The organism is Sphingorhabdus sp. M41, from assembly GCF_001586275.1.
Taxonomy (GTDB): Bacteria; Pseudomonadota; Alphaproteobacteria; order Sphingomonadales; family Sphingomonadaceae; genus Parasphingorhabdus.
In genome coordinates, this window is record NZ_CP014545.1 from 1,174,689 (window position 1) to 1,290,031 (window position 115,343).

The following is a 115,343-nucleotide window of genomic DNA, read 5'->3' on the forward strand; positions in this document are numbered from 1 at the left end:
CAGCATTGGCCAAGGCTTGCGGCGCTTTTGCACCGGGCGCAAGCATCGTCGACTGTTTTGCAAAAATGGCGGCGAACAAGCCGGAAAAGGGGCCGGTGCAGGAAGCCCGCGACCAATTGCCGCCGCTGCGCCAGTTCATTATCGACAAGGATCTGGTGAGCATTCCCGGCACCGAAGTTGCCCAGGTCGAGGAATCGCCGCCCTATAACCGTCAGAACAGTGCCTATATCGACATACCCGGTCCTTATGAGACAGGCCTGCCGAGCGTCTATTATATCTCGCCGCCAGACCCGTCCTGGGATGAAGCCACAAGAGCCGCCTATATCCCCGGCAAGATGGACCTGCTCGGCACCACGATCCACGAAGTATGGCCGGGCCATTTCCTGAATTTCCTCCACGCCAATCGCGCGGAATCGATCTTCGGCAAATTGTTCGTCGGCTATGCCTTTGCCGAGGGCTGGGCCCATTATACCGAAGAGATGATGGTCGAGGCCGGTCTGCACGATGGCGATCCGGAAACCAGAATCGGTCAGCTGTCCAATGCGTTGCTGCGCAACTGCCGCTATTTGTCGGCAATCGGCCTGCATGCGCGGGGGATGACGGTCGAACAGAGCCTCGATATGTTCCGGACGCAATGTTATCAGGATCTCGGCAACGCAACCCAGCAGGCAGCACGCGGTACCTATGATCCGGCCTATCTCAACTATACGATGGGCAAGCTGATGATCCGCAAGTTGCGCGAAGACTGGACCAATGCCCATTTTGCCGAGCAGAAGGCCGGGGAAAATGGCGCAACTGCTGGCTGGAAGGAGTTTCATGACGAATTCCTCAGCCATGGCGGCCCGCCGATCCCATTGGTGCGCAAGGCGATGATGAAGGAAGCCGAAGCAAAAGCGGTTTTCTAGACTCTCTGTTCCGACGCAGGCGGAAGGGGTTCCGCGCGAAACATCAAAATCATGGGCACCTGCGAGCGCGGGTGCCCAAATCCCGCCATTAACGCTCCTCCTTAATATTCCGGAAACCATCGTACCGCTGCGGGACGCCATGAAAATCGACCGTTTCTTGCCTGAAATCCATGGTAAACACTCCGTTAACTTCTGGAGTATGAGCGATGGTCGAGAAAATTGCATATCGGATGAGCGCATCGGTTTTGCTGCTGGCAGCTTTAGCGATTGTTGCGATTTTGTTGATGGGGCTGACCCGCGCCGATGCTGAGGCGTCTTCTTCTTTGTCCAAGCCGGTGGCCAGTGCGCAAGTTGCTTCCGCACACTCCGCACAAAATGATTCCTTGCTTGAGCCAATCGTTGCGGAGCCCAGCGCAATTGTGGACAAATTGCCGCTGAGTGACAAGTTCGTGGTCAAGCGTATCCTCCAGATCGATGAGCCTTTCGTCCACGGCTATTATAAATGGGATGACGAAGGCGTGCCGGAAGGCGAGCTGGTCGTCACTGTCGATCTCAAGGCCGAGAGCATTTCCGTTTTCCGGGCTGGCTATGAAATCGGAGCGGCCGTGATCACCTTTGGCGATTCCGAGAAGCCGACTCCGACCGGCGTCTTCCCGATCAGCCAGAAGAGCAAGGACCATGTCTCCAACATCTATGGCTCGCCAATGCCTTATATGATGCGGCTGACCAATGACGGCGTCGCCATCCATGCTTCCGATGTCAAATGGGGATGGGGAACGCGCGGCTGTATCGGTGTGCCGCTGGAATTTGCGCGGCGTCTGTTCGAACAGGCCACGCTGGGCGACCGGGTGATCGTGACCAACGGCAAGATGCTCGGCCTCGGTGACGCGATATTGTAAGATTGGCTGCAGTCAGCCAGTCAGCAATGGCCGCTATATCTCAACCGGTTTCTGATATTCGTTGATCGACTCGAAAATCGTTGTCAGCGCCTGGCGTTCTTCAGCGGAAATTTCCGGGCGCCAGATTTCGAACAGCAGGATCACCCGTCGCTGGTCGCTGCGATTCCAGGCTTCATGTTCGAAACTGTCATCGAAGATCAACGCCTCTCCCGCTTTCCAGGGGCGGGTTTCACCGCCGACACGCAAGGCGCAATCGGAAGGCAGAATCAACGGGATGTGGCAGATCAGCCGGGTATTGAGCATGCCATAATGCGGTGCGATATGCGTGCCTGGTTCGAGCACGGAATAGAGCGCCATGGGTGAACGTTCCTGGATCACCGGAATCGGCGCCGCTGCCAGCGCCGCCATTGTCTTCGGACAATGGACCGAATTTTGCGTGATCTCGACGCCATCTTTCCAGAAATAATGAGCGCCCCAGCTGGGATCGTCGAGCAGCGGGTTATTCGGCCGAGGCCGGTTGGGCTGCCCCTGGACATAGGGCTTGAACTCCTGCGTCCGCGCAATCACGTCGCGCAATTCTTCCTGCATGTCCGGAATGGCCGCTTCCATTTCGGCCAGCCATGGAAATTCCGATCGTTCGTAAAATTCCCGCTGCGGCATGCCAGGATAATAGAAGACCGAGGGTTTCTGGTAGAAAATTTCCTTGCGACCCATCAGCAGATCGATGGCGTGGCGAACCGGAATCGGCGTGTCATTGCCCGCCAGTCCGGATTCATCCAGTTTGCGAAACAAAAAGGCTTCAAAACGGCCATGGGCTCCGGCCAGAAATTCTTCCGCCTGTTTTATCTTGGGCCGCAGGTCATCCGAAACCGCAGCACCGGCACTGACCATGTTCAGGGCCGCCCTGTAAAAGCCGTTTGCTGCCCGGTCATCGTCCACCCGCGCCTTCAGCTCACCCATCAGGAACAGCGCAGCAAGATGGCGCTTGTCGGCCGCCAACAGTTTTTGCAGCGCTGCTTCGGCGATAGCATCATTGCCACTGCGCAGTGCGGAAACCGCCTCACCAAGCAGGGAGTCTCTTGTGTCTGTATCTGGGTTCATGGCCAGTTTATAGCGCAGAACTTGGAGGAGACAAGCGCGTCCAAAGATAGATTTGCCGAACCGGGCCATGGTGGAAAGAGCGCCCTGAAGGCAATGCCGGGATGGCAGGCCCATTGTATTGTGCTGACTTCCGGAGCAACCGATTGGCGGGAATATTATGTCGGTACGAAACGCTCAAGCCTTACAATAAGCTTTCTGGCTCCCTATATGCTCTACAGGCCATTGTGACCGTTCGAAGGCGATCCACACTGGCATTGTCTCTTCACGTTCAGAAATAACTCTGATCGGCTTTCCTGAGGCAGGACATCATTCGCAGCATTATCGTTTGAACTTGTTCGCCGACAGTCGATCCGTTCGGTCGCCTCCTTGAGGCAGGACCGCAGATTGCCGCCCCAAAATCACATTGCAAGGAAATATCATGGCCAAATCGCAGAAGAAATCCAACCGCGAAGTCCGCAAGCCCAAGGCCGAGAAGAAAAAGACCAATGCGTCCAATCCTTCGACCAAATCCGGCGTCGTGCCAGGCCTCGACAATATCAAAAGCAATCGTGGGACTTAATCTAACAAAAGGAACACCACGATGCGCGTAAAGGCAGAAACATGCCGCGAACAGGAAGCGTTACAGCTTGCTCTCGCGACCAATGATCCACTGGAAAGCCGACGCAAAGTCGCGGCTGCAGCGGCAAAGGCATGGGGGATCGAAGCCATCCAGGCCGAAAAACGCGAAGCCGGTCATTTGAGTCCCCGCGACAAGCTGGATGCAGAGATCACGCTTGAATTTGCAGAAGAAACAGATGCCGACATAGCGCAGGACGGGAATTGAAATGGAGCTACGATTGATGATTGCTTATGGTTTGATTGCGCTGATGGTGGTCAGCATAAGTGCAGGCATATTGGTGGCCCGGAAGAGAAATAAAAAGAAACGCGGTGGTTACTGATAGAGAGGATTGCTTGGTTCAGGCGACTTCGACAAAACTATCCAGCACCCTTTTGTCACCCGACTTCTCGAACGCAATTTCCAGCTTGTTGCCTTCCTTCACCTTCACTTCGCCATAGCCGAATTTGGTGTGGAAAACGCGCATGCCGACGGTCACATCATCGCGACCCTTGTTGCCTAGCGACACGGCGCTGCGGCGGGCCTCCTTGATAACACGCGGGTTTTTGTCGAACCCGCCCGGTGCAGACGCTGCGCGTTGCCAGCCGGGCCCGCGTTTGCCGGCTCTTGTTGCATTTGTCGCGGCGAGATGGGCGAACGGATCGCTATTCTCGCTCCAGTTGGCGCGCCACAGGCTTTCGCCGCCGCTCATGCTGCTTTCATGCTCGATATGGTCGTCGGGCAATTCGCTGATGAAGCGTGACGGGATCGAGCTGTTCCACTGGCCGTAGATGCGCCGGTTGGCAGCATGAAAGATGGTGCATTTTTTCTTGGCCCGGGTGATCGCGACATAGGCGAGGCGGCGTTCTTCCTCGAGGCTGGCATTGCCGCCCTCGTCGAGGCTGCGCTGTGACGGGAACACGCCTTCCTCCCAGCCGACGCAGAAAACATGATCATATTCCAGACCCTTGGCGCCGTGCATGGTCATGATCGTGACCTTGGCCTCGTCGTCGCGGGCGTCATTGTCCATGACCAGCGAAACATGCTCGAGAAATTCGCCGAGCGTTTCATATTCTTCCATCGCGCGGGCGAGTTCCGTCAGATTTTCCAGACGGCCAGCGGCTTCGGTCGAGCGGTCGGCCTGCAGCATCGTCGTATAGCCGCATTCGTCGAGAACGACCCGGGCGAGTTCGGCATGATCGGTGTCGGCGGCCATGTCGCGCCAGCGGATGAAATTGCGCATCAGTTCGAGCAAGGTGTTGCGCGCGCGCGGCGGCAGTTCGTCGGTGTCGCAGATGCTGAGCGCAGCGGCGGCGAGGGGGATGCCCTGCGCGCGGGCAAGCCGGTGGACTTTTTCTATCGTCTTGTCGCCAAGACCGCGTTTCGGCGTGTTGACGATCCGTTCGAAAGCGAGATCATCCGAGGGCTGGGTGATCACGCGGAGATAGGCGAGGGCGTCGCGGATTTCGGCGCGTTCATAGAAGCGGAAGCCGCCAATGATCTTGTACGGCATGCCGATAGAGATGAACCGGTCCTCGAACTCGCGGGTCTGGAACTGGGCGCGGACAAGAATTGCGACATCGTTGAGCGAGACTTGCTTGAGCTGCTGCAGCGATTCGATTTCATCGCCGATGCGCCGGGCTTCTTCCGGGCCATCCCAGACGCCGATGACCTGTACCTTGTCGCCTTCGGTTTCTTCGGTCCACAGGGTCTTGCCGAGGCGGCCGCTATTATGGTTGATCAGGCCGGAGGCAGCGGCGAGAATATGCGGGGTGGAGCGGTAATTCTGCTCCAGCTTGACCACTGTCGCCTCGGGAAAATCCTTCTCGAAGCGCAGGATATTGGCGACTTCCGCGCCGCGCCATGAATAGATTGACTGGTCATCATCGCCGACGCAGCAGATATTCTGGTGGCTCTGGGCGAGCAGCCGCAGCCACAGATATTGCGAGCTGTTGGTGTCCTGATATTCGTCGACCAATATATATTTGAAGCGCTCCTGATAGCGTTTCAAAATCTCGCGGTTGGTCTTCAGCAGGTTCAGGATATGGAGCAGCAGGTCACCAAAGTCGCATGCGTTTAGCGCCTTCAGCCGGGCCTGATAGGCTGCGTAAAATTCCTGTCCGCGGCCATTGGCATAGCGTTCATTCTCGTTGGCATCGAGATCCTGCGGGTTGAGACCCCGGTTCTTCCACTGGTCGATCAGGCCGGCCAGCATCCTCGGCGGCCAGCGTTTCTCGTCGATTTCAGCGGCCTGGATCATTTGCTTGAGCAGCCTTAGCTGGTCATCGGTGTCGAGTATGGTGAAATTGCTCTGCAGGCCGACCAGTTCGGCATGCTGGCGCAGCATTTTCGCGCCGATACTGTGGAAGGTGCCGAGCCACGGCATGCCTTCAAAACTCTCGCCGACGATCGACGCAATCCGCTCCTTCATCTCGCGGGCGGCCTTGTTGGTGAAGGTGACGGCGAGAATCTCGCTCGGCCAGGCCTTGCGCGAGAAAACGATATGCGCCAGCCGCCGGGTCAGGGCAGCGGTCTTGCCCGTGCCAGCGCCAGCCAGCACCAGCACCGGGCCTTCGGTGGTCAGCACGGCCTCTCGCTGCGGCACATTCAGGCCGCGGACATAGGGAGGATCATTCTCGTTCGGTATATTGACTATATCGGTCACAGGTGAACAGTTAGGGAACATCGCGCAGCGGAGCAAGGCCCCAATCATGCTTTTATGTTTATGCGTCCGATACGCCTGAGGGAACCATTTTCCCACCCGGCTGTTTTGTAGGCAGGAACAATTTAGCTGGAGATCAACATGCGTAAGATCACAATTTTGAGCGCTATAACGGCCGCAACCATGGCTTTTTCAGGCGCTGCCAATGCCACCCAGAGCGAAATGCCGGATGGTGCCAAAACGGAGGCAAAGGCCGAGGTGCTGCAAAAAGCTGCGAATGGCCGTGCCCAGACAATCATGTTGAATGACAAGGAATATCAAGTGTGCGGAGGCGATGTGACCGACGGCTGCATCAACCCACGCGAAGCGGGATTGAATTTCGGCAACCGGGCGCTCGACTATTGGCCCGGGAAACCTGCTAGCGAAATGTAATCGTTTTGGCGATTTGGCTTGAAAAGGCGAGGCAGCGCAACCGGTTGTCTCGCCTTTTCCATAGTATACCCTAAAGGACAGGTTGTAAGTTATGTTGCGATGCACCATTTGTTAATCCATGGACGTCAAAGCACAGGCCAAGGAGTTTCAAATGAGCAAAAGACTGACCACAAGTGCGATCATCGCCACGCTGTTGATGGCTGCTACCACATTCTATAGCAGCACCCAGCTGGATCATCAGCAAACCGCGTCACTGACCGCGTCGATGGAAGGCTAGATCCCTTCCGGGCGCAGGATATGGATCCGCGCCTTGCCGCTATCGCGGACACAATCCAGATTATATCCCTTGACGACAACATCCTCGTTTCTGCCGGTTTCAATAGCGATCCAGCTTGAAGGCGCGAACCAGCCGTGGCGTCCCAGCTTGTCCAGCGCCACCGCACCAGCACCCGAATCATAAGGCGGGTCCATCAGGATCAGATCATAAGGCTTGCGCGCTGCGCCCAGGTGGAGAACTGATCCGATCCGGACATCGGCATCTGCTCCCAAAGTTTCGATATTTTTTTCCAGCGCCCTGAGCGCGTCCTTGTCCTGTTCGACGAAAGTGCAATGTCCGGCGCCGCGTGACAGCGCTTCCAGGCCCAACGCACCCGAACCGGAAAACAGGTCGAGTATCTGCAGATCCTCGAAATCGCCGAGTCGGCTGGTCAGCATCGAAAACAGCCGTTCGCGCGTGCGGTCGGCTGTCGGCCGTGTGGTCTCGCCCTTGGGTGCGACGATTTTTCTGCCGCGCCATTTTCCTGCGATTATGCGCATATCTTTTCCGAGAGGCAAAGCACCGTTCGTGCTGAGCTTGTCGAAGCACGCTTCTCGGAGGAGAGATGTCCTTCGACAGGCTCAGGACGAACGGATGTTATAACGCACGCGCGGTCGGTCATTTTAGCGATTTTCTGAACTGCACCAGATCATGCTGGCGCACGACCTCGATCTCGCCTTTTTGCAGGTCGCCGAGCACGAAGGGGCCGTAGCGGGTGCGGATCAGTCGGGACACTTCGAGACCGAAATGTTCCAGCACCTTGCGGACTTCGCGATTCTTGCCTTCGGTCAGGGTCAGTTCGATCCACTGGTTGCGCCCGGTGCGCCGCTCGAGATTGGCAGTGATCGGGCCATAATGCATGCCGTCGATGGTAATCCCGCGATAGAGCTCCTCGAGCTGGTTCTGGCTGATGTCGCCGAATGTCCGAGCGCGATAGGTGCGTTCGATGCCGTTTTTCGGCAGTTCCATTTCGCGCTTGAACTCGCCATCGGTGGTCATCAGCAACAGGCCCTCGGTATTCATGTCGAGGCGGCCAATCGGCATGACCCGCTCCATTTCCTGAGGCAAGACGTCGTAAATCGTCTTCCTGCCGGAAAAGTCACGTTCTGCGGTGAGATAGCCATTGGGCTTGTGAAAGCGATAGAGCTTGGCCGGCGAGGGTTCTGCGACCGGATTGCCGTCCACGGTAATTCCGGTCAGATTCTTTAGCAGAAGCGAGGGATGTTCGACCGGGTTGCCGTTCAGTTCAATCCGTCCGGCTTCGATCATCCGTTCGATTTCGCGGCGCGATGCAACGCCGGCACGGGCGAGCAGTTTGGCAATGCGCTGGCCTTCGCGAACTTCGCCGGTTGGTGCTTTCGCCACTGCCGGAGCCTTTGCCCCGGGGGTCGGTTTCGCGCGATATATCTTGGCTGGTTTATCTTCGGTCATGGCCGGGATCCATGGCCGAAAAATGCGCTGTCTGCAATCTGTAACCTCTGGTTTCATTGCCGCGAACAGCTATTGTCACCCTCAAGGAGCGGGAAATGAGAAAGATTGTCATAAGCGCATTGATTGGCGGAGCGGCTTTTGCCGGAATCGCCGGTGCGCAACTGGCGCCGACCTCTGCCGCCAGCTCGGTTCAGGTGACGACACCCGCAGGTCGCTCCGATGATGCCGGTGGTTCCAATCCGGTTGTCATCGAGCTTTTCACCAGTCAGGGATGTTCGTCCTGTCCCCCCGCAGATTTGCTGGCTCGAAGGCTGGCAAAAGACGACTCCCTGCTGGTGATCACGCGGCCGGTGACCTACTGGGACCGGCTCGGCTGGAAGGATACACTGGCGCGCGAGGACAATACGCGGTTGCAGCGCGCCTATGCCGACAAGGGTCATGAAGGAGCAGGGGTCTACACCCCGCAAATCGTGGTCAACGGCGGTGGTGGCGCGGTGGGTTCGCGGGAGAATGATATCCGCTCGCTGGTCCGGCGGGCTGACCGGGCAGGTCCCCTGATCACAACTGCCACCGATGCCGGCGGGCAGATTTCAATCACCATCAGCGGAAAATCCGACTATATGGCCGGGGTGTCGCTGATCGCGCTCAGTTCCTCGGAAACCGTGCGGATCGGATGCGGGGAAAACGGCGGGCGGACCCTGCATTATGTCAATGTGGTCAAGGCCGAACGCAATCTCGGCAGCTGGCGCGGCAGGCCGATGCGGCTGGCTATATCTCCTGAAGACCTGAACATCAGCGGCGCGGACAGATATGCGATTGTTGTTCAGCGTCCGGGAGCAGGGGCGATTGTGGCGGCCAAGCTGCTGGATATCTGAGGGGCGAAGCGATTTCATTTTGGACTTCCTGCCATAACCGTTTAGTGGCGATAGCGAACGGGTAAGGAGTATCGGGTGACCGCATCGGAAACGAAGGAAAAACCGGGTTGGCGCAAAGTAATCGCGTCGCTGGGCAATCGCAAAACGCTGTTCATGACAATCTTCGGATTTGCGGCGGGCTTACCCTATGCTTTGCTCCTCGGAACTCTCTATGCTTGGCTTTCTGATGCAGAAGTCGATCTCGAAACCATGGGCGTGTTTTCGCTCATTGGATTAGCTTACGCGTTCAAATTTCTTTGGTCGCCAGCGCTTGATCGCATTGATGTCCCATTGCTGAAGAAATTGGGGAAGCGCAAACAGTGGATCGTCACCGCGCAAATATTGCTCGGTTTCATTCTGGTTGTTCTGGCCTCGCTCAATCCGGTTTCTTCGCTTGGGTTATTCTCCCTGTTGGCGGGAATAGGTGCGTTCGCCTCCGCTACACAAGATGTTGTCATCGATGCCTGGCGGGTCGATGTGGCCGATGAAGTCGCGACGATTGATATTCTGTCTACCGTTTATCAAATGGGGTACAGGATCGCTGCGCTTGTCGGCGGCGCGTTGGCACTTTTTCTGGCCGAAAGAACCGACTGGCCAACCGTTTACTTGACGATGGGGGCGATAATGCTCTTGATCGGTTTTGCTGGCCTGTTTGCACCCGATGCAGAGACAACCGTGCAGACCGCCAAAGAAATGGCCGATGAGCATGGCTTACGGAAAACCGGCCAGCTTGATCCGCGTGTTCGTGGATGGGCGCTGCTAGCCGTGGCAATCCTGTGGGGCTGGGCCTTGCTAACGGTGGGAACATTCATGGTTCGGTCATTGGGAAGCGATGCAGAAACGCGTCCTGATTCAGTCGCATTCATCTCCACGATGGGGCCCCTGATTGTCGTGGCAACGGTAGTAATTCCCGTCCTGATTTCAGCCTTGCTGGTGCGCTTCGAACGCAAGGGGCAATATCTGTTGACCAAGGATGTGCCTGCTGAATCTACCGCAGGCCGGTTTCTTGATCATGGCTACCGCGCGCTGGTTCTTCCGCTCACTGAATTCGTCGGACGGTTGGGGTGGGCGCTGATCGTCATATTGGGGCTGGTTCTAACCTATCGCATTACGGATTCCATCTGGGGAAGCTTTGCCTACCCGTTTTATCTGGGAGAGCTTCAATATACCAAAGACGAAGTCGCCGTCGCTTCGAAGTTTTTCGGGATCGGCGCGTTGATGATAGGACTTGCGGCTGGCGGTTATATGCTCACAACTTTGGGACGCATGTTAACTCTTACTCTGGGTGCTGTTCTCGCTGCTGCCACCAATTTGCTCTATGCGGATTTGGCGAGAGGCGGAGCTGTGGTCCAATCCGTTAGCGATATAACGGGGTTCACCTGGCTGATCGCAAATCTGGGAGGGGATGCAGGACTTGCTAAGCTAATGATGGCTATCGCTGGCGAGAATATTGCTGTTGGTATCGCCGGAGCCGCCTTTGTCGCCTATTTGTCTTCGATTGTCGCCAAAGGCTATAGCGCGGTCCAATATGCGCTTCTTTCATCACTTACCATGCTGGTCGGGACATTAGGCCGCGGTGCATTGGGTCAGATGATCGAGGAACAGGGCTATTTTCACGTATTCATTTTGACCACGCTCATGGGCGGAATTGCGGTCATAATCTGCATCATCGAATGGATTCGTATTTCGCGTCTGGGTGCCAAGTCCGGAATAGACCAAACGGCTCTGAAGGGCGTTTAGTCCGGGACCTGCTCGTTCGCTTTCAGCACCTCGCCGGCCAGATAGAGCGATCCCGCAATCAATACGGTTTTGCCCGGTTCAGCATCCAGAGATTGGAGCGCCGACATGATATCGCTCGCTTCCTGAATCGGTGCACCGGCATCCGGATAATCACCGAGAGCATGCGATTCATGGCCCGGCACCGGGATCACGGTCACGCTGGCCAGTTTCTCGTGCAGCGGGGTGATGATCGCCGCCGGATCCTTGTTCGACAGCATCCCGATCACCAGATCAATCGAGCCCGCTTCATAGTCGGCGAAATATTTGGCGAGCGCCAGTCCGGCGCTGACATTATGGCCGCCGTCGACCCAGACCTCGGCGTCAGATGGCAGCAAATGGGTGACCGGTCCGGCGATCAGGAAATGCATCCGTCCCGGCCATTGCGCCCAGCCCATGGCGGCCTTTAGCGCGGCATCAGAAATCTTGATCCTGTCCTGATGGCGCAGCATCGCGATGGCGAGCGCGGCATTGTCCGCCTGATGCGCGCCGACCAGCGCGGGCAGGGGCAGGTTGAGCTTTCCTGCATGATCCTTGTAGTGAAGCTGGCCTTCGTAAATCGCTGCATCCCATTCCTCGCCGCGGGGAAAATGCTGCGCACCGATGTCTGCAGCATGATCGGCGATGGCGTGCAGCATTTCGTCAGCATATTTTTGCGTCAGCAGGGGCGCGTTCTTTTTCGCAATACCGGCCTTTTCCCAGGCAATGCGGGTCATGGGATCGTCCGGTGTGCCTTCTTCCGGGCTTAGCAGAAAGCCTTCATGATCGATGCCGAGCGCTGCTATGCCGGTAGCGACCGGGTCGGTGATGACATTGGTGGCGTCGAGCCTGCCGCCGAGACCGACTTCCAGGATGCAGGCATCGGCCGGTGTCTCGGAGAAGGCGAGAAAGGCGGCGGCGGTGGTAGCCTCGAAGAAACTGGGATTGATATCTTCGCTGATGTCGAGAACCCGGGCAAGCAATTCGGCGAGATATTCATCCTCGATCAGCTTGCCAGCCAGCCTTATCCGCTCGTTGAACCGGACCAGATGCGGGCTGGTATAGACATGGGCCTTGAGTCCTTCCGCTTCGATCGCGGCGCGCAGGAAGGCGCAGGTCGAGCCCTTGCCATTGGTGCCAGCGACGTGGAATATAGGGGGTAGCTTATCCTGTGGATTGCCGAGACGGTTGAGGATCTCGAGGATTCGTTCCAGCCCCAGCACATCGCGCCCGGGAGAGAGCATTTCCAGCCGGTCGAGCTGTTTCTGGACGGCCGGATGATCCGACTTCGCGCCGTCTGCCATTACTCCCCTCCCGCTCGCGGGAGGGGCCAGGGGTGGGCTTGAATATGTGAAATCGCAGTTTTGGTCATGGAGGATAATCCCACCCCTAATCCCTCCCGCAAGCGGGAGGGGGATTTAGGCCGCGTCTTTCCATGCCATCAGATAGCCCATGACATGGGCCAGCTTCTCGCGCAGTTCCTTGCGGTGCACGACCATGTCGATCATGCCGTGCTCGAGCAGATATTCCGCCGTCTGGAACCCTTCGGGCAGTTTCTCGCGTATGGTATTCTCGATCACCCGCTGGCCGGCAAAGCCGATCATGGCGCCGGGTTCGGAAATATGGACGTCGCCGAGCATCGCATAGCTGGCGGTGACGCCGCCGGTGGTAGGATCGGTCAACACGACGATGAACGGGATACCCGCTTCGCGCAGCATCGAGATCGCTACCGTGGTCTTGGGCATTTGCATGAGCGACAATATGCCTTCCTGCATCCGCGCGCCGCCGGCGGCGGTGAAGATGATATAGGGGCATTGGTCCTTCAGCGCCCGCTTGGCACCATCGACAAAGGCCTGACCCACGGCCAGCCCCATCGAACCGCCCATGAAGGCAAAATCCTGTACGCCGACGACGCAGGGAATGCTTTCGATCGTGCCTTTGACGTTGATCAGCGCATCCTGTTCGCCGGTCTTGGTCCGCGCATCTTTCAGCCTGTCGGCATATTTTTTCTGATCTTTGAACTTCAGCGGGTCTTCCAGCACCGGCGCCCAGGGGATCAGCTTCCAGCTGCCTTCGTCCATGATCTGGGCGAAGCGGGTCATCGGACCGATGCGGCCGTGATGCTCGCATTTCGGGCAGATATGCATATTGTCCTCATATTCCTTGAGGAAGACCATTGCTTCGCATTTCTTGCACTTGTGCCAGAGATTGTCGGGCGTTTCGCGCTTGGTGATCGACGCGATCTTGTTGCGGACATTGCTTAGCCAGCTCATATTATCATTCCTCTAGTCCGTTCGCATCGAGCGAAGTCGAGATGCCGTGTTTCGCGGCCTGTGTCTCGACTTCGCTCGACACGAACGGTGTGCGATATCAATTCTTTCCGGCGGCCCTGATAGCATCGGAAAGCGACTTAACATAGTCCCTGACATGCGGCGCTGCGTCTTTGCCATGTTCGGCGACTATCTCCACAATTGCCGAGCCGACGACGACGCCATCCGCTACGCGGGCGATCTCGGCGGTCTGTTCGGGGGTGCGCACGCCAAAGCCAACCGCGACCGGCAGGTCGGTGCCCGCTTTCAGCCGCGTGACCGCTTCTTCGATGCTGGCCTGCGCCGCTTGTTGCTGGCCGGTGATGCCTGCGACGGAGACATAATAGAGAAAGCCCGACGCGTTATTCAATATGGTGGGCAGGCGCTCGGCATCGGTGGTTGGGGTCGCGAGGCGGATCACCGCAACATCCTTGGCGCGCAGCGCGTCGCCGAGGCTTTCGTCTTCCTCAACCGGAATATCGACGCAGATCACCGCATCAACGCCGGCGTCGACGCAGGCATTGGCGAACCACTCGGAGCCCCGGATCGTCATCGGATTGGCATAGCCCATCAGCACCAGCGGCGTGTCGGGGTGACGCTGACGAAATTCCTTCGCCATGTTGAAGATGTCAGCGGTCTTGGTGCCCGCGGCAAGGCTACGGATATCCGCTTCCTGGATCGAGGGGCCGTCGGCCATCGGATCGGTGAACGGCATGCCGAGTTCGATCACATCGGCCCCGCCTTCGACGAGCGCGTCTAGAATGGCGCCGGTATCGGTAGGGGTCGGATCGCCAGCTGTAACGAAGGTGACGAGCGCGGCGCGGTCGGCGGGGAAGGATTGAGAGAGACGAGTCATATCTCGGTTCCCAGCGCTTCGGCGACGGTGAAAATATCCTTGTCGCCGCGACCGCACAAGTTCGCGAGGATGATCTTGTCCCGGTCCATTTTCACCGCTTCGCGCACCACCGCTGCAATCGCATGGCTCGGTTCGAGCGCCGGAATGATGCCTTCGGTGCGGCAAAGCAGCTGGAAGGCGTCAAGTGCTTCTTTGTCGGTGGCGCTGTCATAGTCGACGCGGCCGGATTCCTTGAGCCAGCTATGTTCGGGTCCGATGCCGGGATAGTCGAGGCCGGCGCTGATCGAATGGGCTTCGGTGATCTGGCCATCCTCGTCCTGCAGCAAATAGGTCTTGTTGCCGTGCAAGATACCGGGGCCGCCGCCTGCGAGACTCGCCGCATGTTCTTTGTCGAGACCATGGCCCGCCGCCTCGATGCCGAGCATTTTGACGTCCGGGTCATCCAAGAACGGATGGAACAGGCCGATGGCATTGGAGCCGCCGCCAATGGCTGCGACCAGCATGTCCGGCAAGCGCCCGACGCGGTCGAGCATCTGGGCGCGGGCTTCCTTGCCGATGACGCTTTGAAAATCGCGGACCAGCTCGGGATAGGGATGGGGACCGGCGGCGGTGCCGATGATGTAGAATGTGTCGTGGACATTGGCTACCCAGTCGCGCAAAGCCTCGTTCATCGCATCCTTCAGCGTCGCCGCGCCGCTGGTCACCGGGACGACTTCCGCGCCGAGCAATTTCATCCGGAACAGATTGGGCTTCTGCCGCGCGACATCGGTGGCGCCCATGAAGATGGTGCAGGGTAGGCCAAAGCGGGCGCAGACAGTTGCCGTCGCCACGCCATGCTGACCGGCGCCGGTTTCCGCGATAATCCGTGTCTTGCCCATGCGCATGGCGAGCAGGATCTGGCCGACGCAATTGTTGATCTTGTGCGCGCCGGTATGGTTGAGCTCGTCGCGCTTGAACCAGATTTGCGCGCCTTTGCCTTCCGGCGCATCTTTGCGGACTTCCTCGGTCAGGCTCTCGGCATAATAGAGCGGCGAGGGGCGACCGACATAATTTTGCAGCAGATCGTTGAACTGCTCCCCGAACGCCGGATCGGCCTGCGCCGCGCGATAATGTTTTTCCAGATCGAGGATCAGCGGCATCAAGGTTTCGGCGACATAGCGCCCGCCAAATTCGCCGAAATGGCCGCGATCATCCGGCATGTTGCGGTAGCTGTTGGGTGTGTCGTTCATGAGTTCGATATTTCCGTTCGTGCTGAGCTTGTCGAAGCAGGAACCCTTGCGGCAATCACCCTTCGACAGGCTCAGGGCGAACGGGTCTTACTTGGACGCGTCATAGTCCCGCACCGCTTGGCAAAAGGCGGCGATTCTGTCCACCTGTTTGACGCCGGGCGCGGATTCGACGCCGGAGGACACATCGACCAGCGGGGCTTGCGTAGCCTTGAGCGCATCGGTGACATTGTCCGGATCAAGGCCGCCGGCGAGGCCCCAGTCGAGCTGATGGTCATGATCCGCCAGCAGGGACCAGTCAAAGGAGGTGCCGGTTCCGCCGGGTAGAGCTTTTGCCGGGGCGTCAAACAGCAACCGGTCGGCAGCGCCGACATAGCGGCTGGATTTCGCCAGCGTCGGCTTGTCCTTCACGCCCAGCGCTTTCCAGATTTCAAGGCCGCTATTGTCCGCCACCAGCTTCAGCCAATCCGGGGTCTCGCTGCCGTGGAACTGGATGACGTCGGGTTTGACCGCGCTAATGGCTTTGCCGGTAAGCTTTGGGTCCGCATTGACCAGCAGCAGCACTGTCCTGATCCTGTTGGCAACATATTGACGAAGCTCAGCCGCGCGTTCCAGCGATACATGGCGCGGGCTTTTCTCGAAATGCACGAGGCCGATATGGGTCGCACCGGCTTCGACCGCTGCATCGACGGCGGCTTCGGTGGAGAGGCCGCAGATTTTGATTTTGGTTGTCATATCACACTCTTAAAGGCAGTACAGTGTCGCGGTACGGGACTTTTTATCCATCATCAACCTGACCTCATCGCGAAAACTTGCGATGCTACTCAGCGGCACTAGAAACCGGGTGCTGCCAAATTTTTTAGGATCATCTCGGTCGCGGAGCTCAACAGATAAATCAATATGACCTTGCTCGTTTATCTGGTCGAACAGAATTTTGATAATCGTTTGATGCTCACCGGTTTCTAAAGTCTGTCCCCAACATTCCTCGACTTTAGAAAAATGCTTACTGGGCTGCTCTAAGGCTTGACCAAACTCTACAATGTCTTGCCACTGAACCCAAAAATCAGATTCTAAGCGAGTGAAGCCGTTCACGACTCTCACATACAGCAGACCAAAATCATCGTCAGATGACCATTCATACTCAAGGGTCAGAGATTTTGCTTTTTCTTCCATTCGACAGTCGAGCTAAAGCGTCGCCTCAATCGCCCGCGCTGCCGCGTTGGGATCTTCCGCGCCGGTAATCGGCCGGCCAATCACCAGCACGCTCGCGCCATTGTCGCGCGCCTGCCTTGGTGTCACCGCGCGCTTCTGGTCGCCCATCGTGCCGCCCTTGGTGCGCAGGCCGGGGACGACGAAAAAGCCGTCTTTCCAGATTTTATGCGCTGCGGCCACTTCATTGCCCGAGCAGACGATGCCGTCCAGTCCGGACTCGCGGGCCAGTGCGGCCAGCCGCTCGACCTGGTCATGCGGAGAGCCGCTATAGCCGATCTTGCCCATGTCGCGTTCGTCCAGCGATGTCAGCAGGGTTACGCCGACGACCTTGGTATGTTCGTTTGCCGCCGCCTTGGCGTCTTCCATCATCGCGCGGCCACCAGAGGCGTGGATTGTTACGATCGCGGGTTCCAGAACATTGATCGCCTGCATTGCCTTGGCAACAGTATTGGGAATGTCGTGCAGCTTGAGATCAAGAAAGATCGGCAGATCCAGCTTCTGGATTTCGTGCACGCCATGATGGCCGTGGGCGCAGAAAAATTCGAGGCCGAGTTTCAGGCCGCCGACATGCCCCTTGACCGATTGCGCAATCGTGATGGCCCGGTCGAGGTCGGGCGTGTCGATTGCGACAAAAATCGGATTGGTCATATGCTTGATGCTTTCTCGCTACCGACCGGAGATACGGCCGGTGCGGGTTCTACCGTCGCTGTCGGAGTTGGTGCACGGCTTGGCGCGGGGGTTGGCACCGTCGCCGGCCTTGCGGCATTTTCCAATGTCTTGATCCGGCGCAACATCCGCCATTTGGAGCCCCTAAGGAGCAGCCATGTCGGCACAAAGCCAATCAGGAAAGCGCCGACGACGAAGGTTGAAACCCTCGCTTCGACCACAGCCGCTCCGAGATCCAGCGAAGCCCGTGCCTCATTGGTCCACCAGAAGATGAAGGTTGCAACCAGCAGAAGAACCCAGAACAGGATTTTAATAAATTGCATGCTTCACCTTTTTTCCGTGTGGCAGCTATCCTAGCCTTAAAAATGGCGGGTGGCCAGATGCTAAGACATGATAGGCAAAACCCGCCTATTCGCCGAAGACCCGCGCGAATATTGTGTCGACATGCTTGAAATGATAATCGAGATTGAAGCGTTCCTCGAGCTCTTCGTCCGACAGTTTCGCCGAAACATCGGGATCGGCCTTGAGCAGGTCGAGCAGCGCGATCTCGCCGTCCGATTCCCAGACCTTCATCGCGTTGCGCTGGACGATGCGGTAGCTGTCCTCGCGGCTGATGCCGGCCTGGGTGAGGGCGAGCAGGACGCGCTGCGAATGGACCAGACCGCCCATACGGTCGAGATTTTTCTGCATCCGTTCGGGATAGATCAGCAGCTTGTCGATGACACCGGTCAGGCGAACCAGCGAGAAGTCGAGCGTGATCGTCGCATCCGGTCCGATCATCCGTTCGACCGAACTGTGCGAGATATCGCGCTCGTGCCACAGCGCGACATTTTCCATCGCCGGCAGGGCGTAGCTGCGGACCATCCGGGCGAGGCCGGTCAGGTTTTCGGTCAGGATCGGGTTGCGCTTGTGCGGCATCGCGCTGCTGCCCTTCTGGCCCGGCGAGAAATATTCCTCGGCCTCGAGCACTTCGGTGCGCTGCAGGTGGCGTACTTCGACGGCGAGTCGTTCAACCGACGAGGCAATCACGCCGAGCGTGGCGAAAAATTGGGCATGGCGGTCGCGCGGGATCACCTGGGTGGAGATTGGTTCGACGGTGAGGCCGAGTTTCTCGGCGACATGCTCCTCGACTTTGGGGTCGATATTGGCGAAGGTTCCAACCGCGCCGGAAATCGCACAGGTGGCGATTTCCTTGCGCGCGGCGACCAGCCGTTCACGATTGCGCTCGAATTCGGCATAGGCCTGCGCCAGTTTCAGACCGAAAGTGACCGGTTCGCCGTGAATGCCGTGGCTGCGGCCGATGGTCGGGGTGAACTTATGCTCATAGGCCCGCTTCTTGATCGCTGCGAGCAGGGCATCGATATCGGCCAGCAAAATGTCGGACGCGCGCGCCAGCTGCACGGCGAGACAGGTGTCGAGGACATCGCTCGAGGTCATGCCCTGATGCATGAAGCGCGATTCTTCACCTACATTTTCGGCAACATTGGTCAGGAAGGCGATTACGTCATGCTTCACTTCGCGCTCGATCTCGTCGATCCGCGCCACGTCGAACTTGCCCTTGGCCCAGATCGCTTTTGCCGCTTCCTTCGGTACCACGCCCAGTTCAGCGAGAGCATCGGTGGCGTGCGCTTCAATCTCGAACCAGATCTGGAATTTCGATTCAGGCTCCCAGATGGCAACCATTTCGGGACGGGAATAGCGTGGAATCATGATTGGTCCTTGGACAAAGAGGATGATTACGGCAATGAAGTGCCTTGATTTGCCGTCCCGCTAGCACCTACGAATTGAGTCGGCAATGCAGCGGCAGAAACAGGGAGAATAAAATGCGTCTGGCTATACTCACCGGCGGTGGCGATGTCCCGGGCCTCAATCCCTGCATCCAGTCGATTGCGACATCGGCGTGGCAGCGCGGCTGGGATGTGGTCGGATTGCGCCGGGGATGGGAAGGAGTGCTCGAGATTAATCCGACCAATCCTTGGGCCAGCGAAAACAGCGTGATGATGCTCGACAAGGACCGGGTGCGCGGCATCGACCGGCAGGGCGGCACGATATTACACAGCTCCCGCTGCGATCCGCGCACGACCAAACAGGGCGACCAGACCCAGAAGGTGCTGGACGTGCTTGACGCCCTAAAGGTCGATGTGCTGATCACCATGGGCGGCGATGGCACGCTACGTTTCTCGGCCTATCTGTCGAGCCTCGGCCGCAACGTCATTTCGATTCCCAAGACGATGGACAATGATGTCTATGGTACCGATTATTGTATCGGTTTCTCGACTGCTGTTACCCGCTCGGTGCAGGCGATCAACTCGTTGCGGACCACGGCGGCAAGCCACGAACGGATTGCGGTGATCGAATTGTTCGGCCGGCGATCTGGCGAAACGGCGCTGCTATCCGGATTTCTCTCGCAGGCCGACCGGACGGTGATTGCCGAAGTTCCTGCGGACATTGATGTCCTGCTGCCGCTGTTGCTCAATGACAAGCAAGCCAATCCTGAATCCTACGCGATATGTCTGGTGTCCGAGGGGGCCAGATTATCGGGTGGAACGGATTATGTCGACGAAATCAACAAGTCGAATACAAGCCGAGAAGGTTTGAATATCGGCACGCAGCTGGCGCGGGAGATCGAAGCGCGCAGCGATCAGCGGACGATCGTGCAGGAACTGGCCTATCTGATGCGCGCCGGCGAACCAGATGCGATGGACCGGATGGTCGGCTTTGCCTTTGGCGCGCTGGCGGTGCAGCTGATCGAGCAGGACCGGATGGCCAATATGGTCTGCCTCACCGACGGCAATTACGGCGTCGTGCCGATCGGTACGCTGCTGGAAGACACCAAGGGCGTCAATGTGTCTGGTCTCTATGACGCCACCCAATATCGCCCCAACCTGATTCAGGTCGAAGGCATGCCGATGTTCCTCTACTGACCGGCAACTGTTTCGCTAGATCAAACCCTTTGATCGCAGGGACGTGTGACCGTTGATGCCAATGATGACATGATCATGGACAGCGATGCCAAGCGTTCTGCCAGCGTCACAAATGTCCTTTGTAATCGCGATATCCTGTCGGCTGGGAGTGCTGTCACCGCTCGGATGATTGTGGACGAGGATGATTGCGGCTGATCCCAGGGCCAGCGCGCGTTTGATGACTTCGCGGGTATAGATTGCCGCCTGATCAATCGACCCCTCGCTAACCAGTTCATCCCGGATCAGCCGGTTCTTGCTGTTCAGATGCAGCACCCGGACCCGTTCATGGGACAAATGCGCCATATCGGCCCGCAAATAATCGAGCAGAGCCTGCCAGCTGGACAAGATCGGTTGGGTCCGCACCGGCTCCGAAATCAGGCGCAATGCGGCGATTTGCACAATCTTCAGCGCAGCCACGCTGGTCTCGCCCATGCCGGGGACATTCTTCAGCGCATCGGTGTCGGTAACCAGAAGGCCTGAAAAACTTCCGAATTCCTCGATCAGTTGTTTGGCGAGAGGTTTTGTGTCGCGTCTCGGGATCGCCAGTGCGAGCAGATATTCGACCAGTTCATGGTCGTGCAGGGCATGGCCCTGACCAGTCAATATGCGGTGACGAAGCCGAGCGCGATGACCGCTGATGTGTTTGCGGTCGTCCGCCTGAATTTCAAATCCCGTGGTCATTGACAGCTTATAGCCGGAACAAACCAAGAACTGTGTTGATAAGCGAAAAACAGACCGAAAATGTCCAATGCTCGAACAGACAGCAAAAACTGGTCGGTTCAGACACTTGCACATTGCAACTTAATGCAGACTTCTGCATTTCACCTGCAATGGAAGAAGAAATCGCCAATGACCCCGTCGGTCGCCGCTCCCGGTTTCGACTGTTCGGCGGGATATTGCTTGTTCTGATTCTGCTCGGCCTGATTGCCCTGTGGGTGAGTCGGACGACACTGGCCGACAATTTGGTCAAATCGCAGCTCGAACAGATGGATGTTGCGGCCACTTATGAGATCGAGGAAATCGGGCTCCGCAAACAGGTCATTCGCAATCTGGTCATCGGTGATCCGGAGCGGCCGGATCTGACCGCTGACCTGGTCGAGGTCGGCAACTCGCTGACGCTGGGCGGAGTCGGCATCAACTGGGTCAGCGCGAGCGGCGTGAAGCTGTTCGGGCGGATGGAAAATGGCAAGCTCAGCTTCGGCGAGCTCGACAAATTTACCGATCCGGAAGATGACAGCCCGCTGGCACTGCCGGATATCTGGCTGGGTTTGGCCGACGCGAAGCTTCGGATAGACAGCGATTATGGCGTCATTGGACTGGCACTCAATGGTAAAGGCGAGTTGCACGACGGTTTCAGCGGAGAGATCGCGGCGATCAGCCGAAGCCTGAATGCGGGCGGCTGCGGTCTCCGGAAACCGACCTTCTTTGGCGAAGTGGCAATACGCGGCAAGAAACCGCATCTCGAGGGTCCTTTGCGGCTGCCTTCTGTCACGTGCGATGATCTTGATCTGAGTGCGGATGATTTTGCAGCGCAAGTCTCGGTCGATCTCGGCGTCGATCTGGCGAGTTGGTCCGGCAATGTCGGTCTGGTCGGTGGCCCGTTGCGCTATGCCGACTATAGCAGTCAGGAAATCAAGGCGAGCCTGGAACTGGCCGGTGACTTGAAACAGAGCAGCGGCGATATCGACCTGACCGCCAGCGGTTTGAAATCTCCTTTTGGCAAGGCCGCCGTTTCTCAGATCAAGGGGCCATTTGAAGTCGGTTATGGCGGCGCGCAGATGACGGCCAGCTTTACTGGTCAGCCGGAAATTCGCGGTGCCCAGGTTTCGCAAAATCTTTTGCGGCAGGCCGGGAGCCTGTCTGCTTCCGTCGCGGGGACTCCGGTAGGTCCTATCGCGGACCGGCTGGCGAAAGCCGTTCAGCAGGCCGGAAACCAGTTCGATATATCCAGCGATATAAAATTTTCCAAGACCGCCGACCGGACAACGCTCTCGCTCAATGAACTCGGCGCGCGCTCGCGCTCTGGCGCCACGCTGACACTGAGTGAGCCAATGCTATTGGCCTTTACCGACAAGAATATCAGGATGCTCGCCGACGGTCCCATTCAGCTTGCCGGCGGTGGTTTTCCCAGCGCCAAATTGCTGCTCGACGACGGCAGCCTGTCTCGCGGATTTTCCGGCCGGCTGGAAATGGCCAATTATCAGGTCGGTTCGGCACAGCTGAAGATTCCGGCACTGGCTTTTTCACCGACGAAACAGGGCGGCACCAATATCGACGGGCGGATCATCCTGACCGGACCGCTCGGGGACGGGCAGATTACCGGGCTGCAGGTGCCGGTCAGCGGAAATGTCAGCAGGAATGGCGATTTCGCGCTGTTCCGCCAGTGTATCAACCTGCAATTTGCCAGCCTGCGCACCGCTTCCTTGCGCGCCGGGCCGACCAGCGCGCGCTTGTGTCCGCAGGGCAATGCCATTGTGACCGGCAGCGGATCGGGAGTGAATATCGCGGCCAATGCGCCCTCGCTCAAGCTGAACGGCGCTGTCGGCAACATGCCGCTGGTGATTACGAGCGGCGCGCTGGGTTTTTCCCTGGCGAAAGGTCTGACGGCGCAAAATGTCGGTATCAGGCTGGGCACTGCTGACAGTATGACCAGTTTCGATATGGCGATGCTGAGCGCAGCTTTCGGAAGCACGATCAATGGACGAATAGAAGGTGCTTCCGGGAAGATCGCCAATGTCCCGCTTTTGATGGAAAAGGTCGAAGGCGACTGGCGTTATGAGAATGGCAAATTCCTGGCCGATGCCAGTCTGCTGGTCCGCGATGAGCAACCGGTGGAACGTTTTCGCCCCTTGATCAGCAACGACGTCAAACTGGCTTTCGACGGCAATGATATTGCCGCAACGGGTTGGCTGCGCGAGCCCGATACCCTGATTGAAATTGCTGCCGTGGATATTGTCCATAGTTTGAAGAGCAGCGTGGGCAGGGCGCTGATTGACGTCCAGTCGCTGATGTTCAATGAACGCCTGCAGCCGGAGCAGCTGACTCCGCTGACCCTGGGTGTGATCGCCAATGTCCAAGGGGAAATATCAGGGGTGGGGCGGATCAACTGGGATTCGTCTGAAAATGGCATCAAGAGCACCGGGACGTTCAAGACCCACGGCATGAATCTGGCGGCAGCTTTCGGTCCGGTGACCGGCCTTGCTGGCGAAATTCAATTTTCCGATCTGCTCGCGCTGGAGACCGGCCCGGGCCAGATTGTAAGTCTTTCCGAAGTCAATCCCGGTATTGCCGTGTTCAACGGGCAAATTCGCTACCGCCTGCTTCCGGACTTTAAATTGCAGGTGGAAGCGGGAGAATGGCCTTTTGCCGGTGGCAAATTATATCTTGAGCCGACCATATTGGATTTGAGCGAAGAAGCCGAGCGGCGACTGCAATTCACCGTCGAAGGCGTTGATGCCGCGCAGTTCCTGACTCAGTTTGATTTCGAGAATATGACCGCGACCGGTGTGTTTGATGGCAAGCTGCCGATGGTCTTTGATCAGGATGGCGGCCGGATTGTCGGCGGCTATCTGGTGGCGCGCGACGGCGGTGGTACGCTCGCCTATGTCGGGGAACTGACCTATGAAGATATGGGCACCATGGCGAACTTTGCCTTCAATGCGCTCAAATCGATCAAATATCGTAATCTGACCATTGGCATGGACGGTGATATCGCAGGCGAAATCATCACCCAGGTTAAATTTGACGGGTTGCAGCAGGGCGATGATGCGAGCCGCAATTTCATCACCAAACAGCTGGCTCGCATCCCGATCCAGTTCAACGTCCGCATCCAGGCACCGTTCATGCAATTGATGAGCAGCGCAAAATCCTATTATGAACCGGAAATATTGGTCGGCCAGAATCTGCCAGCGCTGTTGCGGGCGCAGGAGGCCCGGGCAAAGGCAGCAGTGAAGGTTCTCGAAGAAGATGAATAGTCCATTCAGCCGGGGGAAAGCGATGATGCTTTATCAGACAAGTCAATTGACGGATCGATCTTATGGTGCGATTCGTCGCAATATGAGGAGTTTAACCACTGCCGGTTTGATGTTGGGAATATTGACAGGGCTTGCCGCCTGCGTGCAGGTCACTGCCCCGGACAAACCGATTGTCATCAATCTCAATATCAATATCAAGCAGGAAGTGGTGTATCGCCTCGACGGTGATGCAAAAGACCTGATCAACCAAGAAGCGGATATTTTCTAATGTTTGACTATGTAAAGAAAAACAAGGCTTTGGCTGTAATCGGCGGGCTGGTTTTGACCGCAGTCGTGGCTGTACCGGTCATGGCGCAACGCGATCCCGCCTATGAAGCGGCCCGGTCGTCGGGCGCGATTGGCGAAAAGCCTGATGGCTATCTTGGCTATGTGAAGTCGCCTTCACCGGCGATCAAGGCGCTGGTCGAGGATATCAATATCAAGCGCAAGGCGGCCTATACCCGCAAGGCGCAGGAAACCAATTCGACGGTCGAGCAGTTCGCTTTCACCTCGGGCTGCAACCTGATCATGCGGACCGCGGCTGGTGAAAAATATCAGACGCCGGCCGGGACCTGGAACACGCGGGACAGTTCTGATCCGGTGCGGGATTCTCGCTGCCCCTGAGCCAGAGTATAAAATCAATGACGGGAAGGCGTGCCAGCTAGTCTGGCGCGCCTTTTTCTTTTTCATTGCCGAATGACCCGCTGACCAGATGCAGGTCGCGCTGAGGGAAGGGGATGGCGATGCCATATTTGCTCAGCGCCGTTTCAATCTCCCAGCAATAGGTCGCATGAACCTTGCCCGGCTTCTTGGTCGCTTCGTCGGTCAGCCAGACGATCAGTTCGAAATCAAGGCTGCTGTCGCCAAATCCGACCAGCCAGACATCAGGCTTGCGGTTCTTGAAGCCCTTCAGGGTGAATTCGACATTGTCGGCCGCTTCCAATATCGCCTTTTTAACCAGATCCTTGTCGGTTCCATAGGCGACGCCGACTGGCACGTGCATGCGGCGCTTGGCTTCCCGCAAGGTCCAGTTGATCACCCGTTTGTTGATGAATTCCGAATTGGGGACCAGCATGTCGATATTGTCGTTGGTGGTGATCAGGGTGCTGCGGACGTTGATTTCCCGCACTTCGCCGGTGATGCCGCTTTCCAGATCGACAAAATCTCCGACCTTGAGCGTTTTTTCGAGAATGATGATGATGCCGGCGACGAAATTGGAGAAAATCGACTGCAGGCCAAAGCCGATGCCGACACCGAGAGCGCCGGTGAACACGGCGAATGCGGTGAGGTCGATGCCGATCATGTTGAGCGCGATGAAAATGGCGATGCCGATCATCAAGATGCGGACCAGTTGACCGAACAGCCCGCGGACCGAGGGGGTCATTCGCTCGGACTTGCTCAGCCGCGTTTCAATGAGGCGGGAGAAAAAGGAGGCACCCCAAACAAGCGCAACCGCGATCACCAGAACCTTGAATATATCGAGGAGGGAAAGATCCTCGCCCAACGGTAATACAAGACTGTCGATAAATTCGATCAGCGGCGTGAACAGGCGCACCACCACCAGCAGTGCCCCGATTATTGTCAGAACGATGATCGTCCAGCGCCACAACGGATCACGGCTGGTCAGGGCGAAGGTGCGAATGATGAGCGTTGCGACGAGCGCCGCGCCGACTATCCGCATATAGTCCACCGGAATGCCGCGTCCGGCGAAGCCCGAGATGATCAGCCAGATAATCGTGGAAGCAATGAGCGGAAAGACCAGCGTAGCCGAGACGGCTTCATATTTTCCGCCGCGAAAACTCTCAGCCAGATCGGCAAAGAAGCCGCCGGTCGCGGCCCGTAATATGCGGGTAAAAATGAAGCCGAGCGCGAGCGCGACAACGATCCCGCCCAGCTGCAACCAGATTGTGCCTGACAGCAGCTCCGCCTGCATGCGCAGTAAGAAGGAGGAAAAAAACGTGCTGATGTCGCGAAAGCCTTCGCCGATATCCTGAATCGACGGGACATCGGTTATGTCCGGTATGGTATTCGCTAGGGCAAGAAAGTGCACGATCATATTTTCATATCCATTTCAGGCGCCGGAGTACGTAAACTTCGGTGACCATCAATATCGTCATGATGGCGCAGGTGATCCAGAACGCCACATTGCTGTTCACCCCGGGCATGCCGCCGACATTGATGCCGAGCAACCCGGTCAGAAAACTGAGCGGCAGGAAAATGGCGGCGACAATGGACAAGGCGTACATCGTCCGGTTCATCGATTCCGCCATTTTGTTGGCCAGTTCGTCCAGCACCACGATCGCCCGGTCGCGCGCCGCATCCAGATCTTCCAGATAGCGCAGCGTCCGGTCGGCGGTTTCCCGCAATGCCATGCGGTGACTGGGCGTGAGCCAGTCCGGTGCATCATATTGCAAATTGGCCAGCGCTTCACGTTGCGGAGACAAATAACGGCGCAAAGCCACAGTATCCTGGCGCGATTCGGCGATTTTGCTACGCAATCTGGTTGGTTGTTCGGTATCAACCTGCGCTTCCAAGGCATCGAGCCGGTCTTCCAGTTCGATAATGACATCGTTGATTTTCAGGGACAGTCGCTCCGAAAGAGCAACGAACAGATCGGCAGTCGTTTCGGCCCCATGCGCGCCATCGACAATCTCTGAAAGCACATCGCGGGGTGTCATCAGCCTCTCGTAGCGCACCGTGATGATCCGCTTTGGCTCCACCCACATGCGCAGGGCAACCATGTCCTCGGGTTCGGCACCTTCGTTGAGATTGACGCCGCGCAGGATCACCAGCAGCCCGTCGTCAACCCGCAGGCTGCGGGGGCGTGACTCCTTGGCCAGCAAGGCACCGACCACGGGGGCAGGGATCCCGGATTTTTCGCGCAACCATGTTTCCGCCCGCTCAGAAACATTGTCGAGATGGAGCCAGAGCGGATTTTTTTCGGTGTCGGTCGCTTCGATTTCCGCCCAATCGCACAGTCTTCCGCCGCCTTTGCCGTCCAATATGCATCCGAACAACAGCCCGTCTTCCGGTTCGATGTCATGCACGCGGGAATTTATCACGGCTTTGCTATTCACTGGCTGCTCCTGCTTGCGATCTGGCCCTTTCATTTTGCGTCGCCCTGATTATTTTCCATCGGGCGGTCGCTGCGAACTCATTTCGCCGGCAGCGATTGCCGTAGCATGATGCTGGCGCCAGCTTTGTGCCTCGATGAATATCCGCTTCACTTGCGGAAATTCGTGTTTGATCGTCTTTTCAAAATCGGTAATCGCCTGTTCGACCTTGTCGGCGGTCAAACTGTCATCAAAATCGACACTGGCTGCCAGCAATATATCTTCCGGCCCCATATGCATGGTCAATATTTCATTGAGCCCGGTGATCCTCTTGTCATCGGACACCACAGCGCGGATCCCGGCGACCACTTCCGGGGAAGCGCCTTCGCCAATCAGCAGGCCCTTGCTTTCATAAGCCAGTAGCAACGCGACAAAGGCCAGAACAACGCCGATGCAAATCGACGCAATGCCATCGAGTATCGGCATATTGAAATATTGTGAGGCGAATATGCCGGCAAATGCGATGATCAATCCCGCCATTGCGGCGCTGTCCTCGAACAGGATCGTGAAAACCGTCGGGTCCTTTGAGTTGCGCACGGCCGCATACCAGGACTGGTCCCCTCGCGTGCGCCGGAATTCCCGAAAGGCTACCCACCAGGCCGCGCCTTCGAATAGCATCGCCAAGCCCAGAACCGCGTAAGACCATATTGGCGATTCCACCGGGTGCGGATTGTAAAGACTTTGCACGCCTTCGTAGATGGAAATTCCGGCACCAACCGCGAAGATCAATATCGCCACCACGAAGGTCCAGAAATATAATTCCATGCCATAGCCGAATGGATGTTTCTCATCAGGCGGACGTACGGCGCGTTTAAGGCCGAACAGAATCAATAGCTGGTTGCCGCTGTCGACAACCGAATGGACGCCTTCGCTGAACATGGCGGAGCTGCCGGTGACGGAAGCCGCCACAAATTTGGAAACGGCAATCAGGCTGTTGCCAGCCAATGCCGCGTAAATAACCGTCTTCGAACCTGATGCCATAAACGCGGCTCCCTTGCCTTGTGCAGGCAGCCTTCCACCACAATCTGTCTCGCGTCAAGAAAATGGCCGATGACGAAAGGTCCCTCCGGGCCATTCTCCCGATCGTTCCGCAGCGCCTTTTTTTGTCCGAATGCCGGCCTGAATGTCTCTCGAATTTGCCCGCTTAATCCATGTAATTTCTGCGTTGCAGCATTGCTGTTGACTTGGGCTCGCTGCTTTCCTAAACGGACCGCGCCTTGGCGGGTCGGCCTGCTGTTGTTTATGGCTCTTTTTGGCGCTCTTCGGGGCTTTTTAAGGGGTTGTAATGGCAGTAAGCGAATCTGATCAGGATCCCCTCGAAGAGGATGTGCGGGTTTCATCGCTGGAAGAGCGGCTGGAATCGGCGCAGAATAGAGAGCGGATCAAAGCGGGGCACCGGAGCAAGGGGCCAGACGAAAGTCAGGGGCTCGGCGCAAGGGTGCTAAGCTATTTAATTGGAGGCGTGGCTGCCGGTTTTTTGATTGGGTGGATTTTCGACACCTGGTTGGGAACGACGCCATTGTTCCTGTTGCTATTCTTCTTCCTCGGAACGGGAGTAGCGTTCAGGAAAATTTATGTGATTGCGAGCCAGCCGGTAGACGATATCGGAACGGCGATAACAGATGATGATTGACGATCAGGGGTTAAATTAGTGGCTACCGAAGGCAAAATTGATCCTATGCACCAATTCGAAGTGCAGCCCATCTTTGATGGCTTCACTTTATTTGGTCAGCAGATCAATTTCACCAACAGCGCGCTTTGGATGTTTCTTGTCCTTGGCCTGCTTTATGTATTCATGATCGGCGGTATGAAGCGCGAGCTCGTTCCCGGTCGCTGGCAGGTCATGGTTGAGGGTATTGTCGGATTTATCGACAATCTCATCCTCAACAGCATCGGTCCCAATGGCAAGAAATATACGCCCTGGATCTTCACCCTGTTCATGTTCATTCTATTTTCGAACCTGCTCGGCATGATGCCCTTTGGTATCATTCCCGGTGTTCATCCGTTCACCGTTACCAGCCAGTTCACGGTTACCGGCCTGTTGGCAGCGATCAGCTTTTCGATCGTGCTGATTGTGGGCTTCTGGAAACATGGCTTTAAATTTTTCAGCCTGTTCATTCCCCATGGCACGCCGGTACCGATGATTCCGCTGATTTTCATGGTCGAAGTGCTTTCCTTCCTCGTTCGCCCGTTCAGCCTCGCGCTGCGACTGTTTGTTGCGATGATCGCTGGCCATATCCTGATCAAGGTGTTCGCGAGCTTTGTCGTTCAGGCTATTGACGCAGGCGGTGCCAGCTGGGGTATCGCGCTTCTCAGCATCATCTTCATCGCCTTCGTCAGTGCGCTGGAACTTCTGGTCTGTGCCATTCAAGCCTATGTTTTCGCTCTGCTCACAACATTGTACATCAATGATGCGGAAAATCTTCACTAAGTCACTTTCAATCCTAGTTTCACAATACGGAGTTTAAAAATGAATCTCGCTTCTGCACAAGTAATCGGCGCTGGCCTTGCTGCCATCGGTATCGGAGTTTCTGCTGCTGGTGTTGGTAACGTCTTCGCTTCCTTCCTCGAAGGCGCTTTGCGTAACCCATCTGCGGCTGACGGCCAGCAGGGTCGTCTGTTCATCGGCTTTGCTGCTGCTGAATTGCTTGGTCTGATCGCCTTTGCCGTTGCAATGATGATCCTTTACGCTCCACCAGCTGACAATTCGGTTGAAGTCGTTGCAGTGGAAGCTGCAGCGGTCGACGCGCCAGCTGCAGTAGAAGCACCGGCAGCTGCACCAGCAGAATAATCATCAGAGCGGGTTGGCGTTGCCGACCCGCTCTAACTTGCCGATTTTGCTTTTCGAAACATCAGGTGAATAATGCCTCAAATTAGTCAGCTTATGGAAGTCTACGGCAGCCAGTTTTTCTGGTTGCTGATCGTCATTGGCATAATCTATTTCGGCATTGCCAGAAATATGGTGCCGAAGATCAGCAAAACCGTCGATGACCGTCAAAAACGGATTTCCGACGACCTCGCTGCGGCGCAGGCCGGGCAGAACAAGGCCGAGCAGATCGAAGCCGACTATCGAGCCAGTATCGATGATGCGCGGGCCGATGCGGTTGCCAAGGTCAGCGAAGCCAGAGCGCTTGCGACGAAAAAGAATGAGGCAGCCGTCAAGCGCGCGGATGCCGCGATTGGCAAAAAAGCCGATGAAGCGGATCTCGCCCTGAAGACAGCCAAGAGCAATGCGCTCAAGGAAATTGAGGCCGTGGCAGCGGAAGCGGCACAAGCCATCGTGAAGACGGTTTCCGGTGCCAAGGTTACTGCAACCGATGCAAAAAAGGCGGTCAAGGCCGCTTTCTGAGCGCCTGCTGAAGGAGATAGATGATGCTATTGACGATGTTGGCAGAGGGCGCAGGAGCCGCGGGTCCGTTCGCGGATCCGACATTCTGGGTAGCGGTCGGCGTGCTGGTCGTATTCGCGATCATGTTGTGGATGAAAGTTCCCAAGATTGTCGGCGGAATGCTCGACAATCAGATCGCCGAGATTAAAAGAACGCTCGATGAAGCGGCCAACCTGCGTAAGGAAGCCGAAGCTCTGAAAGCCGAATATGAAGCCAAGACCGCCGGTGCTCAGGCAGAAGTCGAAGCGCTGATGGAAAATGCTGAAAAAGAGGCCGCTACTCTGGTCATGCAGGCAGAGGCCGATACCAAAGCACTGGTCGCTCGCCGGAAGAAAATGGCGGAAGAGAAAATCGGCGCAGCAGAACGTTCTGCCGTAGCGGAAGTTCGCGCCAAGGCTGCATCGGCAGCAACCCAGGCAGCGCAAACCCTGATCGCTGCGCGTCACGATGCAACTGCGGACAAGGCTTTGATTGACAAGGCTATTGGCGATATCGGCAAAACGCTGAATTAAGTCACCGGCCACCCAGCGCAAGCAGGGGCGCCGTGTTTATCAACTGAATTTTCAGATCATCGTTCCGCTAATCCCGCGCTTGCGGGAATGGCGGAACGATTGATTCTGGCATTGCACCCCATGCACGCTTAGATAAGCCCCATGTCCAAAGCCGAGCGTCCCGACCATCCCAATGCCGCATCCCGTTTCAACGAGGATAAGGCAACCTATGCGGTGCGCGGGGAGGGCGATACCCCCGATCTCGAAGCCGGGATGGCAGCTGTCCGCGAGGTGTTGAACACGCTGCCGACACGGCCAGGCGTCTACCGGATGCAGGACAAGCGCGGTGACGTTCTCTATGTCGGCAAGGCGCGGTCGCTAAAGGCCCGCGTCGGTGCCTATGTCCAGATGAACCGGCTGCCGCAGCGCTTGATGCGGATGGTCGCGCAAACCCGTTCGATGACCATTGTCACCACCGGCAGCGAAGCCGAGGCATTGTTGCTCGAAGCACAGCTGATCAAGAAATTCCGCCCGGCTTACAATGTCCTGTTGCGCGATGATAAGAGCTTTCCTTTCATCCTGCTGCGCGACGATCATGATTTTCCACGGATCACCAAACATCGGGGGGCGCAGCGGACCAAGGGACAATATTTCGGCCCCTTTGCCAGCGCCGGATCGGTCAACCGGACGATCAACGCGCTGCAGAAACTGTTTCTGTTGCGCAGCTGTACCGACAGCTTTTTCAACAACCGCTCGCGGCCCTGTCTGCTCTATCAGATCAAACGCTGCTCAGCGCCCTGTGTCGACCGGATCGGCAAGGACGACTATGCCGAGCTGGTCGAGGATGCGCGCGATTTTCTGTGCGGCAAATCGACCGACGTGCAGAACAAGCTCGGCGGCGCGATGGAAAAGGCGTCCGAGGCTCTCGATTTCGAAATGGCGGCGGTTTACCGAGACCGGCTGAGGGCGCTGACCTTCATCCAGGGCAGTCAGGCGATCAATGCAGCTGGCCTGCCGGACGCCGATATTTTTGCGCTGGCGGCGAAGGGTTCCACTGTCTGTATCCAGGCCTTCTTCATTCGTGGCGGGCAGAACTGGGGCCATCGCAGCTTCTTCCCGGCGCACACGACCAATGTCGAGATAGAGGAAGTTTTTTCCAGCTTCCTGATGCAATTTTACGACCAGATGCCGCCGCCGAAGCTGGTGTTGCTCGACCGCGACTTACCGGATGCGGATTTGCTGGCCGAAGCGCTGAGCACCAAGGCGGACTATAAGGTGAGCGTATCCAGGCCGCAGCGCGGGGATCGGCGTAAATTGCTGGAGCAGGCCAGCCGCAACGCCGAAGAGGCGCTCGACCGGCGTCTGGCGGAAACCTCTACCCAGGCGAAGATCATGCGCGAAATGGTTGATCTGCTGGAGCTGGATGCGGTGCCGGATCGCATCGAAATCTATGATAACAGCCATATTCAGGGGACGAATATGGTCGGCGGCATGGTCGTGGCCGGCCCCGAGGGTTTCCGCAAGAACGCCTATCGAAAGTTCAATATCAAAAATCCTGATATCGCGCCCGGCGATGATTTTGCGATGATGCGCGAAGTGCTCGAGCGGCGTTTCTCCCGCGCGCAAAAGGAAGATCCGGATCGCGACAAGGGCGAGTGGCCGGATCTGGTGCTGATCGATGGCGGCAAGGGGCAGATGAGCGCGGCGCGAGGCGCTCTGTCCGAAATCGGGGTCGAGGATGTGGTGATGATCGGCGTGTCCAAGGGGCCAGACCGGAACGCGGGGCGCGAGACGTTCCACTTACCGGACGGCCGCCAGATCAACCTGCCGATGAACAGCCCCGTGCTCTTCTATCTCCAGCGTCTGCGCGATGAAGCCCATCGCTTCGCGATCGGTGCGCACCGGACCCGGAGAGCGAAATCTGTCGGCCATAGTTCGCTGGATGACGTTCCCGGCATCGGCCCGGCCCGGAAAAAGGCGCTGCTGCTGCATTTCGGCACGGCGCGCGCGGTGAAAAACGCCTCGCTCGATGATCTGCAGGGCGCACCAGGCGTGTCGGCAACGGTGGCGCAGAAAATCTACGACTATTTCCATGCCTAGTGAGTTTGTTGCCACAACCGATGTGCCGTGATATTGTGAAACCATGAACGAGCAACGCAAGACCGATGCTGTAAAAGCCACTATAACCGGAGAGAAGCCGGTTGCTGGATATGATGACTGGTTCCGTGCAAAAGTCAAAAAGTCGATGGATGATACGGACAGGGGTGGCAAAATTTATCCAGCGGAAGAAGTATGGCATGCACTTGGCCTAGATGATTGAATTTTCATCCGGCGCACGCAGAGACCTTAAAGACATATTCGACTGGATTGCGAAAGACAGTCCTGCAACAGCCCTTCGAATTATTGGCCGCCTCCGGCAAAATATCGAAATTCTGGCTGATTTTCTCCAGTTGGGGAAAGTTGGCAGAATTGAAAATACCTTCGAATTGTCCGTGAGTGGACTACCTTATATAGTGATTTACCGCCTCGGATTTGGCGGCAAACCGGATAATATTCTGATTGAAGCGATAGTGCATACCAGTCGAAAATATCCATCGGTAGAATGAATTGCCCAACCTCCGCACTTCCGCGATCATCTGTTCCGTTCGTTCCCATGGTGAGCATGGCGCCGTCGTGCGTTCGCTAACCCCCGAAAATGGTTTGGTAACCGGCTACGTCCGCGGCGCGCATTCGCGCAATATGCGGCCGATTTTGATCCCCTCCAATATCGTGCAAGCTGACTATCGTTCGCGGACCGAGGATCAGCTGGCGTCGATGACGGCGGAATTGCAGCAGAGCCGGGGGCCTTTTCTGGGTGAACCGCTGGCCAGCGCGGCGCTGGACTGGGTGACTGCCCTGACTGCTGCGGTGCTGCCGGAGGAGCATAGCTATCCGCAGCTTCATTCGGCGCTTTCCGCTTTGCTCGACGCCATTTGTGGCGCTCCGTCGGCCAAGGGCTGGGCGGTGGCTCTTGTACGCTATGAGCTGCTGCTGCTCTCGGAACTGGGCTTCGGGCTGGCGCTGGACAGATGCGCGGTGACGGGGTTCGAGGATGATCTGGTTTACATTAGTCCGAAAAGCGCGACGGCGGTCAGCGCTTTCGCCGGGCAGGAATATAAGGAACGGCTGTTGCCGCTTCCGGCCTTTCTGAAGGAGCCGGTCACACCCGAATGGGACGATATTTTCGACGGGCTGCGCGTTACTGGTTTTTTCCTGAAACGTCATTTCTTCGAGGATCGGCGCAGGGATGTAATGGCGGCGCGGACGGTATTGGTCGATCGGCTGAAAAGGGTGGTTGCCTAACCGCATGTTTCTCGGCAGGAACGGCGCGCTTACAAGAAGGAACTCTCATGCATATCGCAGTGCTCGCCGGTGACGGCATTGGTCAGGAAATCATGGTCGAGGCGCTGCGCGTGCTGGGGGCGATGAACCTGCCGAATCTCTGTCTCGATCACGCCGATGTTGGCGGTGTTGCCTATCGCAACCACGGCCATCCGCTGCCGCCGGAAACAGTCGAGCTAGCGAAAACGGCCGATGCCGTCCTGTTCGGTGCGGTGGGCGATCCATCCTGCGACAATCTGGAGCGCCATCTGCGCCCCGAGCAAGCGGTGCTCGGCCTGCGCAAGGAAATGCAGACCTTTGCCAATTTGCGGCCCGCCAAGATGTTTCCGGGCATGGAAGACGCCTCCGGGCTCAAGCCGGAGATCGCGCGGACCATCGATGTCGTGATTGTCCGTGAACTGAACGGCGATGTCTATTTCGGTGAGAAGGGCATGCGCACAACCGCGGATGGCCTGCGCGAAGGCTATGACATCATGTCCTATGACGAAAGCGAAGTCCGGCGTATCGCCCATGTCGCTTTCAGGACCGCAATGGTGCGCGGCAAGCGGCTCTGTTCGGTCGACAAGGCCAATGTGCTGGAAACCTCGCAATTGTGGCGCGACGTGATGATCGAGACGTCGGCGGAATATCCCGAAGTCGAGCTCAGCCACATGTATGTCGACAATGCCGCGATGCAGCTGGTGCGTAATCCCGGCCAGTTTGACGTGGTCGTGACCGGCAATCTGTTCGGTGACATACTTTCCGATCAGGCGAGCATGTGCGTCGGGTCCATCGGCTTGCTGGCGTCGGCCTCGCTCGGCGAAGGCACCAAAGGCCTCTACGAGCCCATTCACGGCAGCGCACCGGATATCGCCGGGCAGGGCATTGCCAATCCCTCGGCGATGATCTTGTCCGCCGCGATGATGCTGCGGCACAGTTTCGGCATGGAGGCAGAAGCAAGCCGGATCGAAGCTGCGGTTGCCGCCGTGCTCGCGCAGGGTGTGCTTGGCCATGATCTCGGTGGCAATGCTTCGACCAGCGAAATCGGCGATGCTATTGTCGCGCAAGTGACGGGCGGCTAGGAAAGAAACATGAAAAGAAATACCGGCCAAGACCGCAATATCACCAAGAACTGGCGTCCAGCGACGCAGGCGATCCGCAGCGGCACGATGCGCAGCGAATTTGGCGAGACATCCGAAGCGCTGTTCCTGACCTCTGGCTATAGCTACGACTGCGCCGAGGATGCGGCTGCCCGCTTTGCCGGCGAGCAGGACGGCATGACCTACAGCCGGCTGCAAAATCCGACGGTGCAGATGCTGGAAGAGCGGATTGCGATCATGGAAGGGGCGGAGGCCTGCCGGGCTACCGCATCGGGCATGGCGGCGATGACCGCGGCTTTGCTTTGTCAGCTGGAAGCGGGTGACCATGTTGTTGCCAGCCGCGCCCTGTTCGGCTCCTGCCGCTGGCTGACCGACAGTTTGCTGCCGAAATTCGGCATCGATACGACGGTGGTCGACGGCCGCGAGATTGAAAATTGGGAACGGGCGATCACGCCGAAGACCAAGGTTTTCTTCTTCGAGACACCCGCCAACCCGACCATGGATGTCATCGATATCCGCAGCGTCTGCGATCTGGCGCGGGCCAAGGGCATCACCAGCGTAGTCGACAATGCCTTCGCCACCAATGTACTGCAGCGGCCGATGGAATATGGTGCCGACGTGGTCGCCTATAGCGCCACCAAGATGATGGACGGGCAGGGGCGAGTTCTCGCCGGTGCGGTCTGTGGCACAGAGGAATTTATCGAAGGTCCGCTGCTCGCTTTCACCCGCAACACCGGGCCTACCTTGAGCGCCTTCAATGCCTGGGTTGTGCTCAAGGGGCTCGAAACGCTCGACCTGCGCATCCGCCGGCAGAGCAATAACGCAGTCGAAGTGGGCAAGTTTCTGGAGCAAAGGGTGGAGAAAATCCTGCACCCCGGCTTGCCCAGCCACCCGCAGCATAATCTGGCGATGAGCCAGATGGAGGCCGCCGGGCCGATCTTCTCGCTCTATGTCGGTGGTGGGCGCAAACAGGCACATGGCTTGCTCAACGCTCTGAAACTCATCGATATTTCCAACAATATCGGCGACAGTCGCTCGCTCATGTGCCACCCGTCCTCGACCACCCACCACGGACTGGGAGAGGAAGCCAGAGTGGAAATCGGGATCACCGAAGACATGTTGCGGATCAATGTCGGCCTGGAAGATCCGATCGATCTGATCGGCGACCTGGATCAGGCCCTTTCGTCCGTGGGGCTTTAACTCTATATCATGATCATGGAATCGTTCTTCCCCTTCGCTGCAACCACCGAAGGGGTCACCGTGCGCGTGTCGGTGACCTTCCTGCCGGAACAGTCCGACATTGATGGCAGCCGCTGGTTCTGGGCCTATCATATCCGGATCGAGAACCATCGCGACACAGCGGTGCAGCTTTTGACTCGGCACTGGGAGATCAGCGACGGGCGCGGTGGACTGCAAATGGTCGACGGGGACGGTGTGGTCGGCGAACAGCCGATCATCCAGCCGGGCAAATCGCACGATTATGTTTCGGGATGCCCGCTCAATACGCCGAACGGTGCGATGGAAGGCCATTTCATCATGGTCGGCAGCACGTCGCCGGCCTTTGAGGTCCGCATACCCCATTTTCCTCTGACCGAACCGACCGTCGAGCAATGAAGCGCACCCATTTGCCATTGAACGGGCTGCGTGTGCTCGATGCCGCGGCGCGGCATCTCAGCTTTACCAAGGCGGCTGATGAACTGGCGGTGACGCCGGCGGCTGTCGGCCAGCAGATCCGGGCGCTGGAGGACATGCTGGGCGTGGTGATGTTCCGGCGGACACCCAAAGGTCTTGAACTGACCGACGAAGCGTCGGCGGGCCTGGATGCACTTCGTTCCGGCTTCCTGCAATTCGAGGAAGCCGTTCGGGCGATGCAATCGGGCCAGTCTTCGCACAAGCTGACGATCGCGGCACCGCGCGACTTCACCCAGAAATGGCTGAACGAGAGACTGTCCCGCTTTTCCGCCGACAATCCGGATACCAGTTTCGCGCTGGTCGCAGCCGACGATGAAATCGATTTTACCGAAGCCAATCTCGACGTGGCGATCTGGCTTGGCGATGGGCCGGGCCAGCATGAGGGCAAGATGCTCGGTGATACCGTGTTTGTGAAGGTCGCTGCGCCGGGTCTCAAGGGCGGCAACAAGATTGACTGGCCCGGCTGCCCGATTTCCGAAGGCGAGGAGACCCTGATGCGGGTTGCCGATGGCGGTCTTGCGATTGAGGCCGCAGCCAATGGTTTCGGCTATGCCTGGGTACCGAAGATGCTGGTCCAGCGCGATCTCGCGGCGGACCGGATTGAGATTATCGGTGAAGACAGCGTGTCCTCGCGCGGATACTGGTTGATGGCACCGCTTCCGCAGTGGCGGCAGCAAAAGGTGAAGGCACTGGTCGAGGCGCTGGCCAGCGCTTAGCCTGTCGGGCTTGGGGCTACTGCTCCGCCAGCAGATTTACCAGACGCGTGGTTAGCGCCAGCAGCTCGCTTTCCTGCAGCGATATTTCTTCATTGTTCCAGCTGACGGAGACAGCGTAATTTTTGCCCGCTTTCGACTGCAACAGGAAATTGAAGGATAATACGCCCGGTTCCGATCCGCCCTTATAGCCGAAATAGCTCCACTTCCCTGCGGCATCCTGGCCGATCCCGGGATTGATCGCCAATATGGTTCGGCTTTCCTCGCTCGCGTTGCGGCGCAGATAGTCCAGCAATCTGACGACATCCGCCGGGGTGGCAAACCATTCCAGCTGATCGATGAAATTGGGTCTGTGGGTCAATATGCGGGAATCGAGGCTGTCGAGCGTCAAGGCGCTGTCGAATTCTGTCAGCAGTTGTTCGCGCTCCGCCGGACCGGCGCTCAGATATTGCTCTCGGCGCTCTGCATGAACTGGCATTTTCAGGGCCGAGGCCTGACGTGTCATCAGCAGGGGGCGCAGCTCGTCCGGGTTGTGATGGCCAGTGGCGGTTACGATTTGGGATAATTTGTCCTGACCGATGATCCGGATCAATGTGTCGGTGGCGCTGTTATCGCTGATCGAGATCATCAATGTGGCTAGCGTGTGTAGAGTCACTGGTGACCCGTCGGGCCAGTTCTGGCTGATCCCGGACGGATGGGATTTCGGCCCCAGTTGCACGACATCGGACCATTGCCGTTCGCCTACCTGTATCGAACGGTCGAGCTCCGCCAATATATAGAGTTTGACAGCCGATGCGATGGCATAACTTCCATCTGGATCGAGCGCGGCGAGGGGTGGATGGTCGGGCGTATCGAGTTGCCGGATCAGCACACCCTGACGACCGGGAAGAGCGTCGATCGCGGCCATGACATCAGCAATCGAATCGCCCGCGCCCTCGAAACCTGTCAGCTGCAGGCCAGAAATGCGATGCGGCGGATCATTTTCCAGATCTATATGGACCGTGCCGATGGATTTCTCATAGCGGACCTTGAGAATCGCGGAATTGGCGTTGCGCGGATCGATGGATGAAATTGCGAGTGGCTGACCCTGCTGTGCCGACACTTGCTGGACAAGCGCGCGAAACCGGGCAGGGGGCACAGCGTTGCGGAAATTCTCGTCGAACACCTCGGCTTCAATCTCGGCGCCTTGCAACAGACGGAGCACATCATTGGCGCGAAGCGAAAGCTGCGGAGATGGGATAGTCTGCGTCTGTGCGGTGGCAGGGCTTGCAGTGAGCGCGAGCGTGAAGGGCAAAAGGCAAAGCGTGAAAACATATAGGAACCGCAAAATAATCTCCCGTAACGCGCCTCAGTCAGGCCTCATCCACTAGGCGTCGATCACATCTTCATCAAGGCTGGCAGCATTTTGCTGGATGAAGTTGAACCGATGCTCGGGGTTCTTGCCCATCAGCCGGTCGACCAGGTCCTTGACGCTGGCGCGCTGCTCATATTCCTGCGGCAGTGTAACCTTGTACAGCGAACGTGTTTCAGGATCCATGGTCGTTTCCTTCAGCTGGTTCGGGTTCATCTCTCCGAGACCCTTGAAACGGCTGACTTCGACTTTCTTGCCCTTGAACGGACCATTTTCAATGACGGCGCGGGCGCGTTCGTCCTGCGCATAGTGGCTCTTGCCGCCAGCACTAATCCGGTAAAGCGGCGGGCGGGCGAGGAACAGATGTCCCTGCCGAACCAGCTCGGGCATTTCCTGAAAGAAGAATGTCATCAGCAAGGTCGCGATATGGGCGCCGTCGACATCGGCGTCGGTCATGATTATCACCCGCTCGTAACGAAGATTGTCGGGGTCACAATCCTTGCGCGTACCGCAGCCGAGCGCCAGAATCAGGTCGGCAATCTCGCTATTGGCGAATATCTTTGCGCTATTGGCTGATGCAACGTTCAGAATTTTACCGCGTATCGGAAGAATAGCCTGTGTTTTGCGGTTGCGAGCCTGTTTCGCCGAACCGCCAGCGCTGTCACCTTCGACGATGAAAATTTCGGTTCCTGCCGGATCATTGCCCGAGCAATCGGTCAGCTTGCCGGGTAGCCGAACCTTGCGGCCCGATGTTGCCGTCTTGCGCTTGACCTCGCGCTCGGCCTTGCGCTTCAACCGCTCGTCCATTCGTTCCATGACAAAGCCGAGCAAAGCCTTGCCGCGATCCATATTGTCGGTGAGGAAATGGTCGAAATGGTCGCGTATCGCGTTTTCGACCAATTTCGCCGCCTCGGGAGAGGTCAGCCGATCCTTGGTCTGGCTCTGGAATTGTGGGTCGCGGATGAACACGGACAGCATCATCTCGCCGCCGGAAATAATGTCGTCTGCGGTCAGTTGAGACGCTTTCTTGATCTGTACCAATTCGCCAAAGGCGCGCAGGCCGCGAACCAGCGCGTTGCGCAGGCCGGTTTCATGGGTGCCGCCATTGGGTGTCGGAATGGTGTTACAATACCAGCTATAGCTGCCATCGGTCCAGATCGGCCAGGTAATCGCCCATTCGACCCGGCCCTGGGCATCGGGGAAATCCTGATTGCCGGCAAAGAAATCGGTAGTAACGCATTCCCGACCCGAAAGCTGTTCGCGCAAGTGATCGGAAAGACCGCCGGGGAACTGGAAGGTGGCTTCTGCCGGAACATCATCGCTGGCCTGGCTTTCGTCGCATTTCCAGCGGATCTCGACACCGGCGTAGAGATAGGCCTTGGAGCGGGCCAGCTTGAACAGCCGCGAGGGTTTGAACCGGTTGCCTTCGCCGAAAATCTCGATATCGGGCACAAACGATATGCTGGTACCGCGGCGGTTTGGAGCAGTGCCAACCTCTTCGAGTTTGGATGTCGGGAGGCCTTGCGAAAAAGACTGGCGATAGATTGTCTTGTTGCGCGCCACTTCGACCACTGTGTCGGAGGACAAGGCGTTGACCACCGAGACGCCGACGCCGTGCAGTCCCCCCGATGTCGCATAGGCCTTGTCGGAAAATTTGCCGCCGGAATGAAGCGTCGTCATGATCACTTCGAGCGCTGATTTTCCTGGAAATTTGGGGTGCGGATCGACTGGAATACCACGGCCATTGTCGGTCACGGTGAGCCGGTTGTCCGAATCGAGCGTGATTTCTATCCGGCTGGCATGGCCGGCCACGGCCTCGTCCATGCTGTTGTCGATGACTTCGGCAGCAAGATGGTGGAGCGCCCGTTCATCGACACCACCAATATACATGCCGGGACGCTTGCGAACAGGCTCGAGCCCCTCGAGAACCTCGATTGCCGAGGCATCATAGTCACCGGGATTGGATTGGCTTGGCGGGTTGGAACCGAACAGATCATCAGACATGTTCGATCCTATAAGAGCGCAGGAGTCACACTGGCAAGAGACTTATGGTGTCTCTGGCCAGTGCATTGAAAATTATTGTAATTTGGTGGGTTGTCTAGCGAACCCGCGGGCCGCCAAAGGGCAGCGGCGGCGGCGCACGACGGGCACCGCGAGGCAATTGGGCCTGGAACGCACGACCACAATGTTCAACGCAATAGGGAAAGCCCGGGTTCACTTCTTCACCGCAGAAATGGAAGTCGGGTTCGCCCGGATGATTGATCGGCCAGCGGCAGATCTTGTCGTTGAGGTCGAGCAGGCTCGTCTTGTCGGCAATCTCGTCGCTCGGCTTGGCCGGAACCAGACGGCGCGGCGGTGCGGGTGGAATCGGTGCCTGCTGGTCGCCGGGACCCTGGCGCAGGAAGCCGCCGGGGCCGACGGACACGATCTTCGGACCGTCATGCTTGGGCTGACGCGCCTGTTGTGCAGCGTGCGTGCGTGCTGCCGGCGTTGGCGGCGGCATGGCGCGACGCGCAACATGCTCTTCCTTCGGCTTGGCAACTGCACCAGCCTTGGCTGGCGGCTTTTTCGGTTTGGGTGCGGGTTTTGCGCCTTTTTTGGCTTGTGGCTTGGCTTTTACCGGTGAGGGACGTGACTTCAGGCCAAGGCGATGCGCCTTGCCGATCACGGCATTGCGACTGACGCCGCCCAGTTCTTCCGCGATCTGGCTGGCAGTCAGGCCTTTTTCCCACATATTCTTCAGCGAATCGATCCGCTCATCCGTCCAAGCCATGCAAAGTCCTAATTATCTCGAGTTATGGGCGATATAGGGTCGCCGGGGGCATTATACAACCACGATATTGGCGCGATATGGGCTTGTGATTGGCGCTGGGAGCCGATAGGCGATATGCATATGCTCGACCAACCCGAAAAAGATCAGACGACCGGTTCTACGGTCAATGCAATGCGCTTCGCCGAACCCGGCGTGCCGATCATCCGCGGCGTCAACTGGGCCGGATTTCTGGCGCTCTACTGGAAAGAGGTGCGGCGCTTCGTCAAAGTGCAGTTGCAGACCATCTGGGCGCCTTCGATCACCACATTATTGTTCCTGATCATCTTCACCGTTGCCATGGGCCGCGGCGACCGCACCGTATTGGGTGTACCTTTCGCCGACTTTATTGCGCCCGGCCTGATCTGCATGGGCATGTTGCAAAATGCCTTCGCCAACAGCAGTTTCTCGATGCTGGTCGGCAAGATCCAGGGCACGATCATCGACTATCTGACGCCGCCCCTCTCGGTCGGAGAATTGCTGGCGGCGCTGGTCGCATCCTCGATGACACGGGCAATATTGGTCGGTTTCGCGGTCTGGCTGGCAATGTTCTTCTGGCCGGGTGTCAATGTCGGGGTTTCCCACTGGTGGGCGGTGATCTGGTTCGGCTTGATGGGCGCGGCGATGTTGTCTTTGCTCGGCGTTTTGACATCGATCTGGGCGGAAAAATTCGACCATGCCGCTGCAGTCAGCAATTTCGTGGTCGCGCCGCTGGCGCTGCTCTCCGGTACATTTTATTCGATCGACCGCCTGTCTCCGGCTTTTCAGGCCGTGAGCCATGTAAATCCGTTTTTCTATGCGATCTCCGGGTTCCGCTATGGCTTTCTCGCCGAGGCGGATTCGCCGGTCCTGCTGGGCGCAGTGATCCTGCTGGCAATCAACATCTGCCTGACGCTGATCTGCTATTTTCTGCTGAAATCGGGCTGGAAGATCAAGTCCTGACCGCTGGGCCAGATGTGTTGAACTTAGCGTAGAGCAATCTAGCGTCGATCAACCTAGTGCTGGTGAATCTGGTGCAACTTATATTTGCCGCTCTCGGTCGCCTGAAACAGCCGCGCGACATCGGGATGGCTGACCGGTTCGCCGCTGTTGTCGGACAGAAGATTCTGCTGGCTGACATAGGCAATATAGCTGCTGTCGGTATTTTCCGCGAGCAGATGGTAAAAAGGCTGGTCCCGAGGCGGCTGCAGGTCCTTCGGAATAGCCTCATACCATTCTTCGCTATTGGCGAAAACCGGATCAATATCATAGATCACGCCGCGAAAATCGAAAATCCGGTGCCGGACAACGTCGCCGATGGCGAAACGCGCGTCGAGAATATCGGGCGTGTTGGGCGGCAGGGGATTGCCGGACTTGAAAGGGTCTGCTGAGTTCATGTTCACAATTTAGGCGCTTTGGAATCAGATGCAAGCGCTGCATCGGGATTTTGCCGTGGCAGAGACACGTTGCCGGCAGGCCTGTACCCGTTTGAGCGGATGAGCCGGAGCGTACTGCAAGCAGGTCGGTCATTACAAACCTGTCGCGATCCTCAATTGCAAGTCACCATCGGAGGACAGCCCAAGAGGTGCCAGTGCGCAATTCCCACAAAATACCGCATTATCAGAAGCTTATTGCTACGTCAGTTTTCTTATTGCAAATGCAAATGATTCTCAATAGTAGGTAGTCACACGATTGGAATGTGAGGGAAATTAATGCGACTTCTGAAAACTGCCATCCTGTGCGCGACCGCGCTTTCTCCATTGCCGGCGCTCGCCGCAGATGCCGGGGAGGGTGCAGAGCAGCGCACCATCATTGTGACCGGTGCGCTCGAAGAAGGCAGCACCGCGACCAAGACCGACACGCCGATTATCGAGACGCCGCAACCGATCACGGTGATCGACGACGAACTCTATCTTGCCCAGGGCGCGATCAGCATTGGCGATACGCTGAATTACGTGTCCGGCGTGACAGCCAATCCTTACGGCCCTGACAGTCGGGTCGACGGCGCATTCGTGCGCGGGATCAACGCGCTGCAGTTCCGCGACGGCATGCGCGACATCTTCAGCTTTTATGCAAGCATCCGCGCCGATCCTTACAATTTCGACCAGGTTGAACTGGTTCGCGGTCCGGCCTCGGTCCTGTTCGGGCAGGGGGCGCTTGGCGGGATCATCAATCTCGTTTCAAAACGACCCGAATTTGAAGCAGGCGGAGAAGTGTCGGTTCGCTATGGCTCGTTCAATCGCAAGGAAGCGCTGGTCGACGTTACCGGCCCGCTCGGCGACACGGTTGCCGCTCGGATCGTTGCCCGGGTTCGCGATGCCGATACGCAAACCGACTATGTACCCGACGACCGGGTGATGGTCTCGCCTTCGATCACGTTCCAGCCTTCCTCCGATACCGAGCTCACCCTGATCGGCCTGTATCAGGAAGATGATGGTGGCTCGACATCGCAATTCCTGCCGCTGGTCGGGACGATCCTGCCCAATCCCAACGGCCAGCTGCCGAACAGCCAGTTTGTCGGCAAGCCCGGCTGGGACCGCTATGACGGTCGGCTGCTGCAGGGGACGGCCCTGCTCGAACATCGATTCAATGAATCTGCCCGGATCAATCTCAAGGCCCGGTATATCGACAGCGACCTGACTTATCTGACTCACTATCCGAACAGCTATTCAAATCCGACCAATCCCTATCTTGATGCGGGCCAGCGGCTCATCGGTCTCTATGTTGATGGCACGATCGCGCGGATGGAGATCTTCTCCACGGACAATAATGTCCAGCTTGATTTCAACACCGGTTCGGCAGTCGAACATACGCTGCTCGCGGGCCTCGATTACAGCGCCAACAAGGTGCACAAGACCCGCGGCTTAGCGGTCGAGGCGATCGACATCTACAATATAGATTATGATGCCCTGTCCGGTTATGGCGGGGGACTACCGACACCGACCTCTGTGTCCGAGGATGTCGATCAGGACCAGCTCGGCATCTATGTCCAGGACCAGATCCGCTTCTTCGACCGTGTCTCGATCGTGCTTGGCGCGCGGCGTGACTGGACCAGCGCCCAGAGCAAGGGCGGCGCAACCCGGAAAGACGCGGCAACGACGTTCCGCGCGGGAATCATCGGCGAAGCCGTTAAAGGTGTGTCGCCTTTCTTCAGCTATACCGAGAGCTTTGAACCGATCGCCGGAACCGCCAGCGATGGCAGCGCCTTTGTTCCGAAATCGGGCCGCCAGTTCGAGGCGGGGATAAAATTCCATCCTGCCGACAATATTCTGGCGACCGTCACCGCTTATCATATCAAGGAGAATAACCGTCCGGTTTCGGACGATAGTACCGTCGATCCGACAGACCAAATCCAGATTGGATATATGACATCCAAGGGGATAGAATTCGAAGGCAATGTCTCTCTGCCGGGCGATCTGACCATCATCGCCAATGCAAGTTACAACGAGGCCGAGGTGGCCGGCACCGGTCACCAGATCGACAATGTACCCAAGTTCAACGCTTCGCTCTGGACCACCAAGGGCTTCTCGCTGGGCAACGAAACCACGCTCCTGCTCGGTGGCGGTGTCCGTCATGTCGGCAAGAACCGCTCGTTTGGCCGTGCTTTTCCTGATGGCCTCGTCACACCGTCCTTCACTCTGGTCGATGCGCTGGCGGAGGTGACCCACGGCAGCTGGAGCTTTGCGCTGAACGCCACCAACCTGTTCGACAAGCGCTATTACTCGGCCTGTCTGGCGCGCGGTGATTGCTTTGTCGGTAGCGAACGCAACGTCATGGGCACGGTAAGCTACCGTTTCTGATGATCAAGGAGTTTCTATTCCTCGCTGGGACGGCGAGCGCCATTGCCGGGATATTGGTCTTGCGCTTTTCCTGGGCAAGGCCGAGACGCTCGCTGTTTCTCAATAGCGCGGGCTGGCTCCTCCTCGCGGTTTCGATCGCGTCGGGATGGGCTTTCGCCGGTGCCTGGGGTGTTTCTGTCATGTCTTTATGGGCGATGATGGCTGCCTTTGTCGTCCTCGCCTTCGCGGCATGGCAGTCGCCACCGGCAAAGCGAAAGCCGTCGAGCCGCAGGGCAGGGGTGCTGCCAGAGGCCGGTGAACCGTTGCGCCTCGCCGGGCGCATCGCGACCTTTCTGCTGGTCGTGCTTGCCGGGATGGTCTCGTCCGTTGCGCTCGCCATCACCACGCGCTGGATCGCGCTGTTGTTGGGCGCCAGCGAAGCGAATGCCAATGTGCTGGCGCTATTTGCTGCGCCGCTTGGCTGGACAATTCTGGCGTTCCTGGTCCTGATGACCGAAAGCCGCAAATGCCAGCTGGCCATTCTTGTCGTTCCGTTCGCCGCCGCCATTCCGGCTTTTGTTCAAGGGAGCCCAGTATGAACGGCATAATCGAACCGGCGACGGTGAAAAAGTCCCTCTCCGCCCATGCCGCCATCGGTCTCATTGCCGGAGCGCTGCTCTATATTGTCTCGCTGACCGGTACGATCGCGGTATTCTATCAGGAACTCCAGCGCGTCGAGCAACCTTACGCGCCGGAAATGACTTTGATTGCGCCCGGAGCCGTGCAACGCGGCGTCGAGGCAGTGCTTGCCAGCGAAGCTGGCCAGCCGACCACCACGCATCTCTATGTCCATCTCCCGGACGGAGAGTTGCCGCGCGCGACCATCACCACCGATACGCAGGCGGTGCACCTGACGCAGGATGGCTCGATTGCCGAGCCGGAAGAAATCGCCTGGTCGGATTTCCTCGTGAAGCTCCACTATACGCTCAATCTGCCGGCTCTTGTCGGGATCACGATCGTCGGCATACTCGGCGTGATGATGCTGGCGCTTGCGGTAAGCGGTGTGGTCGCCCACCCGCGCGTCTTTCGCGACGCATTCCGCCTGCGCGCGCGCAATAGCAACGGGACCGGTCTGGCCGACTGGCACAACCGCCTCAGCGTCTGGACCTTGCCCTTTTCTGTCGCGATCGCGCTGACCGGCGCGCTGATCGGAATCGCCAGCGTGACCGCTTATGGTATCGCTGCGGACGATTATGAAGGCGACGTCGAGGCGGTATATGGTCCGATTTTCGGCGAGGAAGGCGAGGCAGATCCCCGTCCGGCACCGGTTCCCGATGTTGCAGCCGCGCTTGCGCATATGAGCCTCGAATATCCCGATCTGCATTTGACCTACGCCATTCTCCATGATCCGATGACCAGCGGGCAGCATATCCAGATTGTCGGAGAGCATGACCGGAGGCTGGTATTTGGCGAATATTATACTTTCAACGCCGACGGTCGCTTCGAACATATGGCCGGCCTCGCGGATGGCGAGCTTGGGCAACAGGCAGCAGCCTCGACCTACCAGTTGCACTTTGGCACTTTCGGCGGCCTCCCGGTAAAGCTCGCCTATCTGCTGTTCGGCGTCGCGCTTACCGGAATCTGCGCCACCGGCACTTATATCTGGCTGGGCAAGCGCCGGCGGCGAGGCATCGAGGAGCCACGGCTGCGGGGTGCCTGGCACGGCGTCGTCATCGGCACTCCGATCGCCCTCGCGATAACGCTTATCGCGCGGATGGTCTTCGGGAATGACTTTCCTTTTGCGATCGCATTCTGGATTGTCTTGGTGGTAGCCGTTATCGGCGGAGCAGAAATTATGAAGCGCAAGGCCGATGGGCGCGTGACCGCTTTGAGTGCTTAGCGTCAGGGCGGGAACCATGCGGGCCGACAAAAGCCGCTTTCCTACATCTTCGTTCTTCTGGTAAACCAGCGTCATGGTCCTGCGGCATCTTTTGCTGGCTTACGGAGAAAGAACTGCTGCTCGCTGGAACGCGTTCCGGTCTCGGGGTGTGTTTCCCATTTATCGGGAAGCCATTGATTTAACAGGAAAATAGCCCGTTTCAACGGCCACAGCTTTTTCCGCTTTAGGGGGTGTGACCCGTGTGACCCTTGGCAGGATGATATTTGCCGGTCTATTTTATATCGGGGAGTAGCGAAGGACGGGCAGCGACCGGACGGCGCCGACAAGGCGGGAACGGCATTGCCAATCAAACCCGCTGTGTCTGTGGAGGTGCGTTAGGGATTCGAACCCTAGATACCATTGCTGGCATACCGCATTTCGAGTGCGGCGCTTTCGACCACTCAGCCAACGCACCTCATAGACGGGGCAGCATCTAGCGATGATAGCGCAGGCCTGCAACCCATATCAGAGCTTGGTGAAAAATCGCCGCGTAAAGGGCAGGGGCCGGTCAGGAATATCATGCTGTTGTCGCAGGGATGCGGGCAAAAAGACTATTGAACAGAATAGGTTAGAAAAAATTACGTTTTTTCGGGATTAACGTCCGGGCCTGGCTCGTTCTCCTTTCAGCAACCCAGAAAAGGAGACGTGACAATGCGTAAATTATCTTTGGCTTCAGGATTGGTTCTTGCTGGCTCGATTGTATCGCCAGTCATGGCGCACGCAGACGTGGAAAGCCATGCCGTGGTGCGGGCTGAACCGATAGCCGGTGTTTACAACAAATATTGGTATAATTATCTGGCCGACGTTCTGGAGGCCGACAAGGAGCTGAAAAGCGACTTGCGCCGCGCGACCGACGAGGAAGACAAGCGCGATGCCTGGGAAGAATATGAGCATGAACTGGTCGATGCCGACAAGGATTATGTCGAGGAAATGCGTGATCGCAATTATGTGGTTGGCCGCGTGACCGTCGGCAACTAGGCTCCTATACAAATATAGAAAAAGGCGGGATCCGATCCCGCCTTTTTTGTGTCTGCCATTTATCTGGAGTAGTCGGCGAGGTCATTTCCAGCCTGATTCCAATAGCTTGCGTTCGGTTTCAGCATCCGCCGGCGCATCCGCCATCATGTCTGCAGCGATCGCATTGACCGTACTGCTCGACGCCTGACGATAGTCGCTCTCGTTACCTCCCGGCAAGGTGCTGACCATCTTCCATTGCTGTCCTTCGCGGCAGCCGATCCCGGACACTGCTTCGCCGGTGAAGCTTCGACAGATGTTGCCGGTCCTTGAGCGGAAAGTCAGGCCAATGCGATAATCGCTGTCATCAGGCTGCGCAGAGGCAAGCTGTTTCTCCAGGGCATTCTCAAGCGGACCACTGGCGACAAGCGCGCCGCCATCCTGCGCAAAGGGGGAGTCAGAGCCGTCCGCCAGGCCGAATTGACCGACTACGATACCCAAGACAAGTGTGGCCGCCATTGCGCCCCATTGAGCGACGCCCATGCTACGGCGCTGTTGCCTGGCATGTTCCTTATCCGCTTTGCGCGCTGTGAAACTGCTATCGACGTTGGACGCAGCAGGGGAGGTCAACATCGCGCTCAAGCGATCCGGGACCGCTTCTTCTGCCACTGGCGCATAAAAAGCCGCCAATTTATCGCGCAACGCACGTGCTTTTCTAACCCGTTCGGCCAAAGCTGCATCCGTCACCATTGCCTTCTCGATACGCTTGACCGTCACCGCATCGCATTCACCATCGACATAAGCCATGATTGTTGCTTCATCAAAGGTCATGCCGCTTCTCCGAGTTCGCGTTGCAGGGCTTCGCGCCCGCGCACCAGACGGGAGGTTAATGTTCCGATCGGAATGTCCAGCAGGGCGGCGGCTTCCTTATAGGCAAAGCCCTCGACCAGAACGAGCGATATCGCTTCGCGCTGTTCGAGCGGCAGGCGATCCATCGCCCGGTCGACATCATTGAGCTCCATCCGGCTTTCCATACGCTGATGATCGTCACCCGCGACATTCTCCATCGCTTCATCATCATTGGCTACATGTTCGCGGCGGCCAGCCGCGCGGACCGTATCGATCCAAATATTACGGGTAATTCTGTACATCCAGCTATCCAGTCTTGTTCCAGTCTGCCACTGATCGCGCTTGTTCAGGGCACGCTCCAGGGCCATCTGACACAGGTCATCCGCGTCACTGATATCGCGCGTCAGGCTGCGGGCAAAGCGCCGCAATCGCGGGAGTAACTCCAGCAGATCCTGTTCAAAGGCCATTCAGCGCGGATATCCTTTATTCATTGTCTATGGATGAAACGACGGACCTGGATCGTTTAATCCATGAATGCGAAAAAAAGCAATCAACTTGGGATTGCCAACCCGGGTCGGGTGCACAAGGAGGCAGAGATGAAAACCACAATCAAACGGGTCGCTGCCGCATTGCTGCTGCTGGTGCCCGCTGCCGCTTCACCCCAGCTTGCACTGCCGACAGTCGGTCCGGGCTTACCGCTACCCAATCATTCGCTGGGCGACATAGCAGAGCCTTTGATCGATCCGGTGAGCGGCGTGCTTGACGCCGGCGTTCTGGATCGTTTGAGCAATTCCGAGCTCAGGAGATTATTGAACCGGCTGAGGCTTGATCGCCTGAACCAGTTCGTACGGCAAAACCGCGACTATGTAGAGCGGGATCGCAGCGGTGATCCGGCTGTTCGCGGTGTGCTGATTGCAACGGGCATATCGGCGGCGTCTCTCGAGCGGGTACAGAAAGAGGGCTTTCGAATATTGGAGCGATCCGAAATCGAAGGCCTGGATCTCAGCTATGTAAAAATCGCAACGCGACCCGGCAAACAGCTGGATAAGGAACAGAAACAGCTGCAAAAGCTTGTCGGTGAAGCAGAGATCAGCGCCGATAATATCTATTTCACCAGTAATGTCACACCAATTTCGGCCAATGCAACAGTTCTGGCCGGTAGTCTGCTGGCCAGTGGCAATGCAAGCTCCGGTGCTATGGGCTTGATTGATGGCGGCGTTGCCCGCCACAGCGCAATCACCATGGCGGTTGAACAACGCGGCTTTGCCAAGGGCGCGCCGATTGCGAGCAGTCACGGAACCGCGATAGCATCGCTTATATCCGGCAGCCTGAAATCCGGTTCTCGCGGCCTGCTGGCGGCTGATATATATGGCAGCGATCCGGCGGGTGGCAACGCAACTGCCATTGCCAAAGCTCTGGGCTGGATGGCGCAACGCAATGCGCCGGTTGTTGCCATCAGTCTGGTCGGCCCGGACAACGGTCTGCTGGGTCGCGCCGTTAGGGCCGCACAGAAAAAGGGAATATTGGTCGTGGCCGCCGTGGGCAATGATGGTCCAGCCGCGCCTCCGCGCTATCCGGCTAGCTATAAAGGGGTAATCGGTGTCACCGGGGTCGATCAGCGCGAAAGGGCGCTGCCCGAAGCAGGAATTGCCACACCGGTGGACTTCGCTGCGCCGGGGGCCGGGATAAAAGGCGCATCACCCGATGGAAAACTCGTGGCGCTGCGCGGCACCTCTTTTGCGGCGCCTCTCGTTGCAGCGCGTCTGATGGCTCATTACCCGGCTGCAAATATCAACAGAATAGAATCAGCGGTTAACGGGTTGATCCGTGAAGCCAAGGATCTCGGCAAAAAAGGCGCCGACAAGATATATGGCAATGGTCTGATCTGCGGAAACTGCGGTCTTCGCTGATTTTTCAAATTTATTTGCGACATATGGATTAAAAATCAAAGCGGCATCGTTCTCCATACAGACGACGAAAAGATCATCGTCCTGCAAGGAGAAAGACCATGAAAAAACTTATTTTCAGCACAATGACCATCGCATTGATTACCGCTGCACCGGCGTCGGCACAATTGCTCGGCGGTAGCGGCGGCCTTGGTGGCGGACTGGGCGGCTCGCTCGGTAGCACACTGGGTTCCGACACGATTGGCCGCACGACCGGTTCGATCAGTGGCAATGGTGGCGTGACGAATTCCACGCGCATCGATCGCAATATTGATACGCGGTCGGGCACCATAGCCGCTGATTCCGAGAGCAGTTCGAATGCAAATGGTTCGCTGCTCGGTTCTACCGAATTACCCAACAATACCATTATCGGCTCCGCTGATGGTTCCGCTTCGAGCTCGTCAAACGGCGATGCCAGCGCAAGCCTGATTGGGACCGATGCTATTCGCTCGACCACCGGTCAGGTCGTCGGAACCGCTCGCAACACCGCCGGTAGCTTAAGATCAACTGCTGGCGGCGCTGCAGCGAACGTCGCTAATCGAGCATCAGGTGCCGGCTCCGTTGCGGGAAGCCTGGCTGGCAGTGGAAGCGGTATGGCAATGGGTAATCTTGGCCAACTGGCCGCTTCCGGAAGCTCAGCCGCAAATGCCGGGGGAATGTTTGCCGTAGCACCCGGCATGCCCATCGAAGACCCCAAGGGCCGTGTTATCGGCTATGTTCAATCGGTGAAACAGTCGGGCGCCGGCGTCGTGCAATCGGTGATGGTTGAAAGCGGCAATCGCACGGCAGAATTGCCCGCGGCCAATTTTGCGGGGTCAGGCGATGTTCTGGTCACGGGGATGAGCAAAGGTGAATTGAAAAAAGCGTCTAAAGCGCAGGCTCAGCCAACGGATCGTGAATCCAGCCAATAAGCAGGTCGTCGAGATGGTTTCGATGATCTAGTTGCGTGCCCCCCCCGATCATCGTGCCATTTTGCACAGGAAGCGCGCTGGATCCATTTCCAGCGCGCTTTTTCGCTTTTCCGAGCTATGCCAGCACAGTCTCTGCCGAAGAAAACTGCATCGGCTAGCAAGCCGGGCCGGGCGAGACAGGCAATGGCTTCACCGACCGGCCTTGCTTCCACCATGACCGACCTGAAAATCTTCATTCTTCTGTTAGAATTGAACCATAAAGGGACTTTCATCGCCAATCGCGCTGTAAATCGTCGCTTTCGCCAATAATAGCTGGGAAAGGCCTCTGTTTTTTGGCACGATGGGTATCGGGCAAAGGACATCTGGATGACCAAGAAGAAAATCGCTGCATATCAATCCCATTTGCAAGACGTCCTGGATGCTCCGGAAGGCGCGCATATCGCTGCTCTTTTCGATTTCGATGGTACCATCATCGCCGGTTATTCGGCCACCGCGATGTTGTGGGAGAAAATCAAGCGGCGTGAAATGACCGCCGAAGAACTTGTCGAAACGATTAATGTCATGGCGCAATACAGCACCGGTAATATGGGTTTCTCTGGTCTGATGACAGGCGCGGCGAAATTCATGAAGGGCGTCACCGAAGACAGCTATTTCGAATTTGGCGAAGAGCTCTACGAAAAACATATCGCGCGGAAAGTCTATCCCGAAGCACGAGCGCTGATCGAGGCCCATCGCGCCAAGGGCCATACGATCGCCATCGTGTCCTCCGCGACGATCTACCAGATCGAGCCTACCGCGCGCGATCTCGACATCGAGCATGTGCTTTGCTCGCAATATGAAGTCGAGAATGGCGAATTTACCGGCAACATTATCCGCCCCTTGTGCTTTGGCGAAGGCAAGGTGATCGCAGCCGAAGGCCTGGCTGCGGAATATGATCTGGATCTCGACAACAGCTATTTTTATTCCGACAGCTATGACGATATCGAATTGCTGGAGCGAGTGGGCAAGCCGCGGCCGCTGAACCCTAATGCGAAATTGCGCGAAGCGGCGCGTGAACATGGTTGGCCGCTGGAAAAATATGATAGCCGGGGACAGGGCAAGCCAGTGGATTATCTCCGGACGATCTACGCAACCGGATCTCTGATCGGTTCGGCGATTGCGTCGCTACCGATATGGGCGCTGACCGGTTCGCAGCGTGAGGCGATGAATTTTTCGACCGGCCTGTTCGGCGATATTGCAACCGCGCTGACCGGCTGCGAGCTGGAAGTGACTGGGGAGGAAAATCTGTGGACTTCGCGGCCCTGTATCTTTGTCTTCAACCATCAGAGCAAAGCCGACGTGATGATCCTCGCCAAGCTGATCCGCAAGGATATGGGCGGAGTGGCCAAGATAGAGGTTCGCGACACACCAGTGATCGGCAAGCTGATGGAATTGGCAGGCACGGTTTTCATTGATCGCGCCAATGCCGGGAGCGCGATCAAGGCGATGGCCCCGTTGATCGATGCCGTAAAAATTGACGGCAAGTCCATCGTCATTGCGCCGGAAGGCACGCGGACGCTTTCGCCGAAACTGGGTCCGTTCAAAAAGGGCGCTTTCCATATGGCGATCCAGGCGGGTGTGCCGATGGTGCCGATTGTCATTCACAATGCCGGCGATGTCGCCCCGAAAAATGAATTTCTGATGCGCCCGGCAAAGGTCAGGGTTGATGTTCTGCCAGCCGTGGACACTAGCAAATGGACGAGTCGTACGATGAACAAACATGTCGCAGAAGTGCGTGGCATGTTCCTCGAAGCTCTGGGGCAGGCGGAAGAAGAAGATGCACTTGAAGCGCTGGTCAACGAGGAACGAATAGCGGCGAAAAAACCGGTGTCCAAAAAGACGCCAGCGCGGAAGAAATCCGCCGCAAAAAAGGTGGATAGCAAAAAAATGCCGGCGAGAAAATCCGTTGCAAACAAGCCCGCAAGTCGATCTAGCTCAACAAAGAAATCTGCAACTGCAAAGCCGACAAAAATGCAAGCGGCGGAATAGCCTGAATTCAAGGAGCGGGGATGGCGGAAGCAACACAGATAGCAATTTCCGGACCGCTGTTGGCGCAGGGCCCGAAGCTGTTTGTGATTGACGCGCGCAATGGTGTCGAGCGGCGTTATCTTCTCAATTGGCTCAAGAACGCGATGGGCGAAAGCGGGCATAGCGGGGAGCTGAACTGGGTCAGTCTGCCAATATCCGATGAACGCGCGAAACTGCGCCTTGGCCGTCTGGCGGAAAAACTGAAAGAAAATCCGGAAACATTGGTCGTACCGGTTCGTATTGCCTGGCGCATTCCCAATTTCGAAAAAAGCCGTGCGGTCAAGATGCGCCATGTCATTTTCGGGGATCCGCGGAACCCGGGTAGCTTTCGCGCCCAGTCCATCCTGCTGCGCAACAAGCGCCGTGCCCAATGTTTGACTGGTCAACCCGCTACGATTGGTGAACTTGAGCAAAGCTTTGCCGAGCTTAGCAAGGACTATGATCAGACTGACAATACGGAATTTGCTGCCTTCGTGGTTCGACAGGCGGGGCTGGTACTGGATATCGCCGAACGCGGATTGCGTGGTCGCCGTTATAAAGTGCCTCGGCACGTAGCCGATGGCCTGCGCAGCGATGCGCGGTTCCGTGCCGCAATGACGCAGCTGTCCAGGGACACGGGCCGAAGCGAAGTTGCGCTATACGAACAAGCTGCAAAATATATGAAGGAACTGATCGCCCGGCCCAGCCCCTTGTTCATTGACATGAAGGCAAAGCTCGACCGGTTCATGCTGTCGCAGGGCTATGACGACAAAGTGGTTTTCGATCGCAAGGAGCTGACCCGGTTGCGCAAGACGATGCGGGAGCATCCAACGCTGCTGCTGTTTACCCATAAAACCTATATTGACGGAGTGACCGCTACCGACTTGGCTTATCAGAATGACTTGCCGCTCATTCATTTGTTCGGCGGCATCAATCTGGATTTCTTCGGTCTGGGATTCATGCTGCGTCGTGCCGGTACCATTTTCATCCGCCGGAGTTTCGAGAATAATCCCGTCTACAAGCTCGTGTTGCGTTATTACGTCAGCTATCTGCTTGAAAAGCGCTTCCCCATGACCTGGGCTTTCGAAGGGACACGGTCCCGTCTCGGCAAGCTGATGCCACCGCGCTATGGTCTGCTGAAATATGTTATGGACAGCGCACACAGCAACGATATCGAAGATGTACACATCATACCCGTTGTCACCAGTTTCGACCTGATCCGGGATGTTGAGGAATATGCCAGTGAACAGACCGGGCGGATCAAGAAGCCGGAATCGCTGAGCTGGTTCATCGGTTATCTGCGCAGCCTTCGCGAACCGATGGGCAAAGTCTATGTCGATTTCGGCCAGCCAGTGATCGTCAAAAAGGCGCCCAATCCGAATGATCGTCTCGCCTTGTCCAAAATGGCCTTTGAAGTTGCCGTTCAAGCCAATCGGGCAACGCCGCTGACCCTGACTTCGCTGATGTGTCTCTGCCTGCTCGGCACCGCACCGCGCGCAATGACGGAAGACGAACTGAGGGCGGTGATCAATTTTCTGGTGGACTGGGCCCGGGAACGCGACATTCGCATGAGCGAAGATCTGACGGACGAGAATCTTGAGGGCGTGCAGCGCGTTATTGAGACGTTGGTGAATAACGGGCTGCTCGTTCGCTATGACAAAGGATCAACGCTGGTTTATGCGATTGAACCGGATCAGCATCCGATTGCCAGCTATTATCGTAACACGATCATCCATCATTTTCTCGACAAGGCGATCATCGAACTGTCGATCCTGAAGGCGCGGGAGGTGAGCGACCGAGATGCGGCCGAAGTCTTCTGGGAAGAGACCGACCGTCTTCGCGACCTGTTCAAGTTCGAGTTTTTCTATCCTGAAAAGCAGCAATATCGCGAAAATTTGAAAGCCGAATTGCAGCGGGCAGATCCGGACTGGAAGGTCAAGCTGGACGAAGGCGGCGTGAAACTCGCCAGTCTCACCAACCGCTTTCAACCGCTAATCGGCCATGCCGTGTTCCTGCCTTTCGTAGAAGCCTATACCATTGTCCTGGACATCTTGTCGCGGCTGGAGCCCGGCAATGCGATCGACAAGAAAAGCTGTGTGGAAACGGCATTGAAAGAGGGACGGCAGGCCTATTTACTCCGCCGGATCACCAGCGAAGCCTCGATCGGGAAAATCCTGTTCGAAAATGGTTTCAGAATGGCTGCAGGCCTGGGCTTGACCGGAGAAACCACACCGGAAACCATTGCAGAGCGAAAAGCATTGTTGCGAAAATTCAGAGCGCTGTCTCGACGGATGGAGAAATCCCGGCTCGAACTGCTTGCGCTAGCCGACAGAATATTTGAATGATCGCGCTGTCGAAAGGACATAATCGATGAGTGAGCAGAGCAACATCAGCCAGTTGAGCGCGCAAGACGCCCAGTTTCTCTATATTCAGTCCGCGACAAATCTTACCCATGTGATGGCGGTTTATATTTACGATCCTTCAACCGCTCCCGGCGGCAAGGTAAGGTTCAAGGACATTATCGAACATATGCGCAAGCGCATGGATATCTCGCCGATGTTCAAGCGGAAATTATACCGTTTGCCGATGGATATCGATCATCCTTACTGGGTCAAAGACGAACATTTCGATCTCGAAGCGCATATTTCCCACGGCCGTCTGCCGGAGCCCGGCGACTGGCGGCAATTTTGTATTCACGTTGCCCGTCACCACAGCAAGCCGCTGGACATGACTCGGCCGCTCTGGGACATGTATGTGGTTGAGGGGCTCGACAATATTCCCGGCTATGCCAAGGGCAGCTATGCCATATTGACGAGAATCCATCATTCCACCATCGATGGTGTTTCGGGCGCTCATTTCTTTGCCGCTATCTCGGATAAGGACGCCAAAGGCACGCCTGCGATACCGCTGCCGGAAGGCAGGCCGGCCGCTGTGGATTTACCGACGGTCGCCGAGATATTGAGCCGGGCGGTCAACAGCACCGTCAGCTCACCAGTAAAATTGGCTCAGGCACTGCTGAAATTCACGCCAGCGCTTATTTCCACGGCGCAACAAAGCCTGAAAGGGGGCGAAGACCAAACGGCTAGCGGCGTTCCCCAGACACGGTTTAACGGCCCGGTCACGCCCAATAAAGTGTTTGATGCGGTCACGTTTGATCTCGAAGAACTGAAGAAAATGCGTCTGAAAGTGAGTGATGCGACTATCAATGATGTTGTACTCGCAATCTGCAGCGGCGCCCTTCGACACTATCTGACGAAACATAAGGAACTACCCGAAGAGTCGCTTGTAGCAGTGGCTCCCGTGAACGCGCGCAGCCGTTCGGGGGACGATGCCACTCCCGGCAACAACATATCCGCGATGACGATAAAGATCTGGTCGAATATTGTCGATCCGGTGGAGCGCCTTGAAGCAATCAAGGATACGACGCGCGAAACCAAAGCAGCAAAGTCGGGGCTCAGCGCACGTATCATGACCGATCTGACCAAACATATTCCTGGCGTTACCATGGCGAGCGTGGCGCGTATCCTGACCGACGAACGTTTTGCGCCGAAAATGAGCAATTTGATGATTTCCAACGTTCCGGGCCCCCAGATTCAACTTTATATGAACGGTGCGAAGTTGACCCATCAATATGGCCTGGCACCTTTGGCGCACGGGATGGGCCTGTTTATTGCCACGCCAAGCTATAACGGAACAATTTCTTTCAGCATCATATCCGACCGCAAAATGATGCCCGATGTTGAGTTTTTCCGGGAATGCCTGCAAAGAGCATTTGACGAACTCCGGGAAGCCAAGCCAAATGCTGCTGCCCGTCGGCCTAAAAAAGCGGCGGTGGCGCCAAAAAAGCCGCAAACGCCCAAAGACGGCTCGGTGATGTATCGAAGGGTTGCCAAAAAGCCCAGAACAGTGGCACCCAAGGCGATCGGTGGAAGCACGCCGAAAGTGAAATAGGAGCGGATAGATCGTATGCCGCCCGATCCTCGGGTGGTGAGCGCTACCATGCGTAATTTTGGTGAAAGAGTGAACCGAAGATGATCCTGAACACGACTTTGAAAATGGAAAAAGCCATGGCCCAGGCCAAGAGCTATTCCGAATGGTCGAAAGCCGCGAAAGCCCACGACAAATCCACCGGAGTCGACATCTGGAAGGCGTCGGATGAGAGTAAGCATTTTGACCATAAGTCCATCCGCCGCCGCCTGAAACGTCTTTCAAAACTGTGGAAATCTCAGGACAATGCGGGGCTTCTCTATGCTCTGAATGAGGGCATCCATGGGAATATGGACGGCATGGGCCATGCCCGCCTTCATCAAAAAGCGCAATTTGGCACCAAGGCGCTCATCCAGGACTATGTCGGAGCGATCGTAAATTCACTGGAATATCTGGCGAGTGACAAGGTGACCGATATCCCGTTCGAGGAGAAACTCGATTTCTTCCGCCGGGCGCAACATTGCTATGGGCGATCAGCGTTTCTGATGAGCGGTTCCGGTGCTTTTCTCTATTTTCATGTCGGGGTTGCAAAAGCGCTTTGGGAGGAGGGCCTGCTGCCGGATATCATGTCCGGTTCCAGTGGCGGCTCGGTCGTTGGCGCTTTGATCAGCACGCACGCCGATAAGGAAATTCCCCACTTCTTCAAGCCGGAAAACCTCATCATGGGAACGGATCATGATGATGGCGGGCAGGGTGGTTTCCTGGGTGGCCCCAGTCGCATGCGGGCGGATGAAATACGCCAGCGGCTAACCGACTTGCTTCCGGATCTGACATTTCAGGAAGCCTATGAACTTACCGGGCGCCATCTCAACGTTTCGATCGCCCCGGCGGAAACACATCAGACGTCACGTCTGCTGAACGCCATTGCTTCGCCCAATGTCTATATCCGGGAAGCGGTGCTGGCCTCTTGCGCGGTCCCCGGCATCTATCCACCAGTCACATTGGCGGCAAAAGATCATCGCGGCGAGCGGATTCCCTATTTGCCCAATCGGAAATGGGTGGACGGTTCCGTGACGAATGACTTGCCGGTCAAAAGGCTTGCCCGTCTCTATGGCGTCAATCACCATATCGTTAGCCAGGCGAACCCGCTGATTACGCCTTTTGCCACCGATTTTAGTCAGAAACGCAATCCGCTTTCATCGATCCGCAATGCGACGACAGCGACCATGAAAGCATGGCTCAACGCCAATGTGGAAATGATGCAGAAGCCGCTGTCCTATTTCCCGCGTCTAAACAGCATGGCCAATATGGCACTGTCGGTTATCAATCAGGATTATACGGGTGATATCAATATCATCCGTCCGACCATGTTCTGGGGGCCCTCCAAGATTCTGAGCAACTTGCCGATCGAGGATATTGCCGAACTGATCCAGCTTGGCGAGCGCACGACCTGGCCGAAAATTGAAATGGTTCGCACGCAGACCAAGATCAGCCAGACTCTGGATCGCATTTTGTTCGAATATGAAAATGAACTGGCGCACGATCATGAATTGGTGATGAAAAGGAATATCGCTTGAGGCACGAAATCGGGACGCTGACGCTATCGACCGGGTCCACAGCGGCCGGGTCAAAATTGCACATGGAAAAGTGGCTTCCAGACGATGATCCCAAAGCGGTAATCTTGCTGGTTCACGGTTATGCCGAACATGCTGGCCGTTACGAATATTTTGCCCAACATTGCGTGGGCAAAGGCTATGCGGTTTATGCCATCGATCACTGGGGGCATGGCCAATCCGATGGCACGCCCGGATTTGTTCCTGATTTTTCGGTTTTTCACGATGGCGTTGACCAGTTGCTTGCTTCCGCCACCCATGATTATCCGGCATTGCCGGTCATGCTTGTGGGCCATAGTATGGGAGGATTGATCAGCGCTACCTACCTATTGTCCAACCAGTCCAAATTTGCTGCCTGTGTGCTGTCCGGTCCAGCGATAAAAGCAGCAGAAGAACCCTCTGCATTCTTGAAGGCCATAAGCGGATTTTTGTCCCGTTTCTTTCCGAAACTGGGTGTTCTCGAACTCGATCCGAATGGCGTCAGTCGCGATCCGAAAGTCGTTGCAGACTATCTTGCCGATCCGCTCGTCTACAATGGCAAGATGGGGGCACGATTGGCTGCGGAACTGTTGACCAACATGACCAAAATTCAGGAAAATGCCGGGCAGATTTCTTTGCCGATGCTCCTGCTTCACGGTGGAAAGGACAGTCTGGCTGCCGCTGAGGGGTCGGAATTTCTGGACCGTCATATATCCTCAAGCGACAAACAGCTCAAAATCTATCCGAAATTGTTTCACGAAATATTCAATGAACCGGAAAAAGACGCAGTGTTGAACGATATGACCGACTGGTTGGACAAACAACTGGCGGCGAGAGGAGTGTAATTTTGGAAGCGATCGAAATTTTCCTGGCGATCCTGGGCATCTTGATGGTGTCGCTGCTTGCTCTCTATGTACTGTTCCCGCGTATGTTGTACGGCTTTCTTCGCAATACATTGCGGCGAAAAGGCAAGCTGACAGCAAAATCGATACAAGTGGGCGATATGAACTGGCCTTATCTCGAAGGTGGTCCATCAGATGGCGAGCCATTGGTGCTGCTTCACGGCTTCGGCGGTGACAAGGATAATTGGGCGATATATGCGCCGGAAATCGTCGGAAAATATCGCCTGATAGCTCCCGACTTGCCTGGTTTCGGAGAGAATATTCGGGACATTGATCGTGACTATGACATGGCGACGCAGGCGTCCCGAGTTCGCGATTTTCTGAACGCTATGGGTATCGATAAATGCCATATTGGCGGAAACAGCATGGGCGGCTTTGTCTCGCTGCGCTTTGCGCTGGATTACCCGGAACGCTTGATTTCAATGACTTTGTTCAACAATGCAGGTGTCGTCGGAGCCAATGAAAGCAAGCTTCAGAAAGAGGCCTTGGCCGGTAAAAATCCGCTGGAGATCCACAGTCCCGACGACGTAAAGCGGATGCTCGCGTTCGTTGCTCACAAACCGATGAAGGTCCCCGGGCAATTCCGGAAGATTTTCTACGAAGATTTTGCCGTCCATCGCGAGTTGCTCGACAAGATATTCTGGAATCTGGTGGAGGATGGCACGGAGAAGGCACTGAATGACCAGCTTGATCAGGTGAAGGCGCCGACGCTCATCATCTGGGGCCGCCATGACCAGCTGATAGATGTCAGTTGCGTCAATGTGCTGGAAGACGGCATTCCAAATTCTGAATCGGCGGTATTTGAAGAAGTCGGTCATGTGCCGATGATCGAGAACCCCAAGGGGACCGCTGAAAGACATCTCGAGTTCCTTGCAAAATATTGAAATTCCCTTCAGTTTAAACGGGATTGGCGCCCGCTAGAGGAGTCGTCGATGGAGGGGTTTTATGGAATTGAAAGTCGGATTGCTCGGTGGAGGCTCATGGGGAACCACGGTTGCGTCTCTGGTTTCGCGCAATGCGCCGATTAAAATCTGGGCACGGGATCCGGAAACAGTCAGCGATATCAACGACAATCATTGTAACAGCAAATATTTGCCAGACATAAAATTGCCTGAAGCTTTGACAGCAACGTCCGAAATCGGCGAGGCCGTATCTGGCGCAGACGTGTTGGTGATGGGAATACCCTCCAGCAATTTCCGCAGTGTATTGGAAGAAGCAAAGCAATATCTCCGACCCTGGGTTCCGGTGATCAGCCTTACCAAGGGTCTGGAACTGGCCACCAGCAAGCGGATGACCGAGGTTATCGAGGAAGTTCTGCCGGGGCATCCTGTTGGCGTCCTCACCGGCCCCAATCTGGCGCGCGAAATCATGGCGGGGCAGGCGGCTGCCAGCGTGATCTCGATGGAAGACGAGATTATCGTCAAGCAACTGCAGCAGCTTTTCCACTCCGGCCTGTTTCGCGTCTACACCAATACCGACCTGCTGGGTTGCGAACTGGGTGGCGTGCTCAAGAATATCATCGCCATCGCAGTCGGCATGGGTGACGGTTTGGGAGCGGGAGATAATACACGGTCGGCATTGATTACCAGAGGGCTAGCCGAGATCACGCGTCTGGGCGTCGCGATGGGCGGAAAACCCGAAACATTTTCGGGCCTGACCGGCATGGGTGACATGATCGCTACATGTACCAGTCCGCTGAGCCGCAATCGTCATGTCGGTGTCGAGCTGGGCAAGGGGCGACATATTGATGAAATCATCGACGAAATGCACATGGTTGCCGAAGGTGTCAAAAGTGCGCCGACGGTGATCGCCTTGGCCAAGAAATATGGTGTAGCGATGCCAATTGCCGAGGATGTTTTTGAAGTCACCAAGGGGAATCGCTCGGCCGTGCGTGCATTCCGCGGACTGGTAAATCAGTCGGCTGGTGCGGAGTCAGACGCGGGTTAAAATTACTCGCTATTTTGCAGGCCCAAACCCCTGAGATCATAACTAAAACAAAATTATGAGGGGACAAATTTTGCCTCATCTTGCAAAATATTAACCAATTCGGCAGAAATAATTTCGCTCAAATGACTTAAAGATAAGCAAATTTACGAGTCAATTAAGCATGTTACAAAATCTTCTCGGTTTTACTTGCATTGAAATGGGGCATATCATAAAATTTTCCACAGTAGGCAGAGGAATTCGTTAGGCTGAGTATCGCCAAGGACCTTTGTCGAACAAGGAGTATAATATGGACTTTCGCAGTCGCGCTGCCAACGAATTGGATCGGAATTTGCCGATCGAAGCGAATGATATGCTAGTCCAGGCACCTTCCATTTCAGAAACTGATATTTTTTCAAAACAGTTTCGGGAGATCGATCTGCGATTTGATCGTTCCGATGAAATATTCTGGTGTTATATGAATCAGAAATCACGCCCAAGCTATACTTATGAGCTGGGAGAAGAGATTCAGCAGGTCCAAGACTGGATTCACTCGACTTATGCGATGGACGGCTCGAAGGCCGCGGATCCTTTACGTTACTTTGTCGCAGGTTCCCACACGCCGGGCATATACAATCTTGGAGGCGATCTGAATCACTTTGCAAGTTGTATTCGTCGTCGTGATCTGGGGGCGTTGAAGAAATACGCTCGAACATGTGTTCACATGCAATATGAGAATAGCACCGCCTTTGGCGCGCCAATCATTACGATGGCGCTTGTGCAGGGCGATGCGTTGGGCGGTGGGTTTGAGCACGCGCTTGCTTTTGATATCCTGGTTGCCGAGAAAAGCGCACGCTTGGGCCTTCCGGAAATTCTGTTCAATCTCTTTCCCGGCATGGGTGCTTACAGCTTTTTGCGGCAGCGTCTCAGCCGCAAGGATACTGAGAGATTCATTCTTGAAGGCAAATTATTTACGGCGGCCGAGCTATATGACATGGGCGTCGTCGATATATTGGCAGAAGATGGGATGGGCGAAGCCGCCATCGTCGAATATACAAAGGCAAACCGGAAGCGTTTCCACGCGGAACGGGCTGTCTATCGCGCCCGCAAAATCGCCAATCCGGTTAGCTTGGAAGAGCTGCTGGAAATCACCGATACATGGGCGGAAACCGCGCTATATCTGGATGAATCGGACGTTCGCAAGATGGAACGGTTGGCGAGAGCGCAGGACCGCCGGATTATGCGGTCACTAAAGGCCGTCTGATATTCACCTAAGCCAGCGCAGCTTTCTCGCCAGGCACATTCTCATTTCTGGGCTGCGAGATGCCTTCAAGGCAATCGCGAATTTCGACAACCTGTTTTTCGATTTTTGTTAGATATTCAAAGCGGCGATCGTTGAATTTTTGTTCCGTGATCACTTCGAGTGTCGCACATGTTTCAGCTAGGAAATTTGCACCGACATTTGCCGCCCCGCTCTTGAACGCATGGGCATGGAAGCGGAAATCTTCCACCGACCCATCGTCTACCGATTTCCGGAATGCAGTCAGAATCTCGCTGGTATCTTCAAGATAGGCATCGATGATGGACTGCACGAAAGCCTTATCTCCGATCGACAGAAGATAATCTAGCTGCGTGGGATCAACGGCGGGTGGTGCGGTCTTGCGAGTCCGGCTTTCAATATTGCTGACCACTCGCAAGGGATCGGAGGTGGCCGGGCTTTCCGCCGGACCAATTTTGCTGGCGGTCTGTGAAGTAATAACCTCTATCAATTCCCCTGCCTCAATGGGTTTTGTAATTCGCAAATCCATTCCGGCATCAAGGCATTTCTTTTCGGTTTCCTCGGTAGAATCAGCAGTCAGGCCAATGATTGGGACATGTGTCCGTGGACCTTCGATCTGACGCCATAGCTTGCAGCATTCAACACCACCCATATTGGGCATGTTGACGTCCAGGAATACGATATCAAAGGTCGCCTGTTCGAGCTCTTCGAGCGCCTTTTCTCCGTCCTCAACCACGGTGACTTCATGTCCGGCATTGGACAAAATCGTTTCGAGCACCATCTGGTTGGTGCGATTGTCATCGGCGACCAGCACCCGAACCGGTATGATTTCGGATGGCTGGTCATTGACATTCGATTCCGTTTGTTGCCGTGCGCCTGAACCGACGAAGGAACAGCCGATCTGCACTGCGCTACGGATTGCGCTGAAATCTGAACCTGCCGGCAGCAGCGTTGCGAAAGCCGCCCGCAATTGAAGGTCCTTCAGATTTTTCTCTTTTCCCTCGGCAAACAAGACCGGCGGAAGTTTGGCATTCCGGAAAGCAGACCATAGCGGAGATTGGTCATCATGATCGCTGGCGATAGCTTCATCGAGCAGAGCGATGTCGTAAAGTTCGAGATTACGCCGATCCAGAATTTTTTTGAGGTCATCAGTTCCATGATATTGGATATGGTCAATAGTAAGGCGTTGATTGTCATCGTTGCAGATGGTCGGCGGGTTGAGTTCTCGCGTCAGGGACAAAATCCTGACGCTATCCTCATCGGCACCCGTTTCTTCTGCATCCAAAACTTCTGCAGGGAATGACAAAGTGAATATGCTGCCGGCGCCCAGCTCGCTATCGACTGATATATATCCACCCATCAGGCTTGCCTGCTTTTGGCATATCGCCAATCCCAGCCCGGTACCGCCAAACTCTCTGGCAACTGTGTCATCGGCTTGCTGGAAAACATTGAATATTTTCTTTTGTGACTCACTTGGAATTCCGGGCCCGGTGTCGGTTACCGAAATCCACATTTGGTCATGGTCGTCACCGGAGCCCGATCCGCATCTCAAAGTGATCGACCCGGCTTGGGTAAATTTCACGGCATTGCTGGTGAGGTTGATAAGAATATTCCGGACATAGTCGAGCTGTCCGGAAATCAAACGGTCACTGTTCGGTTCTGCCTGAAGGATGATCTTGAGATCTTTCTCGTCGGCAGCGATTTGCATGATGTCGCGGACCTCGGCCAAAATATCTACAAGAGAAAAAGGTTTTGGGTCAGGCAGTTCGTCGCGAGATTCCGATTGTGCAAAATTGAGCAGCTGATTGATCAAGTGCAGCAGATGACGGCCCGCAGATACGCTGGTTGCGACCATCTGATGCTGCTTCTCGGGCAGCTTCATATCAAGCAAATGGGTGCCGTAGCCAATGATGGCGTTCAACGGTGTCCGCAGTTCATGACTGATGCTGGCCAGAAACAGGCTCTTGGCCTTGTTTGCCGCTTCAGCCTCTTCTTTGGCTTGGGAGATTTTGGTTATCAGCGTTGAGCAATATGCTGGTATTACCAATAGACCGATCAGCAAGCCGATAGAAAGAGACGGGTTCTCGCGCCAGAAGTCTACATTATAGATAGCCCATCCGAATGCCATGACCGCCATCGCTGACGCAAAGAAAAGCCATAGCACTCCGAAGCGAAAACCATTTCCGAGAATGACCCAAAGAAACAACGGGTAACCGGCCGCAACACTTTCGCCGCCGACCTGGAACAGAAAAGCTCCGACGCCAAAATCTGTGCAAAGGCCTATAAACCGCCTCAAATTGGACGGCCTGGGGTTGGCATGATAGGCGATGGCTATGGCGACGCTTAAAATGAAATAGATGCTGAAACCGGTGATCAATCCAGACGTGGCACCCAGCATCGCGCACACAGACCACCCCAGGATCACCAATATGATCCGGTTCTTGATCATTTCATGCTCACGATCTCGCGCTTGACCGTCCATGCCTCCGTGCCGATGCCGATGCCGATGATGGTGGTGCACCTTATCAGGTGCGACTTTTGATGCTCTGGCTACCAATTTCTTCAGCCTTCGGCCGCGCGACTAGGCGGATCATCTTTCCGTCCGTCAAATAATTTGTATAGATCCTCTGCCCGTTGCGGACGAGCGATCTTGAACCCCTGGATTTCGTCGCATCCTGATACACGCAGCAGATCCAGCTGTGCATCATTTTCAACGCCTTCGGCGACCACACGCATGTCCAGCGCATGCGCCAGATGGGCAATGGTTCCGATGATCGCGCGGTCCGCTGCGCTATGTTCAATGCGCGAAATGAAGGTGCGATCAATTTTGAGGCAGTTTGCCGGCAAGTCTCTCAGATATTGCAGCGAAGAATAGCCAGTCCCGAAATCATCAATGGAAATGCCGACGCCGTGGCTGCGAATGCGCTGGAGCGTTGCTCTGACTTGTTCATTATTGTCGATCAGCAATTCTTCGGTGATCTCGATAGTGATTTTCGACGGTTCGATTCCATTGGCTTCGATATTTCTGAGCAGTTCATCGCAAAGATTTTGGCTTTGAAACTGTCTGGGCGAAACGTTGATGGCAACGCGTGGCAGATCAATGCCCCGGTCCGCGTAGGATTTTATTTCGCGGCATACTTCTCCAATGACCCAGTTGCCGAGAACGTCCATAAGCCCGCTTTCATCGGCTACCCTGATGAACTGGATCGGCAACAAGCGTCCCCGGCGCGGATGATCCCATCTGATCAGGGCTTCCAAGCCGACATATTCGAGAGTTTTGGCGTCTACAATGGGCTGATATTCGAGAGCAAATTGGTTTTCGTTGAATGCGTCACGCAATTCATTTTCCAGCGCTGCATCGGCTTGGGCGATCTCGTTCATGTCTTCCGAGAAAAACCGATAACAATTTCGACCATTGGCCTTTGCATCATACATGGCAAGATCTGCCATGCGCAGAACTTCCTCATATTCATCACCGTCGCTGGGGATCAAGCTAACACCGATAGATGCACTGATTACCTGACCGACGCCGCTGATTGCATAGGGTTCACTGATCGCTTTCAGGATCTTGGAACAGCGCGAATTGATGGAATCTATATTTTCGAATTTGCTCAGAATGACCGCAAATTCGTCGCCGCCGATGCGCGCAGCGAAATCCTCTGGCGCGATGACCTTGGAAATACGTTCTGCAACTTCGCGCAAAAGCGCGTCACCACTATGATGGCCGCGGGTATCATTGATGATTTTGAAGCGATCGAGGTCAAGCAGCAAAAGCGCAGCTTCGCTGTTCGTTTTCTTGCAATTTGCAATGGTTGATTTGACATTCTCGGCAAGCAGCACACGGTTGGGAAGTCCCGTCAGCATGTCATGCAGTGCCAGATGTGTTCTATGTTCTTCGGCAAATTTCCGGGCAGTGATATCGACCGCGGTTGTCAGGACGCCAATTGTCTCACCTTTATGATTGAGCAGTGGCGATTTGTTGCAGTGAAAAATCAGATCGACACCGTCGCTGGTGATTTTCTCTTCATAATGGGGAATGGCAAGGCTGGATTTCAGAACGAGAGCATCCCGTCGGCGGGTATTGGCCGCGAGAGTCGGCTCGAAATTATTGGCAAAATCGGTGCCCACCATTTCATCCGGATCTTTGTCGAACAGGGCGGATTGATAAGCGTTCGTAAACAGGCATTTACCTGACCGATCGGTGGCATTGATCATGATCGGAATTGTGTCGATTATTTGCTCAAGCATGCTTTTGCCGGAAGAGCCCTCGCTCGAGGCTGTTTCACTAAACGCTGCGTGCTTGCGCCCAATCTCCGAAGCACGCCTGCGCAGGGTGACGCTTTTCTTGCTTTTGGTAAGCAGCGACAATGCACGACTGCAGAATTCGACATGCGAAACCGGGCTTTGCAGGAAATCGGTAGCGCCCGCATCAAGTGCGGCAAGCCGACACTCGCGGTCTTGATGCGCCGTAATGACAATAGCAGGAATCTCGTTGGCGCCGGGCATCATCCTGACTTTTCGGATGAATTCCGCGCCATTCATCTGCGGCATGCGATAGTCGACAACCATCAAGTCCGCCTTGTTGTCACGCAGCCAATCCAACGCCTCGACGGGATCAGCATATGTGACTGCGGAATATTTTTCACCCATCAACGTCACAAACTGGGCATAAATCCTCAGATTGGTTGGTCGATCATCGACAATTAATACGCGCGTGCTCATGATTGGATGAATTACAGGCCTATGTTCAATATAAGGTTAACGCCCCTTTACGGGCAATTTTCCCGGTTTTTCGCTAGATTGACAGTTTTGTCGCTGGGCCGGGGTTTGGTTTTGGCGGTCCACAGGGAATTTTTTCCACCCGTAGCAGCCAATTTTTCGCTGATTGATCTTGCCGACATTATGGTCATCGCGGAGAGTTAACAAAGTCAGCGCCTATATTGCCGCAGCGTAAAAAAACAGAGAACATTTTACCGCCGCATTCCCTCTGCGGAATACCGCAATCATGTTCGAAAAGTCAGTGGTCGGGAAGAGAGGATTCGAACCTCCGGCCCCTGCGTCCCGAACGCAGTACTCTACCTGACTGAGCTACTTCCCGATCCGTTTGCATTGCTACGCGCCATGTGCCGTGTGGACATTTTATATGCCGGATGAAATTGTGGTTCAAGGCACCGGTTGCGAGCTATGCCGGGAAAGCTTGTACAAAACTGACATAAATGTGGAACGAATTGAAACAGGCCGGTTGAGCATATCTGTTGAGAGGTCTAGCATTGCCAAGGTTTGATTTGGAGAGTGATCGCTTGATTCCCGGACAGCATTATGAGCAGCAATATCTTGACCTGATGCGGCAAATCTGGACGCAAGGTGACGAGCGTGTCGATCGCACCGGGGTGGGAACGCGTGCCGTTTTTGGTGTGACGATGCGCTTTGATCTCGCCGATGATGCCATCCCGCTGCTTACAACCAAGCGTGTGTTCTGGAAAACAGCGGCACGGGAAATGCTGTGGTTTCTTACCGGCGACACCAATATTCGCGAGCTGGTAAAGCAAAAAGTGCATATCTGGACCGACTGGCCGCTCGACAAATATCGCAAGGAAACCGGCGATGAGATTGGCCGGGACGCATTTGAGCAGCGGATTATAGAGGATGATGCGTTTGCGATGCGATGGGGTGACCTAGGTCCGGTTTACGGCAAGCAATGGGTTGACTGGCCGCGTTACACACCCGCAGGTGAGGGGCTGTATCGCCGCGAGGAAAAGGGCATTAACCAGATTGAATTATTGATAGACGGGATCAGGAATAATCCGGGTTCGCGGCGCCATATCTTTACCGGCTGGAATGTTGCCGAGCTGGATCAGATGGCTTTGCCTCCTTGCCACAAGACCTATCAATTTTATGTTTCCAACGGAAAATTGTCGGGGTTGCTCTATCAACGCAGCTGTGATCTTGGGCTCGGCTTTGCGTTTAACGTTTTCTCAGCCGCGCTGCTGATCCGGATGATCGCACAGCAATGTAATCTTGAACCCGGTGAACTGGTTTGGAATGGCGGCGACGTGCACCTTTACCTCAATCATGCCAATCTGGTGGAAGAACAATTGTCGCGCCAGCCAAATGGCGCACCAACGTTCAAAATATTGCGTCGGCCAGACTCGATTTTTGACTATCGGATAACCGACTTTGAGGTGGAAGATTATTCCCCCCAATCTCATATTTCTGCACCAGTCGCCGTTTAGGCGGAAATCCGAAAATGCTGTAATATTGCAAGCTCCCATTGGAGCAGAAGGGTGCCCAAAATTTATTTCGGGGCGAGAATGTGCATTTCTGGTAAAATATGATACTAATATGTTTCAACTGAGTCGCGTGTTTTGTTCAACTAGTAGTTAAGCAGTATTTAAGGAGTATTCCAACCAACTCTGAGGGGAGAGCATAGAATGTCATTTCGTTCCATCAATCGTTCGCTATTAGTCACGGTGTCTTCAATAACCTGTATCACGGGATTGTCGACAGCGGCTCACGCCCAGACCGGGCCTACTATGGTAGAAGATGCGCCTCATATAGTTATTCGTGACGATCTGACTTTGAACGACCCACCCCCTGTTGGAATTCTTGACAATATCGTTGATGTCACCGGCGTCGGGCAAATGACCGTGCGGCCTGATCAGAATACTACTTCTCTAGGGCTTTGCACCGGGACTTTAATCAACCCACGCACCGTGATATTTGCAGCTCATTGCGTGAATGACCAAGCTGCCAACACTTACGGTTTTGCGACGGGAGGCACGGCCATTGCCTTCGGGTTTAGTGCAAATAATCTTCCGGCTGTTCGCCGCTGGGTTGGGCTGGACGGTGGCATTGCAAACCAGACCGACGTAGATTTCAATATCTATAATGTAGAGCAAGTCTGGTACGACCAACGCTCGCTTCCCACCGGTTTCCTCGAAGCTGATGTTGCGCTGGCAACGCTCGATACGCACGCTGGCGGAGTTCCGACCTGGACTATGTTGTTCTCGCCGTTAACAGCTGAGACACATGGTATCATAAACGGTTACGGAGCACGGGGGCTGGGACCTGATGGTTCCAACCTTGGCATTGATTTCCGGCGCCGCATCGCAGAGAATATGATTTCGTCCGCTAGCTCGCTGAATGACAGAAATAATTTCCTCTTCGGCCCGGATGATTATGGCTTGCCGCAAACCCTGTACAATACGGATTTTGACAGTCCGGCTGGTCAGGATGCCTTCGATTCCAACAATGGCGCATTTGATTTTGACCTGTATGATGGTGCTGCATTACCGCGGGAAGGAACGACAGCAGGGGGCGATTCCGGTAGCGCACTAGTCGCGGATGAACTTTTCGATACACCGGTTATTACGGCTGTATTGTCCGGTGGCTCGCGCTTTTTCGGGAATGATCCGTCCGACCCGCTGACATTCCAGCCCTTTTCTTCCTATGGAACACAAAGCTTCTATCAGCCGCTTTATCTTTTCTGGGACGAGATTGTGGCGAATAACAGCTATGTCTATGCATCCAGCCGTCGAGGAACGCGTGATTGGATGAACCCGCGCCATTGGGTGCAGGATATGGACCCGAATTACGGCATCAGTGTCGACGGCGAACTCGTCAACGCGCTCCCGGGGTTCGAGGCACCGGGCGTTTCCGGTGATACGCCAAAATTCGGCAATATCTGTTTCCTGGATGATTGTGCCGATTTGTCGACGCTGAGCGTTGCCCTTGAGGAAGGGGCTCCCAATAGTGTCTTTATCGAAGGCGGCCCTGGAAGCCGGAACTTCGTCCCGAATAATATCGTGGCTGATCCATCAGCTGATATTCGAGCGCGCTATTTTGAAGTTACGCTGGCAGCGCACGGCACCACCAAATTGCGCGATGACGTGACCATTGATCGACTTAATCTTCAGGGCGCAGCGCGGCTTGATATCCGCGGGGACGGAAATCTCAAGGTCTGGGGTGATTATACCCAAACTGGCGGGTGGCTTGACCTGAGCGGCACTCTGACAACCGGTGAAGCGTTGCTTGGTAAAGGACTTTTGACCGGCAGTGGCTTCTTCGATCCGACTTATCTGACGTCGGTCAACGGTTCCATAGCGCCCGGTGATCAGTTCGGGGATACCGGAACGTTAACGATCGCTGGTGATGTCATCCTGGCGTCCGGTACATTGTCACTGTTCGACGTTAACCGCTACGGGAATGACAAGTTGGCGGTTGTTGGCGACGCTGACAATCTCGGTATCATTTCCTTGGGCGGTACCGCTGCCGTCATCAATGCATTTGGCCGTCGCAGTGCTCGCTATGGCCAGACGTTTCAGATTATCACAGCCGAAGGTGGCGTCGAAAATACCTTTGATGATGTGGTGGGAAGGATCGGTGTTCTCTATCCCGAACTGACCTATGGAGCGAATGATGTTACTGCGCGGATGCGGGCTATCCGTTTCTCCGATTTCTTTGGGAGTCACGGTATCCGCAACCCATTTTCACGGGCCTTCGGTCATGCACTGGATAACCACCGCGGTCGCTCCTATACTGATCTCGCCAATGTCTATGGTGTGATCGATGTTATGGAAGCGGGTGAACTGAACGCAACCTTCCAAAGCCTGTCTGCATCGCGAGCTGGCCGGACAACGACCTTGGATGAAAAGCAAGGTTCCGCAATGCGGACATTGGTTTCCGATCGCTTGTCACTGCTCGGTACGGGTTATGGGGTTGCTGGCAAAATCCAGATCATAGGAGCACCGGAGGTTCTAGACGACCGTCGGCAGATCACCGGAAGCATGGCCTCTCAGACCAGCTTTGCCAAAAACTATCAGTCTTCCAACTGGAATGCTGTGACGTTGCCGGAAAATATGAGCGGGTTTATGTCTGCCGGATATGACCGGTCATCCTTGGCATTTTCGGATAATAATATCGGGACAGAGCAGGCAAGCTGGCATATCGCCATGGGCTTGGAATTTGGTCTAGACGACCGCACCACGTTCGGTACGGCTTTTGGATATGCAAATGGCGTGCAGGAGCTTGGCGGCAGTGTCGCCAATGTCGAAACAAATCAAGCCTCTGTCTACGGCAATTATCGGCTTGGTGGAAACTTCTACATCGGCGGGCAGGCTTCCATGGCTTATTCGCAGATCGACTCCAATAGCCGGGTGACGGCTGGACTGTCAGCCAGCAACCTGAACATCAATTCTCTGGCTTTTGCGAGTGAAATTGAAGCTGGCTACAATATCAATGTCGATGGCTTGATGCTGACGCCGCGTGCCAGCATTGGTTATTCCTCCTACACTGTCGACGGTTTCCGCGACAGTGCCGGAAGTCTGGCGCTGGCCGTGGATGATATCAGCCGCTCTGGTTTGGAAGCAAAAGTCGGAATGAAAATTTCGGGTAGCACCAAATTGAGCTACGCATCGGGATGGTCATTCCAGCCAACCATGAAGCTGGATTACGTGAACCGGATCTCCGGAAATGACACGAACTTCCGTGTTCGCTTCCTCGATGCCGAAAATGTTTCGCTTCTTCTGCCCATTGGATTGCAGGACGCTTCCTATGGAGAGATGAAAGGCGGATTCAGCTTTACCAACGGCGCTCTAAGCTTTGGCGCCGCTGTGGAAAGCCGGTTGGGTCAGCAAATCTATCGTGATGATCGTGCGATGATGAACATGTCTCTGCGTTTTTAAAAACTGACATTTCGTACAATGATTAGAAGGGGGGGGCATTTGATTGCTCCCCCTTTTTTATGTAGAACCATAGGGCAGAAATGTTGACCTTTATGCGAAGATGAAATAATATAACAACCAGTTGAAATAAATATTGCGCTGCAGCGAAGCGGAGAAAGTGGAGATTCAGGATGGTTGACGACAATCACAAAAGCAATTTGCCGCCGCTGACTTTGCACATACCAGAACCGAAATTCCGTCCGGGTGACGCAGTTGACTATAGCGATCTGGATATTCCCAAAGCCGGCGCGCAGGCGAGGCCGGACATCAATAGCGCGCCCAAAGACATGCAGGACATGGTCTATGACATGGTCCGCGTTCTGGATGACGATCACAAGGCTGTCGGTCCGTGGGATCCCAAGCTGGACGACGAAATATTGCTCAAGATGCTCCGCACAATGGTGCAGGTGCGGACCTTTGACGACCGGCTCCATCGCCAGCAGCGTCAGGGCAAGACCAGCTTCTACATGAAATGTACCGGCGAGGAGGCGACATCGGTTGCCGCCGCCATGGCATTGCACGGCGATGACATGTGCTTCCCGAGCTATCGCCAGCAGGGCATATTGTTCGTTCGCGGCTATCCGATGATCGAGATGGTCAACCAGATATTTTCGAACAAGGCGGACAAGCTCAAGGGGCGCCAGCTGCCGATCATGTATAGTTCGAGCGAGCTGAATTTCTTCACCGTATCGGGCAATCTGACAACCCAATATCCGCAGGCCGTGGGCTGGGCGATGGCCAGCGCCAGCAAGGGTGACAGCCGGATCGCCGCCGCATGGTGCGGCGAGGGATCGACCGCCGAGGGCGATTTTCACGCGGCGATGACCTTTGCCGCGGTCTATAATGCGCCGGTGATCATGAATGTGGTTAACAATCAGTGGGCGATTTCGTCCTTTTCCGGTTTTGCCGGGGCAGAGCGGACCACCTTTGCCGCGCGGGGTGCCGGCTATGGTATTGCCGCCTTGCGGGTCGACGGCAATGATCCGCTGGCTGTCTATGCGGCTACAAGCTGGGCTGCAGAACGGGCGCGGACCAATCAGGGCCCGACATTGATCGAACATTTCACTTATCGTGCGGAAGCGCACAGTACTTCGGATGATCCCACGGCCTATCGCAGCGCACAGGAGCGCGAAGAATGGCCGCTTGGCGACCCGATCATGCGGCTCAAGCGGCATTTGATCCAGCGCGGGGTCTGGAGCGAGGAGCAGCAGGAATCGCTCGATCAGGAATCGCTCGAGGCGGTCAAGGATGCGGTCAAGGAGGCCGCCAAAAACGGCATATTGGGCCACGGTCTGCACCAGCCGTTTGAAACCATGTTTCAGGATGTGTTTGAAGAAATGCCCTGGCATCTCAAGGAACAAGCCGCACAGGCCAATAAGGAACGGGAAATCAAATGGCCGTCATGAACATGATAGAGGCTATCAACAACGGCCTCGAAACCATGATAGAACGCGACGACAATGTCGTGATCATGGGCGAAGACGTCGGCTATTTCGGCGGTGTTTTCCGCGCGACTGCAGGCCTGCAGGAGAAGTTCGGCAAGACGCGATGCTTCGATACGCCGATTTCCGAATGCGGCATCATCGGCGCTGCGGTCGGCATGTGCGCTTATGGCCTGCGGCCGGTGCCGGAAATCCAGTTTGCCGATTATATCTATCCCGGAATGGATCAGCTGATCTCGGAAGCAGCGCGGCTGCGCTATCGGTCGGCGGGTGAATTTACTGCGCCGCTAACGGTCCGTTCGCCATTTGGCGGCGGGATTTTCGGGGGGCAGACGCACAGCCAGTCGCCGGAAGCCATGTTCACCCATGTTTCGGGGCTGAAAACAGTCATCCCTTCGACGCCTTATGATGCCAAGGGGCTGCTGATTGCGTCGATCGAGGATAATGATCCGGTGCTCTTCCTTGAGCCCAAGCGGATCTACAATGGGCCGTTTACCGGCTATTATGACAATCCGGTCTCGCCCTGGTCGAAATTTGCCGAATCCGAAGTGCCCGAGGGCCATTATACGGTGCCGCTGGGCAAGGCCAAGATCGTCCGCGAAGGCGATGCGGTGACGGTTCTGGCTTATGGCACGATGGTTCATGTCGCCAAGGCGGTGGTCGAGGAACATGGGATAAACGCCGAAGTCATCGATCTGCGGACTTTGGTGCCGCTCGATATCGAGACCATTGAAGAGTCGGTGAAAAAGACTGGGCGCTGCCTGATCGTGCATGAGGCGACGCGGACGAGCGGCTTTGGCGCGGAACTGTCGGCGCTGGTGCAGGAACGCTGTTTCTACCATCTGGAAGCACCGATTGAGCGGGTTACCGGATTTGACACACCCTATCCGCACAGCCTGGAATGGGCCTATTTTCCGGGACCGGTACGGATTGGTGAAGCGCTGGAAAAGATTGTCGGGGATTTGAAATCATGAGCAAATATACATTCAACCTGCCTGACATTGGCGAGGGTATTGCCGAAGCGGAAATCGTCAAATGGCATATCAAGATCGGGGATATTGTCGCCGAAGATGACCAGATTGCCGATGTCATGACCGACAAGGCGACTGTGGAGATGGAAGCGCCGGTTTCGGGCAAGATTGTCGCGATCGCCGGGGAGGAAGGCGACATTATCGCAATCGGTTCGATGCTGGTCGAGATCGAAGTCGAGGGCGAGGTTGATGCCGACAAATTGGAAGAATTGGAAGCATCCAGTACCGTTGCCGATGTCTCTGAAACACCGAAGCCTGTCGCGAAAGATGATGGTCAAGTAACTGAAAATAAAGAAGAAAAATACAAGCCTTCCGCAAATCCAACAGCGCAGGCCGATGCCGTAGAACCCGCTGCCGCTCCGGTCGCTTCCGATGGTCCGGCGACGGAACCTGCCGGGCAGAAAGTGCTCGCCACGCCGGCCGTTCGCAAGCGTGCTGCCGATCTCGGCGTCGATCTGAGTCAGGTCAAGGCCCAGGGCGAGCATATCCGGCACAGCGATCTCGACGCTTATCTGAACTATGGTTCGGGGCAGGGCTACCGTCCGTCCGGTGCTGTGCAGAAACGTGACGACGAAAAGATCAAAGTTATCGGAATGCGGCGCAAAATTGCGCAAAATATGGCAGATTCGAAACGAAATATACCACATTTCTCCTATGTCGACGAAATCGACATGACCGAGATCGAGGATATGCGTGGCGATCTGAATGCCAATCGCGGCGAGCGGGCCAAGCTTACGATCTTGCCGCTGATGATCGCCGCCATTTGCAAGGCCTTGCGCGATTTCCCGATGCTCAATGCGACCTATGATGATGAAGCGGGCTTTGTCACACGGCACGGCGCTGTGCATCTCGGCATGGCCACCCAGACTTCGCAGGGACTGATGGTTCCAGTGCTTCGCGACGCACAGGATATGAATGTCTGGCAGCTGGCATCGGAAATTAGCCGTCTGGCAGCGGCCGCGCGCGATGGCAGCGCCACCGCCAAGGAATTGTCGGGATCGACTTTGACCCTGACATCGCTCGGCCCGCTCGGCGGGATCGCGACAACGCCGGTGATCAACCGCCCCGAAGTGGCGATCATCGGCCCGAACAAGATTGTCGAACGGCCAATGATCATCGACGGCGAAATTCACGCGCGCAAGCTTATGAACCTGTCGATCTCGTGCGATCACCGGGTTGTCGATGGCTATGATGCGGCCAGCTATGTGCAGGCGCTGAAGCATTTTCTGGAAACGCCGGTGCTGCTGTTCGCTGACTGATGAGGGTGGGCGAGCTGCCGTTCGTCCTGAGCTTGTCGAAGGACAACTTGGGTCGATATGTGCACTTCGACAAGCTCAGTGCGAACGGAATGGGGCAAGTGCAGTCCTTCTCCCGTGAGGGAGAAGGATGCAAAGACTTGGCAGCTTGGCTGCTTAGTCGCAGCTGGATGAGGGTGTTCTGCGCTTCAGAGGACAGAACGCCCTCATCCAACGCCGCCTAATTCGCTTCGCTCATAAGGCTCTGTATCCTTCTCCCTCACGGGAGAAGGGGTCGGCCTGCGCCTCCACCTTCAAAGCCCGAGGCTGCCCAGGCTTTCCTGGTCGAATTTCAGGCGGAAGGTGATGAACGGGCCGTCGCGGGTGTAGCGGCTTTCTTCAAAGTCGCGGTCTGCAAAGCCGACCACATTATAGCCGACCGAAATATAGGCGTTCTTGAACGGCGTGATGCCGACGCTCGGGCCGCCGGAATAGGCGATGCTGTCAAAATCATTGCCGACGCGGGCCGTGGCCTGGCCGCCGACATCGATGGTGTCGGAAAGGTCGAACTTTACGTCTGCACCGATGACGTTGCTCCAGCCTTCAACATCATCCTGCCCGAAGCGGTCGAACACATAGCGGCTTCCCCAGAAGAGACTATATTCCCCTGCTTCCTTGAAGCGGCCCTGATTTGCATTGATCGGCGTATAGTTCACGCTCAAGCTGTTGATGATCCGGCGCGAAGTGACATTGCCATCGACGAGCAGCGGCGCACCGCCAATCGGTCCGGATGTACCAGCGACGGCATGGCGCACGCGATCTTCCCGGAATTCGAGTTTTTCAAGCCAGGACCATTCGCTGTCTGCGGGACGATGTGCCCAGCTGGCTTCCGCTTCGATCACTCTTGTGCTTACCCCGGTTTCGTCTTCCGCTACAAATATACTTGCCAGTGCACCGAGTGCGCTGCCTTCGCCTATCTGTTTGAGCAGCGCGGTGGTGAAACCATAGCGGGTGCTGATGTCACCATCGCGATATTCTGCGCGGCTGGTCCAGCTCCAGTCGGCGTTGCGATAGGTGGCACCGGCGGTGACCGCGAGAAAATCCTCGGTCAGTATCGCGTCATTGCCGAGAAAGCCGCCCGAGATGACCGGCTGTTCATCATTGATGACATCGCCGCGATCAAATCCGCTGATGGTTTCATTGCCATCCAGCGAGAAATCGACGGTCCATTTGTCGTCAATCGGTATGCTCTGTGTCAAGCCGTAGGCGGCATAGCTGCGCGGACCATATTCGGTAATTTCCTGCTGGTTCATGCTGCTGACGATGCGCGCGCCGTTCCAGGGTGAGACGTCGACGCCGATCCGGGCGGTGCGGGCGTCGATATTCTCGCCATCGGCAATTTCGTAGGTGCCGATGATCTTGATATTCTCGGTCAGGGCGTAGCGCGCAGAGAAGCTGTGCCGCGCGGGGAAGTCGATGCTTTCGTCCTGACCGCCGAGCGCAAATTCGGTCTGGGCATCCAGTTCCAGCTTGCCGTCGAACAGCCGCTGCGTGGCACCGAGCCGGACCAGCCTGGATTCGTTGACCGTACCGTCGGAGAGCTGGTCATTGGCATAGACAAGGCCAGCACGGAAAGACGTGTTGTCGGTGCGATATTCCAGTTCCGCGGTACCGGCGCGGCGGCGAGCGTCCGACATCAGAAAGTTTTCCTGATAGCCGGTGACCGCCAGAGACAGATTTTCACGGATGCGAACCCGGGCATCGATGCCGAATTTGCGGGTGCCGGACTCTGCTGCATTGAGCTGGCCCAGGCCATAGCCGGATGCCTGGCGTCTGACATAAGCGAGAATGTCGAATTTCGAGCCGTGATGTTCGGCTTCGACCAGCCATGCGGTTGCGGCTATTCCCGTGTTTGTCGCCGTGGAGTCTTTTGCCTCATTGTCGGTCACGGCAAGCTCCGCCCGGAATTCGGTGTTGAGGTCCGGCCGGTAGCGAATGTCGACACCGAGCAGATCGGTTTTGACGCTCTCATTCTCATCATGCACGGCCGTTGCGCCGATTTTCATTTTTTGGTCGGCGCTTTGATAGGTCGCACGGCCACCGGTGTTGAGATTGCGGTCGCCAATGCCGAGCACTTCATATTCGGCGATGATGAATTGCGGATCAAGCGCGCTGCTGCGGCTCAGGATCGGTTCGCGGAAGCGCAATGTCCCAGCGAGATAGTCGATGTCATAATCGATATGCCGGGTCAATTCGCGCCGTTCGGCGATCTTGTCCGAACGGAATCGATCGCGCGTTTCCAGTGTGATTCGTTCGCTATTGGCGAGGATATCGCGGCTGGTCAGGGCATAGGGGCCGGAAAGACCGTTGCCCTGGATTTCCTCGCGGCGGAACCGGTTGGGCGAATCTGCGGCAAAGCCGTTGAGATGTACCTGGTCGCTGCGATATTCGGCCTTGATGCCATTGAACGCGCGCTGGTAACGGGCCAGTTCAGGTTCGCTGATCCCGGTTTCATAATCGCCGAACAGCGCATAAAATTGGGGCCGTTCCAGCTTCAGATAGAGGCGGCGGACCGATGCGGCGTCATAACGTTGCTCGCTACGGTCGGCATAAACCGTGTAATAGCGGCGCGGATCAATGACGCCCTGGAACCGTGTTTCATCATCCCGCTTGTCGCTGTCATAGGCGAGGGTCATCAGCCATTTTCCGGTCAACCGACCCTTGGCATAAAGCGCGATCCGGCCATCAACGTTGATATTGTCCTCATCGCCTGCAAGATCCTCAAGCCGCTCGTCGAGCGTATTGAAACCGAGCGTGCCGGCAGCAAAGCCAACAACGGTCCATGGTCGGTCGCCGGGATCGAGCCATGTTTCAACCCGCTGGACGCGTTCGACTTCGCCGTCGCGGAAAGGAAAAGAGATGCTGAGCGATCCGGACGCGGTCGTCGGCGCCAATTCGATATAAGCGATGCCATCCTCGCCTTCGACCTGCCAGACGGGCGCTCCCCGTTCGAGACCGGCGAGCTGGTTGGCTTGCTGGGCATCGATTTCAATGGCCGGTGCATAAGGCACAGGCACCGAGAAGTCGCCAACCGAGCCATGGCGAGCGGGCCTGCCGTTGCGGTCGGTCAGTCGCACCGCAATCACTGGGCGGGTTACGCCATCAGCGATCAGGACCGAGTGATCCTTGAGCAATTCAGCATTGAGCGGACTACCGGCATAATGAACCGTGCGTTCCAGTTGCTGCACGAGTTCACCGTTCCGATCGATCACCCGGGCCACGAAGACATTGGCCCGGTCGCCAATTTCGATCCCGCGCCAGGTACTGACCCGGACCTTGCCGTCGGCGCTCTTCTTCATCCCGTCATAGGCAAGCGGATTAACCGCTACGCCATTGATCGACAGTTCGATTTTCTGCCCGGCATGATGTTTGATGGCGACGCGCAGCGCCTTGACCCGCGGATTATGATCCTCTTCGGGAAAAAGCCACGCGATGCCGGGTTCCTGTCCGGAGATATAGTCGCGACCGGCTCCGGCCGCTTCGGGATCGGACAGAGGCTCGGGCTTTTGATAGCTGGCGGGCTTGTCCATTTCTCTTGCAGCGACTTTTCTGGCCCGGAAATCGGCGCGTTTCAGTGCGCCGCCACGGCCCTCGACGAAGCGGGAAATATGGCTGCCTGCGGTCCGTGTGTTTTGCGCACAGTCGACCGGTGCCAGATCGGCGGGGAAGGTCGAGGGGTCGACTTGCACCACGTGCAGGCCGGGTTTGAGGCCTTCGAAATGATAGCGACCGTCGCGGTCGGTGATCGTGTAGGTTCCGTCTTGCAGCATCACGCGAACACCTGCGATTCCCGAGGCTTCCCGGGGATCGGTTCCGCATCCGCCTTCGGTGATCCGGCCGACAAGGGTGAATCGTTCAGAAATTCCGTCACGGACAATGCTGACGATTGCATCGACAGTCGGACTGGTGGCGCCGCGATCATCACGCGCCGAGGCAAGGTTCAGGGCGTCGCCGGGCTGGGCATCCTGACGCACTTCCGCAATATAGGTAAACAATCCGCTAGCCGACGGGGGCAGGGGCGGGGCCTCAACGGTAAAATCCCGTCCATTGGCTTCGACATTGGCGATAATCAACCTGCCATTGTAGCGGACCGTGCCGGCTTTCAGGCGCATCGCAGCAGGCAGCTGGTCGGAAAGTAGAATCTGGCCGCTATTGCGCGTGGAATCCGTATTTCCCACCGCTATCCGATATTGCACAGCGTCTCCGGGTGCCGCCTGGGCAGTGGATGCCGTTTTTGTGATCGTCAGCGGCGCTCCGGGCCGGTCAAGTGGTACGTCCACCCGAACCGGGGCCGGACCATTCAATATGATGTTACCGCCAAAGGATCCGTCGACAATAGTGAAGGGAAGTCCATCCGACCGCCGCAAACCAGCCAGTTGCCGGGGTGTGGCCACCGACGCGAAGCTATAAGGCTGCGGTGGTTCGACCAGCAGGCGATATTCGCCGGCCCGGGCGAAGGGAAAGCGATAGAAGCCGTCGCGGAAATTGTAGAGGGTTCCGCCGCTATCGGTGACGGTTCCCCCTGCAATCACGGTGCTGGGAAATATCGAGACGCCGTCGTCGCCAAAGACATCGGCTGGCTGGCCGGTAGCCGTGTCGATGAGGGTGACGCGCGCTCCGCTGATCGGTGTGCCGTCGCCACTGTCGAAAATCTCTCCGAAAGGATCGACCAGGATGCCGACTTTTGCGCTACCGATTGCATTGCCGCTGATTTCATGGACAGTGATATCAAAAGTTTCACCGCGCTTGACCGACAGGACGCAATCGCCCTGCATCGGGGCAGGCGGAACCGCAGCCGTATTGATCAGCGCGACAAACCGGCCGCTATCGGCCGCAGTCTCGATGATATTTATCTGCTCCCGGTCGCCCGTGGGCGTGGTGAGCAATATATCAAAGCTGTCGATTGCCAGCGGATCCACATTGCTGCTTGCGGAGAGAATCGAGATTATCAGTGGTTCGCCCGCCCTGATATTGTCGGTTGGCATGACCGAGGCCGGATTTGTCGGTGTTCCTGCGAATGCGCCGGTGAGACCGATCGGGATATTGCCCTGCAAGCCCCGGCACATCGTGCCCGCCAGCGGTATCTTTTCGGAACCGGGAGGGTCAGCGAAGTGAAAAAGCATGACTTCGAACGGCTGCATCGGCGGCGGAACGACCTGGATGTCGATTCGGTTGGATGGTTTCTGCTGCCGCCGGCTGCCGATATCCCATTCTGCTCGGGCGATATTGCTGATGAGCGGCAGGTTCTGCGTCTGATTGCCGGCAAAATTCGTTGCCTGAGGCTGCTCCTCGGCAAAATCGGGTTGCGCGACTGCCATAGAGGCAGACGCGGTCAACGCGCATGCAGCAAATGCCAGACCGACTGGCCTAAAAAAGGTGGGGAATATACCCACAGCTAGAGCCGCGATTCAGCGGCAAACCGGTAAAAATGCCGGTTTGCCGTCAAATTGCGATATGCTTTATTCTACCGTTGCGCGGAAGATGAGGGTTTCGGTGGTACCCGAAGCAACTGTGCCAAGATTGCCTGACACAACGCCGGCCGCAAGTGTGCCGGTGCCAGTGCCATCTGCATTGCAGACGGACCCCGATACCGTGCCTTCGGTTACCACGCCGATGACGGACGGAACCGTGGCCGGTCCCGCAGCCAATGTGCTGTAATAGACCAGGTTGGCCGGAATCGTATCCGAAATGGCCACACCTGTCGCGGCAGCCCCACCGGCGGCGTTGGCAACCGCAATGCAATATTCGACGATAGCGCCGGGTATCGCTTTGGGATTGGTATTGCCATTGATCGGATCCCACAGAACATTACTGGTTTTTGTCACCGTGATATCCGCAGCAGCCACTTCATAAGTGTCTGTAGCGCTGTGATAACCGTCACCCGCACCATCGCCGGTTCCCGAACCTCCGGCATCGTCAAATACGTTCTGAACCGTCGCTGCATCATCTGCATCGCCCGCGCTGTTCAGATAGGCGGCGCCCTTGATACCGGCCCCGGTAGAAGGGAGGCCCGCACCGCCGTGGGCAGCTGCCTGGCCAATCAGCACGAGATCGGCCAGATCGCCGGTCACCGCGCCGCCCGGGATGTTCGCCACTGCGTGAACCGTAACGCTGCTGTCTTCCGCCAGGTTGTCGATATAGGTGATCAGCGTGTCACCAGCGTCCAGGACGCCCGCAGTCGTACCATTGTCGAGATAATAGGTGATCACACCGACAAGATCGAAATCATCCGATCCGAGCTGTTCGGATGTCAGCAAAACGTCGATCGTGTCGTTGGTCTGGTTGCTGACCGTATAGGTGACGGCTTGCTGTAGCGCATTGGGAGCAACCGAGCTGTTTACCGAGTCGCTTTTGGCTACGATCAGGTTGACCTTGCGATCGACCACGAAAGTATCGCTGTCGGTTTTGGCGGTCTGGCTAGTGCCGCCGACACTATAGGCTACGCTTACGTCATTTTTTATGCTCGTTCCTGCATCAGTGCCCAGATCTGCAGCGAACGCGGGGTTTGCACCCAGCGCCGCTACAGAAATGGTACTAGTGGCAACGAGAAGTTTCAGTATACTGGTCATAACTGTCTCCTGTTTCACTTATTTGGATCGCCCAACCCCGCGGCAACCCGGTACGGTTGCGGTCACTTCACAGTGCCGCGAAAAACCAATTTCCCTCCTGAACCTGCGGAAATAGAACGATTAAACTTCCATTTCACATGGGTTACGTCGGTCATCAGAGCGGGCCGGACATCGCCATTGCCGCTGCTGTAGGTAAGGTCGGAAAGCGGCCCCCATTTCTTGCCTCCGTCAACGGAGACAATTTCGGTGCCGTCAGACGTTCCCTTGAACGCCACTGCCTTGGGCAGCGGGTTGGTGACGGAAAAATCCGAAGCCGGTGCATTGCCGACATTCCGATATTTGACGACGAACACGAGATTGTCGCCGGGTGTGACGGTTTTCGGCTGTTCGAGAACCAAAGCGGTGGTGCCGTTCGGCTTTGCCACCTTGCGTTCCACGTAGACATCGCTCGACAGGCTGACACTATTGGCCGCCATGGCCGTGCCGGGCAGGATCAGTGCTATTGCGAGAAGAAATCCTTTTATCATGCTGGTAAACCCCGATTAAGTTCAGTCGATGGTGACTTGGAAGGTGATTGTGCGTGTTTGTCCGCCCGGAACGGTGCCGAGGGCCACGGTGACCGCACCGCTGTCAAAGGCGCCGGCATCGCCGTCGCTCAGGGCATCGCTCAGCGGCGCGCCTTCGAGCGTGATGCTTTCCGATTTATAAGTGGTGTCAGCAGGAATAGCGTCGCTGATCGCCAGATTGGTCAGATCACTGGAGCCGATGGTGGTCGCGACCAGCTGATAGACAATGACCGCGCCTGGCACGGGCTCTGTCCCGCCATAGGGGTCGACGATGGTCGCGCTCTTGACCAAGGTAACATCGGAAGCCTGAACCGCGAAAAAGCCGCTGCCGGCGTCACGAGCGCCGCTCGAGCCGATGACGGCATCGCCGCCGCCATCACCCTGTCCGGCGAATATGCTGCCGGGCGTTCCGGTACCGGTTTTGGCTATGGCAGAAAGTTCAATCTCGGCCCGCTCCGTGTCATTGGCGGATGCGGGAATGGTGGAGAGGATGAAAACGGTGATGCTTTCATCTGGCGCCAGTATAGGATCATTGGTGCCGGGCGTGTAAATCGTATCGACGCCGGGATCATAGACGCCATTGCCGTTGCTATCGAGAATGGCAATTTCAAAACTCGTGTCAAATTCGTCGCCGGGCTTTGTGGTGTCGGCCGACAGCGTAAAGGCTTCCGAGCCGTTTCCGCTATTGGTGAGCTGATAGGTCAGCACCTGTCCAGTCCACCCGGGGGCGACGGTCACATCGCCCGGATCACTCGACACGACGGTGACGTCGAGCAACTCGTCAACCTTGATGGTTACCATATTGGAATCGATCGTGACCGGCGTCCCGCCTCCGGGCGCGTCATAAGTGGCTTGGGCGGAATTGATGATGTCGGTTCCGGCGATCGTTCCAGCGGACTGAGCCGCCGTTGATGCCAGAGCCAGGAAAGCGGTGCCAAACGCAAACGCCCATCGGCGACCGACGGCAAGCGCCGCAAATAGGTCCGTTCGGCGTCCCAAATGCTGTGTTGGTGCATAATCCATGGCGGTCATATGCCGAAGAAAGCAAAATATTTGGTAAACGGAAAATAAATGATGTTATGCGTTTTGAGGGGTGAAAAAGTTAGGAAATCATCCAATTGTTCGAGGATATTAAGCAGTGGTTTCGCTCTGGTTAAGCTCCTGTTTACCATGGCAGGGCTTAATCATCGAAAATCCCGACCGTCTAATCATGGTTTTGCGAATTTTTGAATCTGCGACTGGCACCATGTCAGAACAAGAGCGCTAAATGGCGGTCTGTTGAGCGCGGATGTGAAATATGTAGAATAATCGAAAGAGGGTAGTTGACAGGGAAGCAGTGCTCTTCTACTTGCGCTGCTTCACCGCCCAATGCAGGCGCATAAGCGGGTGTAGCTCAGTTGGTTAGAGCGCCGGCCTGTCACGCCGGAGGTCGCGAGTTCAAGTCTCGTCACTCGCGCCATTTCCCCAAAAAGGGGGGAATGGCGTATCAGGATCGGAATTTTCCGGTATTCATCCATATCAGCAGCGGCTTGACTGGAAATATCCAGACAATCCCGGCAAATATGTAAATCGGCAGCTGAAGCCAGAAGCTCAGTTCGCTGATCCAGTTGATCATGCTGACAACTATTCCGCTCCAGACCAGAATCAGAATCAGAATCAGAATCATACCAAAGGGTTGGCGCCAATTGGGCGGATCTGGCGGGTTGTGAGGCGTCTGCTGGTCTGATTCTGCAGTCATGATTTTATATCAATTCGTTGAATTATTTCAGATTCGGTAACAATCATATCGAGAGGCGCATCGTGCGCTTGCACCGGTACGGCGTCGGCTTCCTGCACCGACCAGGCAAAGCCTATACGCTTTGCCTGCGGATATTTGGCAAAAGTCCGGTCGTAATGACCGCCGCCTTGTCCGAGACGGCCCATCGACCGATCAAAGGCGACCATCGGCGCAATAATCAAGTCCGGCGTAACAGTGGGGCAATTCGCATTGGGTTCGGATATATTCCGGAATCCGGCTTCTAGAAGGTCGAGATTGTCGACTTTGCGAAATTCCAGCGGGGAATTTCCGACCACGACAGGGAATGCCGTGGTTTTTCCGATTTCGGTGAGATATTCTGTCAGGCTGGCGGTCGGGGCTTCTGATCCGGTGGCGCTGTACAGCGCGATGATTTCACTCTTTTCAATCAGCTGTGCCAATGGTGTGGGCGGGCGCCGGAAAGCCAAGCCGCGGGTTGCCATATCCAATTGGCTGTAGAAAGCATCCCGTCGCCTTCGATATTCTTCGCGTAGTTTCTGCTTATTATCGTATAAACTACTCAAAATAATGTTCTTTCGGTGGAAAAGTGACGGGACCGTCTTGGTCGTTGGCCGGAAAATCCTCTGACGCCTATTACGTCAGGTGGGCGCCATATGCGTCGGACCCGACTGCAAAACAGTCCGCAATCCGGGCAGGGACAGCTCCCTAGGAAGTTATATCGCCTCAGGGATGTTCGTATCAAGCTCGTGCCAGACAGTACCCGTCACACCCTATCTAGGCGCGATAGGGGCGTTACTCAAGGCCGTTTGCCAGTTGTTCGGCACGATCGGCCAGTTTTTCCAATGTTGCTATTGCCTGCTCGTCCAGCGGGTCGGGTTTTGCCGGTTCACTAGCTGCGGCAGGCTGGGCCAGTGCGGATTGTGCGCTGTGCAATTCATCCGCCAGCAGCAGGGACGTGAATAGCAGCATCCGGCTTTCGTTCAGCCCAGCCGGATCACCGGATTCCCGAGCTTTACCATCTACCATCGCGGCCAGCTTTGTCAGATGTGCTTCTTCACCATCCTGACAGGTTACCATGAAGGAGCGGCCACCAATTTCCAGTTTCATCTGCGCCATATCAATGCTCCTGTCGTTCGATCAGCCCGTCAATCGTCCGGATCGCCTGCTTCATTTCAGATTTCAGCGCCTCGTGACGCGCTTCCAGCATCTGGTCAGCATCGGCCTTCATCGTGCTGTTCGACGATTCTATGCGACTGAGTGCGCGTTCGAGGCGACCGATGGCAAGGATGACACGTTCATTGTCCATGAGCATTTTCCAAAGCTTGTTTCCAACAGGTGAGTTCCTGTCTTTCGTTGCTATCAATCTATTCCAGCGCCGTAAACACCAGATCCTGAAAAGCGATCCTTGACGCCGCCCTGCTGGATCATCAAAGGAAGAGGCAAAATAGCGAATCGCAGCATTTCGTTGCGTTTTTTCACGCGTCAATCCAGGGGATCAGACTAGACATGACCGTTACCGAAAAAAGCATGGCCAACGCCATCAGAGCGCTCGCCATGGATGCGGTTCAAGCGGCCAATAGTGGCCATCCGGGTATGCCGATGGGAATGGCGGACGTAGCCACTGTCCTGTTTAGCGATTTTCTGAAATATGATCCGAAAGCGCCGAAATGGGCGGATCGCGACCGGTTTGTCCTGTCTGCTGGTCACGGCTCGATGCTGATCTATTCCTTGCTCCATCTTACTGGCTATGCGCGGCCGACGCTACAGGACATCAAGGACTTCCGTCAGCTTAGTTCGCCTTGCGCCGGGCATCCGGAAAATTTCAAGCTGGAAGGCGTCGAGACGACGACCGGGCCGCTGGGGCAGGGCTTTGCCACCGCTGTCGGCATGGCGATCGCCGAACGGCATCTCAATGCGACCTTCGGCGACGATCTGGTCGATCACAAGACCTGGGTGATTGCCGGTGACGGTTGCCTGATGGAAGGAATCAATCACGAAGCGGTCGGTCTCGGTGGGCATCTGGGACTTGGACGACTTAATGTTCTTTGGGATGATAATGGTATAACCATCGATGGTGGAACGGAATTATCAACCAGCGAAGACATTCCGGCGCGCTATCGGGCCTCTGGTTGGCACGTGGTTTCCTGCGACGGTCATGATTTTGACGATATCCGCAAGGCGCTAAGCGAGGCTGAGGCTGATCCCCGGCCCTCGCTGATCGCCTGCAAGACGGTCATTGGCTATGGTGCCCCGACCAAGCAGGGCACTTCGGCGACCCATGGCGCTCCGCTTGGCGATGAAGAGATTTCCGGTACCCGTAACGCTCTCGGTTGGGATCATGAGCCTTTTGTGATTCCCGATGATATTCTGGCGTCCTGGCGTCAATTGGGAGAAAAAGGCGCTGCCGCGCGGTCTGACTGGCAAGCGCGCCTGGATGGCCATTCTCAGGCCGCAGAGTTTAACCGGCGCATGGCAGGCGATCTTCCTGATGGCACGGCGATGCAGAATTATATGGAAGGTCTGGCCAAGGATCCGCCGAAATGGGCGACTCGCAAGGCTTCTGAAATGGCATTGGGCGCGATTACCGAGGCTTTGCCCGAGATGATCGGCGGCAGTGCCGATCTCACGGGTTCAAACAATACCAAAACTCCTTCTACCAAGCCTCTGACAAAAGACGATTATTCTGGTCGCTATATCTATTATGGTATCCGCGAGTTCGGGATGGCGGCGGCGATGAACGGCATGGCGTTGCACGGTGGTGTCATTCCTTATGGTGGTACTTTCCTGGTGTTCACCGATTATTGCCGCGGGGCCATGCGGCTTTCCGCGATCCAGAATGCCCGGGTCGTCTACGTCATGACCCATGACAGCATCGGTCTCGGCGAGGACGGTCCGACCCATCAGCCGATCGAGCATATTCAAAGCCTGCGGCTGATGCCTAACATGCATGTCTATCGTCCCGCTGATGCCATCGAAACGGCAGAGTGCTGGGCGCTTGCTATCAAACGGTCCGATGGGCCTTCTACCCTGGCCCTGACTCGCCAGGGGCTTGCGCCTTTCCGTGATGATGTCAGCGTAAATCTTTGTGAAAAAGGCGGATATCGAGCAAAAGCGGCGGAAAATGCCAAGCGCGTGGTGCTGGTTGCGACAGGTTCTGAAGTGTCGTTGGCGCTGGCCGTTGCTGCAAAGCTGGAAGCAGCCGGAACCGGCGCGGATGTGGTATCCATGCCTTGTACGGAATTGTTTGACGCGCAATCCGCCGAATATCGAAATGAACTGCTCGGTGGCGACGGCATATTGCGGGTCTCGATCGAAGCGGGCACCACATTCGGCTGGGAGCGCTATACCGGAATCGACGGGCTGCGTTTCGGCATCGACAGTTTCGGGGCATCGGCGCCGATTGACGACCTTTACGCGCATTTCGGCCTGACCGCGGACGCGATCACCCCGCAAATATTAGAGAAAATTGGCTGAACAAGGCCAGCAAGTTCGAATTCAAAGGAGCAAAATTGATGACAAAAGTAGCAATTAACGGATTTGGCCGGATCGGCCGTCTTGTCGCCCGCGCGATACTGGAGCGCGAAGATGACAATTTCGAGCTGGTCGCGATCAACGATCTTGCCGATGCCGAATCCAATGCGCTGCTTTTCGCTTATGACAGCGTGCACGGCCGCTTCCCTGGCGAAGTCACCGCGCATGGCGATCATATCATGGCCAATGGCAAGAAAATTGCCGTTACCTCTGAACGCAATCCCGGCGATCTGCCGCATGCTGCCATGGGTATCGACATCGTGCTGGAGTGCACCGGCTTCTTCCAGTCCAAGGACGCTGCGCAGCCGCATATCGATGCCGGCGCAAAGCGCGTCTTGATCTCGGCACCGGCAAAGGGCGACCTGAAAACGGTTGTCTTCGGCGTCAATCACGACGTCCTGACGTCATCGGATATCATTGTTTCCAATGCTTCCTGCACCACCAACTGCCTGGCACCGGTGGCCAAGGTGCTGAACGACGCAGTCGGTATCGAGCGGGGTTTCATGACCACGATCCACAGCTATACCAATGACCAGCGGATTCTCGACCAGATGCACAGCGACATGCGCCGCGCGCGGGCTGGTGCGGTCAACATGATTCCGACAACCACGGGTGCTGCCCGCGCCGTCGGTCTGGTGCTGCCAGAGCTGAACGGCAAGCTGGACGGCTCTTCGATCCGCGTACCGACGCCGAATGTCAGCCTGGTCGATCTGGTGTTCACACCCGGCCGCGATACCAGCGTTGAAGAAATCAACGGCGCACTGAAAGCCGCAGCTGAAGGCCCGATGAAGGGCGTGCTGGTGTTTGAAGACAAGCCGCTGGTTTCCAGCGATTTCAACCATCAGCCGGCGAGCAGCTCGGTCGACAGTCTGGAAACGACAGTGATGGACGGCAAGCTTGTCCGTGTCGTCAGCTGGTATGACAATGAATGGGGCTTCTCCAACCGCATGATTGATACTGCCAAGGTCATGGCAGGCATGCTTTAATTCACAAGGGTTCTGATTAATGTCGGCTAACAGTTTTAAAACGCTTGATGATATAGGTGATGTTCGGGGAAAACGCGGCCTGGTCCGCGTCGACCTGAACGTCCCGATGGCGGACGGCAAGGTAACCGACGATATGCGTCTGAAAGCCTTGTTGCCGACGGTTGTCGAACTGGCTGACAAGGGCGCGAAACTGCTGTTGCTCGCTCATTTCGGACGGCCGAAAGGCGAGTATAAGCCGGAATATTCGCTGGAACCCGTGGTTGCACCGCTGGCTGCGGTGCTCGGTCGGGACGTCGGTTTCATGCAGAAGCCAGATCAGGACGCGATCGATGCTTTGCCGGAAGGCAGTATCACGGTGCTGGAAAACAGCCGTTTTGCACCGGGTGAAGAGAAGAATGACCCGGCCATGGCAAAGGCGCTCGCTTCTTTCGGTGATTTCTACGTCAATGATGCCTTTTCGACAGCGCATCGCGCGCATGTGACCACCAAGGGGCTGGCCCATTGTCTGCCTTCTTATGCGGGCCGTTCGATGGAACGCGAATTGACCGCGCTCGACAAGGCGCTGGGCAATCCCGAACATCCGGTTGCTGCGGTTGTCGGCGGGGCGAAAGTGTCCAGCAAGCTCGACGTGCTGCGGCAGATGGTGGAAAAAGTCGATCATCTGATCATCGGCGGCGGCATGGCCAATACATTTCTGGCGGCGCGCGGCGTCAATGTCGGCAAATCCCTGTGCGAACATGAGCTGGCGGATACCGCCAACGAAATACTGGCGGCCGCAGACAGGGCCGACTGCACCGTGCATCTGCCTTATGATGTGGTGGTGGCAAAGGAATTCCGCGCCAATCCGCCAACCCGCACGGTCAACGTCCATGAAGTGGCCGATGACGAAATGATCCTCGATATCGGGCCTGCCGCGGTGGAAGCGCTGTCCGATGTTCTCAAGACCTGCAAGACGCTGGTCTGGAACGGTCCGCTGGGCGCCTTTGAGACGCCGCCGTTCGACAGTGCCACCGTTGCGCTAGCCAGAACCGCGGCTGCCCTGACCAAAGAAGGGCAGCTTCTTTCGGTGGCCGGTGGCGGCGACACGGTCGCGGCGCTCAATCACGCCGGCGTTGCCGACGATTTCAGCTTTGTATCGACCGCGGGCGGTGCCTTCCTCGAATGGATGGAAGGCAAGCCTTTGCCCGGCGTCGAAGTGCTTAACCAAATAAAATGAAAATATCAGGGAACCAAGAATGGCGAATAATGAAATGATGAGCAAAATCGAAAATGGCCAAGGCTTTATCGCCGCGCTGGACCAGAGCGGTGGCTCGACGCCAAAAGCACTGGCTGGCTATGGCATTGGTGAAGATAGCTTCTCCAATGACGATGAGATGTTCGGTCTGATCCACAAGATGCGCAGCCGCATCATTACCTCGCCCAGCTTCGGCAACGGCAAGGTGATTGGTGCCATCCTGTTCGAGAAGACCATGAATGGCGATGCCGGCGGGAAACCGGTACCGGAAGCGCTCTGGGATCGCGGCGTCGTGCCTTTTCTGAAAGTCGACAAGGGCCTCGAGGACGAAGTGAACGGTGTTCAGTTGATGAAACCGATCCCTGATCTGGATGCCCAGTGCGCCCATGCGGTTTCAAAGGGTGTTTTCGGAACCAAGATGCGGTCGGTGATCAACAAGGCCAATGCGGAAGGAATCGCTGCGGTTGTCGCGCAGCAATTCGATTTCGGCAAACAGATCTTGAGCCACGGGCTGGTGCCAATCATCGAGCCGGAAGTGAATATCAAAAGCGAAGAGCGCGCTGAATGCGACAAGATTTTGCTCGGCGAACTGACCAAGCATCTGGACGCTCTGGCGGACGATCAGCGGGTGATGCTGAAACTGTCGATTCCGGTTGAGCCCAATCTCTACCAGTCCCTGGTCGATCACCCCAAGGTGGTTCGGCTGGTCGCTCTGTCTGGTGGCTATTCCACCGAAGATGCGTGCGAGCAGCTGGCCAAGAACAAGGGCATGATCGCCAGCTTCAGCCGCGGCTTGCTGCAGGATTTGCGGGTTTCGCAGAGCGACGAGGAATTTGATGCGGTGCTCGGCGGTGCGATTGACCAGATTTATCGCGCTTCGATTACCTGACCGGAGGGCCTAGGCTTGTCGCTGTCCGATCCCGGTTGGTCTGCTGTCGATGATTATATCGTTGGCAAACTGATTGGGGAGGACACGGCACTGGAAGCAGCGCTGGCAAATAACCGGCGGGCGGGACTGCCGCCGATTGACGTGTCGCTGGCGCAAGGCAAGATGCTGCAGTTGCTGGCGCGCGGTGTTGGAGCAAGGCGCATTCTCGAGATCGGTACGCTCGGCGGTTATTCTTCCATCTTTCTCGCCCGTGCGCTGGGCGAAGATGGTGTGCTGGTCACGCTGGAACTCGAACCGGAATATGCAGCAGTGGCGTGCGCCAATATCGAGCATGCGGGTGTCGGCCGTAGCGTTGATATCCGTATCGGACCGGCATGCGATACGCTTGAAGCCATGTGCAGCGAAGGCGAGGCGGCGTTCGATTTTGTCTTCATCGATGCCGACAAGGACAATTATCCCGCCTATCTTGACTATGCGATCCAATTGTCACGGCAGGGCACGATGCTGATTTTTGACAATGTCGTGCGGGAGGGCGAGGTGATCAATCCGCAGTCCAGCGATCCCAAGGTTTCCGGAACCCGTGCATTATATGACGCGCTGCAAGACAATGCCAAAATCGACGCCACCGCAATCCAGACCGTTGGCAGCAAGAAATGGGATGGTTTCCTGCTCGCCTTGGTCCAATGAAAGCGCTAGAAGTCTGCCCATGACCGACATTCCCTGCCAGCTATATCTGATTTCGCCACTCGACGTCGGCGGGCGCTTTCCGGACCGTTTGCGGGAAGCCCTGCAAGCCGCTCCCGTCGCGGCTTTCCAGTTTCGTGTGAAAGACCTGGATCAGCAGGAAGCCGCACGATTGGCTGAACCGCTGAAAGCGATTTGCGATGAATTTGACGTGGCCTTCATCGTCAATGATGATGTCGCGCTGGCCCGGCAGCTGGGCGCGGATGGCGTACATCTGGGGCAGGGTGACGAAAGCCTGAAAGCCGCGCGCGAGCAGCTGGGCAAGGATGTCCAGATCGGCATTACCTGCCACGACAGCCGTCATCTGGCGATGGAGGCGGGCGAGGGCGGCGCCAATTATGTTGCCTTCGGCGCGTTTTTCCCCACCGATACCAAGGAAACTCATCACAGGCCGGAGCTGGATATACTGGAATGGTGGTCTGAAATGATGGAAATTCCGAGCGTCGCAATTGGCGGGATCACGCCGGAAAATTGTCAGCCGCTGATCGACGCCGGCGCCGATTTTCTGGCCGTGTGCGGAGCCGTGTGGAATGATCCGGCGGGGCCGGCCCAGGCGGTCGGGAAATTTGCCGCAAGGCTGGAAGTCGGCTCGGAAGGTTAGGACGAACTGCGGGTCGTACCGATCTGCGATGCGAGATATTGGGCGACGAAACTGCTGACACGGGGCGGGGTAAAATTGGGCATCTGCTCCATGTCGCGCAAATAGCCCTCAGTCGGCTTGAACGATTGCATCTGGCCCTCACCAATCGAATAGCCGAACAGGCCAGCGGCCAGCGCAGTTTTTTCGCAAGGGCTTGCCTTCCTATCGTCGCGCCGTGGCCGGGTGATATCTGTCTGTTCCATGATCTTGTGATAGCTGCCGGGTGATTCGCCGTATTGTATGAAAAAGACCTGCGCACCATCATACTGGCTGTCATCATCGCCGGCTTTCATCGTCACCGGGCTTGCCTATTATCAGCCAGCAGATTACAGCGCCGCTCAATCAAACAATCTATCAAGCGAGACTAGCGATGAAGATCAGCGGTGTAGATATCCGGCCGGGCAATATATTGGAATATGAAGGTGGCCTGTGGAAGGTTGCCAAGATCCAGCATACGCAGCCGGGCAAGGGCGGGGCCTATATGCAGGTCGAGATGAAGAATCTGGTCGATGGTCGCAAGACCAATGTCCGGTTCCGTAGTGCCGACACGCTGGAAAAAGTCCGTCTCGACACGAAGACCTTTCAATATCTTTTCGCCGATGGCGACATGCTGACCTTCATGGACAAGGAAAATTACGAGCAGATCACTTTGCCAGCCGACTTGCTGGGCGATGCGGCGGAATTTTTGCAGGATGGCATGGATGTGCAACTGGAGCTTTACGACGAAAAGCCGATCTCCGTGCAATTGCCAGACCAGATCGAAGCAGAAATTGTCGAGGCCGATGCGGTGGTCAAGGGCCAGACGGCTTCGTCCAGCTACAAGCCTGCCGTTCTCGACAATGGTGTTCGTGTCATGGTGCCGCCGTTCATTTCGGCCGGTACCCGGATCATCGTTGATGTCTATGCCCGCGAATATGTCGGCAAGGCCAGCTAATCATTTCCCCTCCTGCTTGCGGGAGGGGTCAGGGGTGGGCATGAGAATGCTGCTCGCCTGTTCTTTGAAAACCCTATAGACCCAACCCAAGCCCCTCCCGTAAACGGGAGGGGGGAGATTATGAAATGCCAGCACATTCCGCCCTTATCACCGTCATGGAGCGCGCAGCACGCAAGGCGGGTTCGCGCCTGCGCCGCGACTTTGGCGAAGTCGAGCATCTGCAGGTCTCCAAGAAGGGTCCTGCCGATTTCGTTTCCAAGGCGGATATGCGCGCCGAGCGGATTCTTTACGACGAGCTGCTGAAAGTGCGGCCCGGCTGGGGTTTCGTGCTCGAAGAAGGCGGCATGATCGAAGGCGAGGAAGGCAAGCCGCGCTGGATCATTGATCCGCTCGACGGCACCACCAATTTTCTTCACGGCATCCCCCATTTCGCCATTTCGATCGCGGTGCAGGAGCCATCGCTCGACGGCCGCGGCTGGGGCAAGATTACCAGTGGCCTGATCTACGAGCCGCTGACCGACCTGACCTGGTGGGCGGAAATGGACAAGGGTGCCTGGCTCGGCGAACGGCGTCTGCGCGTGTCGGCCCGCCGCGATCTCTCCGAATCCCTGATAGCCACCGGCATCCCGTTCAAGGGGCATGGCGATCTTGGCGAATGGGCGCGGATTTTCGGCGCCGTTGCGCCGCAAGTTGCTGGCATCCGCCGCAACGGCTCGGCCGCACTCGATCTCGCCTGGCTCGCTGCCGGCCGCTATGACGGCTTCTGGGAAGCCGGACTGAAAGTCTGGGACGTTGCTGCAGGCATTTTGATGGTTCGCGAAGCCGGCGGTTTTGTCACCGATTATACCGGCGGCGATCAGCCGATTGGTCAGGGTGAAATATTGGCATCGAACGAAGCGCTGCACAGCAAGCTGCACCGGATATTGGCAAAGTCGCTGCTGTAACTGCGAATCGCTCGCAAAAGCCCATAATTTAAGCGACTTCGCCCTTGCGGCATGGGGAGCCACTGCCTAAAAGCGGCCCCGAATATTAGCGAAACGAGTCATCAGTGGTCGATCTTTCCGAATATGCACCGATCTTATTGTTCCTGTTTGTAGCCGCGGGGCTGTCCACAGCCTTTGTGTTCCTGCCGATGGGCGTGTCCCGGCTGACCGGGACCCATAATCCGAGCGCGGAAAAGCTCTCGGAATATGAATGTGGCTTTCCCGCCTTTGAAGATTCGCGCAGCCAGTTTGATGTGCGCTTCTATCTGGTGGCGATCCTGTTCATCATTTTCGATCTTGAAGCGGCGTTTCTGTTCCCGTGGGCCGTGTCTCTTGATTTGACCGGCTGGGTGGGCTGGACGACGATGATGGTATTTCTCGCGGAACTGATCATCGGTTTTGCTTATGCCTGGAAAGTGGGAGCGCTGGAATGGGACTAGAACCCAATAATAGCGGATCGGCGATTCTGAACGCTGACGGCACGCCGATGCGGACCGAGCAGCAGCCCGATGAGGGTTTCTTCAAGGATCTGAATTCGGAAGTGAATGACAAGGGCTTTCTGGTCACCTCGACCGAAGAGCTGTTTCAATGGGCCCGTACCGGTTCGCTCTGGTGGATGACTTTCGGCCTGGCCTGCTGTGCGGTCGAAATGATCCACGTCAACATGCCGCGCTACGACATGGAGCGCTTTGGCGCCGCACCGCGCGCCAGCCCGCGCCAGTCTGACGTGATGATCGTTGCCGGAACGCTTTGCAACAAAATGGCGCCGGCCTTGCGCAAGGTCTATGATCAGATGTCCAATCCGAAATATGTGATCTCGATGGGCAGCTGCGCCAATGGCGGCGGCTATTATCATTACAGCTATTCCGTGGTTCGCGGTTGCGACCGGATCGTTCCGGTTGATATTTATGTGCCTGGATGTCCGCCAACCGCAGAGGCTTTGCTCTACGGTGTGATGCAATTGCAGCGAAAGATCCGCCGCATCGGGACGTTTGAGCGCTAATATGGGTCATTCAGCACCAGCAATTTCCAGCAACGAGGGCGTCGCCGCCAAGCTTGGCAAGGCGATCGGCGCTGCCTTGCTGAATACCGTAGAAGCTTATGGCGAAATCAGCTTTACCGTCGAGCGCAAAAAGCTTGCCTCGGTCCTCGACAAGCTGCGCGACAAGCATGAATATCAACAATTGGTCGAGATTGCCGGCGTCGACTATCCGGATCGGCCGGAGCGTTTCGAGGTCTGCTATCATCTGCTCAGCCTGACCAAGAACCACCGCATCCGGGTCAAGGTCACAACGGACGAAGACACGCCGGTGCCCAGCGTCACCCATATCTGGGAAGTTGCTGGCTGGCTCGAGCGCGAAGTGTTCGACATGTATGGCGTATTGTTCGACGGCAATACCGACCTGCGGCGGATCCTGACCGACTATGGGTTTCAGGGTCACCCGTTCCGCAAGGATTTTCCGCTGACCGGCTATGTCGAGATGCGCTATTCCGAAGAAGCCAAGCGCGTGGTCTACGAGCCGGTGAAACTGGCCCAAGATTTCCGCAGCTTTGATTTCATGTCGCCATGGGAAGGCGCCGACTATATCCTGCCCGGAGACGAAAAAGTGGGTGGCGAAGCGCCGCCGCCGACTCCGAAGACCACTGACAAAACAAGCGAAACTGGCGCTGGCGCGAAAGCCGACAAGGAGGCTGCCAAGCCCTCGAAGCGCAAAGAGGCTAACGTCAAAAAGCCGGCTCCGACACGGACCAAGTCCGGGACCCAGAAAAAGGGGGAGGGTAAGTGATGGCAAGCAACGCTCCCGTTTGTGTCGCGCGTAGACGAGACACTTCTATCCACCACAACCGGCTTCTCGACTTCGTTCGAAGCGAACGGGAGAGTGGAACTCTGGTTCACGGCTTCTCGACTTCGCTCGAAGCGAACGGAAAGGTGGGCATCTAATGTCTGACTATCTCGACGAAATGGACCATATCGCGGACGAGGCCGATCCGACGGTTGGCGATCTGGAAATCCAGAATTTCACGATTAACTTCGGGCCCCAGCATCCCGCAGCGCACGGCGTGCTGCGCATGGTGATGGAACTGGACGGCGAGATTGTCGAACGGGTCGATCCGCATATCGGTCTGCTGCACCGCGGTACGGAAAAGCTGATCGAGCACAAGACCTATTTGCAGGCCTTGCCCTATTTTGACCGGCTCGACTATTGCTCGCCGCTGGCGATGGAGCACAGCTATGTACTGGCGATCGAGAAATTGCTCGATCTTGAGGTTCCGCTGCGCGGCCAGTATCTGCGGGTATTGTTCGCCGAGCTGACCCGGATCTGCAACCATATGCTCAACATCGGTGCCCATGTCATGGATGTCGGCGCGATGACGCCGAATATCTGGGTGTTCGAGATTCGCGAGCAGTGCATGAACTTTTTCGAACGGGCCAGCGGCGCCCGCATGCACAGCGCCTGGTTCCGGCCCGGCGGCGTGCATCAGGACGTGCCGCTGAAACTGCTCACCGATATCGCCGACTGGCTGGACGAATTCCCGAAGCTGTTCGACGATGCGATGAGCCTGGTCGTCGGCAACCGCATTTTCAAGCAGCGCAATGTCGATATCGCGACGGTTTCGCAGGACGATGCCGTGCGCTGGGGCTTTTCCGGCCCGGTATTGCGCGGCAGCGGTGTCGCCTGGGATTTGCGCAAGTCGCAGCCTTATGACGTTTACGACCGGATGGATTTCGAAGTGCCGGTCGGTACCAAAGGCGATTGCTATGACCGGTTCATGGTGCGGGTCGAGGAGGTCCGGCAGAGCGCACGGATCATGCGCCAGTGCCTGAATGAAATGCCGGACGGGCCCGTTGCCTCGACCGATCGCAAGATTGTCCCGCCCAAGCGCGCCGAGATGAAACAGTCGATGGAAGCGCTGATCCACCATTTCAAGCTCTATACAGAGGGCTTCCACGTTCCCGCCGGCGAAGTCTATGTCGCGACCGAAAGCCCGAAGGGCGAATTTGGTGTTTATCTGGTCAGCGATGGCAGCAACAAACCTTATCGCTGCAAGATCCGGCCGACCGCTTTCTCGCATCTGCAGGCGATGGATTTCATGACCAAAGGCCATATGTTGCCGGATGCCACTGCCATATTGGGCGCGATTGATATTGTGTTCGGGGAGTGTGACCGGTGAAATTACGCAATTCACATAACGTCATTGCGAGGAGCGAAGCGACGCGGCAATCCAGAGCCTCGCGCGCAGACGCTCTGGATTGCTTCGCTACGCTCGCAATGACGGGAGTACGATAATGGCTGAATCCCCAACCATCCCCGATGAAATCGAAACCCGCGCCAAATGGGGCGATTTTGCGTTTACGCCGGACAATGAAAAACTCGCCAAGTGGCAGATCGCGAAATATCCGGCTGGCCGCCAGAAATCGGCGGTCATGGCGCTGCTCGACCTCGCCCAGCGGCAGGTCGGTGCGGACACCAAGACGCAAGGCTGGCTGCCGGTTCCGGTGATCGAATATGTCGCCGCCTATCTCGATATGCCCTATATGCGGGCCTATGAAGTCGCGACCTTCTACACCATGTATAATCTGGCGCCGGTCGGTCGTTTTCACGTTCAGGTTTGCGGCACCACGCCGTGCATGCTGCGCGGCAGCGACGATGTGATGGCCGCCTGCAAGAACAAGGGCATGGCCAAGGGCAAGACCACGCCGGACGGGCTGTTTACCCTGACCGAGGTCGAGTGCATGGGCAATTGCTCGAACGCGCCGATGGTCCAGATCAACGACGATAATTACGAAGATCTCAATTATGACGTCATGACCGGGATCCTTGAGGATCTGGCCGCAGGCAAGGATATCAAAGTCGGTTCGCAAATCGGTCGCAAGACCAGCGAAGCCGAGGGTGGTCCGACGAACCTGCACGCGATGGTCGATGAAAATCACGATTACCGGGGGGAATGGTGATGGGTTTTTGTGCCAATATCGTCATGCTGAACTTGTTTCAGCACCCCGCGCGGCAAGAGCGCTATTCTCCGATGGAGGTCCTGAAACAAGTTCAGGATGACGAAAAGCGTGGAGGATATTGATGCCATGCAAGTCGACGGATATGCAGGCTGGATCGGGCTCGCCGTGGTTGTCCTTGGCATTATCGGCGGCCTGTGGGGCCGCTGGAGGAAAAAATAATGGCGTTTGATTTCCTTCAGGACAAGGACCGCATCTTCACCAATGTCTATGGTTTCCAGTCGTGGGACCTGAAGGCGTCGCGGAAGCGCGGTGACTGGGACAATACCGCTGATATTATCAAGCGCGGCAATGACAAGATTATCGAGGAAATGAAGGCCAGCGGCCTGCGCGGTCGCGGCGGGGCGGGTTTTCCGACCGGTCTGAAATGGTCGTTCATGCCCAAGGAAGCGCCCAAGGACAGCCAGGGCAATCCGCGGCCGAGCTTTCTCGTCATCAACGCCGATGAATCCGAGCCGGGCAGCTGCAAGGACCGCGAAATCCTGCGCAACGATCCCCACAAGCTGATCGAAGGCGCGTTGATCGCCGGTTTCGCGATGCGCGCGCGGGCGGCCTATATCTATATTCGTGGCGAGTATATTTTTGAAGCCAAGGTCATGGAGGCGGCCGTCAAGGAAGCCTATGACGCGGGGCTGATCGGCAAGAATGCCGCCAAATCCGGCTATGATTTCGACGTCTTCGTCCACCGCGGCGCCGGTGCCTATATCTGCGGCGAAGAAACCGCGATGATCGAAAGCCTCGAGGGCAAGAAGGGCCAGCCACGCCTGAAGCCGCCATTCCCTGCCGGTGCTGGTCTCTATGGCTGCCCGACGACGGTGAACAATGTCGAAAGCATAGCGGTCGTTCCAACGATCCTGCGGCGTGGCGCGGCCTGGTTCGCCAGCTTTGGCCGCGAAGGCAATCACGGCACAAAGCTCTTTCAGGTTTCCGGCCATGTCGACAAACCGGCGGTGTTCGAGGAAGCCATGTCGATCCCGTTCAAGGACATGATCGAGAAACATTGCGGCGGCATTACCGGCGGCTGGGACAATCTGCTTGCGGTCATTCCTGGCGGTTCTTCGGTTCCGCTGGTGCCGGCCGAGATGATCATGGACGCGCCAATGGACTTTGACGGGCTCAAGGAAGTTGGGTCTGGTCTCGGCACGGCGGCGGTCATCGTGATGGACAAGTCGACGGATATCGTCCGCGCCATTTCGCGGCTCAGCTATTTCTACAAGCACGAAAGCTGCGGCCAGTGCACGCCGTGCCGCGAAGGCACCGGCTGGATGTGGCGGGTGATGGAAAAAATGCGCGATGGCGACGCCGAAATTGGCGATATCGATACGCTCTATGAAGTGACGAAGCAGGTCGAAGGTCACACCATCTGCGCCCTCGGTGATGCAGCGGCCTGGCCGATCCAGGGTCTGATCAGGCATTTCCGTCCCGAGATGGAGCGTCGAATAAACGAACATAAGGGCGCGCAAGTGATGGAGGCGGCGGAATGATGGCGATTTCAACTCCCTTCGTCATCCTGAACTTGTTTCAGGACCCCCAAAGGCAGTTCGCGCTCGTTTCTCACGGGGTGCTGAAACAAGTTCAGCATGACGAATGTTTTTCGGAGACCATCCATGCCTAAAGTCACCGTAGATGGCATCGAAATCGAAGTGCCCCAGGGCGCGACCGTGCTGCAGGCTGCAGAGCTTGCGGGCAAGGAAATCCCGCGTTTCTGTTATCATGAGCGGCTGAGCATCGCGGGCAATTGCCGCATGTGTCTGGTTGAGGTGAAGCCGGGACCACCGAAGCCGCAGGCGAGCTGTGCCTTGCCCGCCGCCGAAGGTCAGGAAATCCGCACCGACAGCGAAATGGTCAAGAAGGCGCGCGAAGGGGTGATGGAGTTTCTCCTGATCAACCATCCGCTCGATTGTCCTATTTGCGATCAGGGCGGCGAATGCGACCTTCAGGATCAGGCGATGGCCTATGGCAAGGGGGGATCGCGCTACGAAGAGAATAAGCGCGCGGTTACCGAGAAATATATGGGGCCGATCATCAAGACGGCGATGACCCGCTGCATCCATTGTACGCGCTGTGTTCGCTTTGCCGAGGAAGTCGCTGGCGTCGAGGAAATCGGCGCTATTGGCCGCGGCGAAGGGATGCAGATTACTTCCTATCTCGAAGGCGCGGTGCACAGCGAATTGTCCGGCAATGTTGTCGATCTCTGCCCGGTTGGCGCGCTGACCAGCAAGCCTTATGCTTTTGAAGCGCGTCCCTGGGAACTGACCAAGACGCTCGGCATCGATGTGATGGACGGAGTTGGCACCAATATCCGCATCGACAGTCGTGGCCGCGAAGTGCTGCGCGCTTTGCCGCGCGTCAATGATGACGTGAACGAGGAATGGGCGACCGACAAGACTCGCCACGCAATCGACGGCCTGATGAAGCGCCGCCTCGACAAGCCTTATGTGCGCAGGAACGGCAAGCTGGAAGAAGCGACCTGGAACGAAGCGTTTCAGGCTATCGCCGATGTCAACGCAGGCAGCTCGGTTACCGCTATTGCCGGCGATCTGGTTGATTGCGAAACAATGTACGCCGCGAAAAAGCTGCTGAAATCAATGGGATCGGATATGCTGGAAGGCCGGCAAACCGGGCTTTCCTATGATGTGTCCAATCTCGCTGCGGTGAATTTCAACTCGACCATCGCCGGTATCGAGGAAGCGGATGTGATCCTGCTGGTCTCGACCAATCCGCGCTGGGAAGCGTCGCTGGTCAACACCCGTATCCGCAAGGCGGTACGCAAGGGCAATACGAAAGTCTTTGGTATCGGACCGGAAGCAGACCTGACCTATCCGGTCGAATGGCTTGGTGACGATATGGGGCTGCTCGGCAAGCTGCCGAATGCGGTCAAGGATGCTCTGGAGCAGGCGGAAAAACCCGCGCTGATTCTGGGCGGCGGCGGATTGAGCGTAGATGGCGTGCATGGTGCGGCCCTGAAACTTGCGAAACAGTTCAAGCTTGTGCGCGAAGGCTGGAACGGCTTCAACGTGCTGCATATCGGCGCCTCGCGCACCGGCGGTCTGATGCTCGGCTATGCCCATGAGGGTGGCATCAGGGCGATTGCGGAAAAGAAACCGAAATTGCTGTTCGCACTGGGTGCGGACGAAATGAATTACGAGCCGTTCAAGGACAGCTTCAAGGTCTTCATCGGTCATCACGGCGATACTGGCGCTCATGCAGCGGACGTAATCCTGCCTGGTTCCGCCTATACCGAGAAAAACGGCACTTATGTCAATCTGGAAGGCCGCGTGCAGCGTTCGAACAAGGCGATCTTTGCGCCGGGCGATGCGCGCGAAGACTGGAGCATATTGCGGGCTTTATCTGATGTGATGGGCAAGACACTGCCGTTCGACAGTTTCGCGGAATTGCGCGGCAACATGGCGATGGATCATCCTGAACTGGCCGTCGAGGGGCTTGTCTCAATGGCATGGAACCCGCCATCCGGTTTGCCGGACAAGCCAAAGGGGCAGGGCGTCCATCCGGTCAAGGATTTCTACCTGACCAACAGTATCGCCCGGGCCAGTGGCACGATGCAGCGCTGTTCCGCAGAATTGTTGCATGCCGATGACGAGATTATGGAGGCGGCAGAATGAATAATTTAACCGCCATTTTTCCTCCTTGTGCGAAGCACGGGGAGGGGGACCATCCGCAGGATGATGGAGGGGCACCGCGCTACCTCACTGCGTTCGGCCCCTCCGTCACGCCTTCGGCGCGCCACCTCCCCAAAGCTGCGCTTCAGGGAGGAAATATTAGATGACCGAATATCTCCAAACCACCTTCCTTGGTGCCGAGCTCGGCTGGTTCGTTGCCACGCTGGCCCTGATCCTGCTGATCGCTCTGCCGCTGATGCTGGCCGTTGCGATGATCATTTATGTTGACCGGAAAATCTGGGCGGCCATGGCGCTGCGGCGCGGACCCAATGTGGTGGGTCCCTTTGGCCTGCTGCAAAGCTTTGCCGACGGTCTGAAAGTTTTCCTGCAGGAAACGATCATTCCGTCGAGCGCCAACAAGGGCCTATTCCTGCTGGCGCCGATTATCACGTTCACCGTGGCCCTGCTCGCCTGGGCGGTCATTCCATTCGGCGAAGACATGGTCCTCGCCAATATCAATATCGGGCTCCTCTATATATTGGCGGTCAGTTCGCTCGGTGTTTACGGCGTGGTCATTGCCGGTTGGGCGAGTAACTCCAAATATCCGTTCTTCTCCGCCATGCGCGCCGCCGCGCAGATGATTTCCTACGAAGTCTCGATCGGTTTCGTCCTGATTTCGGTGGTGCTGTTTGCCGGAACCTTCAACCTTTCCGACATCATCATGGCCCAGAAGGGTCATATTTTTGGTCTGGTCAATGCCTATGGCCTGAACCCGCTGCTGTTTCCGATGGCGGTGGTGTTCCTGATCGCCTCGATGGCGGAAACGGCGCGCCATCCATTCGACCTGACCGAAGCGGAAAGCGAGCTGGTCGCCGGTTACCAGACCGAATATAGTTCGATGTCCTTCGCTCTGTTCTGGCTCGGCGAATATGCCAATATCCTGCTGATGTGCGCGCTTAACGCGATCCTGTTCTGGGGTGGCTGGCTGCCGCCGCTGGATGTCGACTGGATTCCGTGGTTCGATATTCCGGGCATCTTCTGGCTGTTCGGCAAGATGTTCTTTTTCTTTTTCATCTTCAGCTGGGTGATGGCGACGGTCCCGCGCTACCGCTATGACCAGCTGATGCGTCTGGGCTGGAAAATATTCCTGCCGCTTAGCCTGCTCTGGGTGTTCCTGATCAGCGGCTATGTGATGATTGACAAGTTTGGATTGCCGCTATGAATATCGCACAAACCATCAAGGCCTTCACCCTTTGGGAATTTATCGGCGCGCATATGCTGACGCTGAAATATTTCTTCAAGGCGAAGAAGACGATCAATTATCCCTATGAAAAAAACCCGATTTCGCCGCGGTTCCGGGGGGAGCATGCGTTGCGCCGCTATCCCAATGGCGAGGAACGCTGCATTGCCTGCAAGCTGTGCGAAGCGGTCTGCCCGGCGCAGGCGATAACGATCGAGGCCGAGCCGCGCGAAGACGGCTCGCGCCGCACCACACGCTATGACATTGACATGACCAAGTGCATCTATTGCGGTTTCTGCCAGGAGGCGTGCCCGGTCGATGCGATTGTCGAGGGTCCGAATTTCGAATATGCGACGGAAACGCGCGAAGAGCTGATTTACGACAAATCGAAACTGCTGGAAAATGGCGACAAATGGGAGCGGGCAATCGCGGCAAACCTTGCCGCCGATGCGCCCTATCGTTAATGGGCGCTGTGATGAATCCAATGGGGGAAAATGTGCAAAAATATGCTGAACTTTTCCTCCTCGTGCGCAGCACGGGGAGGGGGACCATCCGCAGGATGGTGGAGGGGCTATGCGCCATCCTCACTTCGTTCGGCCCCTCCGTCGCGCATTCTGCGCGCCACCTCCCCAAAGCTTCGCTTCAGGGAGGTTGCGCATAATGCAAATATTTGCTTTCTATCTATTCGCATCCATCGTGCTTGCCAGCGGTGCTTTCTGCATCTTCGCGCGCAATCCGGTGCATAGTGTCTTGTGGCTGATCCTCGCGTTTTTCAACGCGGCGGGTCTGATGCTGCTGGTTGGCGCGGAATTTATCGCGGCGCTGCTGGTCATCGTCTATGTTGGCGCGGTTGCAGTCCTGTTCCTGTTTGTCGTGATGATGCTCGACATTGATTTTGCCGAATTGCGAGCGGGCTTCATGAAAAACCTGCCGCTTGGTCTGTTGCTGGCGCTGGTGCTGGTGGTCGAGATTATCTTCGGCGTGGGCACCTGGCAGTCCGCGGGCATGGGCGAGGCCACTGCTGCGGTCGGCCTGCCGGAAGGCGCGCCGTCTAATATCGAACAGCTGGGTGCCTTGCTCTACAGCAAATATGTCTTCCTGTTCGAGGCCGCGGGCATGATCCTGCTGGTTGCGATGGTCGGCGCGATCGTGCTGACGCATCGTACGCGTGGTGGCGTCCGCAAACAGAATATCGCAGATCAGGTCGCTCGCCGGCCCGAAGACGCGACCCGCAATACGCAGCCTGAAGTCGGCAAGGGAGTGGAACTGTGATGCAGAATCTATCGGCTCCGTCCACCGTTCGTCCTGAGCCTGTCGAAGGACCCGGTTCGTCGGTAAAATCGCGTTTCGACAGCTGTGCTTCGACAGGCTCAGCACGAACGGATTTTCTTTCCGCCAGATATTCAGCAGCCGGGGATATGTCATGATCGGTATCGAACATTATCTCGTCGTCAGCTCCATCCTGTTCGTGATGGGGATGCTCGGCATATTTCTCAACCGCAAGAATATCATCATCATCCTGATGGCGATCGAATTGATCCTGCTTGCGGTGAATCTCAATTTTGTCGCGTTCAGCGCCTTTCTCGGCGATATGACCGGACAGGTGTTCGCCATGTTCATCCTGACCGTGGCCGCAGGCGAGGCCGCCATCGGGCTGGCCATTCTCGTGATTTACTTCCGTCAGCGCGGCACCATTGCCGTCGATGATGTCAACCGGATGAAGGGGTGAACATGAGTTCGTCTAACATTACCGTTCGCCCTGAGCCTGTCGAAGGGCAGGTTGCGCGCACTCCGTTCATATTTCGACAAGCTCAGCACGAACGGCTCCGGGGGCAAGCGTGAACAGCATCATCCTCATAGTTTTCCTGCCTTTGCTGGCAGCGATTGTTGCCGGTTTCGGCAATCGTATCATCGGTAATGTGCCAGCGAAAATCGTCACAACGGGCGCGCTATTCGCTTCTTGTGCCTTGAGCTGGCCGGTATTCATCGGCTTTCTGAGCGGAGCCAGCAGCGCGGAAGTGGTGCCGGTTCTGACCTGGATTATATCCGGTGACCTGAATTTTGACTGGGCCCTGCGCGTTGATGCGCTGACTGCCGTGATGCTTGTCGTGGTAACCACCGTGTCCGCTCTCGTGCATCTCTATTCATGGGGCTATATGGACGAAGATCCGGATCAGCCGCGCTTCTTCGCCTATCTGTCGCTGTTTACCTTTGCCATGCTGATGCTGGTCACGGCGAATAATCTGGTTCAGATGTTCTTTGGCTGGGAAGGCGTTGGCCTGGCGTCCTATCTGCTGATCGGTTTCTGGTTCAAGAAGCCCAGCGCCAATGCGGCCGCGATCAAGGCTTTCGTTGTCAACCGCGTTGGCGACCTTGGCTTCATGCTCGGTATTTTCGGTACGTTTCTGGTCTTCGGCACGGTGTCCATTCCCGAAATCCTCGAAGCCGCTCCGGCAATGGCCGGTTCGTCGATCACCTTTGCCGGCATGCGTCTCGATACGATGACCATTCTCTGCCTGCTGCTGTTCATCGGCGCGATGGGCAAGTCGGCACAGCTTGGTCTGCACACATGGCTGCCTGACGCGATGGAAGGGCCGACACCGGTTTCCGCTCTGATCCACGCCGCTACCATGGTCACCGCAGGCGTATTCATGGTCTGCCGTCTTTCGCCAATGTTTGAAACCAGTCCGGTGGCTCTGATGGTCGTCACCATCGTTGGCGCTTCGACCGCGATATTTGCTGCCACGGTTGGCCTGGTCCAGCATGACATAAAGCGGGTGATCGCTTATTCTACCTGTTCACAGCTCGGCTATATGTTCTTCGCCGCTGGTGTCGGGGCATATAGCGCGGCGATGTTCCACTTGTTCACCCATGCCTTTTTCAAGGCGCTGCTGTTCCTTGGCGCCGGTTCGGTGATCCACGCAATGCATCACGAACAGGACATGCGCTATTATGGCGGCCTGCGGAAAGAAATCCCGCTGACATTCTGGGCGATGATGGCCGGAACGCTGGCGATTACCGGTGTCGGTATCGTCGGCCTTGGCGGTTTTGCCGGCTTCTATTCCAAGGACGCGATTATCGAGGTTGCCTTTGCCAGCGGCACCGAAGTCGGCCAGTTCGCCTTCTTCATCGGCGTGCTCGCTGCGCTGCTGACCAGCTTCTACAGCTGGCGACTGATGTTCCTGACCTTCTGGGGCACGCCGCGCTGGATCCAGTCCGAGCATATTCAACATAGCGTCCATAAAACGCCCGAGGAAGCCGGCGCCGATCAAACCGGCGGCTATCATCCTCATGAAAGTCCTGTTTCCATGCTTATCCCACTTGGCGTTTTGGCCACCGGTGCGGTTTTCGCCGGTTTCGTCTTCCACAATCAGTTTGTTGAAGCAGCCGAGGGTGCCGTTTTCTGGGCCGGAAGCCTGGCTTTCAACGAGCATCTGATGCACGAAATTCACGAAGTGCCGCTGTGGGTGAAGCTGTCCTCGACCGTCGCCATGCTGACCGGTCTCGGAACTGCCATCTTCATGTATTTCTTCGGCAAGGACCGTCCCGCGCGTCTGGCCGCGACCTTCAGCCCGCTTTACCAGTTCTTCTTCAACAAATGGTATTTCGACGAGCTCTACAATCTGATCTTCATCCGCCCCGCTTTCTGGCTGGGACGCAAATTCTGGAAGACGGGTGACGAAGGCACGATCGACCGCTTTGGCCCCAATGGTATTGCTTCGGTGATCGCCAGCGGCTCCGGCGTGATGAAACGCTTCCAGAGCGGATATCTTTATACTTATGCGCTCGTCATGTTGCTTGGCCTCGCTGCCGCAGCGACCTGGATTATCGTGCAGGGAGCCAGCTAATGAACCAGCTTGATTTCCCGATCCTGTCCCTGATGATGGGACTGCCGATGCTGGCAGCGATTATCTGCCTGTTCCTCAATGCGCAGGCGGCGCGCTGGCTGGCGCTTGTGACGACGCTGGTGCTGTTCGGCCTGGGTGTGCTGCTCTGGGCCAATTACGATATTGGCGGTCCGCAGTGGCAATATGTGGAGCGGTCCGAACTCTTCGGAAATTTTGCCTGGGCGCTGGGGATCGATGGCATTTCGATGATGCTGATCATGCTCACCGTCTTCCTGATGCCGATCTGCATCGGTGCCAGCTGGGAATCGATCCAGACCAGGGTCGGCGAATATATGGCGGCTTTCCTGTTCATGGAGGTGCTGATGATCGGCGTCTTTGCGGCGCAGGATATCTTCCTCTTCTATATCCTCTTCGAGGCTGGCCTGATCCCGATGTATCTGATAATCGGCATCTGGGGCGGCGCCAACCGGATTTACGCCAGCTACAAATTCTTCCTCTACACTTTGCTCGGTTCGGTGGTGATGCTGATCGCGATGCTGTGGATGGTGCAGGATGCCGGAACCAGCGATATCCCGACGTTGCTCAACTATGATTTTGCGCCCGAGGCGCAGACTTGGCTGTGGCTGGCTTTCTTTGCCAGCTTTGCGGTGAAGATGCCGATGTGGCCGGTCCATACCTGGCTGCCCGATGCCCACGTTCAGGCACCGACCGCCGGTTCGGTCATATTGGCTGGCGTATTGCTGAAAATGGGTGGCTACGGCTTCCTGCGCTTCTCGCTGCCAATGTTCCCGGAAGCGTCCGAACAGTTCATCTGGCTGGTCTTCGGCCTGTCAATGGTGGCTGTGGTCTACACGTCTCTCGTTGCGCTGGTGCAGCAGGATATGAAGAAGCTGATCGCTTATTCGTCGGTTGCCCATATGGCGATCGTCACGCTCGGCCTGTTCGCGTTCAACCGTCAGGGCATTGAAGGCGCGATTGTCGTGATGCTGAGCCACGGTCTGGTATCCGGCGCGCTGTTCCTCTGCGTCGGCGTGATTTACGACCGGCTGCACACACGCGAAATCGATCGCTACGGCGGGCTGGCGATCAACATGCCGAAATATGCAATATTGTTCCTGCTGTTCACCATGGCCTCGATCGGCCTGCCGGGCACCAGCGGTTTCGTTGGCGAATTTCTCTCGCTGATCGGCCTGTACAAGGTCAACAGCTGGGTCACGCTTGTCGCTACTACGGGTATCATCCTGGGCGCCGGCTATATGCTCTATCTCTATCGCCGGGTTGCCTTCGGTGAGCTTGTTCACGAGGATGTCAAAGCCATGCCGGACCTTTCTGCCCGGGAAATGGCGTTGCTCGCGCCTATCGCCGCTGCTGTGATGTGGATGGGTGTCTATCCCGAAAGCTTCATGGCGCCGATCCGCGGTGACGTGGGAGCGCTGGTTGCACGCATCGACCGCGCCGCACCGGAAGGCGATGCGCACCTCAAAATGGGTGAGGCGAAACCGGCAATCAAAGATGAAGCCCATGGGGAGGCGCACTAATGAACCTTGCATCTTCTCTCTGGCTGGTATCGCCGGAAGTCTTCCTGTCGGTCTCGAGCCTGATCCTGCTGCTGGTAGCGGCGTGGAGCCAGGAAAAGGCCGCGCGTCTGATCACCATATTGTCGGTTGCCGCGCTTTTTGGCGCTTCGATCTTGTTGATGGTGCTGGCACACAAGCCCGAATTCAAGGGCGGAGCGGAAGCCTTTGACGGCCTCTATCGCATGGATGCCTTTGGCAGTTCGGCGAAATTCCTGGTCTATCTGGCGGCGATCATATCGCTGATCGTTGCGCCGCGCTTCTTCCAGGACGGCGGGAAATATCGGTCGGAATATCCGGTCCTGATCCTCTTCGCCACGATCGGCATGGGGATGATGGTCTCTGCCACCGACATGATGACCCTCTATATCGGTCTCGAACTGAACAGCCTGTCCGCCTATGTGCTAGCCAGCTTTATTCGCACCGACATAAGATCTTCCGAAGCCGGCCTGAAATATTTTGTGCTCGGCGCGCTGGCTAGCGGCATGCTGCTCTTCGGTATCTCGCTGGTCTATGGCTTTGCCGGTTCGACCAGCTTCGCGGTGATTGGCGAAACCCTGAACGGCGATCTTTCCACTGGCCCGCTGATCGGACTGGTGCTGGTGCTCTCGGGGCTTGCCTTCAAGATCAGCGCCGTGCCCTTCCATATGTGGACGCCCGACGTTTACGAAGGCGCACCGACGCCGGTCAGTGCCTTTTTCGCCAGCGCCCCGAAAGTTGCCGCGGTAGCTTTGACAGCGCGCGTGATCATCGAAGCCTTCGGTGGCCAGACTTCGGCCTGGCAGCAGATCATCGTATTTGTGGCCTTGGCCTCTATCATTCTTGGTGCGGTCGCCGCGATCGGACAGCAGAATATCAAGCGTCTGCTGGCTTATAGCTCGATCAACAATGTCGGCTTCCTGCTGATCGGTCTCGCTACCGGGACCGCTCAGGGCATTTCCGCGATGATGTTCTATCTGGCGATCTATGTAGCGATGACATTGGGCAGCTTTATATGTGTGCTCGAAATGCGCGACAAGGATGGCAAGCCGCTGGAAAGCCTGTCCAGCCTGGCCGGATTGTCGCAGACGCGTCCCGGTCTTGCCGCTGCTTTCGCGATATTCATGTTCTCGCTGGCCGGCATTCCGCCGCTATTCGGTTTCTGGGGCAAGTTCATGGTCTTTGATGCCGCCGTTGCTGCGGGCATGTTGCCGCTGGCGGTCATCGGTATTGCCGCTTCGGTAATTGGCGCCTTTTATTACATCAAGGTGGTCAAGATCATCTATTTCGACAATCCTGCCAACGAGATCGTGGTCACGGGACATAAGGCGGAAAATATATTGATCGCCATATTGGCGCTCTGTGTGTCACCGCTAGGCTATCTAGCGATACCGGCGATCGCGCCTATAACTGCCGCAGCGGCAGCGGCGCTCTTCTGACCATTGTCATAGAGAATGTTGCCGAAACCGCATCGACCAATGCGGACCTGAAAGCATTGTCTCTGAGTGGCAGCGCGCCGGAAGGGTTCTGGCTGCGGGCCGCGCAACAGACGGGTGGGGTCGGGCGTCGGGGCCGCAAATGGGAAAGTCCGCAAGGCAATCTCTATTGCAGTACCGTGATTGACATACGGCCCTCTGACCCACCACCTTCTTCCTTGTCCTTTGTCGCCGGACTGGCCGTCCATGCGGCCATTCGTGCGGCCCTGCCGGACGTGCCGATGCTGTTGAAATGGCCGAATGACGTTCTCGTATCGGACTCCAAGATATGCGGTATCCTGCTGGAGCGCGTTAAAGATCAGGTAGTGGTCGGCATTGGCGTGAATGTCGCTGTCGCGCCCGAAGTCGAGGGGCGGTCTGTGACCAGCCTTGCAGCGGAAGGGGCGGAAATCGACGCTGCCGGATTTCTCGACAAACTGTCCCGAGAGTTCGAGGCATGCGTAACAGAATGGCGAAATGCCGGATTGGCTCCTATTCTAGAGAAATGGCAGAGTCTGGCGCATCCGGTTGGCATGGCCGTGACGACAAGTGACCATGGTGGCGAGAAAATCACCGGAGAATTTGCCGGCCTGCAAGCAGACGGTGCGCTGCGCTTGAGAAAAGCCGACGGAACGCTTATCGAAATACGCGCCGGTGACATTTCAATCGGATAGAAAGACGATTCGCCCATGCTTTTGGCCATAGACGCTGGAAATACCAATGTTGTCTTCGCTCTCTTCGACGGCGATGACATTCGTGCGCGCTGGCGCATCGCAACCGACGCGCGGCGTACTGCGGATGAATATGTCGTCTGGCTCCGGCAACTGCTCGAACTGGAAGGTCTTGAACTTGGCGCCGTTGACGCGGTGATCATTGGCACGGTTGTTCCGCGCGCACTCCATAATCTGACGGTCCTCTCTGAAAAATATTTTGGCGTGACGCCGTTGGTCGCTGGCCGGGGCGCAGCGGCATGGGGTGTCGCACTCGACGTGGAACAGCCCGATAGCGTTGGGGCAGACCGGGTGCTCAACGTGATCGCGGCGCATCAGAAATATAAGCAGGACATCGTCATCATCGATTTCGGTACAGCAACCACGTTCGATGTTGCCGATTATGAAGGCGCCTATAAAGGCGGGGTCATCGCCCCGGGTATCAATCTTTCGCTCGATGCCCTGGTTGGTAAAACCGCACAATTGCCGCGAATTGCGCTGGAATCTCCGGAAGATGACAATGTGATTGGGACGACCACCGAAAGCCAGATGCTGATCGGTATTTTCTGGGGCTATGTTGCGATGATCGAAGGGCTGGTGGCCCGTACCAAAGCGCAAATCGGTCGCCCCACGAAAATCATAGCTACCGGCGGATTAGCCGTATTATTTGACGAACATACAGATGTTTTCGACCATCTGGAATCAGACCTGACTCTTCAAGGCCTGCATTTCCTCTATCAGCGAGCAACAAGCGCTTCATGACAAAACCTAAAAAAGAACTTCTCTTCCTGGCCCTTGGCGGGTCGGGCGAAATCGGTATGAATGTCAACCTGTACGGCTGTGACGGCAAGTGGGTGATGGTCGATCTCGGCATGACCTTTGCCGATCCCAGCTATCCCGGCATCGACCTGATCCTGCCCGATCTCGAATTTATCGAGAAAAACCGGAAGGATCTGCTCGGCATCGTGCTGACTCACGGGCACGAGGATCATATCGGTGCGGTTCCCTATTTTGCCGCTGATCTTGATGTCCCCTTGTTCGCGACTCCGTTTACGGCGGGCCTGATCCGTCGCAAGCTGGAAGAAGTTGGTCTTGAACGGGAAGTTGAGCTCAATATCATCCCCAATGAGGGCAGTTTTGATCTCGGCCCGTTCGGCTTCCGCTATCTGCCGATCGCCCACTCTATTGCCGAAGGCAATGCGATGCTGATCGACACGCCTTATGGCCGGATTTTCCATACCGGTGACTGGAAGCTGGACGATGAGCCTGTGCTCGGCGTGCCATCCTCACCGGAAACGCTGAAGCAGATCGGCGATGACGGCATATTGGCGATGGTTTGCGATTCGACCAATGTCTTCAACAACAAGCCCTCGGGATCGGAAGGCGAAGTTCGCCGCAACCTGATGCGGGTCGTCGACGAAATCGATACACGCGTTGTGGTGACCACCTTCGCATCCAATGCGGCACGGCTGCAGACTCTGGGCGAGGTTGCCATTCATGCAGGCCGCAAGCTCTGTGTTGCTGGCCGTTCACTCGACCGGATCATCGAAAATTGCCGCGAAAACGGCTATCTCAAGGATTTTCCGCCGACGATCGATTTTCAGGAGGCGATGAGCCTGCCACGCGGCGATGTGATGATCATCGCAACCGGTGGCCAGGGTGAGGCGAGAGCGGCTTTAGGCCGAATTGCCGGCGACAGCCACCAGATCAAGCTGTCCGAAGGCGATCATGTGCTGTTCTCGTCGAAACAGATTCCCGGCAATGAAATTGCCATTGGTCGGATCCAGAACCAGCTGGCGGCCAAGGGCGTCGTCATGATCACCGAGCGGCAGGAACATATCCATGTTTCGGGCCACCCGGGACAGCCGGAACTGGCGCAAATGTATGAATGGATCAGACCGGAAATATTGGTGCCGGTCCATGGTGAAATCCGCCACATGAAAACCCAGGTCGCTTTCGGCCTGGAGCAGGGAGTCCCGAAAGCGATATTCCAGCAGAATGGTGATGTCGTGCGTCTGGCACCCAATGGACCGAAAATATTGGGGCAGGAACGCACCGGACGGCTTGTCGTCGATGGCGATGTGATTATCCCTGCAGACGGCAAAACTCTGAACGACCGGCGCAAGACAGCGCATAACGGCATGATATCGGTAGCTATCGGACTCGACCACAAGGGCAATATCTTCGGTCAGCCCGTGCTGAAAATGCACGGTGTTCCGCTTGAGGAAGACGAAGAGGATTTTCTCGATGAAGTGATCGACAAGA

The 115,343-nt window shown here is 56.5% G+C and carries 106 protein-coding genes, 3 tRNA genes and 1 pseudogene (2 of these 110 cut by a window edge); 73 read left to right on the plus strand and 37 right to left on the minus strand.

Features of this window, described 5'->3' with window-relative positions:
• Positions 1 to 905, plus strand: the 3' portion of a protein-coding gene (locus AZE99_RS05660; RefSeq protein WP_067203325.1) for a DUF885 domain-containing protein. The gene continues 847 nt to the left of window position 1, outside the view; the window shows 905 of its 1,752 coding nt (coding positions 848-1,752); its start codon lies beyond the left edge, outside the window; its stop codon occupies positions 903 to 905.
• Positions 906 to 993: 88 nt separating this feature from the next.
• Here the strand turns inward: AZE99_RS05660 and AZE99_RS16375 are convergent, their stop codons facing one another.
• On the minus strand, positions 994 to 1,362 hold the full coding sequence (locus tag AZE99_RS16375) for a hypothetical protein (RefSeq protein WP_231862698.1): 369 nt from the start codon (positions 1,360 to 1,362) through the stop codon (positions 994 to 996).
• Between AZE99_RS16375 and AZE99_RS05665 the strand changes: the two genes are divergently transcribed.
• On the plus strand, positions 1,355 to 1,804 hold the full coding sequence (locus AZE99_RS05665; protein WP_231862699.1) for a L,D-transpeptidase family protein: 450 nt from the start codon (positions 1,355 to 1,357) through the stop codon (positions 1,802 to 1,804). The genes AZE99_RS16375 and AZE99_RS05665 overlap by 8 nt on opposite strands.
• Positions 1,805 to 1,837: 33 nt before the next feature.
• Here the strand turns inward: AZE99_RS05665 and AZE99_RS05670 are convergent, their stop codons facing one another.
• Positions 1,838 to 2,905, minus strand: coding sequence for an aspartyl/asparaginyl beta-hydroxylase domain-containing protein (locus tag AZE99_RS05670; protein ID WP_067203328.1), 1,068 nt, complete (start codon positions 2,903 to 2,905; stop codon positions 1,838 to 1,840).
• A 418-nt stretch (positions 2,906 to 3,323) separates the two neighbouring features.
• Between AZE99_RS05670 and AZE99_RS16265 the strand changes: the two genes are divergently transcribed.
• From AZE99_RS16265 to AZE99_RS16075, 3 genes are read left to right on the plus strand one after another with little or no spacing between them, the layout of a single operon-like run.
• Positions 3,324 to 3,464 (plus strand): hypothetical protein, encoded by a 141-nt coding sequence (locus AZE99_RS16265; protein ID WP_197460259.1) that lies wholly within the window; start codon positions 3,324 to 3,326, stop codon positions 3,462 to 3,464.
• A gap of 21 nt (positions 3,465 to 3,485) precedes the next feature.
• The gene (locus AZE99_RS05675) at positions 3,486 to 3,728 is read left to right on the plus strand and encodes a hypothetical protein (protein WP_067198778.1); all 243 of its coding nucleotides are present in this window, start codon (positions 3,486 to 3,488) and stop codon (positions 3,726 to 3,728) included.
• Positions 3,729 to 3,741: 13 nt separating this feature from the next.
• Positions 3,742 to 3,843: an LPXTG cell wall anchor domain-containing protein gene (locus tag AZE99_RS16075; protein WP_197460260.1), complete on the plus strand. Its 102-nt coding sequence runs from the start codon at positions 3,742 to 3,744 to the stop codon at positions 3,841 to 3,843.
• An 18-nt stretch (positions 3,844 to 3,861) separates the two neighbouring features.
• Here the strand turns inward: AZE99_RS16075 and AZE99_RS05680 are convergent, their stop codons facing one another.
• The gene (locus AZE99_RS05680; RefSeq protein ID WP_443027808.1) at positions 3,862 to 6,165 is read right to left on the minus strand and encodes an ATP-dependent helicase; all 2,304 of its coding nucleotides are present in this window, start codon (positions 6,163 to 6,165) and stop codon (positions 3,862 to 3,864) included.
• Positions 6,166 to 6,303: 138 nt separating this feature from the next.
• Between AZE99_RS05680 and AZE99_RS05685 the strand changes: the two genes are divergently transcribed.
• Complete coding sequence (locus AZE99_RS05685; RefSeq protein WP_067198780.1) at positions 6,304 to 6,594, plus strand: hypothetical protein; 291 nt, start codon at positions 6,304 to 6,306, stop codon at positions 6,592 to 6,594.
• A gap of 151 nt (positions 6,595 to 6,745) precedes the next feature.
• Positions 6,746 to 6,871 carry a hypothetical protein gene (locus AZE99_RS16425; protein WP_257721892.1) on the plus strand — a complete coding sequence of 42 codons (126 nt, stop codon included), beginning with the start codon at positions 6,746 to 6,748 and terminating at the stop codon, positions 6,869 to 6,871.
• Here the strand turns inward: AZE99_RS16425 and rsmD are convergent.
• Both rsmD and AZE99_RS05695 read right to left on the minus strand, forming a co-directional pair.
• A complete protein-coding gene (gene rsmD, locus AZE99_RS05690) occupies positions 6,868 to 7,410 on the minus strand; it encodes a 16S rRNA (guanine(966)-N(2))-methyltransferase RsmD (RefSeq protein WP_067198782.1) in 543 nt (180 codons plus the stop codon). The two genes, AZE99_RS16425 and rsmD, sit on opposite strands and share 4 nt — an antisense overlap.
• Positions 7,411 to 7,528: 118 nt before the next feature.
• Positions 7,529 to 8,341, minus strand: a complete 813-nt coding sequence (locus AZE99_RS05695; RefSeq protein WP_067198784.1) for a pseudouridine synthase — start codon at positions 8,339 to 8,341, stop codon at positions 7,529 to 7,531.
• 95 nt (positions 8,342 to 8,436) lie between these two features.
• Between AZE99_RS05695 and AZE99_RS05700 the strand changes: the two genes are divergently transcribed.
• Both AZE99_RS05700 and AZE99_RS05705 read left to right on the plus strand, forming a co-directional pair.
• Entirely contained in the window at positions 8,437 to 9,216 is a 780-nt protein-coding gene (locus AZE99_RS05700; RefSeq protein WP_067198786.1) for a DUF1223 domain-containing protein, read from the plus strand.
• A gap of 75 nt (positions 9,217 to 9,291) precedes the next feature.
• A complete protein-coding gene (locus tag AZE99_RS05705; protein ID WP_067198788.1) occupies positions 9,292 to 10,995 on the plus strand; it encodes an AmpG family muropeptide MFS transporter in 1,704 nt (567 codons plus the stop codon).
• On the opposite strand, the gene AZE99_RS05710 is transcribed toward AZE99_RS05705, so the two are convergent.
• The 9 genes from AZE99_RS05710 to purB all read right to left on the minus strand — a co-directional run bounded on the left by AZE99_RS05710 (position 10,992) and on the right by purB (position 18,989).
• Positions 10,992 to 12,314 (minus strand): bifunctional folylpolyglutamate synthase/dihydrofolate synthase, encoded by a 1,323-nt coding sequence (locus AZE99_RS05710; RefSeq protein ID WP_067198790.1) that lies wholly within the window; start codon positions 12,312 to 12,314, stop codon positions 10,992 to 10,994. The two genes, AZE99_RS05705 and AZE99_RS05710, sit on opposite strands and share 4 nt — an antisense overlap.
• Positions 12,315 to 12,428: 114 nt before the next feature.
• Positions 12,429 to 13,283, minus strand: a complete 855-nt coding sequence (gene accD / locus AZE99_RS05715; protein ID WP_067198791.1) for an acetyl-CoA carboxylase, carboxyltransferase subunit beta — start codon at positions 13,281 to 13,283, stop codon at positions 12,429 to 12,431.
• Positions 13,284 to 13,380: 97 nt separating this feature from the next.
• Positions 13,381 to 14,175 (minus strand): tryptophan synthase subunit alpha, encoded by a 795-nt coding sequence (gene trpA, locus AZE99_RS05720; protein WP_067198793.1) that lies wholly within the window; start codon positions 14,173 to 14,175, stop codon positions 13,381 to 13,383.
• Complete coding sequence (gene trpB, locus AZE99_RS05725) at positions 14,172 to 15,404, minus strand: tryptophan synthase subunit beta (RefSeq protein ID WP_067198795.1); 1,233 nt, start codon at positions 15,402 to 15,404, stop codon at positions 14,172 to 14,174. Before trpB ends, trpA begins: the two co-directional genes overlap by 4 nt.
• A gap of 87 nt (positions 15,405 to 15,491) precedes the next feature.
• Entirely contained in the window at positions 15,492 to 16,136 is a 645-nt protein-coding gene (locus AZE99_RS05730; RefSeq protein WP_067198797.1) for a phosphoribosylanthranilate isomerase, read from the minus strand.
• A 9-nt stretch (positions 16,137 to 16,145) separates the two neighbouring features.
• The gene (locus AZE99_RS05735; RefSeq protein ID WP_067198799.1) at positions 16,146 to 16,574 is read right to left on the minus strand and encodes a hypothetical protein; all 429 of its coding nucleotides are present in this window, start codon (positions 16,572 to 16,574) and stop codon (positions 16,146 to 16,148) included.
• Between the two features lie 12 nt (positions 16,575 to 16,586).
• Entirely contained in the window at positions 16,587 to 17,261 is a 675-nt protein-coding gene (pyrF, locus tag AZE99_RS05740) for an orotidine-5'-phosphate decarboxylase (protein ID WP_067198800.1), read from the minus strand.
• Complete coding sequence (locus AZE99_RS05745) at positions 17,258 to 17,602, minus strand: LapA family protein (RefSeq protein WP_067198802.1); 345 nt, start codon at positions 17,600 to 17,602, stop codon at positions 17,258 to 17,260. The genes pyrF and AZE99_RS05745 overlap by 4 nt, the downstream gene beginning before the upstream one ends.
• 85 nt (positions 17,603 to 17,687) lie before the next feature.
• Positions 17,688 to 18,989, minus strand: coding sequence for an adenylosuccinate lyase (gene purB / locus AZE99_RS05750; protein ID WP_067198803.1), 1,302 nt, complete (start codon positions 18,987 to 18,989; stop codon positions 17,688 to 17,690).
• Positions 18,990 to 19,102: 113 nt separating this feature from the next.
• Between purB and AZE99_RS05755 the strand changes: the two genes are divergently transcribed.
• A complete protein-coding gene (locus AZE99_RS05755; protein WP_067198805.1) occupies positions 19,103 to 20,203 on the plus strand; it encodes a 6-phosphofructokinase in 1,101 nt (366 codons plus the stop codon).
• Between the two features lie 15 nt (positions 20,204 to 20,218).
• Here the strand turns inward: AZE99_RS05755 and radC are convergent, their stop codons facing one another.
• Positions 20,219 to 20,923: a RadC family protein gene (gene radC / locus AZE99_RS05760; protein WP_067198806.1), complete on the minus strand. Its 705-nt coding sequence runs from the start codon at positions 20,921 to 20,923 to the stop codon at positions 20,219 to 20,221.
• Positions 20,924 to 21,072: 149 nt separating this feature from the next.
• Here radC and AZE99_RS05765 point away from each other — a divergent pair, with 149 nt between their 5' ends.
• The 3 genes from AZE99_RS05765 to AZE99_RS05775 are packed head-to-tail and all read left to right on the plus strand — an operon-like array spanning position 21,073 to position 24,879.
• The gene (locus AZE99_RS05765; protein WP_067198808.1) at positions 21,073 to 24,216 is read left to right on the plus strand and encodes an intermembrane phospholipid transport protein YdbH family protein; all 3,144 of its coding nucleotides are present in this window, start codon (positions 21,073 to 21,075) and stop codon (positions 24,214 to 24,216) included.
• Between the two features lie 22 nt (positions 24,217 to 24,238).
• A complete protein-coding gene (locus AZE99_RS05770) occupies positions 24,239 to 24,484 on the plus strand; it encodes a YnbE family lipoprotein (RefSeq protein ID WP_231862700.1) in 246 nt (81 codons plus the stop codon).
• Entirely contained in the window at positions 24,484 to 24,879 is a 396-nt protein-coding gene (locus AZE99_RS05775; RefSeq protein WP_067198810.1) for a YdbL family protein, read from the plus strand. The genes AZE99_RS05770 and AZE99_RS05775 overlap by 1 nt, the downstream gene beginning before the upstream one ends.
• Positions 24,880 to 24,916: 37 nt before the next feature.
• Here AZE99_RS05775 and AZE99_RS16270 read toward each other — a convergent pair whose 3' ends face one another.
• From AZE99_RS16270 to AZE99_RS05790, 3 genes are read right to left on the minus strand one after another with little or no spacing between them, the layout of a single operon-like run.
• A complete protein-coding gene (locus AZE99_RS16270; RefSeq protein ID WP_067198812.1) occupies positions 24,917 to 26,311 on the minus strand; it encodes a mechanosensitive ion channel family protein in 1,395 nt (464 codons plus the stop codon).
• A gap of 4 nt (positions 26,312 to 26,315) precedes the next feature.
• Positions 26,316 to 27,332 carry a zinc transporter ZntB gene (locus AZE99_RS05785; protein ID WP_197460261.1) on the minus strand — a complete coding sequence of 339 codons (1,017 nt, stop codon included), beginning with the start codon at positions 27,330 to 27,332 and terminating at the stop codon, positions 26,316 to 26,318.
• 48 nt (positions 27,333 to 27,380) lie between these two features.
• Positions 27,381 to 28,349, minus strand: a complete 969-nt coding sequence (locus AZE99_RS05790; RefSeq protein WP_067198816.1) for a cation diffusion facilitator family transporter — start codon at positions 28,347 to 28,349, stop codon at positions 27,381 to 27,383.
• Positions 28,350 to 28,653: 304 nt separating this feature from the next.
• On the opposite strand from AZE99_RS05790, the gene AZE99_RS05795 reads away from it, so the two are divergent.
• The 13 genes and pseudogenes from AZE99_RS05795 to AZE99_RS05850 all read left to right on the plus strand — a co-directional run bounded on the left by AZE99_RS05795 (position 28,654) and on the right by AZE99_RS05850 (position 38,115).
• On the plus strand, positions 28,654 to 29,001 hold the full coding sequence (locus tag AZE99_RS05795; RefSeq protein ID WP_067198818.1) for an AtpZ/AtpI family protein: 348 nt from the start codon (positions 28,654 to 28,656) through the stop codon (positions 28,999 to 29,001).
• A gap of 45 nt (positions 29,002 to 29,046) precedes the next feature.
• Positions 29,047 to 29,799, plus strand: a complete 753-nt coding sequence (locus AZE99_RS05800) for a F0F1 ATP synthase subunit A (RefSeq protein WP_197460262.1) — start codon at positions 29,047 to 29,049, stop codon at positions 29,797 to 29,799.
• A gap of 39 nt (positions 29,800 to 29,838) precedes the next feature.
• A pseudogene (locus tag AZE99_RS05805) lies at positions 29,839 to 30,057 on the plus strand (F0F1 ATP synthase subunit C); the annotation flags it as partial.
• A gap of 174 nt (positions 30,058 to 30,231) precedes the next feature.
• Positions 30,232 to 30,717 (plus strand): F0F1 ATP synthase subunit B family protein, encoded by a 486-nt coding sequence (locus tag AZE99_RS05810; RefSeq protein WP_067198821.1) that lies wholly within the window; start codon positions 30,232 to 30,234, stop codon positions 30,715 to 30,717.
• 20 nt (positions 30,718 to 30,737) lie between these two features.
• Positions 30,738 to 31,268 (plus strand): F0F1 ATP synthase subunit B family protein, encoded by a 531-nt coding sequence (locus AZE99_RS05815; protein WP_067198823.1) that lies wholly within the window; start codon positions 30,738 to 30,740, stop codon positions 31,266 to 31,268.
• A 141-nt stretch (positions 31,269 to 31,409) separates the two neighbouring features.
• Entirely contained in the window at positions 31,410 to 33,347 is a 1,938-nt protein-coding gene (uvrC, locus tag AZE99_RS05820) for an excinuclease ABC subunit UvrC (RefSeq protein WP_067198825.1), read from the plus strand.
• A 43-nt stretch (positions 33,348 to 33,390) separates the two neighbouring features.
• Positions 33,391 to 33,567, plus strand: a complete 177-nt coding sequence (locus AZE99_RS16080; protein ID WP_156472114.1) for a hypothetical protein — start codon at positions 33,391 to 33,393, stop codon at positions 33,565 to 33,567.
• A complete protein-coding gene (locus tag AZE99_RS05825) occupies positions 33,560 to 33,853 on the plus strand; it encodes a type II toxin-antitoxin system RelE/ParE family toxin (protein ID WP_067198827.1) in 294 nt (97 codons plus the stop codon). The genes AZE99_RS16080 and AZE99_RS05825 overlap by 8 nt, the downstream gene beginning before the upstream one ends.
• Position 33,854: 1 nt before the next feature.
• Complete coding sequence (recO, locus tag AZE99_RS05830; protein WP_067198829.1) at positions 33,855 to 34,589, plus strand: DNA repair protein RecO; 735 nt, start codon at positions 33,855 to 33,857, stop codon at positions 34,587 to 34,589.
• A gap of 47 nt (positions 34,590 to 34,636) precedes the next feature.
• The gene (leuB, locus tag AZE99_RS05835) at positions 34,637 to 35,689 is read left to right on the plus strand and encodes a 3-isopropylmalate dehydrogenase (protein ID WP_067198831.1); all 1,053 of its coding nucleotides are present in this window, start codon (positions 34,637 to 34,639) and stop codon (positions 35,687 to 35,689) included.
• 9 nt (positions 35,690 to 35,698) lie between these two features.
• Positions 35,699 to 36,907 (plus strand): trans-sulfuration enzyme family protein, encoded by a 1,209-nt coding sequence (locus AZE99_RS05840; protein ID WP_067198833.1) that lies wholly within the window; start codon positions 35,699 to 35,701, stop codon positions 36,905 to 36,907.
• Between the two features lie 15 nt (positions 36,908 to 36,922).
• On the plus strand, positions 36,923 to 37,321 hold the full coding sequence (apaG, locus tag AZE99_RS05845) for a Co2+/Mg2+ efflux protein ApaG (protein ID WP_067203333.1): 399 nt from the start codon (positions 36,923 to 36,925) through the stop codon (positions 37,319 to 37,321).
• On the plus strand, positions 37,318 to 38,115 hold the full coding sequence (locus tag AZE99_RS05850) for a LysR family transcriptional regulator (RefSeq protein ID WP_067198836.1): 798 nt from the start codon (positions 37,318 to 37,320) through the stop codon (positions 38,113 to 38,115). Before apaG ends, AZE99_RS05850 begins: the two co-directional genes overlap by 4 nt.
• Before the next feature lie 16 nt (positions 38,116 to 38,131).
• Here AZE99_RS05850 and AZE99_RS05855 read toward each other — a convergent pair whose 3' ends face one another.
• The 3 genes from AZE99_RS05855 to AZE99_RS05865 all read right to left on the minus strand — a co-directional run bounded on the left by AZE99_RS05855 (position 38,132) and on the right by AZE99_RS05865 (position 42,236).
• Positions 38,132 to 39,439 carry a serine hydrolase gene (locus AZE99_RS05855; RefSeq protein WP_082788260.1) on the minus strand — a complete coding sequence of 436 codons (1,308 nt, stop codon included), beginning with the start codon at positions 39,437 to 39,439 and terminating at the stop codon, positions 38,132 to 38,134.
• 39 nt (positions 39,440 to 39,478) lie between these two features.
• Complete coding sequence (gene parE / locus AZE99_RS05860) at positions 39,479 to 41,467, minus strand: DNA topoisomerase IV subunit B (protein WP_067198838.1); 1,989 nt, start codon at positions 41,465 to 41,467, stop codon at positions 39,479 to 39,481.
• A gap of 94 nt (positions 41,468 to 41,561) precedes the next feature.
• Complete coding sequence (locus AZE99_RS05865; RefSeq protein WP_067198840.1) at positions 41,562 to 42,236, minus strand: GcrA family cell cycle regulator; 675 nt, start codon at positions 42,234 to 42,236, stop codon at positions 41,562 to 41,564.
• Between the two features lie 120 nt (positions 42,237 to 42,356).
• Between AZE99_RS05865 and AZE99_RS05870 the strand changes: the two genes are divergently transcribed.
• On the plus strand, positions 42,357 to 43,214 hold the full coding sequence (locus tag AZE99_RS05870) for an ABC transporter permease (protein WP_067203337.1): 858 nt from the start codon (positions 42,357 to 42,359) through the stop codon (positions 43,212 to 43,214).
• Between the two features lie 53 nt (positions 43,215 to 43,267).
• On the opposite strand, the gene hspQ is transcribed toward AZE99_RS05870, so the two are convergent.
• Positions 43,268 to 43,648, minus strand: a complete 381-nt coding sequence (gene hspQ / locus AZE99_RS05875) for a heat shock protein HspQ (RefSeq protein WP_067198841.1) — start codon at positions 43,646 to 43,648, stop codon at positions 43,268 to 43,270.
• Positions 43,649 to 43,963: 315 nt separating this feature from the next.
• Here hspQ and AZE99_RS05880 point away from each other — a divergent pair, with 315 nt between their 5' ends.
• Genes AZE99_RS05880 through AZE99_RS05890 form a run of 3 tightly spaced genes read left to right on the plus strand, consistent with a single transcriptional unit; the run spans position 43,964 to position 47,930 of the window.
• The gene (locus AZE99_RS05880; RefSeq protein WP_067198843.1) at positions 43,964 to 46,051 is read left to right on the plus strand and encodes a TonB-dependent siderophore receptor; all 2,088 of its coding nucleotides are present in this window, start codon (positions 43,964 to 43,966) and stop codon (positions 46,049 to 46,051) included.
• Positions 46,051 to 46,629 carry a hypothetical protein gene (locus AZE99_RS05885; RefSeq protein ID WP_067198845.1) on the plus strand — a complete coding sequence of 193 codons (579 nt, stop codon included), beginning with the start codon at positions 46,051 to 46,053 and terminating at the stop codon, positions 46,627 to 46,629. Before AZE99_RS05880 ends, AZE99_RS05885 begins: the two co-directional genes overlap by 1 nt.
• The gene (locus AZE99_RS05890; protein WP_067198847.1) at positions 46,626 to 47,930 is read left to right on the plus strand and encodes a PepSY-associated TM helix domain-containing protein; all 1,305 of its coding nucleotides are present in this window, start codon (positions 46,626 to 46,628) and stop codon (positions 47,928 to 47,930) included. The genes AZE99_RS05885 and AZE99_RS05890 overlap by 4 nt, the downstream gene beginning before the upstream one ends.
• Positions 47,931 to 48,294: 364 nt before the next feature.
• Here AZE99_RS05890 and AZE99_RS05895 read toward each other — a convergent pair.
• Positions 48,295 to 48,384: transfer RNA gene (locus AZE99_RS05895), tRNA-Ser, on the minus strand.
• 236 nt (positions 48,385 to 48,620) lie between these two features.
• Here AZE99_RS05895 and AZE99_RS05900 point away from each other — a divergent pair.
• Positions 48,621 to 48,947 (plus strand): hypothetical protein, encoded by a 327-nt coding sequence (locus AZE99_RS05900; RefSeq protein WP_082788261.1) that lies wholly within the window; start codon positions 48,621 to 48,623, stop codon positions 48,945 to 48,947.
• 81 nt (positions 48,948 to 49,028) lie between these two features.
• Here the strand turns inward: AZE99_RS05900 and AZE99_RS05905 are convergent, their stop codons facing one another.
• Together AZE99_RS05905 and AZE99_RS05910 are read right to left on the minus strand one after the other, a co-directional pair.
• On the minus strand, positions 49,029 to 49,754 hold the full coding sequence (locus AZE99_RS05905) for an anti-sigma factor family protein (RefSeq protein ID WP_067198850.1): 726 nt from the start codon (positions 49,752 to 49,754) through the stop codon (positions 49,029 to 49,031).
• Positions 49,751 to 50,239, minus strand: coding sequence for an RNA polymerase sigma factor (locus AZE99_RS05910; RefSeq protein WP_067198852.1), 489 nt, complete (start codon positions 50,237 to 50,239; stop codon positions 49,751 to 49,753). Before AZE99_RS05910 ends, AZE99_RS05905 begins: the two co-directional genes overlap by 4 nt.
• A gap of 129 nt (positions 50,240 to 50,368) precedes the next feature.
• Between AZE99_RS05910 and AZE99_RS05915 the strand changes: the two genes are divergently transcribed.
• The 10 genes from AZE99_RS05915 to AZE99_RS05960 all read left to right on the plus strand — a co-directional run bounded on the left by AZE99_RS05915 (position 50,369) and on the right by AZE99_RS05960 (position 64,283).
• On the plus strand, positions 50,369 to 51,682 hold the full coding sequence (locus tag AZE99_RS05915; protein WP_082788457.1) for a S8 family serine peptidase: 1,314 nt from the start codon (positions 50,369 to 50,371) through the stop codon (positions 51,680 to 51,682).
• 98 nt (positions 51,683 to 51,780) lie between these two features.
• Entirely contained in the window at positions 51,781 to 52,629 is an 849-nt protein-coding gene (locus AZE99_RS05920; protein WP_067198854.1) for a hypothetical protein, read from the plus strand.
• Between the two features lie 366 nt (positions 52,630 to 52,995).
• Positions 52,996 to 54,657, plus strand: a complete 1,662-nt coding sequence (locus AZE99_RS05925; RefSeq protein WP_067198856.1) for an HAD-IB family hydrolase — start codon at positions 52,996 to 52,998, stop codon at positions 54,655 to 54,657.
• Between the two features lie 20 nt (positions 54,658 to 54,677).
• On the plus strand, positions 54,678 to 57,020 hold the full coding sequence (locus AZE99_RS05930) for a glycerol-3-phosphate 1-O-acyltransferase (RefSeq protein ID WP_067198858.1): 2,343 nt from the start codon (positions 54,678 to 54,680) through the stop codon (positions 57,018 to 57,020).
• A gap of 25 nt (positions 57,021 to 57,045) precedes the next feature.
• The gene (locus AZE99_RS05935) at positions 57,046 to 58,626 is read left to right on the plus strand and encodes a WS/DGAT/MGAT family O-acyltransferase (RefSeq protein WP_082788262.1); all 1,581 of its coding nucleotides are present in this window, start codon (positions 57,046 to 57,048) and stop codon (positions 58,624 to 58,626) included.
• A gap of 80 nt (positions 58,627 to 58,706) precedes the next feature.
• Positions 58,707 to 60,179 (plus strand): DUF3336 domain-containing protein, encoded by a 1,473-nt coding sequence (locus AZE99_RS05940; RefSeq protein ID WP_067198860.1) that lies wholly within the window; start codon positions 58,707 to 58,709, stop codon positions 60,177 to 60,179.
• A complete protein-coding gene (locus tag AZE99_RS05945; RefSeq protein WP_231862701.1) occupies positions 60,176 to 61,039 on the plus strand; it encodes an alpha/beta hydrolase in 864 nt (287 codons plus the stop codon). Before AZE99_RS05940 ends, AZE99_RS05945 begins: the two co-directional genes overlap by 4 nt.
• A gap of 2 nt (positions 61,040 to 61,041) precedes the next feature.
• A complete protein-coding gene (locus tag AZE99_RS05950; protein WP_231862702.1) occupies positions 61,042 to 61,980 on the plus strand; it encodes an alpha/beta fold hydrolase in 939 nt (312 codons plus the stop codon).
• Between the two features lie 61 nt (positions 61,981 to 62,041).
• Complete coding sequence (locus AZE99_RS05955) at positions 62,042 to 63,043, plus strand: NAD(P)H-dependent glycerol-3-phosphate dehydrogenase (RefSeq protein WP_067198862.1); 1,002 nt, start codon at positions 62,042 to 62,044, stop codon at positions 63,041 to 63,043.
• A 328-nt stretch (positions 63,044 to 63,371) separates the two neighbouring features.
• Positions 63,372 to 64,283, plus strand: coding sequence for a crotonase/enoyl-CoA hydratase family protein (locus AZE99_RS05960; protein ID WP_197460263.1), 912 nt, complete (start codon positions 63,372 to 63,374; stop codon positions 64,281 to 64,283).
• Positions 64,284 to 64,290: 7 nt separating this feature from the next.
• On the opposite strand, the gene AZE99_RS05965 is transcribed toward AZE99_RS05960, so the two are convergent.
• From AZE99_RS05965 to AZE99_RS05975, 3 genes are all read right to left on the minus strand, one after another.
• Positions 64,291 to 66,780, minus strand: a complete 2,490-nt coding sequence (locus AZE99_RS05965; protein ID WP_067198865.1) for a response regulator — start codon at positions 66,778 to 66,780, stop codon at positions 64,291 to 64,293.
• An 80-nt stretch (positions 66,781 to 66,860) separates the two neighbouring features.
• The gene (locus AZE99_RS05970) at positions 66,861 to 69,020 is read right to left on the minus strand and encodes a GGDEF/EAL domain-containing response regulator (protein WP_067198867.1); all 2,160 of its coding nucleotides are present in this window, start codon (positions 69,018 to 69,020) and stop codon (positions 66,861 to 66,863) included.
• 299 nt (positions 69,021 to 69,319) lie between these two features.
• Positions 69,320 to 69,396: transfer RNA gene (locus AZE99_RS05975), tRNA-Pro, on the minus strand.
• 202 nt (positions 69,397 to 69,598) lie between these two features.
• Here AZE99_RS05975 and thyA point away from each other — a divergent pair.
• The 5 genes from thyA (at position 69,599) to AZE99_RS06000 (ending at position 77,752) form a co-directional block, all read left to right on the plus strand.
• Entirely contained in the window at positions 69,599 to 70,531 is a 933-nt protein-coding gene (gene thyA / locus AZE99_RS05980) for a thymidylate synthase (RefSeq protein ID WP_443027809.1), read from the plus strand.
• 501 nt (positions 70,532 to 71,032) lie between these two features.
• Positions 71,033 to 73,981: an autotransporter family protein gene (locus AZE99_RS05985; protein WP_067198870.1), complete on the plus strand. Its 2,949-nt coding sequence runs from the start codon at positions 71,033 to 71,035 to the stop codon at positions 73,979 to 73,981.
• 170 nt (positions 73,982 to 74,151) lie between these two features.
• Positions 74,152 to 75,426 carry a 3-methyl-2-oxobutanoate dehydrogenase (2-methylpropanoyl-transferring) subunit alpha gene (locus AZE99_RS05990; protein ID WP_067198872.1) on the plus strand — a complete coding sequence of 425 codons (1,275 nt, stop codon included), beginning with the start codon at positions 74,152 to 74,154 and terminating at the stop codon, positions 75,424 to 75,426.
• Positions 75,414 to 76,436 carry an alpha-ketoacid dehydrogenase subunit beta gene (locus AZE99_RS05995; protein ID WP_067198874.1) on the plus strand — a complete coding sequence of 341 codons (1,023 nt, stop codon included), beginning with the start codon at positions 75,414 to 75,416 and terminating at the stop codon, positions 76,434 to 76,436. The genes AZE99_RS05990 and AZE99_RS05995 overlap by 13 nt, the downstream gene beginning before the upstream one ends.
• Positions 76,433 to 77,752: a dihydrolipoamide acetyltransferase family protein gene (locus AZE99_RS06000; RefSeq protein ID WP_067198875.1), complete on the plus strand. Its 1,320-nt coding sequence runs from the start codon at positions 76,433 to 76,435 to the stop codon at positions 77,750 to 77,752. The genes AZE99_RS05995 and AZE99_RS06000 overlap by 4 nt, the downstream gene beginning before the upstream one ends.
• Before the next feature lie 290 nt (positions 77,753 to 78,042).
• On the opposite strand, the gene AZE99_RS06010 is transcribed toward AZE99_RS06000, so the two are convergent.
• From AZE99_RS06010 to AZE99_RS06025, 4 genes are all read right to left on the minus strand, one after another.
• Positions 78,043 to 83,106, minus strand: a complete 5,064-nt coding sequence (locus AZE99_RS06010; RefSeq protein ID WP_082788264.1) for a DUF11 domain-containing protein — start codon at positions 83,104 to 83,106, stop codon at positions 78,043 to 78,045.
• Between the two features lie 141 nt (positions 83,107 to 83,247).
• On the minus strand, positions 83,248 to 84,357 hold the full coding sequence (locus AZE99_RS06015) for a DUF11 domain-containing protein (RefSeq protein ID WP_067198879.1): 1,110 nt from the start codon (positions 84,355 to 84,357) through the stop codon (positions 83,248 to 83,250).
• Positions 84,358 to 84,419: 62 nt separating this feature from the next.
• Positions 84,420 to 84,884 carry a DUF11 domain-containing protein gene (locus AZE99_RS06020; RefSeq protein ID WP_067198881.1) on the minus strand — a complete coding sequence of 155 codons (465 nt, stop codon included), beginning with the start codon at positions 84,882 to 84,884 and terminating at the stop codon, positions 84,420 to 84,422.
• A 21-nt stretch (positions 84,885 to 84,905) separates the two neighbouring features.
• Positions 84,906 to 85,946, minus strand: coding sequence for a DUF11 domain-containing protein (locus AZE99_RS06025; RefSeq protein ID WP_082788265.1), 1,041 nt, complete (start codon positions 85,944 to 85,946; stop codon positions 84,906 to 84,908).
• A gap of 359 nt (positions 85,947 to 86,305) precedes the next feature.
• Between AZE99_RS06025 and AZE99_RS06030 the strand changes: the two genes are divergently transcribed.
• Positions 86,306 to 86,382 (plus strand) — tRNA-Asp (locus AZE99_RS06030).
• A gap of 27 nt (positions 86,383 to 86,409) precedes the next feature.
• Here AZE99_RS06030 and AZE99_RS06035 read toward each other — a convergent pair.
• The 4 genes from AZE99_RS06035 to AZE99_RS06050 form a co-directional block, all read right to left on the minus strand.
• Positions 86,410 to 86,661, minus strand: coding sequence for a DUF2842 domain-containing protein (locus tag AZE99_RS06035; RefSeq protein ID WP_067198883.1), 252 nt, complete (start codon positions 86,659 to 86,661; stop codon positions 86,410 to 86,412).
• A complete protein-coding gene (locus tag AZE99_RS06040) occupies positions 86,658 to 87,242 on the minus strand; it encodes a 5-formyltetrahydrofolate cyclo-ligase (RefSeq protein WP_197460264.1) in 585 nt (194 codons plus the stop codon). The genes AZE99_RS06035 and AZE99_RS06040 overlap by 4 nt, the downstream gene beginning before the upstream one ends.
• A 229-nt stretch (positions 87,243 to 87,471) precedes the next feature.
• The gene (locus tag AZE99_RS06045) at positions 87,472 to 87,795 is read right to left on the minus strand and encodes a cell division protein ZapA (protein WP_067198886.1); all 324 of its coding nucleotides are present in this window, start codon (positions 87,793 to 87,795) and stop codon (positions 87,472 to 87,474) included.
• Between the two features lies 1 nt (position 87,796).
• Positions 87,797 to 87,985: a hypothetical protein gene (locus AZE99_RS06050; RefSeq protein ID WP_067198888.1), complete on the minus strand. Its 189-nt coding sequence runs from the start codon at positions 87,983 to 87,985 to the stop codon at positions 87,797 to 87,799.
• A gap of 200 nt (positions 87,986 to 88,185) precedes the next feature.
• Between AZE99_RS06050 and tkt the strand changes: the two genes are divergently transcribed.
• The 6 genes from tkt to thiE are packed head-to-tail and all read left to right on the plus strand — an operon-like array spanning position 88,186 to position 94,664.
• Positions 88,186 to 90,153, plus strand: coding sequence for a transketolase (tkt, locus tag AZE99_RS06055; protein ID WP_067198890.1), 1,968 nt, complete (start codon positions 88,186 to 88,188; stop codon positions 90,151 to 90,153).
• A gap of 35 nt (positions 90,154 to 90,188) precedes the next feature.
• Positions 90,189 to 91,196 carry a type I glyceraldehyde-3-phosphate dehydrogenase gene (gene gap, locus AZE99_RS06060; RefSeq protein ID WP_067198892.1) on the plus strand — a complete coding sequence of 336 codons (1,008 nt, stop codon included), beginning with the start codon at positions 90,189 to 90,191 and terminating at the stop codon, positions 91,194 to 91,196.
• Between the two features lie 19 nt (positions 91,197 to 91,215).
• Positions 91,216 to 92,412 (plus strand): phosphoglycerate kinase, encoded by a 1,197-nt coding sequence (locus AZE99_RS06065; protein WP_067198894.1) that lies wholly within the window; start codon positions 91,216 to 91,218, stop codon positions 92,410 to 92,412.
• Positions 92,413 to 92,431: 19 nt separating this feature from the next.
• Positions 92,432 to 93,319 (plus strand): fructose bisphosphate aldolase, encoded by an 888-nt coding sequence (locus tag AZE99_RS06070; protein WP_067198896.1) that lies wholly within the window; start codon positions 92,432 to 92,434, stop codon positions 93,317 to 93,319.
• A 15-nt stretch (positions 93,320 to 93,334) separates the two neighbouring features.
• The gene (locus AZE99_RS06075; RefSeq protein ID WP_231862703.1) at positions 93,335 to 94,006 is read left to right on the plus strand and encodes an O-methyltransferase; all 672 of its coding nucleotides are present in this window, start codon (positions 93,335 to 93,337) and stop codon (positions 94,004 to 94,006) included.
• A gap of 19 nt (positions 94,007 to 94,025) precedes the next feature.
• Positions 94,026 to 94,664 carry a thiamine phosphate synthase gene (thiE, locus tag AZE99_RS06080; RefSeq protein WP_067198898.1) on the plus strand — a complete coding sequence of 213 codons (639 nt, stop codon included), beginning with the start codon at positions 94,026 to 94,028 and terminating at the stop codon, positions 94,662 to 94,664.
• Here thiE and AZE99_RS06085 read toward each other — a convergent pair.
• Positions 94,661 to 95,002 carry a hypothetical protein gene (locus AZE99_RS06085; protein ID WP_156472119.1) on the minus strand — a complete coding sequence of 114 codons (342 nt, stop codon included), beginning with the start codon at positions 95,000 to 95,002 and terminating at the stop codon, positions 94,661 to 94,663. The genes thiE and AZE99_RS06085 overlap by 4 nt on opposite strands.
• Before the next feature lie 71 nt (positions 95,003 to 95,073).
• Here AZE99_RS06085 and efp point away from each other — a divergent pair, with 71 nt between their 5' ends.
• The 20 genes from efp to AZE99_RS06185 all read left to right on the plus strand — a co-directional run.
• Entirely contained in the window at positions 95,074 to 95,637 is a 564-nt protein-coding gene (gene efp / locus AZE99_RS06090) for an elongation factor P (protein ID WP_067198902.1), read from the plus strand.
• 125 nt (positions 95,638 to 95,762) lie between these two features.
• Complete coding sequence (locus AZE99_RS06095; protein WP_067198904.1) at positions 95,763 to 96,581, plus strand: inositol monophosphatase family protein; 819 nt, start codon at positions 95,763 to 95,765, stop codon at positions 96,579 to 96,581.
• A gap of 104 nt (positions 96,582 to 96,685) precedes the next feature.
• Entirely contained in the window at positions 96,686 to 97,060 is a 375-nt protein-coding gene (ndhC, locus tag AZE99_RS06100; protein ID WP_067198906.1) for an NADH-quinone oxidoreductase subunit A, read from the plus strand.
• Positions 97,061 to 97,107: 47 nt separating this feature from the next.
• Positions 97,108 to 97,623, plus strand: coding sequence for a NuoB/complex I 20 kDa subunit family protein (locus AZE99_RS06105; protein ID WP_067203350.1), 516 nt, complete (start codon positions 97,108 to 97,110; stop codon positions 97,621 to 97,623).
• A 1-nt stretch (position 97,624) separates the two neighbouring features.
• On the plus strand, positions 97,625 to 98,407 hold the full coding sequence (locus AZE99_RS06110) for an NADH-quinone oxidoreductase subunit C (RefSeq protein WP_067198908.1): 783 nt from the start codon (positions 97,625 to 97,627) through the stop codon (positions 98,405 to 98,407).
• Between the two features lie 154 nt (positions 98,408 to 98,561).
• Entirely contained in the window at positions 98,562 to 99,794 is a 1,233-nt protein-coding gene (locus AZE99_RS06115; RefSeq protein WP_067198910.1) for an NADH-quinone oxidoreductase subunit D, read from the plus strand.
• A gap of 115 nt (positions 99,795 to 99,909) precedes the next feature.
• Complete coding sequence (gene nuoE, locus AZE99_RS06120; protein ID WP_067198912.1) at positions 99,910 to 100,575, plus strand: NADH-quinone oxidoreductase subunit NuoE; 666 nt, start codon at positions 99,910 to 99,912, stop codon at positions 100,573 to 100,575.
• Positions 100,576 to 100,671: 96 nt separating this feature from the next.
• On the plus strand, positions 100,672 to 100,794 hold the full coding sequence (locus tag AZE99_RS16430) for a hypothetical protein (protein WP_257721893.1): 123 nt from the start codon (positions 100,672 to 100,674) through the stop codon (positions 100,792 to 100,794).
• Complete coding sequence (nuoF, locus tag AZE99_RS06125) at positions 100,794 to 102,116, plus strand: NADH-quinone oxidoreductase subunit NuoF (RefSeq protein WP_067198914.1); 1,323 nt, start codon at positions 100,794 to 100,796, stop codon at positions 102,114 to 102,116. Before AZE99_RS16430 ends, nuoF begins: the two co-directional genes overlap by 1 nt.
• A gap of 123 nt (positions 102,117 to 102,239) precedes the next feature.
• Complete coding sequence (gene nuoG / locus AZE99_RS06130; RefSeq protein WP_067198916.1) at positions 102,240 to 104,255, plus strand: NADH-quinone oxidoreductase subunit NuoG; 2,016 nt, start codon at positions 102,240 to 102,242, stop codon at positions 104,253 to 104,255.
• A gap of 160 nt (positions 104,256 to 104,415) precedes the next feature.
• Positions 104,416 to 105,474: an NADH-quinone oxidoreductase subunit NuoH gene (gene nuoH, locus AZE99_RS06135; protein ID WP_067198919.1), complete on the plus strand. Its 1,059-nt coding sequence runs from the start codon at positions 104,416 to 104,418 to the stop codon at positions 105,472 to 105,474.
• A complete protein-coding gene (gene nuoI, locus AZE99_RS06140; RefSeq protein WP_067198921.1) occupies positions 105,471 to 105,956 on the plus strand; it encodes an NADH-quinone oxidoreductase subunit NuoI in 486 nt (161 codons plus the stop codon). Before nuoH ends, nuoI begins: the two co-directional genes overlap by 4 nt.
• Positions 105,957 to 106,149: 193 nt before the next feature.
• Positions 106,150 to 106,764 carry an NADH-quinone oxidoreductase subunit J gene (locus tag AZE99_RS06150; protein ID WP_067203351.1) on the plus strand — a complete coding sequence of 205 codons (615 nt, stop codon included), beginning with the start codon at positions 106,150 to 106,152 and terminating at the stop codon, positions 106,762 to 106,764.
• Between the two features lie 151 nt (positions 106,765 to 106,915).
• Positions 106,916 to 107,221: an NADH-quinone oxidoreductase subunit NuoK gene (gene nuoK / locus AZE99_RS06155; RefSeq protein WP_067198924.1), complete on the plus strand. Its 306-nt coding sequence runs from the start codon at positions 106,916 to 106,918 to the stop codon at positions 107,219 to 107,221.
• A 109-nt stretch (positions 107,222 to 107,330) separates the two neighbouring features.
• On the plus strand, positions 107,331 to 109,340 hold the full coding sequence (gene nuoL / locus AZE99_RS06160; protein WP_067198926.1) for an NADH-quinone oxidoreductase subunit L: 2,010 nt from the start codon (positions 107,331 to 107,333) through the stop codon (positions 109,338 to 109,340).
• Positions 109,340 to 110,878 carry an NADH-quinone oxidoreductase subunit M gene (locus AZE99_RS06165; protein WP_067198928.1) on the plus strand — a complete coding sequence of 513 codons (1,539 nt, stop codon included), beginning with the start codon at positions 109,340 to 109,342 and terminating at the stop codon, positions 110,876 to 110,878. Before nuoL ends, AZE99_RS06165 begins: the two co-directional genes overlap by 1 nt.
• Entirely contained in the window at positions 110,878 to 112,332 is a 1,455-nt protein-coding gene (nuoN, locus tag AZE99_RS06170; RefSeq protein ID WP_067198930.1) for an NADH-quinone oxidoreductase subunit NuoN, read from the plus strand. Before AZE99_RS06165 ends, nuoN begins: the two co-directional genes overlap by 1 nt.
• Positions 112,333 to 112,340: 8 nt before the next feature.
• Positions 112,341 to 113,042: a biotin--[acetyl-CoA-carboxylase] ligase gene (locus tag AZE99_RS06175; RefSeq protein WP_443027817.1), complete on the plus strand. Its 702-nt coding sequence runs from the start codon at positions 112,341 to 112,343 to the stop codon at positions 113,040 to 113,042.
• Between the two features lie 15 nt (positions 113,043 to 113,057).
• Positions 113,058 to 113,840, plus strand: a complete 783-nt coding sequence (locus AZE99_RS06180; protein ID WP_067198934.1) for a type III pantothenate kinase — start codon at positions 113,058 to 113,060, stop codon at positions 113,838 to 113,840.
• On the plus strand, positions 113,837 to 115,343 hold the 5' portion of the coding sequence (locus tag AZE99_RS06185; RefSeq protein ID WP_067198936.1) for a ribonuclease J. Its footprint extends 134 nt past the window's final position; only the first 1,507 of its 1,641 coding nucleotides appear in the window; the start codon lies at positions 113,837 to 113,839; its stop codon lies off the right edge, out of view. The genes AZE99_RS06180 and AZE99_RS06185 overlap by 4 nt, the downstream gene beginning before the upstream one ends.

What these genes read in the sequence shown, in the direction of transcription:
- AZE99_RS05670 (WP_067203328.1), bottom strand. Translation starts at nt 2,905, where the DNA reads ATGAACCCAGATACAGACACAAGAGACTCCCTGCTTGGTGAGGCGGTT.
- AZE99_RS16265 (WP_197460259.1), top strand. Translation starts at nt 3,324, where the DNA reads ATGGCCAAATCGCAGAAGAAATCCAACCGCGAAGTCCGCAAGCCCAAG.
- AZE99_RS05675 (WP_067198778.1), top strand. Translation starts at nt 3,486, where the DNA reads ATGCGCGTAAAGGCAGAAACATGCCGCGAACAGGAAGCGTTACAGCTT.
- AZE99_RS05685 (WP_067198780.1), top strand. Translation starts at nt 6,304, where the DNA reads ATGCGTAAGATCACAATTTTGAGCGCTATAACGGCCGCAACCATGGCT.
- AZE99_RS16425 (WP_257721892.1), top strand. Translation starts at nt 6,746, where the DNA reads ATGAGCAAAAGACTGACCACAAGTGCGATCATCGCCACGCTGTTGATG.
- rsmD (WP_067198782.1), bottom strand. Translation starts at nt 7,410, where the DNA reads ATGCGCATAATCGCAGGAAAATGGCGCGGCAGAAAAATCGTCGCACCC.
- AZE99_RS05695 (WP_067198784.1), bottom strand. Translation starts at nt 8,341, where the DNA reads ATGACCGAAGATAAACCAGCCAAGATATATCGCGCGAAACCGACCCCC.
- AZE99_RS05700 (WP_067198786.1), top strand. Translation starts at nt 8,437, where the DNA reads ATGAGAAAGATTGTCATAAGCGCATTGATTGGCGGAGCGGCTTTTGCC.
- AZE99_RS05710 (WP_067198790.1), bottom strand. Translation starts at nt 12,314, where the DNA reads ATGGCAGACGGCGCGAAGTCGGATCATCCGGCCGTCCAGAAACAGCTC.
- accD (WP_067198791.1), bottom strand. Translation starts at nt 13,283, where the DNA reads ATGAGCTGGCTAAGCAATGTCCGCAACAAGATCGCGTCGATCACCAAG.
- trpA (WP_067198793.1), bottom strand. Translation starts at nt 14,175, where the DNA reads ATGACTCGTCTCTCTCAATCCTTCCCCGCCGACCGCGCCGCGCTCGTC.
- trpB (WP_067198795.1), bottom strand. Translation starts at nt 15,404, where the DNA reads ATGAACGACACACCCAACAGCTACCGCAACATGCCGGATGATCGCGGC.
- AZE99_RS05730 (WP_067198797.1), bottom strand. Translation starts at nt 16,136, where the DNA reads ATGACAACCAAAATCAAAATCTGCGGCCTCTCCACCGAAGCCGCCGTC.
- AZE99_RS05735 (WP_067198799.1), bottom strand. Translation starts at nt 16,574, where the DNA reads ATGGAAGAAAAAGCAAAATCTCTGACCCTTGAGTATGAATGGTCATCT.
- pyrF (WP_067198800.1), bottom strand. Translation starts at nt 17,261, where the DNA reads ATGACCAATCCGATTTTTGTCGCAATCGACACGCCCGACCTCGACCGG.
- AZE99_RS05745 (WP_067198802.1), bottom strand. Translation starts at nt 17,602, where the DNA reads ATGCAATTTATTAAAATCCTGTTCTGGGTTCTTCTGCTGGTTGCAACC.
- purB (WP_067198803.1), bottom strand. Translation starts at nt 18,989, where the DNA reads ATGATTCCACGCTATTCCCGTCCCGAAATGGTTGCCATCTGGGAGCCT.
- AZE99_RS05755 (WP_067198805.1), top strand. Translation starts at nt 19,103, where the DNA reads ATGCGTCTGGCTATACTCACCGGCGGTGGCGATGTCCCGGGCCTCAAT.
- radC (WP_067198806.1), bottom strand. Translation starts at nt 20,923, where the DNA reads ATGACCACGGGATTTGAAATTCAGGCGGACGACCGCAAACACATCAGC.
- AZE99_RS05765 (WP_067198808.1), top strand. Translation starts at nt 21,073, where the DNA reads ATGGAAGAAGAAATCGCCAATGACCCCGTCGGTCGCCGCTCCCGGTTT.
- AZE99_RS05770 (WP_231862700.1), top strand. Translation starts at nt 24,239, where the DNA reads ATGATGCTTTATCAGACAAGTCAATTGACGGATCGATCTTATGGTGCG.
- AZE99_RS05775 (WP_067198810.1), top strand. Translation starts at nt 24,484, where the DNA reads ATGTTTGACTATGTAAAGAAAAACAAGGCTTTGGCTGTAATCGGCGGG.
- AZE99_RS16270 (WP_067198812.1), bottom strand. Translation starts at nt 26,311, where the DNA reads ATGATCGTGCACTTTCTTGCCCTAGCGAATACCATACCGGACATAACC.
- AZE99_RS05790 (WP_067198816.1), bottom strand. Translation starts at nt 28,349, where the DNA reads ATGGCATCAGGTTCGAAGACGGTTATTTACGCGGCATTGGCTGGCAAC.
- AZE99_RS05795 (WP_067198818.1), top strand. Translation starts at nt 28,654, where the DNA reads ATGGCAGTAAGCGAATCTGATCAGGATCCCCTCGAAGAGGATGTGCGG.
- AZE99_RS05800 (WP_197460262.1), top strand. Translation starts at nt 29,047, where the DNA reads ATGCACCAATTCGAAGTGCAGCCCATCTTTGATGGCTTCACTTTATTT.
- AZE99_RS05810 (WP_067198821.1), top strand. Translation starts at nt 30,232, where the DNA reads ATGCCTCAAATTAGTCAGCTTATGGAAGTCTACGGCAGCCAGTTTTTC.
- AZE99_RS05815 (WP_067198823.1), top strand. Translation starts at nt 30,738, where the DNA reads ATGATGCTATTGACGATGTTGGCAGAGGGCGCAGGAGCCGCGGGTCCG.
- uvrC (WP_067198825.1), top strand. Translation starts at nt 31,410, where the DNA reads ATGTCCAAAGCCGAGCGTCCCGACCATCCCAATGCCGCATCCCGTTTC.
- AZE99_RS16080 (WP_156472114.1), top strand. Translation starts at nt 33,391, where the DNA reads ATGAACGAGCAACGCAAGACCGATGCTGTAAAAGCCACTATAACCGGA.
- AZE99_RS05825 (WP_067198827.1), top strand. Translation starts at nt 33,560, where the DNA reads ATGATTGAATTTTCATCCGGCGCACGCAGAGACCTTAAAGACATATTC.
- leuB (WP_067198831.1), top strand. Translation starts at nt 34,637, where the DNA reads ATGCATATCGCAGTGCTCGCCGGTGACGGCATTGGTCAGGAAATCATG.
- AZE99_RS05840 (WP_067198833.1), top strand. Translation starts at nt 35,699, where the DNA reads ATGAAAAGAAATACCGGCCAAGACCGCAATATCACCAAGAACTGGCGT.
- apaG (WP_067203333.1), top strand. Translation starts at nt 36,923, where the DNA reads ATGGAATCGTTCTTCCCCTTCGCTGCAACCACCGAAGGGGTCACCGTG.
- AZE99_RS05850 (WP_067198836.1), top strand. Translation starts at nt 37,318, where the DNA reads ATGAAGCGCACCCATTTGCCATTGAACGGGCTGCGTGTGCTCGATGCC.
- parE (WP_067198838.1), bottom strand. Translation starts at nt 41,467, where the DNA reads ATGTCTGATGATCTGTTCGGTTCCAACCCGCCAAGCCAATCCAATCCC.
- AZE99_RS05865 (WP_067198840.1), bottom strand. Translation starts at nt 42,236, where the DNA reads ATGGCTTGGACGGATGAGCGGATCGATTCGCTGAAGAATATGTGGGAA.
- AZE99_RS05870 (WP_067203337.1), top strand. Translation starts at nt 42,357, where the DNA reads ATGCTCGACCAACCCGAAAAAGATCAGACGACCGGTTCTACGGTCAAT.
- hspQ (WP_067198841.1), bottom strand. Translation starts at nt 43,648, where the DNA reads ATGAACTCAGCAGACCCTTTCAAGTCCGGCAATCCCCTGCCGCCCAAC.
- AZE99_RS05880 (WP_067198843.1), top strand. Translation starts at nt 43,964, where the DNA reads ATGCGACTTCTGAAAACTGCCATCCTGTGCGCGACCGCGCTTTCTCCA.
- AZE99_RS05885 (WP_067198845.1), top strand. Translation starts at nt 46,051, where the DNA reads ATGATCAAGGAGTTTCTATTCCTCGCTGGGACGGCGAGCGCCATTGCC.
- AZE99_RS05890 (WP_067198847.1), top strand. Translation starts at nt 46,626, where the DNA reads ATGAACGGCATAATCGAACCGGCGACGGTGAAAAAGTCCCTCTCCGCC.
- AZE99_RS05900 (WP_082788261.1), top strand. Translation starts at nt 48,621, where the DNA reads ATGCGTAAATTATCTTTGGCTTCAGGATTGGTTCTTGCTGGCTCGATT.
- AZE99_RS05905 (WP_067198850.1), bottom strand. Translation starts at nt 49,754, where the DNA reads ATGACCTTTGATGAAGCAACAATCATGGCTTATGTCGATGGTGAATGC.
- AZE99_RS05910 (WP_067198852.1), bottom strand. Translation starts at nt 50,239, where the DNA reads ATGGCCTTTGAACAGGATCTGCTGGAGTTACTCCCGCGATTGCGGCGC.
- AZE99_RS05915 (WP_082788457.1), top strand. Translation starts at nt 50,369, where the DNA reads ATGAAAACCACAATCAAACGGGTCGCTGCCGCATTGCTGCTGCTGGTG.
- AZE99_RS05920 (WP_067198854.1), top strand. Translation starts at nt 51,781, where the DNA reads ATGAAAAAACTTATTTTCAGCACAATGACCATCGCATTGATTACCGCT.
- AZE99_RS05925 (WP_067198856.1), top strand. Translation starts at nt 52,996, where the DNA reads ATGACCAAGAAGAAAATCGCTGCATATCAATCCCATTTGCAAGACGTC.
- AZE99_RS05930 (WP_067198858.1), top strand. Translation starts at nt 54,678, where the DNA reads ATGGCGGAAGCAACACAGATAGCAATTTCCGGACCGCTGTTGGCGCAG.
- AZE99_RS05935 (WP_082788262.1), top strand. Translation starts at nt 57,046, where the DNA reads ATGAGTGAGCAGAGCAACATCAGCCAGTTGAGCGCGCAAGACGCCCAG.
- AZE99_RS05940 (WP_067198860.1), top strand. Translation starts at nt 58,707, where the DNA reads ATGATCCTGAACACGACTTTGAAAATGGAAAAAGCCATGGCCCAGGCC.
- AZE99_RS05955 (WP_067198862.1), top strand. Translation starts at nt 62,042, where the DNA reads ATGGAATTGAAAGTCGGATTGCTCGGTGGAGGCTCATGGGGAACCACG.
- AZE99_RS05965 (WP_067198865.1), bottom strand. Translation starts at nt 66,780, where the DNA reads ATGGACGGTCAAGCGCGAGATCGTGAGCATGAAATGATCAAGAACCGG.
- AZE99_RS05970 (WP_067198867.1), bottom strand. Translation starts at nt 69,020, where the DNA reads ATGAGCACGCGCGTATTAATTGTCGATGATCGACCAACCAATCTGAGG.
- AZE99_RS05990 (WP_067198872.1), top strand. Translation starts at nt 74,152, where the DNA reads ATGGTTGACGACAATCACAAAAGCAATTTGCCGCCGCTGACTTTGCAC.
- AZE99_RS05995 (WP_067198874.1), top strand. Translation starts at nt 75,414, where the DNA reads ATGGCCGTCATGAACATGATAGAGGCTATCAACAACGGCCTCGAAACC.
- AZE99_RS06000 (WP_067198875.1), top strand. Translation starts at nt 76,433, where the DNA reads ATGAGCAAATATACATTCAACCTGCCTGACATTGGCGAGGGTATTGCC.
- AZE99_RS06010 (WP_082788264.1), bottom strand. Translation starts at nt 83,106, where the DNA reads ATGGCAGTCGCGCAACCCGATTTTGCCGAGGAGCAGCCTCAGGCAACG.
- AZE99_RS06015 (WP_067198879.1), bottom strand. Translation starts at nt 84,357, where the DNA reads ATGACCAGTATACTGAAACTTCTCGTTGCCACTAGTACCATTTCTGTA.
- AZE99_RS06020 (WP_067198881.1), bottom strand. Translation starts at nt 84,884, where the DNA reads ATGATAAAAGGATTTCTTCTCGCAATAGCACTGATCCTGCCCGGCACG.
- AZE99_RS06025 (WP_082788265.1), bottom strand. Translation starts at nt 85,946, where the DNA reads ATGGATTATGCACCAACACAGCATTTGGGACGCCGAACGGACCTATTT.
- AZE99_RS06035 (WP_067198883.1), bottom strand. Translation starts at nt 86,661, where the DNA reads ATGACTGCAGAATCAGACCAGCAGACGCCTCACAACCCGCCAGATCCG.
- AZE99_RS06045 (WP_067198886.1), bottom strand. Translation starts at nt 87,795, where the DNA reads ATGGCGCAGATGAAACTGGAAATTGGTGGCCGCTCCTTCATGGTAACC.
- AZE99_RS06050 (WP_067198888.1), bottom strand. Translation starts at nt 87,985, where the DNA reads ATGGACAATGAACGTGTCATCCTTGCCATCGGTCGCCTCGAACGCGCA.
- tkt (WP_067198890.1), top strand. Translation starts at nt 88,186, where the DNA reads ATGACCGTTACCGAAAAAAGCATGGCCAACGCCATCAGAGCGCTCGCC.
- AZE99_RS06065 (WP_067198894.1), top strand. Translation starts at nt 91,216, where the DNA reads ATGTCGGCTAACAGTTTTAAAACGCTTGATGATATAGGTGATGTTCGG.
- AZE99_RS06070 (WP_067198896.1), top strand. Translation starts at nt 92,432, where the DNA reads ATGGCGAATAATGAAATGATGAGCAAAATCGAAAATGGCCAAGGCTTT.
- thiE (WP_067198898.1), top strand. Translation starts at nt 94,026, where the DNA reads ATGACCGACATTCCCTGCCAGCTATATCTGATTTCGCCACTCGACGTC.
- efp (WP_067198902.1), top strand. Translation starts at nt 95,074, where the DNA reads ATGAAGATCAGCGGTGTAGATATCCGGCCGGGCAATATATTGGAATAT.
- AZE99_RS06095 (WP_067198904.1), top strand. Translation starts at nt 95,763, where the DNA reads ATGCCAGCACATTCCGCCCTTATCACCGTCATGGAGCGCGCAGCACGC.
- AZE99_RS06105 (WP_067203350.1), top strand. Translation starts at nt 97,108, where the DNA reads ATGCGGACCGAGCAGCAGCCCGATGAGGGTTTCTTCAAGGATCTGAAT.
- AZE99_RS06110 (WP_067198908.1), top strand. Translation starts at nt 97,625, where the DNA reads ATGGGTCATTCAGCACCAGCAATTTCCAGCAACGAGGGCGTCGCCGCC.
- AZE99_RS06115 (WP_067198910.1), top strand. Translation starts at nt 98,562, where the DNA reads ATGTCTGACTATCTCGACGAAATGGACCATATCGCGGACGAGGCCGAT.
- nuoE (WP_067198912.1), top strand. Translation starts at nt 99,910, where the DNA reads ATGGCTGAATCCCCAACCATCCCCGATGAAATCGAAACCCGCGCCAAA.
- AZE99_RS16430 (WP_257721893.1), top strand. Translation starts at nt 100,672, where the DNA reads ATGACGAAAAGCGTGGAGGATATTGATGCCATGCAAGTCGACGGATAT.
- nuoF (WP_067198914.1), top strand. Translation starts at nt 100,794, where the DNA reads ATGGCGTTTGATTTCCTTCAGGACAAGGACCGCATCTTCACCAATGTC.
- nuoG (WP_067198916.1), top strand. Translation starts at nt 102,240, where the DNA reads ATGCCTAAAGTCACCGTAGATGGCATCGAAATCGAAGTGCCCCAGGGC.
- nuoH (WP_067198919.1), top strand. Translation starts at nt 104,416, where the DNA reads ATGACCGAATATCTCCAAACCACCTTCCTTGGTGCCGAGCTCGGCTGG.
- nuoI (WP_067198921.1), top strand. Translation starts at nt 105,471, where the DNA reads ATGAATATCGCACAAACCATCAAGGCCTTCACCCTTTGGGAATTTATC.
- nuoK (WP_067198924.1), top strand. Translation starts at nt 106,916, where the DNA reads ATGATCGGTATCGAACATTATCTCGTCGTCAGCTCCATCCTGTTCGTG.
- AZE99_RS06165 (WP_067198928.1), top strand. Translation starts at nt 109,340, where the DNA reads ATGAACCAGCTTGATTTCCCGATCCTGTCCCTGATGATGGGACTGCCG.
- nuoN (WP_067198930.1), top strand. Translation starts at nt 110,878, where the DNA reads ATGAACCTTGCATCTTCTCTCTGGCTGGTATCGCCGGAAGTCTTCCTG.
- AZE99_RS06180 (WP_067198934.1), top strand. Translation starts at nt 113,058, where the DNA reads ATGCTTTTGGCCATAGACGCTGGAAATACCAATGTTGTCTTCGCTCTC.